The 111,404-nt window shown below is 68.2% G+C and carries 113 protein-coding genes and 1 riboswitch; of the genes, 62 read left to right on the plus strand and 51 right to left on the minus strand.

Annotation, left to right across the window (positions count from 1 at the left end):
• Positions 1 to 110 precede the first annotated feature (110 nt).
• The gene (locus AAC067_RS11085) at positions 111 to 518 is read left to right on the plus strand and encodes a hypothetical protein (RefSeq protein WP_339932482.1); all 408 of its coding nucleotides are present in this window, start codon (positions 111 to 113) and stop codon (positions 516 to 518) included.
• Positions 519 to 542: 24 nt separating this feature from the next.
• Here the strand turns inward: AAC067_RS11085 and AAC067_RS11090 are convergent, their stop codons facing one another.
• On the minus strand, positions 543 to 1,772 hold the full coding sequence (locus tag AAC067_RS11090) for a TIGR03862 family flavoprotein (RefSeq protein ID WP_339932484.1): 1,230 nt from the start codon (positions 1,770 to 1,772) through the stop codon (positions 543 to 545).
• 260 nt (positions 1,773 to 2,032) lie between these two features.
• Here AAC067_RS11090 and greA point away from each other — a divergent pair, with 260 nt between their 5' ends.
• The 3 genes from greA (at position 2,033) to AAC067_RS11105 (ending at position 4,086) form a co-directional block, all read left to right on the plus strand.
• Positions 2,033 to 2,512 carry a transcription elongation factor GreA gene (greA, locus tag AAC067_RS11095; protein WP_339932486.1) on the plus strand — a complete coding sequence of 160 codons (480 nt, stop codon included), beginning with the start codon at positions 2,033 to 2,035 and terminating at the stop codon, positions 2,510 to 2,512.
• 162 nt (positions 2,513 to 2,674) lie between these two features.
• Positions 2,675 to 2,836 carry a hypothetical protein gene (locus AAC067_RS11100; protein WP_339932488.1) on the plus strand — a complete coding sequence of 54 codons (162 nt, stop codon included), beginning with the start codon at positions 2,675 to 2,677 and terminating at the stop codon, positions 2,834 to 2,836.
• 110 nt (positions 2,837 to 2,946) lie between these two features.
• On the plus strand, positions 2,947 to 4,086 hold the full coding sequence (locus AAC067_RS11105; protein ID WP_339932490.1) for a DUF2855 family protein: 1,140 nt from the start codon (positions 2,947 to 2,949) through the stop codon (positions 4,084 to 4,086).
• Between the two features lie 294 nt (positions 4,087 to 4,380).
• On the opposite strand, the gene AAC067_RS11110 is transcribed toward AAC067_RS11105, so the two are convergent.
• From AAC067_RS11110 to groES, 6 genes are all read right to left on the minus strand, one after another.
• Positions 4,381 to 5,334, minus strand: coding sequence for a hypothetical protein (locus AAC067_RS11110; protein WP_339932492.1), 954 nt, complete (start codon positions 5,332 to 5,334; stop codon positions 4,381 to 4,383).
• Positions 5,335 to 5,534: 200 nt separating this feature from the next.
• Positions 5,535 to 5,864, minus strand: a complete 330-nt coding sequence (locus AAC067_RS11115) for a HigA family addiction module antitoxin (RefSeq protein WP_339932494.1) — start codon at positions 5,862 to 5,864, stop codon at positions 5,535 to 5,537.
• 49 nt (positions 5,865 to 5,913) lie between these two features.
• Positions 5,914 to 6,213, minus strand: coding sequence for a HigA family addiction module antitoxin (locus AAC067_RS11120; RefSeq protein ID WP_339932496.1), 300 nt, complete (start codon positions 6,211 to 6,213; stop codon positions 5,914 to 5,916).
• A gap of 173 nt (positions 6,214 to 6,386) precedes the next feature.
• Positions 6,387 to 6,689 carry a type II toxin-antitoxin system RelE/ParE family toxin gene (locus AAC067_RS11125; RefSeq protein ID WP_339932498.1) on the minus strand — a complete coding sequence of 101 codons (303 nt, stop codon included), beginning with the start codon at positions 6,687 to 6,689 and terminating at the stop codon, positions 6,387 to 6,389.
• Positions 6,690 to 6,888: 199 nt separating this feature from the next.
• Positions 6,889 to 8,538 (minus strand): chaperonin GroEL, encoded by a 1,650-nt coding sequence (gene groL / locus AAC067_RS11130; protein ID WP_339932500.1) that lies wholly within the window; start codon positions 8,536 to 8,538, stop codon positions 6,889 to 6,891.
• Between the two features lie 56 nt (positions 8,539 to 8,594).
• Positions 8,595 to 8,882, minus strand: a complete 288-nt coding sequence (groES, locus tag AAC067_RS11135; protein ID WP_300445965.1) for a co-chaperone GroES — start codon at positions 8,880 to 8,882, stop codon at positions 8,595 to 8,597.
• Between the two features lie 292 nt (positions 8,883 to 9,174).
• Here groES and AAC067_RS11140 point away from each other — a divergent pair, with 292 nt between their 5' ends.
• Complete coding sequence (locus tag AAC067_RS11140; RefSeq protein ID WP_339932502.1) at positions 9,175 to 9,750, plus strand: hypothetical protein; 576 nt, start codon at positions 9,175 to 9,177, stop codon at positions 9,748 to 9,750.
• A gap of 208 nt (positions 9,751 to 9,958) precedes the next feature.
• Here AAC067_RS11140 and AAC067_RS11145 read toward each other — a convergent pair whose 3' ends face one another.
• Entirely contained in the window at positions 9,959 to 10,630 is a 672-nt protein-coding gene (locus AAC067_RS11145; protein ID WP_339932504.1) for a hypothetical protein, read from the minus strand.
• A gap of 741 nt (positions 10,631 to 11,371) precedes the next feature.
• The gene (gene pgi / locus AAC067_RS11150) at positions 11,372 to 13,003 is read right to left on the minus strand and encodes a glucose-6-phosphate isomerase (RefSeq protein WP_339932506.1); all 1,632 of its coding nucleotides are present in this window, start codon (positions 13,001 to 13,003) and stop codon (positions 11,372 to 11,374) included.
• Between the two features lie 124 nt (positions 13,004 to 13,127).
• On the opposite strand from pgi, the gene AAC067_RS11155 reads away from it, so the two are divergent.
• Positions 13,128 to 13,577: a hypothetical protein gene (locus AAC067_RS11155; protein ID WP_339932508.1), complete on the plus strand. Its 450-nt coding sequence runs from the start codon at positions 13,128 to 13,130 to the stop codon at positions 13,575 to 13,577.
• A gap of 134 nt (positions 13,578 to 13,711) precedes the next feature.
• Here the strand turns inward: AAC067_RS11155 and AAC067_RS11160 are convergent, their stop codons facing one another.
• The 4 genes from AAC067_RS11160 to AAC067_RS11175 form a co-directional block, all read right to left on the minus strand.
• The gene (locus tag AAC067_RS11160; RefSeq protein WP_339933175.1) at positions 13,712 to 14,140 is read right to left on the minus strand and encodes an endonuclease domain-containing protein; all 429 of its coding nucleotides are present in this window, start codon (positions 14,138 to 14,140) and stop codon (positions 13,712 to 13,714) included.
• A 68-nt stretch (positions 14,141 to 14,208) separates the two neighbouring features.
• On the minus strand, positions 14,209 to 16,374 hold the full coding sequence (locus tag AAC067_RS11165; RefSeq protein WP_339932510.1) for a protein-disulfide reductase DsbD domain-containing protein: 2,166 nt from the start codon (positions 16,372 to 16,374) through the stop codon (positions 14,209 to 14,211).
• 68 nt (positions 16,375 to 16,442) lie between these two features.
• Positions 16,443 to 16,898, minus strand: coding sequence for an OmpA family protein (locus tag AAC067_RS11170; RefSeq protein ID WP_339932512.1), 456 nt, complete (start codon positions 16,896 to 16,898; stop codon positions 16,443 to 16,445).
• A gap of 118 nt (positions 16,899 to 17,016) precedes the next feature.
• A complete protein-coding gene (locus AAC067_RS11175) occupies positions 17,017 to 17,355 on the minus strand; it encodes a YMGG-like glycine zipper-containing protein (RefSeq protein WP_339932514.1) in 339 nt (112 codons plus the stop codon).
• A 253-nt stretch (positions 17,356 to 17,608) separates the two neighbouring features.
• Here AAC067_RS11175 and AAC067_RS11180 point away from each other — a divergent pair, with 253 nt between their 5' ends.
• Genes AAC067_RS11180 through AAC067_RS11190 form a run of 3 tightly spaced genes read left to right on the plus strand, consistent with a single transcriptional unit; the run spans position 17,609 to position 19,771 of the window.
• Positions 17,609 to 17,875 (plus strand): hypothetical protein, encoded by a 267-nt coding sequence (locus AAC067_RS11180; RefSeq protein ID WP_339932516.1) that lies wholly within the window; start codon positions 17,609 to 17,611, stop codon positions 17,873 to 17,875.
• A 58-nt stretch (positions 17,876 to 17,933) separates the two neighbouring features.
• The gene (locus AAC067_RS11185; RefSeq protein WP_339932518.1) at positions 17,934 to 18,920 is read left to right on the plus strand and encodes a diacylglycerol kinase family protein; all 987 of its coding nucleotides are present in this window, start codon (positions 17,934 to 17,936) and stop codon (positions 18,918 to 18,920) included.
• Positions 18,920 to 19,771 carry a metallophosphoesterase gene (locus tag AAC067_RS11190; RefSeq protein WP_339932520.1) on the plus strand — a complete coding sequence of 284 codons (852 nt, stop codon included), beginning with the start codon at positions 18,920 to 18,922 and terminating at the stop codon, positions 19,769 to 19,771. The genes AAC067_RS11185 and AAC067_RS11190 overlap by 1 nt, the downstream gene beginning before the upstream one ends.
• A gap of 88 nt (positions 19,772 to 19,859) precedes the next feature.
• Here the strand turns inward: AAC067_RS11190 and AAC067_RS11195 are convergent, their stop codons facing one another.
• The 3 genes from AAC067_RS11195 to AAC067_RS11205 all read right to left on the minus strand — a co-directional run bounded on the left by AAC067_RS11195 (position 19,860) and on the right by AAC067_RS11205 (position 20,874).
• Positions 19,860 to 20,024, minus strand: coding sequence for a DUF1328 domain-containing protein (locus AAC067_RS11195; RefSeq protein ID WP_339932522.1), 165 nt, complete (start codon positions 20,022 to 20,024; stop codon positions 19,860 to 19,862).
• A gap of 89 nt (positions 20,025 to 20,113) precedes the next feature.
• The gene (locus tag AAC067_RS11200; RefSeq protein WP_339932524.1) at positions 20,114 to 20,497 is read right to left on the minus strand and encodes a hypothetical protein; all 384 of its coding nucleotides are present in this window, start codon (positions 20,495 to 20,497) and stop codon (positions 20,114 to 20,116) included.
• Entirely contained in the window at positions 20,497 to 20,874 is a 378-nt protein-coding gene (locus AAC067_RS11205) for a DUF883 domain-containing protein (protein WP_339932526.1), read from the minus strand. Before AAC067_RS11205 ends, AAC067_RS11200 begins: the two co-directional genes overlap by 1 nt.
• A 166-nt stretch (positions 20,875 to 21,040) precedes the next feature.
• Between AAC067_RS11205 and AAC067_RS11210 the strand changes: the two genes are divergently transcribed.
• From AAC067_RS11210 to AAC067_RS11220, 3 genes are all read left to right on the plus strand, one after another.
• Complete coding sequence (locus AAC067_RS11210) at positions 21,041 to 21,700, plus strand: fumarylacetoacetate hydrolase family protein (protein ID WP_339932528.1); 660 nt, start codon at positions 21,041 to 21,043, stop codon at positions 21,698 to 21,700.
• The gene (gene maiA, locus AAC067_RS11215) at positions 21,697 to 22,329 is read left to right on the plus strand and encodes a maleylacetoacetate isomerase (RefSeq protein ID WP_339932530.1); all 633 of its coding nucleotides are present in this window, start codon (positions 21,697 to 21,699) and stop codon (positions 22,327 to 22,329) included. The genes AAC067_RS11210 and maiA overlap by 4 nt, the downstream gene beginning before the upstream one ends.
• 81 nt (positions 22,330 to 22,410) lie before the next feature.
• A complete protein-coding gene (locus AAC067_RS11220; protein ID WP_339932532.1) occupies positions 22,411 to 23,319 on the plus strand; it encodes an aldo/keto reductase in 909 nt (302 codons plus the stop codon).
• On the opposite strand, the gene AAC067_RS11225 is transcribed toward AAC067_RS11220, so the two are convergent.
• Positions 23,303 to 25,153, minus strand: coding sequence for a TonB-dependent receptor (locus tag AAC067_RS11225; RefSeq protein ID WP_339932534.1), 1,851 nt, complete (start codon positions 25,151 to 25,153; stop codon positions 23,303 to 23,305). The two genes, AAC067_RS11220 and AAC067_RS11225, sit on opposite strands and share 17 nt — an antisense overlap.
• A 168-nt stretch (positions 25,154 to 25,321) precedes the next feature.
• Positions 25,322 to 25,528, minus strand: a riboswitch (cobalamin riboswitch).
• A 60-nt stretch (positions 25,529 to 25,588) separates the two neighbouring features.
• Between AAC067_RS11225 and mutS the strand changes: the two genes are divergently transcribed.
• The 6 genes from mutS to AAC067_RS11255 all read left to right on the plus strand — a co-directional run bounded on the left by mutS (position 25,589) and on the right by AAC067_RS11255 (position 35,041).
• Entirely contained in the window at positions 25,589 to 28,294 is a 2,706-nt protein-coding gene (gene mutS, locus AAC067_RS11230; RefSeq protein WP_339932536.1) for a DNA mismatch repair protein MutS, read from the plus strand.
• Positions 28,291 to 30,966, plus strand: coding sequence for a [protein-PII] uridylyltransferase (glnD, locus tag AAC067_RS11235; protein ID WP_339932538.1), 2,676 nt, complete (start codon positions 28,291 to 28,293; stop codon positions 30,964 to 30,966). The genes mutS and glnD overlap by 4 nt, the downstream gene beginning before the upstream one ends.
• Before the next feature lie 93 nt (positions 30,967 to 31,059).
• Positions 31,060 to 32,703, plus strand: coding sequence for a murein biosynthesis integral membrane protein MurJ (gene murJ / locus AAC067_RS11240; RefSeq protein WP_339933177.1), 1,644 nt, complete (start codon positions 31,060 to 31,062; stop codon positions 32,701 to 32,703).
• Positions 32,704 to 32,743: 40 nt separating this feature from the next.
• Positions 32,744 to 33,796: a tryptophan--tRNA ligase gene (gene trpS, locus AAC067_RS11245; protein WP_339932540.1), complete on the plus strand. Its 1,053-nt coding sequence runs from the start codon at positions 32,744 to 32,746 to the stop codon at positions 33,794 to 33,796.
• A 76-nt stretch (positions 33,797 to 33,872) separates the two neighbouring features.
• Positions 33,873 to 34,565: a GNAT family N-acetyltransferase gene (locus tag AAC067_RS11250; RefSeq protein WP_339932542.1), complete on the plus strand. Its 693-nt coding sequence runs from the start codon at positions 33,873 to 33,875 to the stop codon at positions 34,563 to 34,565.
• A 14-nt stretch (positions 34,566 to 34,579) separates the two neighbouring features.
• Complete coding sequence (locus AAC067_RS11255; protein WP_339932544.1) at positions 34,580 to 35,041, plus strand: OsmC family protein; 462 nt, start codon at positions 34,580 to 34,582, stop codon at positions 35,039 to 35,041.
• Here AAC067_RS11255 and AAC067_RS11260 read toward each other — a convergent pair.
• The 6 genes from AAC067_RS11260 to AAC067_RS11285 form a co-directional block, all read right to left on the minus strand.
• Positions 35,038 to 35,793: a dienelactone hydrolase family protein gene (locus AAC067_RS11260; protein WP_339932546.1), complete on the minus strand. Its 756-nt coding sequence runs from the start codon at positions 35,791 to 35,793 to the stop codon at positions 35,038 to 35,040. The genes AAC067_RS11255 and AAC067_RS11260 overlap by 4 nt on opposite strands.
• A 105-nt stretch (positions 35,794 to 35,898) precedes the next feature.
• Entirely contained in the window at positions 35,899 to 37,503 is a 1,605-nt protein-coding gene (gene purH, locus AAC067_RS11265) for a bifunctional phosphoribosylaminoimidazolecarboxamide formyltransferase/IMP cyclohydrolase (RefSeq protein WP_339932548.1), read from the minus strand.
• Positions 37,504 to 37,574: 71 nt separating this feature from the next.
• Positions 37,575 to 39,383, minus strand: coding sequence for a heparinase II/III family protein (locus tag AAC067_RS11270; protein WP_339932550.1), 1,809 nt, complete (start codon positions 39,381 to 39,383; stop codon positions 37,575 to 37,577).
• Positions 39,380 to 40,042, minus strand: coding sequence for a ribulose-phosphate 3-epimerase (gene rpe / locus AAC067_RS11275; RefSeq protein ID WP_339932552.1), 663 nt, complete (start codon positions 40,040 to 40,042; stop codon positions 39,380 to 39,382). Before rpe ends, AAC067_RS11270 begins: the two co-directional genes overlap by 4 nt.
• Before the next feature lie 79 nt (positions 40,043 to 40,121).
• On the minus strand, positions 40,122 to 41,528 hold the full coding sequence (locus AAC067_RS11280) for an RsmB/NOP family class I SAM-dependent RNA methyltransferase (protein WP_339932554.1): 1,407 nt from the start codon (positions 41,526 to 41,528) through the stop codon (positions 40,122 to 40,124).
• Positions 41,525 to 43,513 (minus strand): potassium transporter Kup, encoded by a 1,989-nt coding sequence (locus AAC067_RS11285; RefSeq protein WP_339932556.1) that lies wholly within the window; start codon positions 43,511 to 43,513, stop codon positions 41,525 to 41,527. The genes AAC067_RS11280 and AAC067_RS11285 overlap by 4 nt, the downstream gene beginning before the upstream one ends.
• A 147-nt stretch (positions 43,514 to 43,660) precedes the next feature.
• On the opposite strand from AAC067_RS11285, the gene AAC067_RS11290 reads away from it, so the two are divergent.
• Entirely contained in the window at positions 43,661 to 44,131 is a 471-nt protein-coding gene (locus tag AAC067_RS11290; protein WP_339932558.1) for an Rrf2 family transcriptional regulator, read from the plus strand.
• Positions 44,128 to 44,934, plus strand: coding sequence for an SDR family NAD(P)-dependent oxidoreductase (locus tag AAC067_RS11295; RefSeq protein ID WP_339932560.1), 807 nt, complete (start codon positions 44,128 to 44,130; stop codon positions 44,932 to 44,934). The genes AAC067_RS11290 and AAC067_RS11295 overlap by 4 nt, the downstream gene beginning before the upstream one ends.
• Positions 44,935 to 44,954: 20 nt before the next feature.
• Here AAC067_RS11295 and AAC067_RS11300 read toward each other — a convergent pair whose 3' ends face one another.
• Positions 44,955 to 45,653 carry a MarC family protein gene (locus AAC067_RS11300; RefSeq protein ID WP_339932562.1) on the minus strand — a complete coding sequence of 233 codons (699 nt, stop codon included), beginning with the start codon at positions 45,651 to 45,653 and terminating at the stop codon, positions 44,955 to 44,957.
• 98 nt (positions 45,654 to 45,751) lie between these two features.
• Here AAC067_RS11300 and pyrF point away from each other — a divergent pair, with 98 nt between their 5' ends.
• Entirely contained in the window at positions 45,752 to 46,465 is a 714-nt protein-coding gene (pyrF, locus tag AAC067_RS11305; RefSeq protein WP_339933179.1) for an orotidine-5'-phosphate decarboxylase, read from the plus strand.
• Between the two features lie 3 nt (positions 46,466 to 46,468).
• Here pyrF and AAC067_RS11310 read toward each other — a convergent pair whose 3' ends face one another.
• On the minus strand, positions 46,469 to 47,257 hold the full coding sequence (locus AAC067_RS11310) for a hypothetical protein (RefSeq protein WP_339932564.1): 789 nt from the start codon (positions 47,255 to 47,257) through the stop codon (positions 46,469 to 46,471).
• Positions 47,258 to 47,395: 138 nt separating this feature from the next.
• Positions 47,396 to 47,635, minus strand: coding sequence for a DUF1674 domain-containing protein (locus tag AAC067_RS11315; RefSeq protein ID WP_339932566.1), 240 nt, complete (start codon positions 47,633 to 47,635; stop codon positions 47,396 to 47,398).
• A gap of 165 nt (positions 47,636 to 47,800) precedes the next feature.
• Here AAC067_RS11315 and AAC067_RS11320 point away from each other — a divergent pair, with 165 nt between their 5' ends.
• The 5 genes from AAC067_RS11320 to AAC067_RS11340 all read left to right on the plus strand — a co-directional run bounded on the left by AAC067_RS11320 (position 47,801) and on the right by AAC067_RS11340 (position 51,510).
• Positions 47,801 to 49,042: an argininosuccinate synthase gene (locus AAC067_RS11320; protein ID WP_339932568.1), complete on the plus strand. Its 1,242-nt coding sequence runs from the start codon at positions 47,801 to 47,803 to the stop codon at positions 49,040 to 49,042.
• A 93-nt stretch (positions 49,043 to 49,135) separates the two neighbouring features.
• Positions 49,136 to 49,576, plus strand: a complete 441-nt coding sequence (locus tag AAC067_RS11325; RefSeq protein WP_339932570.1) for a hypothetical protein — start codon at positions 49,136 to 49,138, stop codon at positions 49,574 to 49,576.
• A 92-nt stretch (positions 49,577 to 49,668) separates the two neighbouring features.
• On the plus strand, positions 49,669 to 50,211 hold the full coding sequence (locus AAC067_RS11330; protein WP_339932572.1) for a hypothetical protein: 543 nt from the start codon (positions 49,669 to 49,671) through the stop codon (positions 50,209 to 50,211).
• Positions 50,212 to 50,251: 40 nt separating this feature from the next.
• Positions 50,252 to 50,881, plus strand: a complete 630-nt coding sequence (locus AAC067_RS11335; RefSeq protein WP_339932574.1) for a LysE family translocator — start codon at positions 50,252 to 50,254, stop codon at positions 50,879 to 50,881.
• Positions 50,882 to 50,961: 80 nt separating this feature from the next.
• On the plus strand, positions 50,962 to 51,510 hold the full coding sequence (locus AAC067_RS11340) for a hypothetical protein (protein ID WP_339932576.1): 549 nt from the start codon (positions 50,962 to 50,964) through the stop codon (positions 51,508 to 51,510).
• Between the two features lie 36 nt (positions 51,511 to 51,546).
• On the opposite strand, the gene AAC067_RS11345 is transcribed toward AAC067_RS11340, so the two are convergent.
• Entirely contained in the window at positions 51,547 to 52,287 is a 741-nt protein-coding gene (locus AAC067_RS11345) for a DUF6065 family protein (RefSeq protein WP_339932578.1), read from the minus strand.
• A 51-nt stretch (positions 52,288 to 52,338) separates the two neighbouring features.
• On the opposite strand from AAC067_RS11345, the gene AAC067_RS11350 reads away from it, so the two are divergent.
• The 5 genes from AAC067_RS11350 (at position 52,339) to AAC067_RS11370 (ending at position 55,092) form a co-directional block, all read left to right on the plus strand.
• Positions 52,339 to 52,857 carry a prolyl-tRNA synthetase associated domain-containing protein gene (locus AAC067_RS11350; RefSeq protein ID WP_339932580.1) on the plus strand — a complete coding sequence of 173 codons (519 nt, stop codon included), beginning with the start codon at positions 52,339 to 52,341 and terminating at the stop codon, positions 52,855 to 52,857.
• A 65-nt stretch (positions 52,858 to 52,922) separates the two neighbouring features.
• Positions 52,923 to 53,819, plus strand: a complete 897-nt coding sequence (locus tag AAC067_RS11355) for a co-chaperone YbbN (protein WP_339932582.1) — start codon at positions 52,923 to 52,925, stop codon at positions 53,817 to 53,819.
• Positions 53,820 to 53,829: 10 nt separating this feature from the next.
• A complete protein-coding gene (locus AAC067_RS11360; protein WP_339932584.1) occupies positions 53,830 to 54,489 on the plus strand; it encodes an LON peptidase substrate-binding domain-containing protein in 660 nt (219 codons plus the stop codon).
• A 131-nt stretch (positions 54,490 to 54,620) separates the two neighbouring features.
• Positions 54,621 to 54,815 (plus strand): Trm112 family protein, encoded by a 195-nt coding sequence (locus AAC067_RS11365; protein WP_339932586.1) that lies wholly within the window; start codon positions 54,621 to 54,623, stop codon positions 54,813 to 54,815.
• A gap of 4 nt (positions 54,816 to 54,819) precedes the next feature.
• Complete coding sequence (locus tag AAC067_RS11370; RefSeq protein WP_339932588.1) at positions 54,820 to 55,092, plus strand: hypothetical protein; 273 nt, start codon at positions 54,820 to 54,822, stop codon at positions 55,090 to 55,092.
• Here AAC067_RS11370 and AAC067_RS11375 read toward each other — a convergent pair whose 3' ends face one another.
• Positions 55,093 to 56,346 (minus strand): UbiH/UbiF/VisC/COQ6 family ubiquinone biosynthesis hydroxylase, encoded by a 1,254-nt coding sequence (locus AAC067_RS11375; RefSeq protein WP_339932590.1) that lies wholly within the window; start codon positions 56,344 to 56,346, stop codon positions 55,093 to 55,095.
• Positions 56,347 to 56,519: 173 nt separating this feature from the next.
• On the opposite strand from AAC067_RS11375, the gene AAC067_RS11380 reads away from it, so the two are divergent.
• On the plus strand, positions 56,520 to 58,865 hold the full coding sequence (locus AAC067_RS11380; RefSeq protein WP_339932592.1) for a DNA translocase FtsK 4TM domain-containing protein: 2,346 nt from the start codon (positions 56,520 to 56,522) through the stop codon (positions 58,863 to 58,865).
• 15 nt (positions 58,866 to 58,880) lie between these two features.
• Here AAC067_RS11380 and AAC067_RS11385 read toward each other — a convergent pair whose 3' ends face one another.
• Positions 58,881 to 60,476: a M14 family zinc carboxypeptidase gene (locus tag AAC067_RS11385; RefSeq protein WP_339932594.1), complete on the minus strand. Its 1,596-nt coding sequence runs from the start codon at positions 60,474 to 60,476 to the stop codon at positions 58,881 to 58,883.
• Between the two features lie 197 nt (positions 60,477 to 60,673).
• On the opposite strand from AAC067_RS11385, the gene AAC067_RS11390 reads away from it, so the two are divergent.
• Together AAC067_RS11390 and AAC067_RS11395 are read left to right on the plus strand one after the other, a co-directional pair.
• Positions 60,674 to 61,309 carry an outer membrane lipoprotein carrier protein LolA gene (locus tag AAC067_RS11390; RefSeq protein ID WP_339932596.1) on the plus strand — a complete coding sequence of 212 codons (636 nt, stop codon included), beginning with the start codon at positions 60,674 to 60,676 and terminating at the stop codon, positions 61,307 to 61,309.
• Positions 61,310 to 61,554: 245 nt separating this feature from the next.
• Positions 61,555 to 62,349 (plus strand): exodeoxyribonuclease III, encoded by a 795-nt coding sequence (locus AAC067_RS11395; RefSeq protein WP_339932598.1) that lies wholly within the window; start codon positions 61,555 to 61,557, stop codon positions 62,347 to 62,349.
• Here AAC067_RS11395 and AAC067_RS11400 read toward each other — a convergent pair.
• The 3 genes from AAC067_RS11400 to AAC067_RS11410 form a co-directional block, all read right to left on the minus strand.
• Positions 62,346 to 62,843, minus strand: coding sequence for an SseB family protein (locus AAC067_RS11400; RefSeq protein WP_339932600.1), 498 nt, complete (start codon positions 62,841 to 62,843; stop codon positions 62,346 to 62,348). The two genes, AAC067_RS11395 and AAC067_RS11400, sit on opposite strands and share 4 nt — an antisense overlap.
• 11 nt (positions 62,844 to 62,854) lie before the next feature.
• Positions 62,855 to 63,541, minus strand: a complete 687-nt coding sequence (locus tag AAC067_RS11405; RefSeq protein ID WP_339932602.1) for a response regulator transcription factor — start codon at positions 63,539 to 63,541, stop codon at positions 62,855 to 62,857.
• 80 nt (positions 63,542 to 63,621) lie between these two features.
• Positions 63,622 to 64,281 carry a YggS family pyridoxal phosphate-dependent enzyme gene (locus AAC067_RS11410; protein ID WP_339932604.1) on the minus strand — a complete coding sequence of 220 codons (660 nt, stop codon included), beginning with the start codon at positions 64,279 to 64,281 and terminating at the stop codon, positions 63,622 to 63,624.
• 49 nt (positions 64,282 to 64,330) lie between these two features.
• On the opposite strand from AAC067_RS11410, the gene AAC067_RS11415 reads away from it, so the two are divergent.
• Positions 64,331 to 64,981, plus strand: coding sequence for a thiamine phosphate synthase (locus AAC067_RS11415; RefSeq protein ID WP_339932606.1), 651 nt, complete (start codon positions 64,331 to 64,333; stop codon positions 64,979 to 64,981).
• Here the strand turns inward: AAC067_RS11415 and AAC067_RS11420 are convergent.
• Entirely contained in the window at positions 64,971 to 65,351 is a 381-nt protein-coding gene (locus tag AAC067_RS11420) for an NtrZ family periplasmic regulatory protein (RefSeq protein ID WP_339932608.1), read from the minus strand. The genes AAC067_RS11415 and AAC067_RS11420 overlap by 11 nt on opposite strands.
• 425 nt (positions 65,352 to 65,776) lie before the next feature.
• Between AAC067_RS11420 and AAC067_RS11425 the strand changes: the two genes are divergently transcribed.
• From AAC067_RS11425 to holA, 4 genes are all read left to right on the plus strand, one after another.
• The gene (locus tag AAC067_RS11425) at positions 65,777 to 66,220 is read left to right on the plus strand and encodes a DUF3576 domain-containing protein (RefSeq protein WP_339932610.1); all 444 of its coding nucleotides are present in this window, start codon (positions 65,777 to 65,779) and stop codon (positions 66,218 to 66,220) included.
• Positions 66,221 to 66,283: 63 nt separating this feature from the next.
• Positions 66,284 to 68,845 carry a leucine--tRNA ligase gene (gene leuS, locus AAC067_RS11430; RefSeq protein ID WP_339932612.1) on the plus strand — a complete coding sequence of 854 codons (2,562 nt, stop codon included), beginning with the start codon at positions 66,284 to 66,286 and terminating at the stop codon, positions 68,843 to 68,845.
• A complete protein-coding gene (lptE, locus tag AAC067_RS11435; protein ID WP_339932614.1) occupies positions 68,845 to 69,333 on the plus strand; it encodes an LPS assembly lipoprotein LptE in 489 nt (162 codons plus the stop codon). The genes leuS and lptE overlap by 1 nt, the downstream gene beginning before the upstream one ends.
• Positions 69,330 to 70,382: a DNA polymerase III subunit delta gene (gene holA, locus AAC067_RS11440; RefSeq protein WP_339932616.1), complete on the plus strand. Its 1,053-nt coding sequence runs from the start codon at positions 69,330 to 69,332 to the stop codon at positions 70,380 to 70,382. Before lptE ends, holA begins: the two co-directional genes overlap by 4 nt.
• 17 nt (positions 70,383 to 70,399) lie before the next feature.
• Here holA and AAC067_RS11445 read toward each other — a convergent pair whose 3' ends face one another.
• The 11 genes from AAC067_RS11445 to hemE form a co-directional block, all read right to left on the minus strand.
• Positions 70,400 to 70,585, minus strand: coding sequence for a hypothetical protein (locus AAC067_RS11445; protein ID WP_339932618.1), 186 nt, complete (start codon positions 70,583 to 70,585; stop codon positions 70,400 to 70,402).
• A gap of 23 nt (positions 70,586 to 70,608) precedes the next feature.
• Complete coding sequence (locus tag AAC067_RS11450; RefSeq protein ID WP_339932620.1) at positions 70,609 to 71,493, minus strand: ParB/RepB/Spo0J family partition protein; 885 nt, start codon at positions 71,491 to 71,493, stop codon at positions 70,609 to 70,611.
• Between the two features lie 44 nt (positions 71,494 to 71,537).
• Positions 71,538 to 72,341 carry a ParA family protein gene (locus AAC067_RS11455; RefSeq protein WP_339933180.1) on the minus strand — a complete coding sequence of 268 codons (804 nt, stop codon included), beginning with the start codon at positions 72,339 to 72,341 and terminating at the stop codon, positions 71,538 to 71,540.
• 10 nt (positions 72,342 to 72,351) lie between these two features.
• Entirely contained in the window at positions 72,352 to 72,984 is a 633-nt protein-coding gene (gene rsmG / locus AAC067_RS11460; protein ID WP_339932622.1) for a 16S rRNA (guanine(527)-N(7))-methyltransferase RsmG, read from the minus strand.
• Entirely contained in the window at positions 72,984 to 74,843 is a 1,860-nt protein-coding gene (gene mnmG / locus AAC067_RS11465) for a tRNA uridine-5-carboxymethylaminomethyl(34) synthesis enzyme MnmG (protein WP_339932624.1), read from the minus strand. The genes rsmG and mnmG overlap by 1 nt, the downstream gene beginning before the upstream one ends.
• Before the next feature lie 60 nt (positions 74,844 to 74,903).
• Positions 74,904 to 76,208: a tRNA uridine-5-carboxymethylaminomethyl(34) synthesis GTPase MnmE gene (mnmE, locus tag AAC067_RS11470; RefSeq protein ID WP_339933181.1), complete on the minus strand. Its 1,305-nt coding sequence runs from the start codon at positions 76,206 to 76,208 to the stop codon at positions 74,904 to 74,906.
• 148 nt (positions 76,209 to 76,356) lie between these two features.
• Positions 76,357 to 76,593 carry a DUF6489 family protein gene (locus tag AAC067_RS11475; RefSeq protein WP_339932626.1) on the minus strand — a complete coding sequence of 79 codons (237 nt, stop codon included), beginning with the start codon at positions 76,591 to 76,593 and terminating at the stop codon, positions 76,357 to 76,359.
• A gap of 48 nt (positions 76,594 to 76,641) precedes the next feature.
• On the minus strand, positions 76,642 to 78,090 hold the full coding sequence (gene rho / locus AAC067_RS11480) for a transcription termination factor Rho (RefSeq protein WP_339932628.1): 1,449 nt from the start codon (positions 78,088 to 78,090) through the stop codon (positions 76,642 to 76,644).
• A gap of 216 nt (positions 78,091 to 78,306) precedes the next feature.
• Positions 78,307 to 78,774, minus strand: coding sequence for a CopD family protein (locus AAC067_RS11485; protein WP_339932630.1), 468 nt, complete (start codon positions 78,772 to 78,774; stop codon positions 78,307 to 78,309).
• Positions 78,771 to 79,829, minus strand: coding sequence for a ferrochelatase (gene hemH, locus AAC067_RS11490; RefSeq protein WP_339932632.1), 1,059 nt, complete (start codon positions 79,827 to 79,829; stop codon positions 78,771 to 78,773). The genes AAC067_RS11485 and hemH overlap by 4 nt, the downstream gene beginning before the upstream one ends.
• Positions 79,826 to 80,860, minus strand: a complete 1,035-nt coding sequence (gene hemE, locus AAC067_RS11495; protein WP_339932634.1) for a uroporphyrinogen decarboxylase — start codon at positions 80,858 to 80,860, stop codon at positions 79,826 to 79,828. The genes hemH and hemE overlap by 4 nt, the downstream gene beginning before the upstream one ends.
• A gap of 503 nt (positions 80,861 to 81,363) precedes the next feature.
• Between hemE and AAC067_RS11500 the strand changes: the two genes are divergently transcribed.
• From AAC067_RS11500 to dnaQ, 5 genes are read left to right on the plus strand one after another with little or no spacing between them, the layout of a single operon-like run.
• Entirely contained in the window at positions 81,364 to 82,233 is an 870-nt protein-coding gene (locus AAC067_RS11500) for a pyruvate, water dikinase regulatory protein (protein WP_339932636.1), read from the plus strand.
• Positions 82,230 to 82,835, plus strand: a complete 606-nt coding sequence (locus tag AAC067_RS11505) for a nucleoside triphosphate pyrophosphatase (RefSeq protein ID WP_339932638.1) — start codon at positions 82,230 to 82,232, stop codon at positions 82,833 to 82,835. Before AAC067_RS11500 ends, AAC067_RS11505 begins: the two co-directional genes overlap by 4 nt.
• Positions 82,832 to 83,632 (plus strand): shikimate dehydrogenase, encoded by an 801-nt coding sequence (locus AAC067_RS11510; protein WP_339932640.1) that lies wholly within the window; start codon positions 82,832 to 82,834, stop codon positions 83,630 to 83,632. Before AAC067_RS11505 ends, AAC067_RS11510 begins: the two co-directional genes overlap by 4 nt.
• The gene (gene coaE / locus AAC067_RS11515; RefSeq protein ID WP_339932642.1) at positions 83,629 to 84,270 is read left to right on the plus strand and encodes a dephospho-CoA kinase; all 642 of its coding nucleotides are present in this window, start codon (positions 83,629 to 83,631) and stop codon (positions 84,268 to 84,270) included. The genes AAC067_RS11510 and coaE overlap by 4 nt, the downstream gene beginning before the upstream one ends.
• 5 nt (positions 84,271 to 84,275) lie before the next feature.
• The gene (gene dnaQ, locus AAC067_RS11520) at positions 84,276 to 85,004 is read left to right on the plus strand and encodes a DNA polymerase III subunit epsilon (RefSeq protein ID WP_339932644.1); all 729 of its coding nucleotides are present in this window, start codon (positions 84,276 to 84,278) and stop codon (positions 85,002 to 85,004) included.
• A 34-nt stretch (positions 85,005 to 85,038) separates the two neighbouring features.
• On the opposite strand, the gene secB is transcribed toward dnaQ, so the two are convergent.
• Entirely contained in the window at positions 85,039 to 85,572 is a 534-nt protein-coding gene (gene secB, locus AAC067_RS11525) for a protein-export chaperone SecB (RefSeq protein WP_339932646.1), read from the minus strand.
• 248 nt (positions 85,573 to 85,820) lie between these two features.
• Between secB and timA the strand changes: the two genes are divergently transcribed.
• From timA to AAC067_RS11580, 11 genes are all read left to right on the plus strand, one after another.
• Complete coding sequence (gene timA, locus AAC067_RS11530; RefSeq protein ID WP_339932648.1) at positions 85,821 to 86,456, plus strand: TIM44-related membrane protein TimA; 636 nt, start codon at positions 85,821 to 85,823, stop codon at positions 86,454 to 86,456.
• A 32-nt stretch (positions 86,457 to 86,488) separates the two neighbouring features.
• Entirely contained in the window at positions 86,489 to 87,658 is a 1,170-nt protein-coding gene (locus tag AAC067_RS11535; RefSeq protein WP_339932650.1) for an MltA domain-containing protein, read from the plus strand.
• Positions 87,659 to 88,122: 464 nt separating this feature from the next.
• On the plus strand, positions 88,123 to 89,256 hold the full coding sequence (locus AAC067_RS11540; protein WP_339932652.1) for an AI-2E family transporter: 1,134 nt from the start codon (positions 88,123 to 88,125) through the stop codon (positions 89,254 to 89,256).
• Positions 89,257 to 89,624: 368 nt separating this feature from the next.
• On the plus strand, positions 89,625 to 94,493 hold the full coding sequence (locus tag AAC067_RS11545) for an NAD-glutamate dehydrogenase (RefSeq protein WP_339932654.1): 4,869 nt from the start codon (positions 89,625 to 89,627) through the stop codon (positions 94,491 to 94,493).
• Positions 94,494 to 94,582: 89 nt separating this feature from the next.
• Complete coding sequence (locus AAC067_RS11550) at positions 94,583 to 95,056, plus strand: universal stress protein (RefSeq protein WP_339932656.1); 474 nt, start codon at positions 94,583 to 94,585, stop codon at positions 95,054 to 95,056.
• A gap of 82 nt (positions 95,057 to 95,138) precedes the next feature.
• Positions 95,139 to 95,696 carry a NifU family protein gene (locus AAC067_RS11555; RefSeq protein ID WP_339932658.1) on the plus strand — a complete coding sequence of 186 codons (558 nt, stop codon included), beginning with the start codon at positions 95,139 to 95,141 and terminating at the stop codon, positions 95,694 to 95,696.
• A 71-nt stretch (positions 95,697 to 95,767) separates the two neighbouring features.
• Positions 95,768 to 96,358 (plus strand): helix-turn-helix transcriptional regulator, encoded by a 591-nt coding sequence (locus AAC067_RS11560; RefSeq protein ID WP_339932660.1) that lies wholly within the window; start codon positions 95,768 to 95,770, stop codon positions 96,356 to 96,358.
• Between the two features lie 73 nt (positions 96,359 to 96,431).
• Positions 96,432 to 96,824, plus strand: a complete 393-nt coding sequence (locus AAC067_RS11565) for a helix-turn-helix transcriptional regulator (protein WP_339932662.1) — start codon at positions 96,432 to 96,434, stop codon at positions 96,822 to 96,824.
• Positions 96,825 to 96,846: 22 nt separating this feature from the next.
• Positions 96,847 to 97,530, plus strand: a complete 684-nt coding sequence (gene tsaB, locus AAC067_RS11570; RefSeq protein WP_339932664.1) for a tRNA (adenosine(37)-N6)-threonylcarbamoyltransferase complex dimerization subunit type 1 TsaB — start codon at positions 96,847 to 96,849, stop codon at positions 97,528 to 97,530.
• Positions 97,527 to 97,967, plus strand: a complete 441-nt coding sequence (locus AAC067_RS11575; RefSeq protein WP_339932666.1) for a GNAT family N-acetyltransferase — start codon at positions 97,527 to 97,529, stop codon at positions 97,965 to 97,967. Before tsaB ends, AAC067_RS11575 begins: the two co-directional genes overlap by 4 nt.
• 21 nt (positions 97,968 to 97,988) lie before the next feature.
• Positions 97,989 to 98,468, plus strand: coding sequence for a Fur family transcriptional regulator (locus AAC067_RS11580; protein WP_339932668.1), 480 nt, complete (start codon positions 97,989 to 97,991; stop codon positions 98,466 to 98,468).
• A 12-nt stretch (positions 98,469 to 98,480) separates the two neighbouring features.
• On the opposite strand, the gene AAC067_RS11585 is transcribed toward AAC067_RS11580, so the two are convergent.
• Complete coding sequence (locus AAC067_RS11585; protein WP_339932670.1) at positions 98,481 to 98,780, minus strand: DNA-binding protein; 300 nt, start codon at positions 98,778 to 98,780, stop codon at positions 98,481 to 98,483.
• A 118-nt stretch (positions 98,781 to 98,898) separates the two neighbouring features.
• Between AAC067_RS11585 and miaB the strand changes: the two genes are divergently transcribed.
• The 5 genes from miaB to AAC067_RS11610 all read left to right on the plus strand — a co-directional run bounded on the left by miaB (position 98,899) and on the right by AAC067_RS11610 (position 103,851).
• Positions 98,899 to 100,329, plus strand: coding sequence for a tRNA (N6-isopentenyl adenosine(37)-C2)-methylthiotransferase MiaB (gene miaB / locus AAC067_RS11590; RefSeq protein ID WP_339932672.1), 1,431 nt, complete (start codon positions 98,899 to 98,901; stop codon positions 100,327 to 100,329).
• Positions 100,329 to 101,309: a PhoH family protein gene (locus tag AAC067_RS11595; RefSeq protein WP_339932674.1), complete on the plus strand. Its 981-nt coding sequence runs from the start codon at positions 100,329 to 100,331 to the stop codon at positions 101,307 to 101,309. The genes miaB and AAC067_RS11595 overlap by 1 nt, the downstream gene beginning before the upstream one ends.
• The gene (ybeY, locus tag AAC067_RS11600) at positions 101,306 to 101,758 is read left to right on the plus strand and encodes an rRNA maturation RNase YbeY (protein WP_339932676.1); all 453 of its coding nucleotides are present in this window, start codon (positions 101,306 to 101,308) and stop codon (positions 101,756 to 101,758) included. Before AAC067_RS11595 ends, ybeY begins: the two co-directional genes overlap by 4 nt.
• On the plus strand, positions 101,745 to 103,349 hold the full coding sequence (lnt, locus tag AAC067_RS11605) for an apolipoprotein N-acyltransferase (protein ID WP_339932678.1): 1,605 nt from the start codon (positions 101,745 to 101,747) through the stop codon (positions 103,347 to 103,349). The genes ybeY and lnt overlap by 14 nt, the downstream gene beginning before the upstream one ends.
• A gap of 85 nt (positions 103,350 to 103,434) precedes the next feature.
• Entirely contained in the window at positions 103,435 to 103,851 is a 417-nt protein-coding gene (locus AAC067_RS11610) for a helix-turn-helix domain-containing protein (protein WP_339932679.1), read from the plus strand.
• A gap of 4 nt (positions 103,852 to 103,855) precedes the next feature.
• On the opposite strand, the gene AAC067_RS11615 is transcribed toward AAC067_RS11610, so the two are convergent.
• A complete protein-coding gene (locus AAC067_RS11615; protein WP_339932681.1) occupies positions 103,856 to 104,371 on the minus strand; it encodes an S-type pyocin family protein in 516 nt (171 codons plus the stop codon).
• A 117-nt stretch (positions 104,372 to 104,488) separates the two neighbouring features.
• Between AAC067_RS11615 and coaBC the strand changes: the two genes are divergently transcribed.
• Positions 104,489 to 105,712, plus strand: coding sequence for a bifunctional phosphopantothenoylcysteine decarboxylase/phosphopantothenate--cysteine ligase CoaBC (gene coaBC / locus AAC067_RS11620; RefSeq protein ID WP_339932683.1), 1,224 nt, complete (start codon positions 104,489 to 104,491; stop codon positions 105,710 to 105,712).
• 22 nt (positions 105,713 to 105,734) lie between these two features.
• Positions 105,735 to 106,184 carry a dUTP diphosphatase gene (gene dut / locus AAC067_RS11625; protein WP_339932685.1) on the plus strand — a complete coding sequence of 150 codons (450 nt, stop codon included), beginning with the start codon at positions 105,735 to 105,737 and terminating at the stop codon, positions 106,182 to 106,184.
• A gap of 20 nt (positions 106,185 to 106,204) precedes the next feature.
• Here the strand turns inward: dut and AAC067_RS11630 are convergent, their stop codons facing one another.
• From AAC067_RS11630 to dnaK, 4 genes are all read right to left on the minus strand, one after another.
• A complete protein-coding gene (locus tag AAC067_RS11630; protein WP_339932687.1) occupies positions 106,205 to 107,125 on the minus strand; it encodes a DMT family transporter in 921 nt (306 codons plus the stop codon).
• Positions 107,122 to 107,871 (minus strand): 4-hydroxy-tetrahydrodipicolinate reductase, encoded by a 750-nt coding sequence (gene dapB, locus AAC067_RS11635; protein ID WP_339932689.1) that lies wholly within the window; start codon positions 107,869 to 107,871, stop codon positions 107,122 to 107,124. Before dapB ends, AAC067_RS11630 begins: the two co-directional genes overlap by 4 nt.
• Positions 107,868 to 109,073, minus strand: coding sequence for a molecular chaperone DnaJ (dnaJ, locus tag AAC067_RS11640; RefSeq protein WP_339932691.1), 1,206 nt, complete (start codon positions 109,071 to 109,073; stop codon positions 107,868 to 107,870). Before dnaJ ends, dapB begins: the two co-directional genes overlap by 4 nt.
• Positions 109,074 to 109,241: 168 nt before the next feature.
• Positions 109,242 to 111,158 carry a molecular chaperone DnaK gene (gene dnaK / locus AAC067_RS11645; RefSeq protein WP_339932693.1) on the minus strand — a complete coding sequence of 639 codons (1,917 nt, stop codon included), beginning with the start codon at positions 111,156 to 111,158 and terminating at the stop codon, positions 109,242 to 109,244.
• Between the last annotated feature and the right edge of the window lie 246 nt (positions 111,159 to 111,404).

Genomic DNA, 111,404 nt, shown 5'->3' on the forward strand with positions numbered 1-111,404 from the left:
GCGTCCGGGATGACAACGGCGCAACGGCTGGCTGACGAACAAACGCGATGTTAGCCTTGCCTATGGGCTCCACCAGAACGCTCCACCGCCTTGCCGCCGTCGGAGCCGTCGTGTTCGCGGCGGCCTACGTCGTCTTCGTCGCGCTGATGTCGGGCCGCCCTCCGCTATGGGTCGCGGTTTGGGAAATGATCATCCACGGCGGGGGTAGCGCATGGATCGCATGGGGCCTGATCCTTGCCACCGGCATCGCCGCCTTTTTCTTGCGGGGCCGGGCTGCGGGGAGCGATCGGACCTTAATGGCCATCCTCATTGTGGAGCCTGTCGGCTGGATCACGGGAGACATTCTCTACCGGGCGCAATCCGTCGAGAACGCTGAATACTGGAGCTACTTCGCCGATCCGACGATGTTCCGCTGGCTGCTTGCGCCCTGGTTCTCAGGGTACAGCCTCGCGCTGTCGTTCGCCTGTCTGGGGCTATGGGCGGCCACCCTGCCGACATCGCCCAATCCAGCGCGCTGAAGTTCCGCAACGGGGCAGCCCCCCTCACCCCCTGGCCAGCCACGCCTCCACGCCCTTGGCCGCCACCACCCCGGAGGCCAGCGACGCCTGCAGCAGATAGCCGCCGGTCGGGGCTTCCCAGTCCAGCATCTCGCCGGCCACGAACACGCCCGGCCGGGCCCCCAACATCAGGCCGGGATCGACCGCGTCCAGGGCCACGCCCCCGGCGGTCGAGATGGCGCGGTCCAGCCCCTGAACCCCGGTCAGTTTCAGCCGCAGCGCCTTGATGCGGCGGGCCAGCTTGTCGGCCCCCTGCGGCAGGTCGCCCGGCACCTCGCGCAGCAGGGCGGCGGCCACAGGCGACAGCCCCCCGGCCTTGCGCAGCCAGTTGGCCGTGCTGTCCTTGCCGCGCCCGGCCTCCAGCCGCGCCGCCAAAGCCTCGATCGACAGGTCGGGCCGCAGGTCGACGGTCAGCAGGGCCGAGCCCTCGGCCGCGATCGCCTCGCGCAGGGCCGCCGACAGCGTATAGACCGCCCCGCCCTCCAGCCCGTAGGTCGTGACCACGGCCTCGCCGCGCACGGTGCGCCCGGCGAACTCCAGCGCCACGCCCTTGAGCGGCTGGCCGGCGAAACGGCTGCGCACCACCTCCGACCAGTCGACGTCAAAACCCATGTTCGACGGTCGCAGCGGCACCACCGCCACCCCCGCCGCCTCCAGCGGTTCGACCCAGCCGCCGTCCGAGCCCAGTTTCGGCCAGCTGGCCCCGCCCAGGGCCAGGACCACCGCATCGGGCCGTTCCAGCCGCTCACCGTCCGGCGTCTCGAACCGCAGGGCCTCATCATCGCTCCAGCCGGTCCAGCGCGAGCGGGTGCGCAACTCCACCCCCAACCCGTTGAGCCGCGCCAGCCAGGCCCGCAACAGGGGCGAGGCCTTCATCGCCCGCGGAAACACCCGGCCGCTGGAGCCGGTAAAGGTGGCCTGGCCCAGACCCTCGGCCCAGGCCGTCAGCTCATCCGGCGAAAACGCGTCCAGCCACGGCGACACCGCCCCGGCGGCGCTGCCATAGCGGCCCTCGAACGCCGCCTGATCCTCCGAATGGGTCAGGTTCAGCCCGCCGCGCCCGGCCATCAGCAGTTTGCGCCCCGGCGACGGCATCCGCTCGTGCACGGTCACGGTCGCGCCCGCGCCTGAACCCATCTGGGCCAGCCGTTCGGCCGCCATCAGCCCGGCCGGTCCGGCCCCGACGATGTGGATGGTCTTCGCTGCAATACTCATGGCGCGGGTCCTAGCCTGTTCCGCGCAGCGCGTCATCGCGACCCCTCTGCTTTCGTCATCCCGGCGAAAGCCGGGACCCAGCGGCGCCGAAGGCGATCTGTTCACGCAGGCTGTATCCAGCAGAGGGGGTCCGCGACAGGGTCGCGCTCGCGCGCGCCGCTGGGTCCCGGGGTCGCTGCGCGCCCCGGGATGACGACAGCAGAGGGGGCGGACAAAAAACCGCTCAGGGAACCGGCGCGCACCCGATACGCTGCCTCACCATGAGTGTTGCCTTTACCCGTGAGGAAGATCTGGAGGCCACGGCCGCCGATCTGCCCGACCGCCCCATCTCGCCCCACGCCAATCTGGTCACCCCCGCGGGACTGGCCGCGATCGAGTCCGCCCTGGCCGCGGCGCGGGCCGCCTATGGCGCGGCCCAGGCCCATGGCGAGATCGAGACCGACCGCACGGCCATGGCCCGGGCCACCCGTGACCTGCGCTACTGGTCGGCACGGCGCGCCTCGGCCCAGCCGGTCGAGATCGCGCCCGCCGACGGCCGCGTCCGCTTCGGCGGCTCGGTCACCCTCGAACGCGACGACGGCCGGGCCCAGACCTGGCGCATCGTCGGCGAGGACGAGGCCGATCCCGCCAACGGCAGTGTCAGCCATATCTCGCCCCTGGCCGTGGCCCTGAGCGGCAAACGCGTCGGCGACAGCGCCGTCATCGCCGGGCGTGAGGTCGAAATCACCGCCGTTGACTGAGGCATCTTCGCGCCGAAGGTTGTCCCCGGCGGCGTGATGGCTCAAACAGGGCAGGACGGGCGGACACCCGCCCCGGGACCGTGCGCCGCGCGCCGGTTCCACCCCGACCTCCCGGCGCTCCTGCAGCGCGAAGCGCGACAGCGCCACGAAAGAGAGACCTCCATGGCCCGCAAGCCCAACTACAGTTTCGAACGGATGGAGCGCGACCGCGCCGACGCCAAGAAGGCCGCCGAAAAGGCCGCCAAGAAGGCCGAAAAGAAAGCCCAGGCCGCCTGGGAAGCCGGCGAGGGCCCCAACCCCAACGACGCGCCCGCCGAAGACTAGATACCGGCCATCCCGGGGCCTCGACCGTCCTTACGACGGCGAGGCTCGGGGTCACGCCCGCCTGCGCCTGACTGACCACCTGTCACCCCGCCGCCGGAGCCCGCCCCGCGATGACCCAGACGATGTCACAGACCCTGACCGTCACCCGCCTGCTGACCGACAAGGCCGACCCGGGCCGCACCGAACGACGCACCACGTCCGAGTCCGCCGCCGCCGCCCCCGGCGAGGCCATCCTGCGCCCCGACGTCTTCTCCCTGACCACCAACAACATCACCTATGCCGCCTTCGGCGACGCGATGAACTACTGGGACTTCTTCCCGACCGGCGAGGCGGACTTCGGCCAGATGCCGGTCTGGGGTTTTGCCGATGTCGTCGCCTCAGCCGTCGAGGGCATCGCCGTGGGCGAGCGCTTCTACGGCTACTGGCCGATCGCCAGCCATCTGCGTATGCGCCCCGACCGGGTCGGCGAACGCGGCTTCTACGATGCCGCCGAGCACCGCCTGCCCCTGACCTCGGCCTATAACCAGTACAGCCGTTGCAGCGCCGACCCGTCGTACCGCGCCGCCGACGAGGCCTGGCTGGCCCTGTACCGCCCCCTGTTCGTGACCGCCTTCATGCTGGCCGACTATCTGCAGGACAACCTGGCCTTCGGCGCGCGCCGGCTGCTGATCTCCAGCGCCTCGTCCAAGACCGCCTATGCCACCGCCTTCTGCCTCGGTGATACCGTCGCCGGGGCCGGGACCGAGGGTCCGGAGCGCATCGCCCTGACCTCGCCGCGCAATCGCGACTTCGTCGCCGGCCTGGGGGCCTACGACCGCACCCTGACCTATGCCGATATCGAGACCCTCGATGCCGACACCCCGACCCTCTATGTCGACTTTTCCGGCGACACCGAACTGCGCGCCCGCATCCACCACCATTTCGGCACTGCCCTGACCCACGACTGTTTCGCCGGCAGCGCCGCCAACACCGATTTCCTCAGCCCCGCCGACCTGCCCGGCCCGGCCCCGCAATTCTATTTCGCCCCGCACCAGATCAAGAAGCGCAACGCCGACTGGGGCCCGGCCGAGGTCAACCGCCGCCTGCACACCGCCCAGTCCCGCTTCATCGCCCACGTCGCCGCCGCCAAACCCCCGTGGATGCGCCTGGTCGAAACCACCGGCTTCGATGCCGCCGCCGCGGTGATCCGTACGCTTGCTGACAGCGGCGGCGAACCGGCCGAGGGGCATGTAATCAGGTTGAAGTCCTAGCGCGCGGCGAAGCCGCCAGGCCGCGTCGGGTCGACAAGGCGGAGCCTTGTGACCGCGGCCCAACAAGAATGCGCCAGCCGCAAACGCCGGTCCCTCTTGAAAGCCCTCCCGTTGGCGGATGGGGGAGGGTTGGGTGGGGGTGACACTCTGCCCCGCTGAGTCTCCGGCACTGCCGTGCCTCCACCCCCATCCCCGGCCCTTCCCCCATCGAGGGGGAAGGGAGAGATTGTGCCGCCCCGTCTCCTCCCTGTCGCGCAGCGATGGGGAGGGGGACCGCGAAGCGGTGGAGGGGCGCTAGCCGGGCGTTGGAAACGTATTCTGGATGCAAGCTACCAACTGAGATTTCGTCTCGTCCGGCAGGGCCGCATCCCAAACGATTGTCTGGGAGTGGTTGGTATCGAAGTGCGTTTTCTGTTGATCGAAAATGGACCTCTCACAAGTGTAAATTACTGGCTTCCCGAGCCCCTCCGCAAAGCCCGCTTCCCAGTACGCTCCGTTGTTTGCGTGAGTGAGATCTGCGATGACAAATCTCGCCAACCTGAGCCGGGATCGGAGGTAGTTGTCGATCAATCCCGCCGTTGGGCGGTCACGCAGTATCTCGAGACGGTTTCCTGTTTCCTCGACCGCCGGTCGAAAGATATTTGCGACGCACGTCTCTAGACTCTCGTCGCCATACTTCATTGCCATAAAGGCAAATGGCTCGCTCGTTCGCCCTTTTGCGAGTTCACCCGCTCGGACCCAACCGCTCAACGTTGGAGATATGTGAATGACGTTAGGCCCGCCGAGCGTCGACGCGTCCGCGCCGGACAGATAGCCACCTCGTACCATCTCTCTGGCCAGTGATTTGGCGGCAACCATATCGATTGCCCCGGCGGCTGAAGTGAATGCCGGGTCGATATTCTTATAGGTTCGTCCCGCGTGCCTTAGTTTGACGGCAAGGTAAGCAAGGACGTTGTCCACCTGCTCGGGAATTGATGGCAATGAAGCTGACTTCAGAGCGATCTCGATCGTGTCGGCCATAAGAACCGGCGGCTCGCTGCCCAGCTCGGTCTTCCACCTGAGGTCGTGACTTAGTGCGCGTGCCTGCTCATCACTGCTCCTGTGACCGTCAACCATTGCCGTTCTGGAAATGATGAACTCGCCACACGCCTTGCAGACCACCCGAGCGCGGTCAAAGCCAGGAACGGGGCTTATGGTCGGCTCCTGGCCATCCATGTTTCGGCAGATCGGGCAGACGTCGCCAGTCATTGCGATCAACCTAATACGATTCCAAAATAAAAACCCCCGGCTGTTTCCAACCGGGGGTTCTCGTTTTTCAACGTAGGCCTGGAAGCGTGGACTAGAAGTCCATGCTGCCCATGTCGGGGGCGCCGCCGCCACCCTTCTTGGAGGCGTCGGCCACGGCCGCTGCGGTGGCGATCATGATGCCGGCCGCCGAAGCCCCCCCCTCACCCCACCTTCAACCGCACAATCGCCGCCAGCTCCTCCCGCCCCGCGATCGCCGCCTTCGACAGATCGTGCTGGGTCTGCAAATTCATCCAGAACTCCGCCGTGGTGCCGAACACCCGCGCCAGCCGCAGGGCCGTGTCCGGGGTGACCGGCTGGAGTTCGCGGACCAGACGCTCGATCCGGGTCCGGTCCTTCAGCCCCATGGCCCGGGCCAGGGCCCCGGGGGTCAGGCCGTAGTCGGGCAGGAAGTCCTCGCGCAGATGCGCCCCCGGATGGGCCAGGGGTTCGGCGAAGGTGGTGTCGTCGTGGGCGGTGCCGGCGGCGGTCATGGGGGCATCCTCAACGGTCATCCACAAACCGGTGCCGGCGGCGGTCGCCCTATGCGGCCAGCGTCAGTCGCTCGATGCCGGCAACGATATTCGGTGCCCGGCTGCGGGCCCGGGCCAGGTCAAAATTGTTCTGGGCGGTGGTCAGCATTTCCGCCGACACGCCGAACGCGGCCTCGATCTTCAGCGCCATTTCGTGGCTGAGCGCGCGCTTGCCGTTCAGAACATTGTTCAGGCCGGGCCGGGCGACCTTCAACACGTCGGCAGCCTGAACAATGTTCAGGCCAAAGGCCGGGAGAATTTCATCCCGGATAATTTCACCGGGATGCGCCGGAAACGGCAGCTTGGGCATCAGGACAATTTCCCTTGGTCAGGTTGGCTGTATCCTAATCCGATACACCGAAATTTTCAACGAAATTTACGCGCGGCAATCGGTGCCTGCTTTTTCGACGCCACGGCCCGCGGCACAGGTTCCACGCGGGTCCGGAAACGAAAGCCGTATCCAAAGACGGTTTCCAGGAATTTTCAGTGGTAATCTTCGAAATCGAGATCGGTAATTTCACCGGACTTCTGATCGAGTCGAAACGTCAGGCGATAATTTCCACTGACCCACATCGACCATTTGCCGGGAAATTTTGGCGTCAGCTCGTGGAGTCTCCATCCGGGGAAGGAATCCGCCACCACACGAACGGTCGCGGCAGCCTCCAGAACGGTGATCTGCTGATGAATCTTCCGCACCAGGGCCGCATCCAGCCCCTTCACATTCCTCGGCTGGGGTGAGGCGGCAATCGCCCGAATCGCCTTGTGTCTTATGGATTTGATTTCCAAGCGCGCGATTCCCCGGGCGGGCGGCGGGACATATGTCGGCAAACAAAACACGCCTCGGTGGTATCGACAAGTGCCTAGACAACCAAAAAGGGCGGCCCCATCGCTGGGACCGCCCTCTTCTGTTCGTTCAGCTTGCGTGGCTCCCCGGCCCGGTCTCGCGGGCCGCTGACGCGACCCGCTCCTCCACCGGGGATGTGGACTAGAAGTCCATGCCACCCATGCCGCCGCCCATGCCGCCCATGTCGGGGGCACCGCCGCCGCCGCCCTTCTTGGGGGCGTCGGCCACGGCGGCTTCGGTGGTGATCATGATGCCGGCGACCGAGGCCGCGTCCTGCAGGGCGGTGCGAACCACCTTGGCCGGATCGATCACGCCCATCTGCACCAGGTCACCATACTCTTCGGTCTGGGCATTGAAGCCGTAGGTGGCGGACTTGTTGTCCAGCACCTTGCCGACCACGATCGAGCCTTCGACGCCGGCGTTTTCGACGATCTGGCGGATCGGGGCCTGGATGGCGCGACGGATGATGGCGATACCGGCCGTCTGGTCGGCATTGTCACCCTTGAGGCCGTCCAGCGCACGGGTCGCCTTGAGCAGGGCGATACCGCCGCCGGGGACGATGCCTTCTTCAACCGCTGCACGCGTGGCGTTCAGGGCGTCGTCGACGCGGTCCTTCTTCTCTTTCACTTCGACTTCGGTCGAGCCGCCGACGCGGATCACGGCAACACCGCCGGCCAGTTTGGCCAGACGTTCCTGCAGCTTCTCCTTGTCGTAGTCCGAGGTGGTGTCCTCGATCTGGCGCTTGATCTGGCCGATGCGGGCCTCGATCTCGTCCTTGCCACCGATGCCGTCGACGATGGTGGTGTCGTCCTTGGTGATGGTGACCTTCTTGGCCTTGCCCAGCATGTCGAGGGTGACGTTCTCGAGCTTGATGCCGAGGTCTTCCGAGATCACCTGGCCGCCGGTCAGGACAGCGATGTCCTCCAGCATGGCCTTGCGGCGGTCACCGAAGCCCGGGGCCTTGACGGCGGCGACGCGCAGGCCACCGCGCAGCTTGTTGACCACCAGGGTGGCCAGGGCCTCGCCCTCGATGTCCTCGGCGATGATCAGCAGGGGACGACCCGACTGGACCACGGCTTCCAGGATCGGCAGCATCGACTGCAGCGACGAGAGTTTCTTCTCGTGCAGCATGATCAGAGGCTCCTCGAGCTGGACCTCCATCTTGTCGGCGTTGGTGATGAAATAGGGCGACAGGTAGCCGCGGTCGAACTGCATGCCCTCGACGACGTCCAGCTCGGTCTCGGCGGTCTTGGCCTCTTCAACCGTGATGACGCCTTCGTTGCCGACCTTTTCCATGGCCTTGGCGATCATTTCGCCGACTTCGACGTCGCCGTTGGCCGAGATGGTGCCGACCTGGGCGATTTCCGAGTTGGCGCTGACCTTCTTGGCCGAGGCCTTGATGTCGGCGATGACGGCGGTGACGGCCTTGTCGATGCCGCGCTTCAGATCCATCGGGTTCATGCCGGCGGCGACGGATTTGAGGCCTTCCTGCACGATCGACTGGGCCAGGACGGTGGCGGTGGTGGTGCCGTCGCCGGCCTTGTCATTGGTCTTGGAGGCGACTTCGCGAATGAGCTGGGCGCCCATGTTCTCGAAGGGATCCTCGAGCTCGATCTCTTTGGCGACCGAGACGCCGTCCTTGGTCGAGCGCGGCGCGCCGAACGACTTCTGGATGATGACGTTGCGGCCCTTGGGACCGAGCGTCACCTTGACGGCATTGGCGAGGACGTTGACGCCGCGCAGCATCTTCTCGCGGGCTTCGGTGGAGAACTGAACTTGTTTGGCTGCCATGTGAGGCGGCTCCTGTGTCTAGAGTGTGTGAGGAAAAGTCGAGGAAACGCCGGTGCTTACGAAAGCACGCCCAGCACGTCCGACTCTTTCATAATGATCAGGTCGTCACCGTCGATCTTGACCTCGGTGCCCGACCATTTGCCGAACAGGATGCGGTCGCCGGCCTTCAGGTCCATGGCGACGTGCTTGCCGTCCTCGTCACGACCACCGGGGCCGACCGAGACGACTTCGCCTTCCTGGGGCTTTTCCTTGGCCGAGTCCGGGATGATGATCCCGCCCTTGGTCTTGGATTCTTCTTCCACGCGCTTGACCAGCACGCGATCGCCGAGAGGACGAAACGCCATCTGTGTATTCTCCGATTGCAGACTTCCAGAATTGGTCGCCAGCGCCTCGGGACCGGTTTTGGCAGCCGATGCCGTCGAGTGCTAACGTGAGGGGCAAGTAGGCAGACGGCGTCGCATCGTCAAGCGGGGCGGGCAGATATTCGCCGATCCGGTCGATGCGCCGCGGCCCCGCGGTCGCCACCGCGGATGAACGCAGGATGAACAGGGGCCGGTGATCAGGTTCAGGCCGGTGCGGCTACAATGTGGTCAACATTCCGGCAGCCTCGCCGACCACGCACCGAAGGGACGGACCATGACCATCTTCTCCAGAATCACCCTCGCCGCCCCGGCCCTGGTCGGCGCCATGGCGCTCAGCCTCGCCGCCGCCAGTCCGGCCGACGCCCAGAGCCGCTACCGCACCCATGACAACGACCGCGACCAGACCGGAGATGTGCTGATCGGTGCCGCCATCGGGGCCCTGGCCGGGGCGCTGATCGGCAATGGCGACGGCACCTATGTCGCCGGCGGTGCCCTGGCCGGGGCCGCCATCGGGGCCTCCTCGAACAGGGGTGACAACTGCAGCTATTACCGCGGCGGCCAGTGCTACCGGAACCAGGGTCACTGGGAACGTGAGCACGGCATCAACCGCAATCGCGACTACGGCAACGGTTATGGCAACGGCTATGGCACCAACTACGGCACCAGCTACGGCTACGGCGACAACCGCGGCTACAGCCAGTCCACGCGCCAGAGCGCCAACTGCAGCTACTACCGCGACGGCACCTGCTACCGGAACCAGGGCCACTGGGAACGCGAACACGGCATCAACAGCCGCGACCGCAACCAGCGCAATGACCGTCGCGACTACCGCTACGACCGTCGCTACTAGGTCGTTACGGGTCTGACCCCATACGTCCGGTCGCGTAGCCTTTGATCGGACGGGCGAGAAGGCGGCCCCCGGAAACGGGGGCCGCCTTTTTCATGTCTTCCCTCTCCCGTTGGGAGAGGGCTTGAGCGCGCGGCGGCGAAGCCGTCGTCCTTGCGCTCAAGGGTGAGGGTCTATCATTCACATTCGGCGCAAGTCGTTATGGTCGCCCCTAAGACCGTCGCCTTCTGCGCCAAAGCGCGACTCCCGCGAACGCGGCACTCGTCGCCAGGAGCCCCAATACGACCAGCGCTGGCCCCGGGATCGGGGCATCTCTAGTCAACTCCGCCAGTGATTTGCGCGGCGCTTCCAGAGGCTCCGGCCACAGGCCGAACATCTCGCGAATGGCGTTCGCTTCGGTGCTGCCGCGTCGGAAGACCAGCGCCCCGGAGCAGACGCCCTGGATAACGACATAGGCGTCGATGCCGTCCGCCGCCGTCGAAGGCGGCAGTTTGCGAAGCGCGAAAACATAGCCGCCGCTTATGCGTTCAGGCGGCCCGTTATTCGTCATCCGAGACCAGAAGACCGTGACCGTGGACGGCACCGTCCCCGCGATGGTGTGGTTGATCTCGACCGTCAATCGGGCCCGGTCGGTCGCGCTTCTGACGTCACGACGCTTTGCGCGGGGCGCATCCGGGTGGTTTGCAAGCCACTTCTCGACCCACGCCTTGCGCGCAGGCGAGGTCTCGCGAACATCCTTCGTGACATATCCCACGACAACAGCATCGGCCTGCCGCGCATCGGTCAGCTTCGGCTCTATGTAAACCGGGCAGGCGTCGGCCGAAGCTACGGTCAGCAAGGATATCGCCGCTATTGCCGCCGCCGCCGATCGATAGGCTGTCATCCGAATCCACGCCCGCTCATCGAGGCAGTTTCTGCGGCGGAGGGTTAAGGTCCACTTTCGACCCTTCGGCATCGTCCCGACGCCACCGGTGCGCCCTTGTCATCCCGGAAGCGCCGAAGGCGCTATCCGGGACGCTTGACCGCCTCAACCCGACCCTCCCGGAAGCGGCGTCAGCCGCTGTCCGGGAGACAGGTCAGGATCCAGCGCGGCGGAACCCGTGTCCCGGATAATCGCGCCGCGATTTCCGGGAGGCCCCGAAGAGGGGGATCGCGCCGTCCCGGATCGCCGCAACGCGACGTCCGGGATGACAAGGTGCCCCGATCTTTGGGCATGGCGACGGACCGCTCTCGACCCATTGCAGACGTTGGCTCGACCTGCCTACGGTTTGTGCATGAATGAACTCAAGCCTCCGCCCCTTGCGGCCTCCCCGGAAGCTACAGAGGTCCTCAGGGTCTGGGCAGCCCACGGTTCTCAGCAGCAGTTCACGCTGCAACCGACTTGGGATGATCCTGCGACGTGGGGGCTTCTGCTTTCGGATTTAGCTCGTCACGCAGCGAAAGCTTACGCGGCTCAGGGGCTGTCGGAGACCGAGGCGTTCGAGCGAATCATGGCAGGGCTTCGGGCCGAGTTGGGCAACCCAACTGACCTTCCGTAAAACGTGGACCATGACTCAGCTGAGTCTCCGAACGTCCGCTTTCCATCCCTAGCGGACAGTCCATCCGTCCGCCTGCCGCGTCCCCCTCACCCCAGCAGCCGCTTCAACAGCCCCGCCGTCGACGGGTCCAGCCCGGCGGACGGCTTCCCCGCCTTCACATCCTTCAGGATCGCCTGCGCCAGCACCTTGCCCAGTTCGACGCCCCACTGGTCGAAGCTGTTGATGTCCCAGATCACGCCTTCGACGAAGGTCTTGTGCTCATACAGGGCCAGCAGGGCCCCCAGCGCCTCGGGCGTCAGCCGCTCCATCACCAGGGTGGTCGACGGCCGGTTGCCGGGAAAGGCCTTGTGCGGGGCCAGCCGGTCGGCCTCGGCCGTATCGGCTCCGGCGGCCAGCAGTTCGGCCCGGGCCACGGCCTCACTCTTGCCCAGCATCAGCGCCTGGGCCTGGGCCAGGGCGTTCGACCATAGGGGGGCGTCGCCGACGCCGTCGTCAGCCTCGTCCCCGGCGTGGCGCACGATGATGAACTCGGCCGGCACCACCTCGGGTCCCTGATGGATCTGCTGGAAGAAGGCGTGCTGGCCGTTGGTGCCGGGCTCGCCGAACACCACCGGGCCGGTCGGCGTATCGACCGGTGAGCCGTCGCGGCGCACGCCCTTGCCGTTCGACTCCATCTCCAGCTGCTGTAGAAAGGCCGGCAGCCGACGCAGGGCGTGGGCATAGGGGGCCACGGTCCGGGCCGGACGCTGCATCCCGGCGACATTGAACACCTGGGCCAGCCCCAGCATCACCGGGGCGTTGCGCGCCAGCGGGGCCGACAGGAAATGCGCGTCCATCTCGGCCGCCCCGGCCAGCAGCCGTTCGAAGACTTCTGGCCCGGCCGCCACGGCCACCGACAGGCTGACCGCCGACCACAGCGAATACCGCCCGCCGACCCAGTCGCGGAAGCCGAAGGTGTGGCCACAGCCGAAGGCCGCCGCCTTGTCCGGGGCGGCCGTGACCCCGACCAGATGGCGCTCACGCCCGGCCTCGGGCAGCGCCGTGGCCAGCCAGGTCCGGGCCCGCTCGGCATTGGCCAGGGTCTCCTGGGTGGTGAAGGTCTTGGACACCACCACCACCAGCGTGGTTTCCGGATCCAGTCCGGTCAGGGCCTCGGCCATGTCGCGCGGATCGATATTGGCGACGAAACGCAGGTCGATGTCCGGATCCAGCGGCCGCAGCGCGTCCCACAGCAGGCGGGGCCCCAGATCCGACCCGCCGATGCCGATATGGACGATGGCGCGGAACGGCTGGCCCGTCGCCCCGGCCTCGGTGCCCGACCGCACCGCCGTGGCATAGGCGGCGATGGCCTGTCGGACGGTGGCGACCTCTTCCGAGACCGGCTCACCCAGGGCGTGGAAATCCGCACCCGGTCCGGCCCGCAGCGCCGGATGCAGAACCGCCCGGCCTTCGGTGCCGTTGACGGCCTCGCCCGCGAACAGGGCGGCGCGACGCCCCTCCAGATCACAGGCCCGGGCCAGGGCCAGACAGGCTTCAAACCCCTCGCGGCTCCAGCTCTGTTTCGACAGGTCCAGCCACAGGCCGGCCGCCTCGAGGCCCAGCCGCGCCGGGCGCCAGGGATCGGCGTCGAATTGGTCGAGGATCGCCGTTTCCGCGTCCATGCGCGCGATTTTTTCAAGGGTCGCCAGGGCCTTGGTGCGCGGCGATGTCACGGGCATGTCAGCAAACTCCTGGCGGCAATCAAGCTCTCGTTTACGGGTCAGGCGTAAGCCGGTTCAACCGCTGATTCGCGAATTCTGCCCCGAGAGGTCTGCCATGTCCTGTGGTCTCGCTATTGCTTCCATGCTGCTGCTCACCAATCCCGATGTCGCCCTGGCCGCGGCCCAGCCGCCCGCTGCGGTCGACGCACCGGTTTCGGTGGCGGGTGAGCCCCTGTTCGCCGACATCGTCGCCCGGTCCGGAACGCTGAAGGCCGTGGTCGACGGCTGGGCCGCTGGCGGCGTCGCCGACCAGCCCGGTTTCATGACCGGCGACGTATTTTCCGGCTTCAAGGCCCGCGCCGCCGAACTGGCCGATCTGGACATGCAGGGCCATATAATTCTGCGCGAGCGCGGCACCGACGGCGATCTGAAATGCATCCTGCGCGGCATCGCCGAGGACATGCCGAAAAAGGTCGCTGCCGTCGAAGCCGCCACCACCGCCCCGGCCCGGGCCGACGCCCTGTCCGAGCTCGCCTATCTGCTGAACGACAACGTCGAGGTCATCACCGCCCCGCCGCAGCCGGAATCCTGACTCTGTACTGAGGGTCTGAGATACCCTCTCCCATTGGGAGAGGGCTTGAGCGCCCGGGAGCGAAGCGATCGGTCGCGCGAAAGGGTGTGGGTCGGGTGGCGGCCCTCGGCGGAGCCGCGGCACGACCTCCGGACCTAGAGATCCAACCGCCTCGCATGATCCCGGATCGCCGCGATGATGCGATCGGGCCGGGTGAGAGCCTCCTCGTTGGTGAAACGGAGCACAATCCAACCGAGGGTTTCCAGCTCCGTCTGTCGCAAGTCGTCTTTCCGGGCAACGTCGTCACGCTGGTGAACGCCGCCGTCGATCTCAAGGATCAGCCTGAGACGGTCGCAGGCGAAGTCGGCGAAATATTTTCCGATGGGGTGCTGGCGACGGAAGCGGTGGCCGTCGACCTTGCCGGCGCGCAGGCGGTCCCACAGCCGACGCTCGGCCAAACCGGCAGCCTGCCGTTGATTGCGCGCAAAAGCTGTGCGTTGCCCGGACACAACACAATCTATGGTGCAGGGCCTGACGGGCGCAAGAGCCGCGGCTTGCGCTGAAGGTCGACAGTCGACCCACACCCTTTCGCGCAAGGACGGCGGCAATGCCGCCGTGCGCTCAAGCCCTCTCCCAACGGGAGAGGGTTTAGTTACTCCACCCCGCTCAACGCCTCCACCACCACACCCTCGGTCAGCAGTTGCGGCAGCACCCGGGGTTCGGCCGACCCGGGTAGATAGAGCAGGTACAACGGCACACCCGATCGCCCGTGGCGCTGCAATTCAGCGCTGATCGCGTCGTCGCGCAGGGTCCAGTCGCCGACCAGATAGACGGCGTTGGTCCGCTCCAGCGCCGACTTCACGCGCGCCGAGGTCAGTGAGGTCCGCTCATTGATCTTGCAGGTCACGCACCAGTCGGCGGTGAAATTGACCAGCACCGGTCGCCCTTCGGCCAGCGCCGCCGCCACAGCCGGAGCCGACCAGGGGGCCGCGACCGGTCCGGACGCCGGGTCGCCGGGTTCCGTCACCGCCACCTCCGCCGGAATCACCGCCGCCAGCAGGGCCGTGGCTCCCGACAGCGCCAGCACGACCACGCCGACCGCCAGATGCAGTCGGCCGAGCCGCCCCGCCGCCCGTTGGCTCTGGCCGGTACCGACCAGCCAGAGACCCAGCGCCAGCAGCACACCCGCCGCAAACAACAGCCCCAGCGCATCGGCCCCCGCCTGACGGCTGAACACCCAGGCCAGCCACAGGGCCGTCGCATACATGGGGAAGGCCAGTAGCCCCTTGAGCCGTTCCATCCACGGCCCCGGTCGCGGCAGTTTCGCCAGCAGGGCGGGCGACAGGCTGACCACCACGAACGGCAGGGCCAGACCGAGGCCGAGACCGAGGAAGACCATCAGCGCCATCGGCCACGGCATCACCAGCGCCGCCCCCAGGGCGAAGGCCATGAAGGGGGCGGTGCAGGGCGCGGCCACGACCACCGCCAGCGCGCCGGTGAAGAAGGCCCCCAGCCCGCCGGGCAGGCGCGCGAGCGGCCCTGACCCGGCTCCCTGCAGCCCCGCGCCGATGTGGAAGACGCCCGACAGGTTCAGCGCCACGACCAGCATCAGCAGGGCGAGACCCGCGATCACCGGCGGCGACTGCAGCTGGAAGCCCCAGCCGATCGCTTCGCCCGCGGCCCGCAGCGCCAGCAGCGCCACGGCCAACAACAGGAAGGTGGTCAGCACCCCGGCGAGAAAGGCCAGGCCGTCGCGGCGGGCGCGGCCAACATCATGAGCGGCCGTGGCCAGCGCCGCCGCCTTCATCGCCAGAATGGGAAAGACGCACGGCATCAGGTTCAGGATCAACCCGCCGAGGATGGCGAACAGCACCGCCTGGACGAACAGGATCAGACTCGTGCCGCCCGCCGCCGCGCCGCCGGGTGCTGTGTCCGCAACCGCTTCCAGAGCGCCGGACCCGGTCGCCCCCGTCGGCATCGCGCCCGGCTCCGCCTCGATCTCATAGGCTCCGTGGGCGGTGACCAGCACACCCCCGACCGGCCCCGGCAGACCCGTCGCCAGGGTCTCGCCGCCGGGTTGCAGCCGCAACGTCAGGCCCTGCGGACCCCAGGTCCCGGTCTGGGCTTGCGGATGATCGATGACCCCGCCCGCGAACGGGAAGAAATAGCTCGGGCCCGGATTGAGCCCCGCCAGCGGTCCGCCCACCGCGCCCAGCGTCAGCCGGCCGTCCTCAAGCGCGATCCGCGCCGCGATGCCCGCCGGCCGCGGCGCGCTTTCCAGGATCGCCGTGATCGCCGCGCCGTGGCGGGTATCCAGCGGGGCGGCCCCCTCGCGGACCGGCAGGTCCAGACCCAGGGTCAGTTCGTCCGGTACGCACATCTCGTCGCTGCACACCAGAAACAGCGCCTTGACCGTCAGCGGCAGCGTCGTTCCCGGCCGGGCCGAGGTCGGAATTTCTACGGGGACCGGCAGATAGACCGTACCGGAATAGCCGTAGTTCATCAGGCCCAGCAGGCGCTGCCGTTCCGGAATCGGCCAGACGATGCCGCCGGCCCGCACGCCCTGCGGCAGGCTCCAGCCCAGGGTCGTGGCCCCGCCGGAATCGCCCGGATTACGCCAATAGGTATGCCAGCCGGGCTGGATGTCCTGACGCACCGCGACCACCGCCGTCGACCCGGGCGCGGCCCACTGCGACATCGCCACCAGTTCGGCCTCGATCCGCGGCGTCGACTGCGGTCCGCTCACGGCCTGGGCCGCAACCGGCATGGCGATCAGGGCCAGCAGCAGGCCGGTCAGGAAAAAGGTCAGTCTGCGCAAGGCGAATTCAATCCGGCGGCCGAAACAGCGGCAACTCTAACCAAACCCTTAGCGCGGAGCCACCGGCCTCAGCGTCGCGGGGCGGCCTCGACCAGCACCTCGGTGCGGCGACGCATCGGTTCGCGCGCCCCGGCCTCGGTCACGGCCCCCGCGTCACCCACACCCGCGACGGCAAACACCGGCACCGGCCAGCCGGCCGCCTTCAGCGCATCGGCGACCGCCAGGGCCCGGCGTTCCGACAGGCTCTGGTTGGCGGCTTCGCCACCCCGGGCGTCGGACAGGCCGATCACCTGGACCCGCTGGATATCGCAGTCGCGCAACTGGGCCGCCGTGGCCCCGATCGCTTGACGCGCGGCCTCGGTCAGCCGGGCCTCGCTGTCAGCGAAATAGATTTCAAACCGTTGTGGCACGCAGGTCTCCGGCGCGGCCACCAAGGCGTCCCGGCTCCCGAACATGCCGCTGCCCAGCCCGCACCCGGCCAGCGTCAGCCCTGCCGTCGCCACGATCAATACTGTCCGTTTCATCTCAACCCTCCAAAGGCCCCCGCCTCCCCGGCGGGTCCCGCACGCAAAAAGGGCGGCCCGCCGAATGACGAACCGCCCCGCTTCCGGACCGGGTCAACCCGGTCCGGACTGGCCTCGCCTAGTAGCGGCGCTGACCGTTTTCCCAGTAGCATTCGGTTTGACGGTTATCGTAGCAATAGTAGTACCGGCCTTGGGCGTCCTGATAACGCTGCTGGTTGGTCCGGTCCTGCTGCGAGCCACGAATGGCCCCGGCCGCGCCACCGACAACGGCACCAATCGCCGCGCCGCGTCCCGCATTGCCGTCGCCGACGTTGTTGCCGATGATGGCCCCGGCGACGGCACCGATGCCGGCACCGATGGCACCCTGGCGCACGGTCTGATTGCTTGCGTAAGGATCGCTGGCACAGGCTGTGGCCATAAGACCTGCGGCTGCAATCGCGATAACTGCCTTGTACATATTGATGTCCTTCATCCCTCGAGGGTTCGCCCCGTGGGGGAGAACGCTGGATTGTTGTGACGGTTCCCGCGCTATATTCCACTGCAAAGCTGTATTAGGCTTTGGATCCCGTGAATTTGTGCGGTCGCGCAGGGGGTGCGGTCCGGACTCACGGGGCAATTTGGGGGCTTCTATGCGATTTTCTCTACCTTTCAGAATGGCGGACGGCGGCGAATCCAGTCCGGTATGGGCCCGTTCGCGCAAGCGTTCCGGCGTGCCGCTTGTCGGACTTCTGGTCACACTTCTGGCCCTGTTCGGGGCGTTGACCGCCGTTCTGGGTATCAAGGAACAGTCGCTCGCGGCCGGCGGCGCGATTGTCGACGGCTGGATCAGCACGGGATGGGACGCGGCAAAGGGTCTGATCGGCAAGGCGCCAGCGGCCGCTGACGACGCTGCGGCCGAGGCCGGTGCGGCCGCGGCCAAGGCCGGCGAAGCCCTGCAGGAAGGAGCCGAGACCACTGCCAACGAGATGAAGAAGTAACCACCATCACCGAACCTGCCCGGCCGGAACATCGTCCCGGCCGGGACGTTCGGACCTGATGAGCGAAATCCTGATTGACCCGACGGCCACCACGGCCGCCGACTTCCCTGCCGAGTCCGGGTCTGCTGCCGCTCTGCCGGTGCTGACGGCCCATGTCGCATTGAAGCGGTTGATCATGCTGGTGAATCCCCTGTCTGGCGGGGTCGATGCCGAAGCCGTCGCGGAGGCTACGGCCATCCTCGCCGACTATGATTGCGAGTCCTCGGTCATCGAACTGAACCACGAGGATTTCGAAGCGCGCATCGACGAGGCCCTGGCGGCGGCACCTGATGTCCTGATCGTGCTGGCCGGCGACGGCACCGCCGGCACCATCGCCTCGCGCGCCGGACCGGACGGCCCGCTGATCGCCCCGCTACCGGGCGGAACCATGAACATGCTGCCGCGCGCCCTGTATGATACCGCCGACTGGAAGGTCGCCCTGCGGCTGGCCCTTGAACAGGGCGCGGCCCAAAGCATCGCCGGCGGCGAGATCAGCGACGCCGACGGTCAGCACACCTTCTATTGCGCCGCCATTCTCGGCTCAGCGGCCCTGTGGGCCCCGGCCCGCGAAGCCATCCGCACCGGACAGATGAAACTAGCCTGGGTCTATGCCCGCCGGGCCCTGCGGCGCGCTTTTGGCGGTCGGCTGCGCTATGCGCTCGATGGCGTGGCCGGGCGTCAAACCGAGGCGCTCGTCCTGATCAGTCCGACCATTTCCCGCGCCATCGGCGAGGATGCCGGGCTGGAAGCAGCGGCGATGAATCCGGCAGATGCGGTCCAGGCCATGCGTCTGGCGGCCCACGCCCTGTTCACGGGCTGGAGGCAGGACCCGTCCGTGCGCACCACCGCGACCCGCAACGCCAGAGTCCGGGCCCGCTCACGCATTCCGGCCGTGATTGACGGTGAACCGACCCTGCTGCGGCATGAGGCCACGATACGCTACATCCCCGAGGCGTTCAGGGCGCTGGCCCCCAACCGACCGGCCGTCGCAGAGGACGCCGCCTAGTGGGGCGTATTCTCCAGTTCTCCGACATTCATTTCGGGTGTGAACACCGGCAGGCCACGGCCGCAGCCCTCGACTACGCCCACACCACGCCCGCCGACCTGACGCTGATCACCGGCGACGTGACCCAGCGCGGCCATCCGGATGAGTTCCAGGCGGCGGGAGCCTGGATCCGGGCCATGCCGGAGCCGACCTTTGTCGTCGTCGGCAATCATGACGTGCCCTACTGGAATGCGATGGCGAGGCTGTTCTGGCCGTGGCGGGCCTTCGAAACGACAATCGGCCATCCGGCCCATGACCACCAGTTCCTCGGCGCGGCCCTGATGGTTCGGGGCGTGACCACGGCCCGGGGCTGGCAGGCCCGTCTCAACTGGTCCAAGGGCGTCATTGATCTGGACCAGACCCGGCGTGCCGCCGAGGCCCTGCGCCAGGCACCGATCGGAGCGCTGCGGGTACTGGCCTGCCATCACCCCCTGATCGAGATGCTGGGCGCACCGATGACCGGCGAGGTCCGGCGTGGCGAAGCCGCCGCCCATATCTTTGCTGAGGCCGGGGTCGACCTGATCATGACCGGCCACGTCCACGTGCCCTTCGCACTGCCGATCGAGCTGTCGGACCGCTATTCCTATGCCGTCGGCTGCGGGACCCTGTCATTGCGGGAGCGCGGCACGCCCCCCGGATTCAACCAGATCGACTGGGACAGCCAGGCCATCACCGTCACCGCCATGGGCTGGACCGGTGACCGGTTCGAACCGCAACAGGTCTGGCGGCTGCCGCGCCGACAGGACACCCGGGCCGCCGCCACCGCCCCTGACCCGACCGTCGCGGGGGCCATGGAACAGGCCGTAACCTGATCCCGAGGGCTCCCGAATGGGTCCGAACAGCAAAAAGGCCGCGATCCTGACGATCGCGGCCTCTTCGATTCCGTACTTGGCGCCAAGCCTAAAGCTTGCGTCCCTTGCCGGTGACGAAATGCACCACCAGCAGGATCAGGAACACGACGAACAACACATAGGCGATATTGATCGAGACGGCGGCGACGCCGCCCATATTCAGGGCCCCGGCGACGAGCGCCAGAATAAGGAAGATGATGGCATAGCGAAGCATCAGGTTTCTCCGGAGGCGATTGATGGAGACGCGTCCATCACGGCCACGCCTGCATCATCAACGCCTCCGACGAACCGGCGTTCCCCCACCTAGCGCCGTCGGCCGGCACCTTTTTCGGTGAAGGCCGCAGCCACCATCGTGGCCAGGGCCGGGTTACGCAGAAAGATGAAGCCCCCGGCAAGGGCCGCCGCAGCGCCCATCAGCGGCCGGTCCCGGAACAGGGCGAACGCCCGTGCCGCCAGACCTTCCGGCTCTTCTTCCTCTTCGAACTCGGCCCGGGCGAGGAACACCACCGCCACCACGATCGCCACCAGGGCAAACAGCAGGGCGGTGATGGCCGCTGCCGCGACCGGCAACATCAGCAGGGTCAGCGCATGATAAAGGGTCGCCCCCAAAGCGATCACGGCCACAAAGGCCGCGCCTGCCGCGACCGCCGTGGCGACGGCCTTGCGAACCAGACTGCGCCCGACCATCAGCGGCGGCGACCGGCCAGCAGCAGGCCCAGAACCACACCGACGCCAAGGGCGATCGCGGTCGACTGGACCGGCCGTTCCTGAACGCGCTCGGTGATGTAGCGCTGTGCCTCATCGATCCGTTCGGAGGCGTCGTCATAATATTCGCGGCCACGATTGCGGGCCTGGTCGTAATAGACCCGGGCACGGTCGCGCGCTTCCTCGCCCTTCTCGCGCAGCATGGCCTCGGCCTTGGTGGCCTTTTCGCGAAGACGGGCCTCGGCGGCCTCGGCCTTCTCGCGCAGACGCTGCGCTTCCTCACGGGCACCGACCGTCAGGTCTGCCTTCAGGGTCTTGATGTCAGCCTTGATGTCTTCTCGTGCCTTGGTCGTGGCCATGATGCGCTCCGGAGATAGGAATTGAATGTGATACCCGAACAAATAGGGTCGCCAAGCGTGAAACGCCAGCCGCCATCGACAGTTCCTGTTGCCACGCGAGCCCGCTGTGCGGGCCCGGAGACCTCACCCTATGGCGAAGCGCGGCGGTCCGACCTAGACAATGCAGATGACCTCCTGGCTGTTCCCGCCCGCCCCGACCCCGTCCCTGCCGATTTTCGGTGCCGAAGACCGCTTTCCGGTGCGTCGCATCCTCTGCGTCGGCCAGAACTACGCGGCCCACGCCCGGGAAATGGGCGGCGACCCGTCGCGTCCCGCCCCGTTCTTCTTCTCCAAGCCGGCCGACGCCCTCGTCACCGACGGGGCCGACCCGACCTATCCGCTGGCCACCGCCGACCTGCATCATGAAATCGAGCTGGTCTGCGCCGTCGGCGACGGCGGTGCCATCGTCGGCTGGGCCGTGGGCTGCGACCTGACCCGGCGTGACCTGCAGGCCGCGGCCAAGGCGGCCGGCCGGCCGTGGGACGCGGCCAAGGGTTTCGACCAGTCCGCACCCTGCGGGGATCTGACTCTCGGCAGCCTGCCTGATCCGGCCGCAGCGATCCGGCTTGAGGTCAATGGTGTGGCCCGCCAGACGGGCCGCCTCGACGACATGATCTGGAACCCGTCGGAGATTCTGGCCAAGGCCGGCGAGCTGTGGGCCCTGCAGGCCGGCGACCTGATCTTCACCGGCACCCCCGACGGCGTCGGCCCGCTGCTGGCCGGCGACCGGGTCGAGGCCACGATCGATGGACTCAGTCCGCTGGCATTCACGGTGAGGCCGCGATGATCCTGCACGGATACTGGCGCTCGGGTACCGCCTACCGCACCCGGATCGCCCTCAATCTCAAGGGCCTGACCTATGGCCAGGTCGGCGTCGACCTGCGCCAGGGCGACCAGAAGTCCGCGGCCTATCTGAAGCTCAACCCCCAAGGACTGGTGCCCGCCCTTGAGGTCGACGGCCTGGTCCTGACCCAGAGTCCGGCCATCCTCGAGTGGCTGGAAGAAACCCGGCCCGAACCGCCGCTGCTGCCCGCCGACACCACCGGTCGCGCCCGGGTCCGGGCCATGGCCGCCCTGGTCGGTTGCGACATCCATCCGCTGAACAATCTGCGGGTGCTGAAGGTCCTACGCGAATCGTTCGACGCGGCCCCGGCCCAGACCGACGCCTGGGCGGCCCGCTGGATCACGGCCGGATTCGCGGCCCTGGAAGCGCTGGTCGCCGAGCACGGTGACGGCTGGAGCTATGGTTCAACCCCCGGCCTGGCCGATTGCTACCTGATTCCGCAGATTTATTCGGCGCGACGGTTCCATGTGGCGCTGGACGCCTGGCCCCGCCTTCTGGCCATCGAATCCGCCGCTGAGGCCCACCCCGCCTTCATTGCAGCCCATCCGGACCGTCAGCCGGACGCCGACTGATCACCGACCGGCGCTCTGCGGGTAAGATTCTGTAAAAGTCTCGGTGAGGCGACCTTAAACTTTGCCGTTCAGGGTCTCCGGGTGAAGCCGTCCTCCCCCCAGTCTCCCGTCGCCAAACTCGCCCTGTCGGTGGTGCATCAGCCCGAGCGCGCCCTGCCGGCTCCGACCGGTGCGCGCGAGGAGGCGTTGCGCTTCCTGCTGCAGACCGCGGCCGACGCCGGTGTCGGGCTGATCGCCACCCGCCCGGAGGGCGACGGCGAACGCCAACTGGGTCAGGCCTGGCCCTTTCCCTCCCCCTTCCAGGTCACGGTCCGCACCGTACCGCTGAGTGAGGGTCTCGACCGGGTCGAGGCCCGGGCCCGTCGTTCGCTGGAACGGCTCGGCCTGCCGCGCGGCGACACCCTGCTGGTCTCCGAAGCCACCGACCTTGCCGGGGCCGACGGTCGCGCCCTGTGGGATCGCCTCAACACGCTCAAGGATCGCGGCCTGTTCCGGCGCGTCGGCTTCTGCGCCACGGTCGAGGACGGTCCGGCTCTTCTGGCGCGACGCTACAAGCCGGATGTGGTGCAGATGCCCGGCAATCTGCTGGACCAGCGCGCCCATCGGACCGGTATCCTGTCCGAACTGGCCGAGCTGGACGTGGCCGTCCACCTGTCGTCGGTCTTCGCCCGTGGCCTGCTGTTCATGAGCGGTGAGAACCTGCCGGACCATCTGGCCGAATATGCCCCGATCCTGTCGCGCACCCGTCGCCGGCTGGCCGAGGCCCGGATCGACCCAATGCAGGCGACCCTGGCCTATACCCTGGGTCTGCCCGAGGTGGCCGCAGTCGTCGCCAGCGTGGCCTCGGCCGCCGAGATGCGCGCCATCCTCGCCGCGGCCCACGCCCCCCGGCCCGATCTGGACTGGGAGGCGCTAGCGTTCGAGCAACCGGCGGCCCTGGCGCAAAGCCCCGGGACCGCCGCCCGTCGCGCGATCAGTAACGCAGCCTGATCCCGACATAGCCGGACCGGCCCGGCTCGCCGTAGCCGAACACCTGCTGGAAATGCGTGTCCGTCAGATTATCGATCCGCGCCGTCAGGCTAACCGCCGGGGTCACGGCCCATGCGCCTGACAGACCCGCAGTGACGAAGGCCTCGCGCATACCACCGGCGTCCGGCTGATCGCCTTCCGCCCGCACCGTCAGCGCACCCGACAGACGTGCGCCGCTCCAGCCCAAGGTCGCCGACCCGGCGTGTTCGGGCACCCTCAACAACCGTGCGCCGGTCGCACGATCCGTCGCATCGGTCCAGGCATAGGCCAGACTCAGGTCCAGCCCCCGACCCAGCACGGCCCGCCCCTCCAGTTCGACCCCGTCACTCCGGGTCCGGGCGATATTGACGTAGACGCTGTCGAAGGTGACCGGATCAAACACATAGGTGATCTGGTCCTCGACATTCAGCCGGTAGGCGGTGACCCGCCCCTGGATCCGGCCATCGGCCGAGGCCCAGCCGAGCGCCAGTTCGACGCTGTCGGCCGTCTCCGGCCTGAGCACCGGGAAGGGTGCGCCGGAAAAGCAGTAGTCACACACCGCCTGGCTGATCGACGGGGCCTTGAAACCGGTGCCCCAAGCCCCCGACAGGATGAAACCCCCCGCCATCTCCCAGGCCGACGACAGCCGGCCGGTGGTCGCCCCGCCGAAATCGTCGGTCTCGTCGCGTCGCAGGGCACCGGTGACGCTCAGTTCGGGCGAGACCTGCAGCCGCGACACGCCGAACACCGAGGTGACGCCGGTGCGGGCGCTCGCCCCGGTCGACAGGGCTCCGCGGTCGTCCTCGTGTTCAGCCCCCAGCGTATAGTCGACCCGGCCGGCGACGGCCGCCCCGGTCGCCTGCCAGCGATAGACTTGGCGGTCGGCGGTGAAGGTCGAGGCGAAACTGCCTTCGTTGGCGCGGGTCAGGTCAATCGCCGAAACACTGATCTGATGGTCCAGGCCCGCAGCCGCGAACAGCAGGCGTCCGCTGGCGGACCATTGCTCGCTAAGGGTGGTGTCGGCCGTGTCGGCCAAGGCGTAAGTCGGCGGCGGATTGCCGTCCAGACCGCCCGCACTGCGAGTCCAGCGCACCGTGCCTTCGACCCGCGCTGCCGGCGTGAATGCGTAACGACCCCGCAGGCCGGCGGTGGTGCTGTCAAAGCCGTCGCGCTCCGGATTGCCGTCAGCCGCGTCGGCGGCCGAAATCCCGTCCGTGTCGAAGCGCGACACCCAGGCCCCAAGCGCCCAGGTCTCATCGGCCCGACCCACGGCCAGCCGGCCGCGCACCGTATTGAACGACCCGGCCTCGGCCTCGGCCCGCAGCCCGTCGACCTCACGGGTGGTGAAGGCGATCACGCCACCGATGGCGGCTGAGCCCCACAGCGACGACTGCGGTCCGCTCAGCACCTCGATCCGCTCGACGTCGCCGAGGTCGAAGCCCGAAAAGTCAAAGGCTCCGTTGATCTCGGACGGGTCATTGACCGGCACTCCGTCGACCAGAACCAGGGTCTTGCCCGGCGTGGCCCCGCGCATCCGTACCTGGGCGATACCGGCATAGGCACCGGACCGGGTCACCGACAGCCCCGGAATATCGTTCAGAATGTCGGCGGCGAAGATCGCCCCGCGCTGTTCGATGGTGGCGGCGTCGATGACCCGCGCCCCCGGCGTGTCGGCGACAATGGCCGGCAGCCGGGTGGCGGTGATGATCACCTCGGGCAGGGGGACGGCCCGGTCATCGTCGGCACTCCGGGCGGTGGCGGGCAGGGCGAAAAGGGTCGCGAAGGCGACCGTGGACAGCAGGATGGACCGCTTCATCAGCGTATCTCCGTCAAACCGCCGCGAATGCGCGCGCCGCGGTGTTGAAAGCGACCGATCCGCCAGACCGGACGGTCTGGTGACGCATGGATCGGGTCGCTTCGACGGACGGATGCCTTCATCTTGAAGGCAGGACGGACCCCGCGCCTCTGCCTGGTCCCGGACAGCGGACGAACGACGTCGGCGGCCAGGTTTCCTGGCTTGCGGGTCAAAAACGCTGGATCACGCCTTCCCGGTTTCCCAGTGACGCCAGAGCCGAAGCCCCGGAACGATCAAACGTCTCGCCGCCTACAGTTGCGGGCACAGCCACGGTATCGCACCGTGTTCCCTAAACCGCCTGATCCGCTTGTGGCAGGCTGGGGCCACCCCGACAAGTCGATTGCGCGCCATTCCGCTTGAGGGCGGGGACGCAATCCTTCACCCTGTGCCGACGCCATGAACGCCCCCCTGAAACCACCACCGAAAGCCGAAACCGTCGACACCGGGACCACACCGGTGATGGCGCAATTTCTCGCGGCCAAGGCCGGGGCTCCCGACGCCATTCTGTTCTTCCGCATGGGCGACTTCTACGAGCTGTTCTTCAAGGATGCCGAGATCGCCTCGGCCGCGCTCGGCATCACCCTGACCAAGCGCGGCAAGCATCAGGGCGAGGACATCCCGATGGCCGGGGTCCCAGTCCATGCGCTGGAGGGCTATCTGGCCCGGCTGATCCGCCAGGGCTTCAAGGCCGCCATCTGCGAACAGGTCGAGGCGCCGGCCGAGGCGCGCAAGCGCGGTTCCAAGGCCGTGGTCAAACGCGAGGTGGTGCGGGTCGTCACCCCCGGCACCCTGACCGAGGACACCCTGCTGGACGCGCGCGGAGCCAACCGGCTGGCGGCGGTGTCGGTGCGCAAGGGCCGGGCGGCGGTAGCCGTGGTCGAACTGTCGGCCGGCACCGTCGACGCCGTGGCCTGTGACCTGGCCGATCTGGGCGCGACCCTGGCCGCATTCCGCCCCAGCGAGGTGTTGGTGCCGGACCGGCTGTTCTCCGATCCCGAAGCCCAGTCGGCGCTGGATGGTTGCGGTGGCGTGGTCCAGGCCTTGGCCCAGGCCTTGGCCGAACCGGTCGGGGCCCGGGTTCGGGTCGAGCGGCTGTACGGGGTCGCCTCTCTGGACGGGTTCGGCGCTTTCGAAGAGGCCGAGGTCTCAGCTCTGGGGCTGGTGGCCGCCTATCTGGAGACCACCCAGGCCGGCAAGATCCCGGCCCTGGCCCCGCCGCGGCGTTCGGGCGAAGCCGGTTTTCTGGCCATCGACCCAGCGACCCGGCTCAGTCTCGAGATCGACCGCACCCAGCGCGGCGAGCGCGACGGCTCGCTGCTGGCCTGTATCGACCGCACCGTGACCTCGGGCGGGGCGCGGGCGCTGGCCGAGCGCATCGCCCGGCCGCTGCGCGACGTGGCCACCATCAACCACGGCCTCGACGCTGTCGAATGGCTGCTGGAGCGCCGCGACCTGCGCCGCGACCTGCGCGACGCCCTCAAGGCCTCGGCCGATGTGGCCCGGGCCACCTCGCGTCTGGCACTGGGCCGGGGCGGGCCGCGCGATCTGGCGGCGATCCGCTCGGGCCTGACCACGGCCCAGGGTCTGGCCGGCCTGTTCGCCAGCGCTCGCGACCCTCTGACCGGGCCGTCCGCCCGTATCACCGCCTGTCTCGACAGCCTGACCCTGACGCCTCAGGTCGACCATCTGCTGGCCGGCCTGGTCGACGGTCTGGTCGACGAGCCGTCGCATCTGGCCCGTGACGGCGGTTTCGTCCGCCCCGACCACAGACCCGAACTGGACGAGGCCCGCCGCCTGCGCGACGACAGTCGCCGGGTCGTCGCCGATCTCGAGGCTCGGGCCCAGCGTGAGGCCGGGGTACCGTTCAAGGTGCGCCACAATGCCGTGCTCGGCTATTTCCTCGAGACCACGGCCAAACATGCCGAGCCACTGATGCGGGGCGGTCCCGACAGTCCTTTCATCCATCGCCAAACCCTGGCCAACCAGGTGCGGTTCACCACCGTCGAACTGTCGGAGCTGGACGCCAAAATCAGCCAGGCCGGACATCGCGCCCTGGCTATCGAGGGCGAGACGTTCGAGACTTGGCGGCGGACGGTGCAGGAACTGGCCCAGCCGCTGCAGGCCGTGGCCGAGGCCCTGGCCGAGCTGGACGCCCACGCCGCCCTGGCCGAATGGGCCGCCGAGGTCGGGGCTGTGCGCCCGATCCTCGACGACAGCACCGGTTTCCAGGTTGAAGGCGGCCGTCATCCGGTGGTCGAGGCCGCGGTCAAGGCCGCCGGTGACCCCTATACGCCCAATGACTGTGCGCTGGACGGGTCGGACGCCACCACCGGCGACCGCGCCGGGGCCCGGCTGTCGATCGTCACCGGCCCCAACATGGCGGGCAAGTCGACCTTCCTGCGCCAGAACGCCCTGCTGGTGGTGCTGGCCCAGGCCGGTGCCTTTGTGCCGGCCCGGTCCATGCGGCTGGGCGTGGTCGACCGGCTGTTCAGTCGCGTCGGAGCCGGCGACGATCTGGCCCGGGGCCGCTCGACCTTCATGATGGAGATGGTCGAGACCGCCGCCATCCTGACCCAGGCCACCGACCGGTCCTTTGTGGTGCTGGACGAGATCGGCCGCGGCACCGCCACCTATGACGGTCTGGCCATCGCCTGGGCCACGGCCGAGGCCCTGCACGACCACAACCGCGCCCGCACCCTGTTCGCCACCCACTATCACGAGCTGGCGCGGCTGGAGGACCGGCTCGACCACGTCTGCAACCTGTCGATGCGGGCGCGCGAGTGGAATGGCGAACTGGTCTTTCTGCACGAGGCCGCGCCCGGGGCTGCGGACCGCTCCTATGGCGTGCAGGTCGCCAAGCTGGCCGGGGTTCCCGCCGCTGTTGTCTCCCGGGCCCGTGAGGTTCTGGACCGGCTCGAGACCGACAAGGCTGCCCACGTCCGGCTCGACGACCTGCCCCTGTTCGCCATTGCCGACCCTGCGGCCGCACCGATTCGCGCCTCAGCGGTGGATGAGGCCCTGATCGGCATCGACCCCGACTCCCTGAGCCCGCGCGAGGCTCTGGAGGCCCTGTACCGGCTCAAGGGTCTGGCCGGCCGGTGACCCATCCCCTCGCCGGTCCGCTCGCCGCCGCCGTCGATACGCCCGACGTCCGCGCCACCGTCGCCGGATTGCTGGGGCAACACTATCAGGCCGCGCGGACCAAGGTCGCCGCACGACTGACCGCCGGCCTGCCCGGTGTCGAGGTCGCCCGGCTCTACTGCGCCGCCGCCGACGACTTGCTGCTGGCGCTTTGGCAGTTCACCACCGAGGTCCTGTATCCGGCCCCCAATCCAACCGAGGCCGAGCGTCTTTCCCTGATCGCGGTCGGGGGCTACGGGCGCGGTGTCCTCGCCCCCTTCTCCGACCTCGACCTGCTGTTCCTGCGCCCGTGGAAAACCACACCCCGGACCGAGTCGGTGGCCGAGTTCGTTCTCTATGTGCTGTGGGACATGGGGCTGAAGGTCGGCCAGTCAACGCGATCGGTCGACGACTGTCTGGCCCTGGCGCGCAGCGACATGACCGTGCGCACCGCCCTGCTGGAGGCCCGCCCCCTGGCCGGGGACCGCGCGTTGACGGACACCTTTATCGACACCTTCCGCACCGAGGTCGCCAAGGCTGACCCCCGCCCCTTCATCGCCGCCAAGCTGGATGAGCGCGATACCCGCCACCAGAAGTCCGGTGCCGTGCGCTATCGGGTCGAGCCGAACGTCAAGGACGGCAAGGGCGGTATGCGCGACCTCAACACCCTGTTCTGGATCGCCCGCTCACTGGCTCCGGACAGTCCGCTGGGCGCGCGGGTGCTGGACGACCTGCTGACCAGCCGCGAGCGCCGCACCTTCGAGGAGGCGTTCGACTTTCTGTGGCGGGTGCGGACCCACCTGCACCTGATCGTCGGTCGGGCCGAGGAAAAGCTGACCTTCGACCACCAGGCTGAAATGGCCCGGCGCATGGGCTGGCGCGGACGCGGCGACGAGCCGGCGGTTGAACGATTCATGCGCCGCTATTTCCTCGTCGCCCGCGACGTCGGGGCCCTGACCCGGGCCATGTCGGCCAAGCTGGAGGCGCGCCAGCAGAAGTCGACGCTCAGCCTGTCGCGCCTGATTCCCGGGCGTCGACGCAAGCTGGGCGTCGAGGGTTTCGTCGAGGATCGCGGCCGCCTGTCGGTGACCGGCACCAAGGTCTTCGCCGCCGACCCGCTCAAGCTGTTGACCCTGTTTCGCGTCGCCGACACCCATGATCTGGACCTGCATCCGGACGCCTTTTCGGCGGTGACCCGGTCGCTGTCGCTGGTGACGCCGTCGCTGCGCCGCGACCCGGAGGCGACGCGCACCTTCCTCGACATCCTGGCTCACGGCCAGCGGCCGTACCGGGTCCTGACCCTGATGAACGAGACCGGCCTGCTGGGCCGGTTCCTGCCTGAATGGGGGCGGATCGTCGGCCAGACCCAGTTCAACATGTACCACGCCTATACGGTCGACGAGCACACACTCCAGGCCATCGGCATCATCAATGACATCGCCCGGGGCAAGCTGAAGGTCGACCATCCGCTGTCGACCGGCATCGTCCATCTGATCGGGGATTTCGAAGCCCTGATGCTGGCCATGATGCTTCACGACGTCGGCAAGGGCGGCGACCGCGGCCAGCTCGAGGACGGTGCCTTTGCCGCGCGCCGCGCCTGCGAGCGGCTGGGCGTGGACAGTCGCCGCATCGAACTGGTGGTCTGGCTGGTGCGCAACCACCTTGCCCTGTCGGACTACGCCCAGAAGCGCGACGTGTCCGACCCCGACACCATCCGTGCCTTTGCCGATCTGGTCGGCGACCCCGAACATCTGCGCACCCTGCTGGTTTTGACCGTGGCCGATATCCGCGCCGTCGGCCCGGGCGTGTGGAACAGTTGGAAGGGCCAGCTGATGCGCGACCTGTACGACCGTACCGAAGCCCTGTTCCGCGGTGAGGATGTCCGTCGCGACGACCCGCTCGCCGAATTCCCCGATCTGGTCGAGCGGGCCCGGTCCGCCGGGGCCGCGGTCGAGGCCCTGCCGCCCGGCCCCGACGACGACGCCGCCACCACACGCATCGCCGTCGCGGCCCACGACCGGTCCGGCCTGTTTGCCGCCCTCGCCGCCGCCCTGTCCGGCGCGGGGGCCGATGTGGTGGGGGCCCGGGTTGCCACGGCCGGAGACGGCACGGCCCTGGATGTGTTTGAGGTCCAGGACGGGGCCGGACTTCCCTATGGCCGGACCGAACCGCGACGGCTCAAGCGGCTGTTGGCCCGGCTGGAAGCCGCCGCCCGCCGCGACACGGCACCGGAACCCGCCGCCTCGGTCGAGATCAGCCGTCGCCGCGCCGCCTTCGACGTTCGCCCGGTGGTACTGATCGACGCCAGGACCAGTGATACCGCCGTGGTCATCGAGGTGTCAGGGTCCGACCGTCCCGGTCTGCTGGCCGATCTGGCCCGGGTTCTGTCGGCTCACAAGCTGTCGATCCGCTCGGCCCATGTCGCCAGCTTCGGCGAACGGGCGGTGGACAGCTTCTATGTCGTCGATACCCGGGGCCGGAAACCCGTTGTCGGCAGTCGCACCGACGCCCTGCGCGCAGACCTCGAGGCCGTGCTGGACCAACGCCTGGTCGCTCCGGCCGGACGCGCCGTCACCCCCGCCCGCGCCAGCGTTCGCGATGTATCCGACCTGAGCCGCAGCCGGACCGTATCGCCCGCCCCGGAACCACGCTAAGCGGTTCGTTCGCCCCTTCACCCGGATCGTTCGCCCGTGAGCCAGCCCCCCCGACCGACCGACGACACGCCGATCGATCCAGCCCTGCCGTCGATGGCCTCCTCGATCGACAACGATCGTCCGGCCACCGGTCCGAAGCCCGGCAAGGGCGGCGGCATGATGCGCAACTCGGCCATCTTCAGCAGTCTGACCCTGGTCAGCCGCCTGGCCGGGTTTGCCCGCGACGTGGTGATCTCGGCGGCCCTGGGGGCCTCGGCCGGACCGGCGGCCGACGCCTATAATACCGCCCTCAACTTCCCCAACCTGTTCCGCCGCATCTTCGCCGAAGGGGCCTTCGCCGCGGCCTTCGTCCCGGCCTATTCCAAGACGCTGGAGACCGAGGGCGCGGAAGTGGCCGACAAGATCGCCACCGACGCCCTGGCCACCGTGGCTGCGGCCACCGTCATCCTGACCCTCATCGCCCAGCTGACGATGCCGTGGCTGATGACGGTCATCAATATCGGCTTCCTCGACGATCCGGCCCGCTTCAAGCTGGCGGTGATCCTGACCCAGATCACCATGCCCTACCTGCCCTGTATGGCGGTGGCGGCCCTGCTCAGCGGTGTGCTCAACGCCCGCGGCCGCTTCATCGTCTCCGGGGCCTATCCGATCCTGCTCAACCTGATCATGCTGGCCGCCGTTATCCCCGCCCAAGGCGACCAGCTCGGGGCCGCCTACGCCGCCTCCTGGGCCGTGCTGGTCGCCGGTGTGGCCCAGGCCGGCCTGTGCTGGTGGGCCGCGCGCAAGGCCGGGGCCAATATCCGTCTGGCCTGGCCGCGCCTGTCCGCCCCGGTCAAGGCCATCATCATCACCGCCGTCCCCGCCGCGATCGGTAATTCGGCGACCCAGATCAACGTCTTCATCTCCGGCAACCTGTCCAGCTTCGTTGCCGGCGGCCGCACCTGGCTGGCCACGGCCGACCGGCTGTATCAGCTGCCGCTCGGCCTCGTCGGCGTGGCCATCGGCATTGCCCTGCTGCCGCGCCTGTCGCGCGCGGTGGCCTCCGAGGACCACGGCCAGCAGCAGGCCTCGATGGACGAGGCCGTGACCCTGTCGATGGCCCTGACCCTGCCCGCCGCCGCGGCCCTGATGGCCATGCCCTATTTCCTGATCGACGCCCTGTTCACTCGCGGAGCCTTCCTGCAGATCGACGCCGTCAACACCGCCCGGGCCCTGTTCCAGTTCGGCTGGGGCGTGCCCGCCTTCGTGCTGATCCGCATCCTCGCCCCCGCCTATTTCGCCCGCCGCGACACCCGTACGCCGATGCTGTTCGCGCTCGTCTCTGTGGCTGTGAACGCGACCCTGGCCATTGCCCTGTTCAATCTGGGCATGGGCGTCTCGGGCATCGCCGCCGCGGTCAGCGCCGCGGCCTGGACCAATGCCGGCCTGCTGGGTCTCACCCTGTGGCGGCGCGACCATTACCGTCCCGGCACCGCCGCCCTGTCCCGTCTGGTCCGCATCGGCCTGTCCAGCGCCGGCCTCGCCGTGGTCGTCGGCCTGGCGGCCTCGGCCCGGCCGCTGTTCGAGGCACCGGTCGCCGGGACCCTGGCCCGGATCGGTCTGGATCACGGGGCCAAGGAGATGGGTCTGGTGCTGGTAACGCTCGTCGGGGGCCTGACCTATGTCGCCCTGGCCTTCGCCACCCGGGCGTTGACGGTGGCCGAGGTCAAGACCTTGCTGGGGCGCAGCCGCCGCTAGACCCTTGCTCTCACGTCGGGGGTAAGGCATCTGCGCGGGCATGTACGACCCGACCGCGCCTGCCGCCCCGCCGCCCGCCTATACCGGCCCCCGCCGCATCCTCAGCGGTATCCAGGCGTCGGGTGCCCTGCATCTGGGGAATTATCTGGGCGCGTTGAAGCGGTTCACCGAACTGCAGGAGCAGGGCGCGCCCTGTTTCCTGTTCGTCGCCGACCTGCACGCGATCACCGTCTGGCAGGACCCGGCCCTGCTGGCCGCGCAGACGCGCGAGATCGCCGCCGCCTATCTGGCCTCGGGCCTCGACCCCGCCCGCTCGGTGATCTTTCCGCAATCGGCCGTGCGTGCTCATTCCGAGCTGGCCTGGATCCTCAACTGTGTCGCCCGCCTCGGCTGGCTCGACCGGATGACCCAGTTCAAGGAGAAGTCCGGCAAGCACAAGGAGCGGTCCAGCGTCGGCCTCTACACCTATCCGGTGCTGCAGGCGGCCGACATCCTGCTCTACAAGGCCACCGAGGTGCCGACCGGCGAGGACCAGAAGCAGCATCTGGAACTGACCCGCGACATCGCCCAGAAATTCAACACCGACTTCAACGCCCCCGGCTTCTTCCCCCTGCCCGAGCCCCTGACCCAGGGCCCGGCCCCGCGGGTCATGAGTCTGCGCGACGGGGCGGCCAAGATGAGCAAGTCCGATCCCTCGGACCAGTCACGCATCAATCTGACCGACGATTCCGACACCATCGCCGCCAAGGTCCGCAAGGCCCGCACCGACGCCGAGCCCCTGCCCGAGACCCTCGAGGGCCTGGCCGATCGGGCCGAGGCGAAGAATCTGGTGACCATCTACGCCGCCCTCGCCGGAATGAGCCGCGAGGCGGTGCTGGCCGAGTTCGGTGGTCAGGGCTTCGGCGTGTTCAAGCCGAAACTGGCCGAACTGGCCGTGGCCTCCATGGCCCCGGTCAGCAGCGAGATGCGCCGGCTGATGGCCGATACGACCGAGATCGACCGGGTGCTGAAGGATGGGGCGGAACGCGCCGCCGCCATCGCCGACCCGGTCGTGGCCGAGGTCAAGAAGATCGTGGGCTTCTGGCGCGCCTGACGGTCGCGGCGGTTTCCGGACCTCGTACTACGACCCGCGGTTTCGTTCGCGACGGTTCGACCCTAGATCGATCGTCATGAGCCACCCCCTCGACCGCGCCGTCTTCAATGCCCTGACCACACGACTGTCGTCATTCACGACCGCGGACTCTGACGCCAGCGCCGTGCGTATCGATCCCGAAGTCGGCGTCTTCCTCGCCGCCGCCGATACGTCGCCCGCCAGCGTCGCCCGGCTGAGCGAATTGGCGCACCGTCATCCCGAGGCCGGTCTGGTCGAGGTCGAGGGGAGCCCGATCGCCGCCGCCCTGCCCCAGGGCATCACCGTCGCGCGCCGCATCGCCTTGGTGCAGATGATGGCGACGGCCCTGACGCCCGGCGGTCGGGACCTGCCGTTCGAGACCCTGACCGAGGCCGACGCCCCGGCGATGCTGGCGCTTGCGACCCTGACGAAACCCGGTCCGTTCCGGTCGAAGACGCGCAATCTCGGGCCCTTCATCGGCGTGAAGCGGGACGGCGAACTGATCGCGATGGCCGGGCGACGGCTACGTGTCGACGGCTTTACCGAGCTGAGCGGCGTCTGCACCCATCCCGACCATCGCGGCCAAGGTCTGGCCGCGGCGCTGTCGCGGGCGGTGACATCGGAGATCCTCGCCACGGGTGAGGGGGTCTTCCTGCATGCCTTCGACGGCCATGACGCGACCATCGCCTTCTATCGGTCGCTAGGCTTCGAAATTCGTGCGCGGATGACCTATACGATCCTGGCCGACTGACCGGGGAGACGGGCATGAGCACGCACGGGGCGATCGTCGAATGGACCCGGGACGACCAGGCCTTCGCCGACAACCTCTATTCGCGCGGCCACGACTGGCGCTTTGACGGCGGGGCGGTGGTGCGCGGCTCCTCGGCCCCGACCAGCGTCCCGGCCCCGATGTCCGACATCACCGCCGTCGATCCCGAGGAGGCGCTGGTGGCGGCCCTGTCCAGCTGCCACATGCTGTTCTTCCTGGCCTTCGCCCGCAAGGACGGTCTCGTGGTCGACTCCTATCGCGACGCCGCCACCGGCCTGCTGGACCGTGACGCCCGTGGCAAGATCGCGATGACCGTGATCACCCTGCGGCCCGCCGTGGTGTTTTCTGGTGAGACCCGACCCGACGATGCCGCGATCGAAGCCCTGCATCACCGGACCCATGAGGCCTGCTACATCGCCAATTCGATCCACGCCGAAGTCCGTATCGAGCCGGCCTAAGGCGGCGGCGCAACCGCCACATCCTCGAGCAGGGCGCGGAAACGTCGCACGGCCTCGGCCGTCAGGTCCGGATCGTGACGCATCGGCGGGGCGGTGGTCGGTTCGTCGAACGAATGGCTGCCTTCGGCGACCCAGGTCTCAATATCCGTTCCACAGTTGCGCACCATGTCGTGCACCCGCTGGGCATTGCGCACACTGGTCAGATGGTCGGTGCGCGCGATCACCGCCAGGGTCCGGGGACAGTGCCGCCAGGGTCGCATCCGGTTGCGGGCCAGAAAGCCGACATAGGGATAGGCCAGATAGGCGGCGATGACCGGATCCAGGCTGACCGAGCCGGGATCGGCCAAGGTCAGGCCGGGTCCCGAACGGTCGGCGCTCATCGCCTCCATGATGCCCCAGCCGCCGTGGCTCCAGCCGGCCATGGCGATACGCTCACCGTCGACCTCGGGCTTCTGCGTCACGCCGTACAGGGTGGCCAGCACGTCCCCGGCCCGTTCGGCTCCGCGCAGCACCAGGCCGGTACAGACGGCACTCAGGGCAAAGGTCCGGCTGAAGCCGCGTCCGGCGTAGGAATCGACGGTATAGGCGCGCCAGCCCGCGGCCTTGGCCGCCTCGGCATAAAGGGGCAGATGATCTCTCAGCCCGCCACAGCCGTGAAACAGCAACACCGCCGGGCGCGGCCGGTCATCGTCCGGCCCGGTGACCGTGGTGTGCGGCGCGAGTTTCGCCCAGCGGGAAGCCAGTGTGTCCATGGCCGGAGCCTAGCCGTCCCCGCCGCGCCCAAATAGCCGAAATCGCAGACCCGGCGCTCAAGCAGCGACCGACCGCGTCGGGAGCGATAGCGCCCAAACAAAGACCTAGTGCCGGAACACGCGCACCCCGGTGAAGGCCATGGCCAGACCGGCCTCGTCGGCGGCGGCGATGACCTCGGCGTCGCGCATCGAGCCGCCCGGCTGGATCACGGCGGTGGCCCCGGCGGCGGCGGCCTCGATCAGGCCGTCGGCGAACGGGAAGAAGGCTTCCGAAGCACAGGCCGAGCCCTGGGCCAGCGACCGGGCCAGACCGTTGGCTTCCCCGGCCTCGGCGGCACGGATGGCGGCGATGCGGGCGCTGTCGCGGCGGTTCATCTGGCCGGCCCCGATGCCCGCCGTCTGGCCGTCGCGGGCATAGACGATGGCGTTGGATTTGACGTGTTTAGCCACAGTGAAGGCGAACAGCATGTCGCGCACCTCGCTCGGGGTCGGCTGACGCCGGGTGACGATCTTCAGGTCCTGGGCCGTGATTCGGGTGCGGTCGCGCGACTGGACGAGCAGGCCGCCAGCCACCGAGCGGAACACTTCGCCCTCAGCCAGGGCGTCGGGCAGGCCATCGGTCAGCAGCAGGCGCAGGTTCTTTTTGGCGGCGAAGACGGCGCGGGCCTCTTCGTCGGCCCCGGGGGCGATGACCACCTCGGTGAAGATCTCGGTGATGGCCCGGGCGTCGGCTCCGGTCAGCGACCGGTTGACCGCGATCACCCCGCCGAAGGCCGAGACGGAATCGCACTCCAGCGCCCGCACATAGGCCTGGTGCAGGTCATGGCCGATGGCCACGCCGCACGGATTGGCGTGTTTGACGATGACGCAGGCCGGGGCGTCGAACTCAGCCACCAGCTCATAGGCGGCGTCAGCGTCGGCGATATTGTTGTAACCCAGCTCCTTGCCCTGGATCTGTTCGGCGTGCGCGACGCCCGGCCGCACCAGACCGGTGCGGTAGAAGGCCCCGGTCTGATGCGGGTTCTCGCCATAGCGCAGGGTCTGGGCCAGACTGCCGGCGATGGTCTTGCGCGCCGGAGCCGTGTCGCCGACCTGGCCCGCGAACCAGCCCGAGACAGCGGCATCGTAGGCGGCGGTGCGGGCGAACGCCCGGGCAGCCAACCGTTTGCGCAGGACCAGGGTGGTGTCCCCATCCGCCTGAAGGGCCGCCGTTACCTCGGCCACGCCCTCGGCGTCGACACAGACGGCGACATAGCCGTGGTTCTTGGCCCCCGAGCGGATCATGGCCGGACCGCCGATATCGATATTCTCGACCGCTGCCTCAAAGCCGCCGCCGGCGGACACCGTGGCCTCGAATGGATACAGGTCGATCCAGACGATATCGATCGGGCCAATGCCGTGGGTCGTCATGGCCTCGGCGTGGGCGGCGGCGTCGCGCACGCCCAGCAGGCCGCCGTGCACCACCGGGTGCAGGGTCTTGACCCGGCCGTCCATCATCTCCGGGAAGCCGGTCAGGTCGGCCACATCCTTGACCGGCAGGCCGAAGCCGGCGATCGCCGCCCTCGTGCCGCCGGTCGAGACCAGCTCGACCCCCAGATCGTGCAGGGTCTGCGCCGCCTCTTTCAATCCCGCCTTGTCCGACAGGGAGATCAGGGCGCGCGCGGGTTTGACCCGGTCGGGCGCGGGCGGAAAGTCGGGAGCGGCGGGCATGACGGCGTCCGTTCATTGGGGGCTGGGGAGGGCGCGGGCCATCTAGCATCCCGGGCCGCCAGCGTCACCCTCTAGACCGGATCACCCGCCGCCCCGGCCGGGCTCAACTTCCAGCGGATCTTGGTCTCGGAGTCGGTCCGGGCCGATCCACGCACCACGATCTGCAGCGACCGTCGCGTCAGGCCGTCCTCAACATGGACCGACGGTTCGATGGCCACGTCCGGGCCGTCGGTGCGGAACCACCAGCCCCGGCCGGAATGACCGCGCAGCAGGATCGAGCGACGGTCACGCGCCAGCGACGCCTGCACCCCCGGTTCCAGCTGGAAGCGGGCCGCGTAGGGGGCGGCGATGATGCGCACCACCTCGGCCTGGCCCGAAGCCGGATACAGCCGTTCTTCGGCCCGCAATTCGTCGAGCCTCTGGTCCAGATACAGTCGCCGCTGGTGCAGCAGGCCATAGCGCGGCACCCAGCCGTCGTGTTGCACCTCCAGCCAGACCGCGCCCTCGCCGTCGCGCTGTTCTGACTCGACGTGGAGCGGCCGGCCGACCAGACGCGAGCCCAGAAGTTCGGCCTTCCAGCCACCCAGGGGTTCGGCGATCGAGGTCTCGCCCAGGGTCAGGGTCGAATGACCGGGCGTCAGCCGCAGACCCTGCCGGTCGGCAGCGCGGGGGGTCCAGCCGCAACCCGAAATCAGCCGGTCACGACCGCAGACAATCTCGAGCGCCAGCGGCTGGGCACAGGCGGCCGCCGACCAGGCTCCGCGCGCGGGCGCGGCGGCGTCGGCGACAATGGTCAGCAGCGGGCTCTGAATCCGAACGATCCCGGCCACCGAGACACCGGAAGTAGGCGCGGCGGTCTCGTCATCGGCCCGGGCTGCGGCGACACGGGCCACGGTGGACGGCCCTCCGCCCTGCATGGCCACCAGCCGGCCGTCCGGCAGGGTCAGGACATTCAGCCCCGCCGTCAGCCGGGCGATACTGTCGCGCACAACCTCGGGAGCCGGTTCCGACAGCTGGGCCAGGGCATCATCAAGGGTCAGCAGGTCCAGCAGCAGCTCAAGCCCGGCCTCGGGGCTGCGCGAACTGTGACCGCCGTCGACCCCGACTGTCTCTCTCAGGGCCCGGGGCAGGCGATTCAGGGCGGATTTCCGGATCGACACGCCCGCCGGACCGGCCAGCACGCAACCGGCGACGGCCGCGGCAGTCAGGCGTTCGGCCTTGCCGGCCAGGCCCCCGGGCGGGCGCAGCAGCTGGCGCGCCTGACGGCCCAGCCCCTCGGCCAGCCGCAGCCGTTCCGCCTCGGTCGCCACCCCGCCCATGCGGCGCGCAGCGCAGGCCAGGGCATAGACGCGTCGGGCCAGGATGTCCGGCTGCCAGGCGAAAGGCGACCAGCGGCTGAACAGATCATCCCAGGCCAGGGTCAGGCGCAGCGCCTCGCGCGCGCCGCGCTCGCCGCCCAGCATCAGGGCGGACAGCCAGTTGAAGGCATGCAGCTCGGCGGCAAAGGCCCGGGTCGGACTGGGCCGGTTCCACGGATCGGCCGGGGCCGGCGCGTCGAGGTTGAACCCGGCCAGGGCGAAACGACCCCCCAGGATGCTCTTGCCCAGGGCCGGATCGGCGGGGCGGAAGTCACGCGGCGTGGCGGCGAAGGCCGTCACCTTGCCGCCCCCGAGGGTCAGGCCGTAGCCGGGCAGGCCATACAGTTCGATCCACAGCTGGCGGGTCAGCAGCCGTCCGGCGATGGCGGGCCACAGACCAGGCCCGGTCACCGCCCCCGTCGCCCGCACCGGCGTGCGCATCGGCGCACCGCGCAGACCGGGTATCTCTCCGGCCGGCGGCGCGGCGGCCTCGCTGCGGGCAAACGGACCGAGGGGGCTCACGCGGCTCCCTTCAGGGCCCGGATATTGTCGGCATAGGCCGAGGGCCCGCCGCGGAACACGGCGGTTCCGGCGACCAGGGCGTCGGCACCGGCGGCGACACAGGCCCCGGCATTGGCGGCGGTGACCCCGCCGTCGACCTGCAGGTGGGCGGCCGATCCGGCTGCGTCCAGCAGGGCCCGGGCCCGTTCGATCTTGCGCAGGGAAGCATCGATGAACGACTGACCGCCGAAGCCGGGATTGACCGACATGATCAGCACCAGATCGACCAGCTCGATCACATCTTCCAGCACGGCCAGCGGCGTCCCCGGGTTCAGCACGACGCCGGCCTTCGCGCCCAGCTGGCGAATTCGGCCCAGGGTGCGGTGCAGGTGCGGCCCGCTCTCGGGATGGACGGTCAGGATGTCAGCCCCCGCCTCACGATAGGCCTCCAGCCACGGATCGACCGGCGCGACCATCAGATGCACGTCGAACGGCAGGGTCGTGTGCGGCCGCAGGGCCTTCATCACGTCCGGGCCGAGGGTGATGTTGGGCACGAAATGCCCGTCCATGACATCGACATGGACCCAATCGGCCCCGGCGGCCTCGATCGCGGCCACCTCCTCGCCCAGACGGGCGAAATCGCTGGCGAGGATCGACGGGCAGATCAGGGGCGTGGACATGGACCCGGGATAAGACGGCTGGCCGCGAGGGGCAAGCGTGACCTCGCCGCACGCGCGGTCCGGCCCCCGCGCCGCCGGGTCAGACCCGCTGCAATTTGGCGACGAAGAAGCCGTCGACCCCGCCGCGCTCGGCCCACATCGACGGCAGGATGCGCAGCCAACCCTCGGGCGTCAGGGCTTCGTCCGGTGCCCCGACCGCCGCCGGATCGGCCGGCACGGCGCGGAAGGCCGGGTTGCGGCGCAGGAAGGCGATGATCTGGGTTTCGCCCTCCTCACGTTCCAGCGAGCAGACACAATAGACCAGTCGCCCCCCCGGGCCGACACGTTCGGCGGCGGCATCGAGCAGCCGGTGCTGGACATCGGCCAGCTTGGCCACCTCGGCCGGCTTGGTCGCGCGCAGCACTTCGGGATTGCGCCGAAAAGTGCCGGTGGCGGTGCAGGGCGCGTCCAGCAGCACCGCGTCATAGGTTCGGCTGTCCAGCCAGTCCTCAGCCGGACGGGCCACAACCTCGGCCTCCAGCCCGACCCGGGCCAGGTTACGATGCAGGCGCTTCAGACGCGCCTCGGACCGGTCCAGGGCCGTGACCACCGCCCCGGCCGCGGCCAGCTGCATGGTCTTGCCCCCGGGGGCGGCACACATGTCCAGCGCCGTCTCGCCGGCCTGCGGAGCCAGCAGCCGGACCGGCACGGCGGCGGCGGCGTCCTGGACCCACCAGATGCCGTCCTCGAAACCGGGCCAGCCGGCCACGTCACCGTGGCGGCCGGTGCGCACCGAACCGCCCGGCAGGACGTCACCCTCGACCAGCTCGGCCAAGGCCGCGGCATCGACGCCGGGCTTGAGTGACAGGTCAGTCGGCGGCTCCTCGCGGGCGGCCAGCGCCAGGCCGGCCAGGGTCGCGTCGCCATAGGTCTGACGCCAGCGGGCGACGAGCCAGTCCGGCAGGTTGGATTCGGCGGTGGTCAGGCCGGGGCCCTCGCGGCCGATGCCGCGCAGCACGGCATTGACCAGATTCTTGTAGGGCCGGGTCTTGGGGTCACGTTCGGCCAGTTTGACCGCCGTCGACACCGCGGCAAAGGCCGGGGTTCCCAGCACCAGGGTCTGGGCCAGGGCGATGCGCAGGATAGTGCGCACAGCCTCGGGCGGTGATTTCTGCAGGCGGTGATTGAGGATCTGATCGATCTCGCCGAGCCGGCGCAGGGCAGCCATGGCCACGGCACGGGCGAAGGCGCGGTCCGGTCCGGGCAGGCCGCTGACGGCCGGCAGGGTCAGGGCCTCGTCCAGACCGCCGCGGCGGATCAGGGCCCCGTTCAGCAACAGGCCGGCGGCGATACGCGCCTCGACCCCGATATCGGCGGAATCGTCCGGCTCCAGCCGCTCGGGCTGCGGCCGCTCGGGTCGCGGACCGCGCGCCTTATCGGCCATCCGCCGTCCACGGGCGGCGGAGTCTCCGCCCTTGCTGCGCCCTTTCGGGGTTCCACCACTCATACGGATACCTGGGTTCCGAGCTCGACCACGCGACCCGGAGGGATGTGGAAGAAGTCGGTCGGATTGGCGGCGTTTCTCATCAGGAAGATATACAGGCGATCCTGCCAGATCGGCATGCCCTTGTGCGCTGAAGGGATCACGGAGCGACGACCGAGGAAGAAGCTGGTCGACATGATGTCGAATTTCAGCCCCTGTTTGCGACAGAGTCCGAGCGCCTTGGGCACATTCGGCTGCTCCATGAAGCCGTAGCTGATGGTCAGCTTCTTGAAGTCGTCGCTGATCGGCTCCAGCGCGATGCGGTCGGCTTCACGCACGCGTGGCCGGTCGGTCGTGCGGACCGTCAGGATGACGTTTTTCTCGTGCAGGACCTTGTTATGCTTGAGGTTGTGCATCAAGGCGACCGGGGCGATGTCGGGGTCCGAGGTCAGGAAGATGGCTGTGCCGGGCGCGCGATGCGGCGGCCGGGCGCGCAGCATCTCGATCAGGTCGGCCAGCGGCAGGCTGTCCTTGCGGGTCTTGGCCGTCAGGATCTGGGTGCCGCGCACCCAGGTCCACATCAACAGGACGATGCCGCCCCCGATGGCCAGCGGAGCCCAGGCCCCCTGCGGAATCTTCAGCAGGTTGGAGCCGAAGAAGGCCAGGTCGATGATCAGGAACGGCGTGATCGCCAGAATGCTCACCGGCAGGCTCCACTTCCACAGACGCCGCACGATGAACCACGCCAGCAGGCTGTCGACCAGCATGGCCCCCGTCACGGCCACGCCATAGGCGCCGGCCAGCTGGGAGGAGGTCGGGAACAGCATCAGCAGCAGCAATACCCCCAGCAACATGGCCAGATTGACCGACGGCACGAAGATCTGGCCGGCCTGGCTTTCGCTCGTCTGCATGATCTTGATGCGCGGCAGCAAGCCCAGCTGCACGGCCTGTTGCGTCAGGGAGAAGGCCCCGGTGATCACCGCCTGGCTGGCGATGATGGTGGCCATGGTCGCGAGGATCAGCACCGGCCAGTAGATGGCCTGTGGGATCATCTCCCAGAAGGGATTTGACCGCGCTGACGGATCGCTCAGCACCAGCGCGCCCTGCCCCAGATAGTTCAGCATCAGGCACGGCAGGACGAACCAGAGCCAGCCGGCCCGGATCGGGGCCTTCCCGAAATGGCCCATGTCCGTATAGAGGGCCTCGGCCCCGGTGACGGCGAGGAAGACGCTGCCCAGAAGTATGAAGCCGAGGATCCCGTTGTCGATCAGGAACAGCGCGCCGTAGTGCGGCGATATGGCCCTGAGGATGCTGGGGTCGTCGAAAATGTGAAAGAGCCCGAGCGACGCCAGCACCAGAAACCAGACGGTGGTGATCGGGCCGAAGGCGCGGGCCATGCTGGCGGTGCCGCGCGCCTGGACCATGAACAGGGTGATCAGGATACCGACGGTGATCGGCAGGATGAAGGGGGTCATCCGGCCGGCGACACCGGGGGCGTCGCCCAGTCCCTCGACCGCCGACAGAACCGACACCGCCGGCGTCAGCACACCATCGGCGTAGAACATGGCCGCGCCGCAGACGCCGAGAAAGAAGACCAGCGTCGAGCGCTTGCCGATGGCCCTCTGGGCCAGGGCCATCAGGGCCAGGGTACCGCCCTCGCCCTTGTTGTCGGCGCGCATCAAAAAGAAGACGTACTTGACCGTGACCACCAGGATCAGGGCCCAGAACACCAGTGAGACCGTACCCAGAACGGCCAGTTCGGCCGCGCCGCCGCTGCGGGAATGGGCCAGCGCCTCGCGCATGGCATAGAGCGGGCTGGTGCCGATGTCGCCGAACACCACGCCGACGGCGCCAATGACCAGGCCCAGCTTGCCCGCCTTGCCGTGGCCGCCCTCACCGGCCGCCGCGGGGTGCGGATGGGCCGGTGCGACGGACTTGTCGCCGGGTGTTTGGGAGTTTGAGGTGGCGGCGGCGGTGCCGTCTTCACCTTGGGGAGGGGCCCCGACCATGAACAGCCTCCGGGTGCCGCAGAAGGCGGTCCCATCAAGAGCGGCGAGCCTTTAGTCCCTTTCCAGTGCGGGTTCAATCGTGGCCGAAAGGCTGCAGGGACGCTGATTGTGTAACCCGCGCCGACGTCCTACCTTCACCATCACACCATGTCAGACAGTCAACGCTTTCCCGTCGCCGCCCATGTGCTGGCCTATCTGGCCCACCAGGACGCCTTTGCGCCCACTCAGGCCATCGCCAGCGCCGTTCTGGCCTGTTCGGTACCGACCAATCCCGTCGTCGTCCGACGTGTCACCGCCCTGTTGGCCCGCGCCGGGCTGATCGCCACCCGTCCGGGTGCCAGCGGCGGAGCCTGGCTGCTGCACCGGCCGGAGAACATTCACCTCGATACGGTCCTGAGCGCGGTCCACGGCTGCGCCCATCTCGGCTCGCCACCGGCGGGGGCCAAGGGTTGTCCGGTCGGCGAACACATCCCCCGGCAGGTCGGCAAGGCCCTGATCGTCGCCAACACCGCTGCGGCCGACGCCCTGTCGCGCATCACCATCGCCGACCTGCTGGCGACCGATCCGGCGGCCCTTGCCGGTATCGTCCTGCCGGACCGGACTGCGGTCCCGGCGTGAGCGACACGCGGCGGACGGTCCTCATCACCGGGGCTTCGGCGGGCATCGGGGCCGCCCTGGCCCGGGTCTATGCCGCCGAGGGCTGGGATCTGGTCCTGACCGCTCGCCGCCGCGCGCCGCTCGAAGCCCTGGCCGCCGCCCTGACGGCAGCTCACGACTGCACCGTCACCGTCCTGACCGCCGATCTCGCCGACCCCGACGCCCCCGACCGCCTCGTCGCCGACCTTTCGGCGCGCGGTCTGACCGTCGACGGCCTGATCAACAATGCCGGATTCAGCTGCACCGACGGCTTTCTCAATACCGATCCGGCCCGGCATGCGGCGATGATCCGGGTCATGCTGACGGCCCCGGTCGCCCTGTGCCGGCGACTGGCCCCCGGCATGGTCGCGCGCGGCTTCGGTCGCATCCTCAACGTTTCCTCGCTGGCCGGCCAGATGCCGGCCACCGGCGGCGACACCCTGTACGGCCCGATCAAGAGCTTCCTGACCAAGGCGACGGCCGGCCTGCATCTGGAACTGCGCGGCAGCGGGGTGCACGTCACCGCCCTATGCCCCGGCTACACCCTGACCGAGTTCCACGACGTCAACGGCACACGCGATCAGGTCTCGGCCGCCTATCCAGCCTGGATGTGGCAGAGCGCCGACCATGTTGCCCGGGTCGGCTACAGGGCCTGCGAAGCCAACCGCCCGAAGGTCGCGCCGGGAGTGATGAACAACCTTCTGGCACTGTTGCCCAAGCTGCTGCCGGACGCCGTGGCCCTGCGGATGGTCGGCGGACATGCGAAACGACTGAAACGGCTCTAGACGCCCGTCGGGTCGGACCCTCAGTGACCGCCGGCCGGATAGGGGGCGGTCACATCGCCGCTGAACATGCCCGGCAGGGCCTCGCCGAGGCCGGCCAGCATGAACTGTATGGCCAGGGCGCACAGGATCAGGCCCAGCACGCGCACGACGATGGTCATACCGACATCGCCCAACAGCCGGCTGATCGGACCGGTCAGGGCGAAGACGATGAAGGTGGCCAGACCCGCGGCCCCGATGGCGACCAGTGCGGCCACGGTCCCGGCTGTGCCGATCTTCTCGGCCTCACCAGCCTGAATGATGATGGTTGAAATCGCGCCCGGTCCGATCAGCAGGGGCATGGCGAACGGCACCACCAGCCGCTGGAAGCGACGCTTGGCATAGCCGCGCACATCGGCGGCGTCGGCCACAGCATCGGCGTCGGCGAACATCTTGAGAAAGTCGCCGCGGGTCATGTCGAGACCCAGCAGCAGCAGCAGGATACCGCCGGCAATGCGGAAGGCGGCCAGCGAGATGCCGAAGAACTGCAACAGCGTCAGGCCGCTGAAGAAGAAGATCGTCAGGAAGCCGACGATGAACAGGCACAGCAGGCCGGTGACCTGCATCCGCTGGCGGGCGCTGGCTCCGGCGGTAGCGGCGGCGAAAATGGGAATATTGCCGATCGGATCGACAAGGGCGAACAGCGCCACGAACAGGTTGACCCCCAGATCGACCGCGTCCATTGCCTGCTTCTCCCACCCTTGGTGTCACCCCGGTCGGGCGCGACGTGTTTCACGTCAACCCTTAGCCGGTCATCCGGAGCCCGTCGATGACCTCTCCGCTGCTCAGCGACCCGCGCCTGATCGTCGGTCTCGACCTGCCCTCGATCGAGGCGGCCAGGGCCATGGTCGCCGACATCGGCGACGTCGTCACCTGCTACAAGGTCGGCCTCAGCCTGCTGGCCCGCCCCGGCGGAGTCGCCTTCGCCCATGAGCTGCGCGCCATGGGCAAGTCGGTGTTCCAGGACTGGAAACTGCACGACATCGGAGCCCAGGTCGAAGGCGCGGCCCGTGCGGTCGCCGAGGGCGGCTGTGACCTGCTGACCGTCCATGCCGAGCCCCAGGTGATGCAGGGGGCCGTGCGCGGCCGCGGCGATCTGGAGACGAAGATTCTCGCCGTCACCGTCCTGACCAGCCTGTCCCAGGCCGACCTGACCGATATCGGCTATGGCTACAGCCCCGCTGAGCTGGTCGAACGCCGGGTACGCCAGGCGCTGGACTGCGGCGTCGACGGCGTCGTCTCCAGTCCGCTGGAGGCCGCCCGGGCCCGGGCCCTGGCCCGCGCCGCCGGACGGCCCGATTTTCTCGTTGTCACCCCGGGCGTTCGGCCCACCGGGGCTGACCGCGGCGACCAGCAACGCGTCGCTACCCCGGCCGAGGCGCTGCGCGCCGGAGCCAGCCATCTGGTCGTGGCCCGTCCCGTCATCGCCGCGCCCAATCCGCAGATGGCCGCAGCCCGGATCGCTGGAGAGATGGACGGCGTCGAGGCGGTCTAGGGTCTAGCCCCGCTCGCCGGGCTCCTGGCGATAGTTGTGGTGCGGCGGCGGGGCCACCGGGGCCACATAGCCGGGCGGCGGCAGATCGCCGTAATAGCCGGGGCCGGGCGTCGGCTCGTAGGCGTACGGCGGCGGCCCCGCGGGATCGCAGTCACAGTCGTACGCCCGCCCGTCGCGGCGATCGTCGCCGCCGCCATGGGACCGTTCCGATTCATAGCGGCCCTCATAGGACGACTCTTCGTAATAGGACTCCGCGTAGGACGACTGCTCGTAGGAAGAACCCCGGTACGCCTCCTCTGCGTAGCGCGCCCCGTAGCGGCTTTCCTCGACCGGACGGCCTCCGTACACCGACCCTGATGACACGGTGCGATAGTCGCGACCGAAGCCCCGCACCACATAGCCGAACGGGCGGCTGGGTTCGGCCTGACCGCTGACGTCGACGCCGATCACGCCATAGAAGGCTCCACCGCCGTAGCCATGGGGCTCACCGCCCCAGTAGCCGCCGCCGCCGGAATAGATGACGCCGCCGCCCGCGCCGCCGCGCACCGCGCCGCCGCTCCAGGTTCGGGCCGATCCATAGGCCGAGGACGAGGCCGAGGATGCGGCCGAGGCCCGGGCACTGACGTTGACGTTGACGTTGGCATTGCCGCCGCCGGGATGGGCGCAGCAGGGTGCGGGCGGCGGGTTGTGACCGCCACCGCGACCGCCGCCATGGCCGCCCGGCCGTTCACCGGCCTGGGCCGGTCCCACGATCAGAAGGGCGGCAGCCGCCGCCGTCAGAAGGCTGTGCATCAGGCCGATCCTCAATAACGATCGTCCCTTGTAGGCCCCGAACGCACCGACCGGGCCCGGATGCACCGGGCGGGGGAAAGCCGGGCCGCCGATTTCCCCCCACAGGGTAACAACCCGCGGCGGCGACGCGGCCTGACCTCAGAAATCGACGGCCAGGCCCTTCTTCTCCCAGTCGCCGTAGCGGGTCGGTTCAAGGCCCGTCGGCCCGCCGTGTTCGACCGCAGCCTCGACGTCAACGGCCCGGTCTCGGCGTTCGGCCGCCTCCAGCAGGGCCCGGCGCGCCGCCGGGGTCAGCGGGCGTTCGGGCGTGGCACCCGGCACATCGGTATTGAAGGCGGGCGCGGGCAGGTCGGTCGGATCAGTCACGGGTTCGGTCACGAGGCAGCACTCCCGGCAGGGGTCGAGGCTCGACACATAGGGCACCGGGGTCACGACGCCAGCATGCGCGGTCGAAACCGGTCACAATCCCGCCCTTGCATCCCCGGCCGTCTCGCCGTTTAAGCCGCTCAATACGCCTCCCCGCGTTCGCCAAGGATCCGCGCCATGACCGCAACCGCCAAGACCGCCCCCAAAAAGGTCGTCCTCGCCTATTCCGGCGGTCTGGACACCTCGATCATCCTGAAATGGCTGCAGACCGAGTACAACGCCGAGGTCATCACCTTCACCGCCGATCTCGGCCAGGGCGAGGAACTGGCCCCGGCGCGCGAGAAGGCGCTGAAGATGGGCATCAAGCCCGAGAACATCTTCGTCGATGACCTGCGCGAGGAATTCGTGCGCGACTTCGTCTTCCCGATGTTCCGCGCCAACGCCGTTTATGAGGGCCAGTATCTGCTCGGCACCTCGATCGCCCGGCCGCTGATCGCCAAGCGCCAGATCGAGATCGCCCGCATGCTCGGGGCCGACGCCGTCTGTCACGGGGCCACCGGCAAGGGCAATGACCAGGTCCGGTTCGAGCTGGGCTACTATGCGCTGGAGCCCGACATCCACGTCATCGCGCCGTGGCGTGAGTGGGAGTTCAAGTCGCGCGAGGCCCTGCTGGCCTTCGCCGAGGCCCATCAGATCCCGATCTCCAAGGACAAGCGCGGCGAGGCCCCGTTCAGCGTCGACGCCAATCTTCTGCACTCCTCATCCGAGGGCAAGGTGCTGGAAGACCCGGCGGTCGAGGCCCCGGAGTTCGTGCATCAGCGCACCATCAGCCCCGAGGATGCCCCGGACAAGGCGACCGTCATCACCATCGCCTTCGAAAAGGGTGACCCTGTCGCCATCGACGGCGTGGCCCTGTCGCCCGCCGCCCTGCTGACCAAGCTCAATGAATACGGTCATGACAACGGCGTCGGCCGCCTCGACCTGGTCGAGAACCGCTTCGTCGGAATGAAGTCGCGCGGCGTCTACGAGACCCCGGGCGGTACCATCCTGCTGGCCGCCCACCGCGGCATTGAGTCGATCACGCTCGACGGCGGGGCCATGCATCTGAAGGACGAACTGGCCGTCAAATATGCCCACCTGGTCTACAACGGCTTCTGGTTTGCGCCCGAGCGCGAGATGCTGCAGGCGGCGATCGACCACAGCCAGACGCGGGTCAACGGCACGGTCCGGGTCAAGCTGTACAAGGGCAATGTCACCATCATCGGCCGCGAGAGCCCCGACAGCCTGTACGATCAGGACCTGGTCACCTTCGAGGAAGGCGTCCAGGCCTATGACCACCGCGACGCGGCCGGCTTCATCAAGCTGAACGCGCTGCGCCTGCGGGTTCTCGGTCGCCGGGACGCCCGCACACGGAGCTGATCCCCGGGCGGGCGGGCGGCGACTTACCGCGATTTCACTTGAGTCGAGCCGGCTGCGGATTGATCCTCCGGCCCGAACTCAAGGAATCGTAAGATGATCAAGGCCCTCTCGCTCGCCGCTGCCCTCGCCTTCGCCACCCCGGCCCTGGCCGGCATGGTCCCGCAGGCGGCCCCGGCCGCCGCCGCCAAATCCGCCGAAGAAGTCGCCTTCGAGGCCCGCGCCGAGGTCTTCAAGGCGCGGATGGCGCAGATGAACACCGAGTTCGAGGCGGCCGTTGACGGGGCCGGTGGTGACCAGACCCGCGGCATGGCGGCCGTCAACGCCGTCCTGGCCCGCTACCAGCCGGATATCGCCGCCTTCCTCACCGATTTCGACCAGTTCATCGACAGCCAGGCCGCCGGTGCGCCGGACGATGCGGCCCGGCAGGGTATGGGGGCCGCCAAAACTGCGGTGCGCCAGTCCCTCGAAGCCATGCCCGACCAGATGCGCGCCGGGGCCCGGACGGCGATCGCGCGCCAGGTTGCCGGCAACTAGACGTCGCGTCCCACCGCCGCCTTACCGCGATTTCACTTGAGCCGGACCAGTGTTCGGCAGAGTTTCCGGATCAAACCTGAAGGAACTGCGCCATGATCAAGGCCCTGTCACTCGCCGCCACCCTCGCCCTGCTGCCGCTGTCCAGCGCCGTGGCCCAGGACGCCGTGAGTCCGTCCGAGGCCGCGATTGAAACCGCCGCCCAGACCCTCGAGGTCCGGATGGAGGACTTCGGCGAACGGGCCGCGGCCCTGTCCCTGGACCAGGCCCTGCCTGAAACCGAGCGCGAGATCCGGATGGCCGCCCTGTGGGCCGAGTATCAGCCGGACATCGCCGCCTTTGCCGCCACGGCGGCCATGCACGCCACCGCCATTGCCGCCGAAGCCCTCGCGGACATCGATCTCGAGGCGGTCGCGGCCGAGGCACTGGCCGGGATCGACATGCAGGGGGCCATGGCGATGGCCGGCGGCGTTGCCCGCAACGGCGCCTGGGCCTCCAACGACCCCGAGCATATGGTCACCTACGGCCTGATGGCCGACTATGTGCTGGGACAAGCGATCGATGCCGTCGACGAGGTGGAGGCGACCGTCGACAACATGGACGACATCGGCCCGACCCCGGCCCCCACCGACCACTGAGTCCTCTTGACCTGAGCGTCGTCACCCGCGACAGGGCGACATGGTTCTGCCCGTCGATCCGCACCTGTACGCCGCCTTTCTGGGTGTGATGGCCGTAATGGCCGCCACGCCCGGTCCGGCCAATCTGTTCTCGGTCGCCAACGGGGTGAAGCGCGGCCCGGCCGGTGCCCTGGCCGGGGTGCTGGGCATGAATGCCGCCACCCTGGTCTGGTTCGGTGCCGCAGCCCTCGGTCTGGGGGCGCTGGTCATCGCCTTTCCCGCCGCCTTCCGCATCGTTTCGATCGGCGGTGCCCTGTATGTCGCCTGGCTGGGCGTCCGCGCCCTGCGCGGCGTGTTCGCCACCGCCGCCGATCCGGAATCCGCCACCATCCGGCTCGGCCGCAGCGCCATCCTCGACGGCTTCATGGTTCAGATCGCCAACCCCAAGGCCGTGCTGTTCTTCACCGCCGTGCTGCCGCCCTTCCTTGATGTGAACCGCCCGGCGGCACCGCAACTGGCGCTGTTCGCCCTGGCGACCATCGGCATGGACGTAGTCACGATGTCCGCCTACGGTCTGGGTGGAGCGGCGCTGGCCCGACGGATGGCCGAGCCTCGCTTCCGGCGCGGTTTCGGGCTCCTTACCGGGATCCTCCTCCTCCTCGCCGCCCTGTTGATTGTGTCGCGCCTCTAGCGGGCGCTGGCGGCGGAACCGGACGGCCCAGCCCCCGTTTTCCTCCCAGCGATCCCTACGGGCCCTCGAGGAGACCTTGCATGAGACATCTGCTCACCAAACCGGCGGTTCTGGCGGCGGCCGCAGCCCTGGCCCTGTCTGCCTGCGCCACCGCCACCCCGTACCAGCCCGCCGGCTTCCAGGGGCAGCGCGGCGGCTATGCCGAACAACGGCTTGAGTCCAATCGCTACCGGGTGTCCTTCGCCGGCAATTCAGTGACCACGCGCGAACAGGTCGAGATGAGCCTGCTGCTGCGTTCGGCCGAACTGACGGTGCAGGACGGCTACGACTGGTTCTCGACCGTCAACCGCGCCACGGATCGCGATGTGCGTTACGGGGTCACCCGCGACCCCTTCTATTATGAGCGCTACCGCTACTGGAGCCCGTACTGGCAGGTCTATCACCGCGGTCTTTGGAGTCCGTGGAGCGATCCGTACGGTCGCGATATCGACGTGCGCGAGATCGACCGCTACGAGGCCTCGGCCGAGATCGTCATGGGCCGTGGCACCAAGCCGGCTGACGATCCCAATGCCTTCGACGCCCGTGAAGTGATCCAGAACGTCGGACCGCGCCTGTCGCGCCCGAACTAGGCCTGTCGCCCCCGGTTTCGCGCCGGGGGCGATCCCCTATCCGACGCGCGGTGTCTTCAGCCGGCGCTTGTTGACGTGGCTGTCCGGCGCATCGCCGAGCGCCTCGGGAATCTCGCCCTTGAAATAGTACCGCTGCCAGGCCTCCTTGGCGGCGTCCGGATCCCCTGACGCCAACCGTTTGTTGAAGTCGGTCCGCGCCCGGTTCCAGGCCTCGAACTGACCGGACATGACCGGGTTGGATTCCAGCGAGCGGATCACCGGCTGAAACTGCTCGACCTTGCGGTGTTCGATCAGGTTGATGAAGCAGAACGGCTCGCCACGCTCGAACTTGATCCGCCCCGGTCGGGTGAAGATCCAGTTCATCGTGAACGGGAAGGGCAGCCAGTCGGTTTCAATCAACCCGGTCAGCGGTTGAATCCCGTCCTTCACATGATTGGGTGAGCCCGAGCAGATCATGCCCCAGCCCGGCGGGGTCCGGAACAGATACTGGGGATGCATGGTCAGGACGCCGCGCGAAAAATGCGAGGTGACGAAATGCTCCAGCTCGCGCGTCGGTCGGTCGGGCGTGATGGTGATGTCGGCCTGGCTGGGGCCGCCGGTCCATTCAGCGGTGAAACCGAACGGGCACAGAATTTCCCAGCCGGTGGTGTTGGCCATGGTCAGCGGCAGACAACGATACGGATGGCGGCTGGCGAAGGCGTCCATCCAGTTGCGCGACTGGCGTCCGGGCACCAGATCGGGCGGCCGCGTCGTCATCGGATAGCATTCCAGTTCCACAGTCAGGCTCCGGCGGGTATCGAGGATGATGCCTGTACCTAGACAACGCCGATGACCGAAGACAAGCCACCCCTGTTTGATCGCGAGGGTCTGCTGGACTGGATGGCCGCCGCCGGCCTGAGCCAGACCACGCTCGACCATCCGCCGGTGTTCCGGGTTGAGGAGGGGCTGGAGATCAAGGCCGCCCTGCCCGGTGCCCATACCAAGAACCTGTTTCTGAAGGACAGGAAGGATCGGCTGTGGCTGATCTCGGCCCACCAGGACACGGTCATCGACCTGAAACGCACCCCCGCCGCCATCGGCTCGGACCGGCTGTCGTTCGGCCCCGAGGCCCTGATGTTGGCCACCCTCGGTGTGCGCCCCGGCGCGGTCACCGCCCTTGGGCTGGTCAATGACGTCGACCGCCGGGTCACCTTCGTGCTGGATCGGCGACTGTGGGAGGCCGAAATTGTCAATTTCCACCCCCTGACCAATACGGCGACCACCGCCCTCGACCAGGCCGCCTTCCGCGGCTTTCTCGACCGGCTGGAACGGACACCTCTGGTGATTGATTTCAGTACTCTCGCTTGATGCCCGGCCCTTTCGCGACCATCTGAACCCTGAAGCCCCGTTCCCTGCGCGCCTGTGGAGTGCCCATGACCCTCATCGACCCGACCCGGAAAGACGACGACCTGATCAAGGACGGCACCGACGCCGGCTTCATGACCGACGTCATCGAGGCGTCGAAGACGCGGCCGGTCATCGTCGACTTCTGGGCACCGTGGTGCGGCCCGTGCCGCCAGCTGACCCCGGCGCTGGAAAAAGCCGTGCGGGCCGCCGGTGGGGCGGTGGCCCTGGTCAAGATCGACGTCGACAAGAACCCGGCCTACGCGGGTCAGCTCAAGGTCCAGTCGATCCCGACCGTCTATGCCTTCGTCAACGGCCAGCCGGTCGACGGCTTCCAGGGTGGGGTCCCCGAGAGCCAGATCCGCGCCTTCATCGACAAGCTGACCGGTGGCGAGAGCGCCAATGCCGATATCGAACACCTGCTGTCGCTGGGTGCGGAATCTCTCGCCGTCGACGACATGGGTGGAGCGGCCCAGGCCTTCGCCGACGTCCTCAACCTCGAGCCGGACAACCAGAAGGCCATCGCCGGCATGGCCCGCGTCTATCTGGCCGGCGGTGATGAAGATCAGGCACGCCAGACCATCGCCATGGCCCCGCAGGACTCGACCGAACCCGCCGTGCAGAGCGTGCGCGCCCAACTCGCGCTGGCCTCGGCCGCACCTGACCATGAGGCCACCGATCTGGAAGCCCGCGTCGCCGCCGATCCGGCCGACCATCAGGCTCGTTTCGAGCTGGCCGCGGCCTGCGCCGCCAGCGGCGATTTCGGTGGGGCCGTCGACCATCTGCTGACCATCGTCGGCGCCGACCGCGACTGGAACGAGCAGGCCGCGCGCAAACAGCTTCTGACCGTGTTCGAGGCCGCCGGACCCTCGTCCGAGGTCGCCCGTGACGGACGCAAACGCCTGTCCTCCATCCTGTTCGCCTAGGGGAACGATGATGGCCCAGGGCTATATAAAGGCCGCCGACCTGCCCCAGGTGGTTCCGGTCTTTCCGCTGCCCGGGACCATCCTGCTGCCGCGCGGCCAGCTGCCGCTCAACATCTTCGAGCCGCGCTATCTGAACATGATCGACGACGCCATGGCCGGCGACCGCATCCTCGGCATGGTCCAGCCCGCGGGCGGCCCGGCCGACCTGCCGATCCTGTCTCCGGTCGGCTGCGTCGGTCGCATCACCAGCTTCGCCGAGACCTCCGACGGTCGCTATCTGGTGACCCTGACCGGCTGCGCCCGCTTCCGCGTCACCGCCGAGCTGCCGGCCCAGGGGCCCTATCGTCAGGTCAGGGCCGACTATGCCGCCTATGCCGCCGACCTGATCTCGCCCCCGGCCGATCAGGAGATGGACCGCGAACCCTTCCTCGACGCCCTGCGCGCCTATCTGGAGAACCGCGGGCTGGAGATCGACTGGGATACCGCCGAATCCGCCCCGCCCGAGGCCCTGATCAACAGCCTGTCGATGGCCCTGCCGTTCGAGCCGGCCGAAAAACAGGCGCTGATCGAGGCCATGAGCCTGCTGGACCGGGCCGAGGTCCTGACCGCCCTGATGCGGATCGACGCCGCCGATACCGGCGATGGCGAGACCCCACCCTCCATCCAGTAGTTTGCGCTACCGGCCTTTGGCCTGCTTGAGCGCGGCGCATTCCTGATTCGCGCTACCGGCCCTTGGCCTGCTTGAGCGCGGAGCCTTGATCCACGCTACCGCGCCGGACGATCAGAGCGTATGAAAGTTCCATGAGCGATAATTTCCACACCCCCGTCTCGGTCGATCCGCGCCTGCTCGAGACCTTGATCTGTCCGGTTACCCGTGGCCGGCTGACCTATGACCGCACCCGTCAGGAACTGGTCTCGAAAGGGGCCAAGCTGGCCTATCCGATCCGTGACGGCGTGCCGATCATGCTGCCCGAGGAAGCGCGGACGCTGGACTGACCCGATGCAGACCTGGGTGTTCCGGGCCAACGCTACTCGTCTCGGCGACGACCCTCGCGAATTCAACGTCTTGGCCAAGGGCACCGACGAGAGCGCCGCATTGGCCTTCGCCACAGCCGAAATGAATGCTCGGGGCTGGCTCGAAATCGAAGTCTTGCGCTCGCTTGAGATGGATCTGAAGGCCAGCGCTTCCGCCACCGGCTACCTTCGCAACGCGATCGAGAACGTCGAAGAGTTCGGGTTCTCCTTCATTCGGTACGGCGTGCAGGATAGCTGATCAGACCGGCTCGCCTCTCAACAACCGCGGCAGGTCGCCGGTCGCGCCGCCGGCCTCCTGCATAAAGGCCCGGCGCAGCGGACCGACCCGGTTGACCAGGGCGATGCCCAGACCGCGCGCCAGCCGCACCGGCGGCAGGTCGTTGGAGAACAGCCGCACAAAGGCGTCGAACCCGGCCGCCAGCGCCACATTGTCGAAGCGCCGCCAGCGGGCATAGCGGTCCAGCACGGTCTCGGCCCCGATGTCCTCGCCCAGCCGCAGCGCCTCGGCCAGCACCTCGGCCAGGGCCGCGGCGTCCTTCAACCCCATGTTCAGCCCCTGGCCCGCCACCGGATGGACCCCGTGGGCCGCGTCGCCGATCAGGGCGATGCGCGGCGCGGTCAGGGCCTCGGCCAGCGACAGCGACAGCGGATAGACGAAGCGCGGCCCCTCGACCGTAGCCCCGTCCAGGAACTCGCCGAAACGCCGCATCAGATGGGCCGAAAAGGCCGCGTCCGACGCGCCGCGCAGCGCCTCGGCCCGGCGCGTGGTCTCGGTCCACACCAGACTGGCACGCTGATCGGTCAGCGGCAGGATGGCGAACGGCCCGCCCGGCAGGAAATACTCATGGGCGACATTGCCGTGGTCGCGGCCCAGCCGCACCGTGGCCACCACCCCGCTCTGACCGTAGCCCCAGCCGACCGTGTCGATCCCGGCCGCCGTGCGCACCGGTGAGAAACGCCCCTCGGCCCCGACCACCAGCGGGGCCTCCAGCACCGTTCCGTCGGCCAGGGTTACCCGCGCCCGGGCCGGGCCGACCGCGACCGCGGCCACCGACGCCGGGGCCCGGACCTCGATCCCGGCGGCGGTGACGGCTTCGGCCAAGGCCGTGCGGATGTGGCGGTTCTCGACCATATAGCCGAGCGGCTCGCCACCATTGCGGTCGCCGATCTCGTCGGCGTCAAAGCGCAGATAGGCGGGGGAGGCGGCCTTCGACGCTGCGCCCGGCCGACGACCGTCGGTGACGAGGATCCGGTCCATGCGGCAGGCGTGCGGTCGCAGCGTCGGTCCCAGACCGAGGGCGTCCAGCATGCGGAAGGTCGAAAAGGCGATCGCCGTCGAACGCCCGTCGAAGGTCGGGGCCAGCTGGGCCGGGAACGGCTGCGGATCGACCAGCACCACCTTGAGCCCGGCCTGGGCCGCGGCCAGGGCGAAACTGGCCCCGGCCATGCCGGCCCCGGCGATGATGACGTCATAGGAATCCGGCGTGCTCATGGGGAGGGTTGTCGCCCCGCCGCGCCGCGCCGTCCAGTGGTGCGGAGGTCGCACAGCTTCCGGGGCCCGTTCCGCGCGCGAAATCCCGCGCTGATCCGGGGCTGGTAAACAGCCTCTTAACCCTGCCCGGGTGACAAGGACGGTCAGTTTTGTTTCCCGGGGATCGCCTCGCCATGTCCGCCGCCCTCGTCCTCAGCCAGCGCGCCGTCTACAGCGCCCGCATTCTGTGGGACGCGCCCTTCGTGGTGCGGTTTCGCGGCGTGCTGCAGGCCCTGCTGGCGACCCTGCTGGTCGTGGCCCTGCTGTCGTGGAACCCGGCCGACCCCAGTCTGAACGCCGCTTCCAGCCAGGTGCCGACCAACTGGCTCGGGGCCAACGGAGCCCTGTTCGCCGACCTCGCCATGCAGTCGCTGGGTCTGGCCGCCTGGCCCGCGGCCCTGCTGCTGGTCGCCTTCGGCCTGGCCGGAGCCATCGGCGACGCCATCCAGCAGAGACTCAAGCCGACCCCGATCAAGGCGCTGGCCGCCAGCGCCGGGATCCTGGCCCTGTCAGCCGGTCTGTCGGCCCTGGCCGCGCCCGCTGCCTGGCCGCTGGCCACGGGTCTGGGGGGTCTGTGGGGCGACGGCCTCAGCGGTCTGCTGATCTCGGCCCTGACCGCCCTGCGCATCCCCGGCGGGGCCATCTATGCCGCCCTGCTGTTCCTGCCGCTGGGCCTGTGGAGTGTCGGCTATGCCGTCGGCCTGCGCCTGGCGGATCTGGGCGAGGGTGCGGCCTGGGCCCGTGGCCTGCGCCGTCCCGCCCCGGCCGCCGCCCCGGCCGCCCGCGCCGCGCGCCGACCGCGTCCGCGGCCCGAGCCCGAACTCGCCGTCGGGGACGATCCGACCCCGCCCTGGACCCAGCCGGCCCCGGTCCCCGCCCGTTCGGCCCCCGAGCCGAAGGTCGCCACGACCAAGGCGGCCAAACCGTCCAAGCGCGCAGTCGAGGACGGTCAGGCCGCCTTCGACTTCGTCCGGCCCAAGGGTGATTTCGACCTGCCGCCGCTGTCGATGCTGACCAAGCCGCCCAAACGCGTCGCCTCGGTCGACGAGGAGTCGCTGAAACAGAACGCCAAGATGCTGGAAGGCGTGCTGGCCGAGTTCGGCGTGCGCGGCTCGATCGACCAGATCCGGCCAGGTCCGGTCGTCACCCTGTACGAACTGGTGCCCGCCCCCGGCGTGAAGCATGGCCGCGTCGTGGCCCTCAGCGACGACATCGCCCGCAGCATGTCGGCCCGCGCCTGCCGCATCTCGGTCGTGCCAAACCGCAACGCCATCGGCATCGAACTGCCCAATGCCAAGCGCGAGACCGTCTATCTGCGCGACCTGCTGGCCAGCGCCGAATACGACAAGCCGTCGCATCTGCTGCCGCTCGCCCTGGGCGAGACCATCGGCGGCGAGCCCTATGTCGCCGATCTGGCGCGCATGCCGCACCTGCTGATCGCCGGCACCACCGGCTCGGGCAAGTCAGTCGGGGTCAATGCGATGATCCTGTCGATCCTGTACCGGCTCAGCCCGGCCGAATGCCGCTTCATCATGATCGACCCCAAGATGCTGGAACTGTCGGTCTATGACGGCATCCCGCACCTGCTGGCCCCGGTGGTGACCGATCCCAAGAAGGCCGTGGTCGCCCTGAAATGGACGGTGCGCGAGATGGAGGACCGCTACCGGCGCATGTCCAAGCTCGGCGTGCGCAACATCGCCTCCTACAACGACCGGGCCCGTGCGGCCCAAGCCAGCGGCGAGCATTTCGAACGCACGGTCCAGACCGGTTTCGACGACCAGGGCCGCCCGGTCTACGAGTCCGAAAAAATCCGCCCCGAACCCCTGCCCTATCTGGTGGTGGTGATGGACGAGATGGCCGACCTGATGCTGGTCGCCGGCAAGGACGTCGAGGGGGCGGTGCAGCGTCTGGCCCAAATGGCCCGCGCCGCCGGTATCCACCTGATCATGGCCACCCAGCGCCCGTCGGTCGACGTCATCACCGGCACCATCAAGGCCAATTTCCCGACCCGGATCAGCTTCCAGGTCACCTCCAAGATCGACAGCCGTACCATTCTCGGCGAACAGGGCGGCGAGCAGCTGCTGGGTCAGGGCGACATGCTCTACATGGCCGGCGGCGGACGCATCACCCGCCTGCACGGCCCGTTCGTCGACGACAAGGAGGTCGAGGAGGTCTGCGCCCATCTGCGCGCCCAGGCCGAGCCCGACTATCTGGACCTGATCACCGACGACCCCGACGGCGACGGCGACAATGCCGTCGGCGACGAGGGGGTCTCGACCGGCGACGACCTGTACGACCGGGCGGTGGCCGTGGTCACCCGCGACCGCAAGGCTTCGACCAGCTACGTCCAGCGCCGGCTGCAGATCGGCTATAACCGCGCCGCCACCCTGATCGAGCGGATGGAACAGGAAGGCGTGGTCAGCCCCGCCAACCACGCCGGCAAACGCGACGTGCTGGCCGGCCCGCCGCCGATGGCGTGACGGACGCCTGACGCCTCAGCAGGGACCGGTGGTCCGCGGCGTCCGTTGCATCACCCGATAGACGGGGGCGATGCCGTCGTCGGCCACGGGCACCAGACCGACGTGGACGTGGCTGCCGACCGAATCCGGCTCCAGCGAGGCGGCGATCACCGACGATCCCGACTGGTTCATCGGTACCCAGATCCAGTCCGCCCCGACCTGGACGTTGCGGGCCTCCAGCCGCACCTGCAGGGCTTCGGTCAGGGTGCTGGCCTCGCGCGTCTGGCGGGTGATCGGCTCGGTGCGGGTGACGTGGAAGGCCTCGACGGCCGCCGTCTGCGGTGCGGCGGCACACAGCTGGATGCCCTTGATCTCCAGCGCCTCGATCGCCGTGTCGGCCTCCGGGGCCAGCAGATAGCCGCGTGGACGGCGACGCGTCTCGGTCACCCGCAGCTGGCGGGAATCGCGCAGGTCGATGGCCTCGGCACTCGCCTCGCCGGTCTCGGCATCCATCAGTGGCAGGATCGCGGGCAGGACGGGCGGCTCATAGGCCACCGCCAGCGGTGCGCGCGACCGGGCCATGGCCTGCCGGGCTGTCGCCACGGTGCGGCGCAGGCGCGGTCCGTCTTCGGCCGCCGCCTCCAGCAGACCCGCCGCCGCCAGATAGTGGCTGGCGACCCGGCGCTGATAGGCTTCGCGTCCGCCACCGTTGCGCGACTCCAGCAGGAAGGAGACCGCTCCGGTCAGACCGTAATAGTTGCGCGAGATGCCCGGCGACGTGCCGCCCGTCACCAGCGGACCGGTGGCCGGCATGCCGCTGAGATAGACCGACGAACTCAGCCCGGCCGCACTCAGTCGCGCCGCCATGGCCGGCAGATAGGTGGCGCGCGCCAGCCGGGTCACCCCCACGGGCACCCCGGGATGGGTCGCATCCAGAATGGTCTGGTCGGCGGCATTCAGCCGTCCGAACCGCTGCAGCGGGCCCGACGCCCCGTATTCGTGGGCATCGACCACCACATCGGGCGGCAGCAGGGCCATGGCCGCCTGCACGCCACGGCTTTCCGGCAGGGTCGCCAGCAGGTGGTCGCGGTTCAGATCGAAATCCAGGCCGGTGCGACGGGTGAAGGCCTCGGCCCCGTCCGGATTCATGCGTGGCACGATCACCACGGTGATCCGGTCCAGCAGGGGGGCCAGCTCCCCGTCCGCCAGGGCCGAGGCCAGGGCCAGCATGGCCTCACCGCCCGACGGTTCATTGCCGTGCTGCTGGCCCATCAGCCAGACGATCGGCCGGTTCAGCCGCCGCACCGCCGACAGGTCCTGCAGACCCTCGGCGGTGAACACCAGCCACGGCAGGTCGCGGCCCTGCGACGTCTGGCCCAGCGAACCCAGGTACAGGCCGGGCACCCGGGCCTTCAGGCCGCGCAGATGGGCCTCCATCTCCGTCTGACTGGTGAATTCGGTGCGGTCGGCACCCAGACCCGGCGCGTCCAGGCGGATCGGCACATCGGTCAGGTGCGCCAGCACGGCGGGAGTCTGACGATAGGGGGTTCGCGCCTCGGACTGGGCCAGCACCGCCGTCGGCAAGGCCGCCGTCATCAGGGCGATCACGGCCCAGGTACGAAGCGTCGACATATGCATTTTCCGGAACTCCCTGCTCCCTCCGGTCTTAGGGCACAGGTCCGGACGGCACCAGCGACGCCGCCGGACCATTCGACGATGAACGCCGCTTCATCCCACCGCCGGAATATGGTCAGGCTCAGGTCATGGCTTCGACAAGCTGACCTCCGATATAGACCATTCCAACCAACCGTCCCGAACGGGAGACATTGATGACCGTTTCACGCCGCGCCTTCACCCTTGGATCCGCCGCCCTGGCGTCCCTCGCTGCCCTGCCGGCCATGGCCCAGGCCGGCCTGTCGGCCGAGGACCGCGCCACCCTGGCCCAGGCCCAGACCTATCTGCAGAACCTGACCTCGGCCCGCGGCGATTTCGTCGAGACCGGGCCCGGTGGCCAGCGCCGCACCGGTCGCTTCTGGCTGCAGCGCCCCGGCAAGATGCGGTTTGAATACACCGACCCGGCCGGCCTGCTGGTCGTGTCCGACGGCAACAACGTCAAACGCTATGACCCGCGGCTGGACGTGTTCCGCCAGGTGCCGCTGGGGGCCACCCCCCTGTCGACCTTCCTGGCCCGCAACGTGCGCCTCGACCAGGGCGTGCGCATCGATCGCGTCACCCGCATGGCCTCGGGGGCCTTCGCCATCACCGCGCGTGACTCGGACAAGCCGAACGAGGGTTCAGTCATCCTCGCCTTCGCCGGCAATCCCGTGCGGCTGCAGGAATGGACGATCACCGATGCCCAGGGCGGCCGCACCCGCACCCAGCTGACCAGTCTGGTCAACGAAGCCAACCTGGCCGGCAGCCTGTTCACCCTGCGCGATCCGACCCGCCGGGCCGGGCGCCGCTAGGAGCCGGAGCGGTCCCGGAGCGTCCTTTGACTTTTTTCTGTGAAAGTGACACTTTGGACACAGGGCGGTGCAAGTCGCCCTGACCGTTCGGGATTTCATCCCCGTCCCGACGTTGCGACAGACACTGACCTCAAGGCGCCCGGCCCCCCGCCGGGCGCTTTTTTGTCAGGATGGTGCCCGGGGATCCACCGGCGTCCGATCGAAAAGGCTGAGCCTTTTGCGCCCGGGCCGACTAGGAACCCTGCATGCTTCGTATCGCCACCTGGAACATCAACTCCGTTCGCCTGCGCATCGACCAGGTCGCGCGCTTCGTGACCGAATCCAAAACCGACGTCCTGTGCCTGCAGGAGATCAAATGCCTCGAGGACCAGTTCCCCCGCGCTGCCTTCGAGGCCATGGGCCTGCCGCATCTGAAGATCGGCGGCCAGAAGGGCTGGCACGGGGTGGCCATCGCCAGCCGCAAGCCGATCACCGAGGCCCCCGTCCTCGACGTCTGCCGTGAGGGCCACGCCCGCTGCGTCGGCGTCATGGTCGATGACGTCGAGGTGCAGAATTTCTACATCCCCGCCGGCGGCGACGTGCCGGACCGGGTCGAAAACCCGAAATTCGATCACAAGATGGATTTCTACGAGCGGCTGACCGGCGAAATGGCCGGGCGCGACAAGCAGCGGCCGCTGGTGCTGGCCGGGGATTTCAACATCGCCCCGGGCGAGAACGACGTCTGGAACCACCGCTATATGTCGAAGATCGTCAGCCACACGCCGCTCGAGGTCGAGACCCTGCGCCGCCTGCAGGCCGCCGGCGGTTTTGCCGACGTGATCCGCGACCAGATTCCTGAACCGGCCAAACTGGCCAGCTGGTGGAGCTATCGCGCCGCCGATTTCCGCAAGTCCAACCGCGGGCTGCGCCTCGACCACCTGTGGACCTCGCCCGGCCTGACCCCGGCCGTCGTCGCCGGCAGCGCCCGGATCCACGACACGGTCCGCGAATGGACCCAGCCCAGCGACCACTGCCCGATCACGATAGACCTGGCCGTCTAGGGAGCGGCTTTCGGATTGCGGCTCAGCAAAGTCGCAATTTCCGCGGCGGTCCACGTTACGCGATGGCGGCCGCCGTCACTGAGACGATAGTTCAGTCCTCCCGACGTTAGGGACAGAGCTACGCGACCGTTAACCGAAACAAAGGGCGCGTCCGGATAGATCTCAGCCAGAACCTCGGCACTGGTAAAAAGCGGCACGGTAGGGGTACCCGTGTCGGCATCTTTCACGGCCCAGAGCTTGATCGGAACCTCGGCACCGAGCCGGCCGTCAGGCTGTTGCGCACCTGCCAGCGCGGCACGGGACTCCTCCGTGATCCGCATGAAGACCTTCGACTCCAAGAATATCGCTTCAAATGCCCGCTGGGCGGTCGGGTCATGAATTGCGGCCTGCAAGGCGGCTTCAAGTGAATTGGCTGACTGATGCTCACCGGACCTATGCTGGGCCGTCGAGACGGTTGCTGACCCAAGCAGCATGCTAAAAGCGGCAAGCGCCACCAGCCCAAACCTCACGGCTGCAGCCGGTAGCCGCCCGTGTCGGTCAGCAGCAACCGGGCCTGGCCGGGCTCGGGCTCGATCTTCTGGCGCAGCCGGTAGATGTGGGTCTCCAGCGTATGGGTGGTGACCCCGGCGTTGTAGCCCCAGACCTCGGCCAGCAGTTCCTCGCGCATCACCGCCTTGGCTCCGGCGCGATACAGGTATTTGAGGATGCTGGTTTCCTTCTCGGTCAGGCGGATCTTGCGACCCTTCTCGTCGATCATCACCTTGCCGGCCGGGCGGAATTCATAGGGGCCGATGCGGAAGACGGCGTCCTCGGACTGTTCGTGGCTGCGCAGATGGGCACGGATGCGGGCCAGCAGCACGGCGAAGCGGAACGGCTTGGTCACATAGTCATTGGCCCCGGCCTCCAGCCCCTGCACCGTATCCGCCTCCGACGTCTGGCCGGTCAGCAGGATGATCGGGGTGGTGACCCCGGCCTTGCGCAGTTCACGACAGGCGTCGCGGCCGTCCATGTCGGGCAGATCGACATCCAGCAGGATCAGATCGGCCCGCACCTCACGGCCGAGGCGAATCCCGTCCGTGGCATTGGCGGCCTGGACGGTGCGAAACTCCTCGTGCAGCGCCAGCTGTTCAGCCAGGGCTTCGCGGAGGTCGTCGTCATCGTCGATGATCAGCAGGGTTCTGGGCGTGGGCATGACACAAGAATGGCGAGGCTTGCCCCCCGCGCCAAGGCTTGGCGACACGATTTCGGGCATTGATTGTCAATACAGCCGTTTCAAAGGACAATTCGTTCCCCGAACAGCGCCGATCCGACCCGCACATGGGTCGCGCCCCGGGCGATGGCCGCCGGATAGTCAGCGCTCATTCCCATCGACAGCACCGCCAGCCCGTGACGATGCGCCAATTCGGCCAGCAGGGAGAAATGCGGCGCGGGATCGGCATCGGCCGGCGGGATGCACATCAGCCCCTCGACCACCAGGCCCAGATCCCGGGCCCGAACGACCAGGGTATCGACCCCGTCGGCCGCCACCCCGGCCTTCTGCGGCTCGGCCCCGGTATTGACCTGGACCAGCACCCGCGGCGTCTTGCCGCTGGCCTCGGCCGCCCTGGCCAGGGCCCGGGCCAGCTTTTCCCGGTCCAGGGTCTCGATCACATCGAACAATGCCAGGGCCTCGGCCGCCTTGTTGGTCTGCAGCGGCCCGATCAACCGCAGTTCCAGGTCCGGCAGACCCGTCCGCCGCTCATTCCAGCGCCCCTGGGCCTCCTGCACCCGGTTTTCGCCGAACACCCGCTGTCCGGCGGCCAGAATGGCATCGATCGCGTCGGGCGGCTGGGTCTTGGACACCGCCGTCAGGGTCACCGACCCCGGATCGCGCCCGGCGGCACTGCAGGCCTCGGCCATCCGGACCCGCACCCGCGCCAGACGCGCAGCCATGTCGTCGATGGACGTGGACGCGGGGGGGGAAGCAGGCAAAGAAGGAGTCATGATCCTGTCCGCGGACGCTGAAACCCTGTGGAGGGCCGCCACCGGTCTAGCCCGCACCGTCGCCGAAGTCAGCCGTGACCCTGACCGGCCGGCCCTGCTGTTCTTCACCGACCCGGTCCGCACCCCGCAGCCGTGGCTGACCGCCGCGGCCCTCCCGTCCGGGGCAGCGGTCGTCTATCGCAGCTTCGGAGCCGCCGACGCCCGGTCCGTGGCCGAGCGGTTACGGCGGCTGACCACGGAGCGGGGCGTTCGCCTGCTGATCGGCCTCGACGCCGATCTGGCGGAGGCCGTCGGGGCGGACGGGGTACACCTGCCGGAACGGGCGCTGGATCAGGCCCTGACGCTGAGACGCCGCCATCCCCGCTGGCAGGTAACCGGGGCGGTTCATTCGGCCGCCGCCCTGGCCGGGGCGGGGGCCCTGTCGGCAGCGGTGCTTTCGCCGGTGTTCGCGGCGGGTGGGGCTTCAGGACACCGTTCGGCTCTGGGAGTCGCGGCCTTTGCCGCCATCGTGCGCGCCGCCCCGGTGCCGGTCTATGCGCTGGGCGGGGTCAACGCGACCAATGCAGACACACTGAGGGGCTCCGGGGCCTGTGGCCTGGCCGGAGTGGCATCGATCCAGGTGGCCTTCGGCCACGCGGTCAGAATTTGAAGATGGATTCCAGCCGGAAGCGCGGCGCGGCGCGGCGATCGGTCTCGGATACACGACCGGGGTCGGCTTCCGGCGCGGCCAGGCCTGCGGCGGCACCGACACGCAAGCGCGGATTGATGCGGTAATAGGCCCCGGCCTCGACATCACCCCAGTCGGCTTCACGACCGACAGGCTGGCTGAGGTTGAAATTCAGACCCCAGCGGCCGCTTTCGTTGAACTGCAGGCCCCGGCGCGGCGGCGTCGTGGCGGTGCGCGCGGTGCCGGCCTCGGACAGGGTCACGACAGGGGTGCGGGCGCGGGTGGTCTGGGCCGAGGCGTCGTCAGCCACGGCGAGAACCGCCAGGCCTCCGATGACTGCAGCTATGACCACGTACCGTTGCATATCCAACCCTGATGCCGCGCCGTTCAGTCGACGCGGTCGCTTTTCGGCCCCGGCCAGAGACCGGAACACCCCATGATAAGACACCAGCGGTCTTTTGGGTCAACGGAATGTGGGGATTCAATCGCTTCGGTACCAGACTCTGTCGACTCCTGTGGCTCAAGCGTCACGGGAATTGGCCCAAAATGACTCGCGTGACGGGCGATGCGGCCGCTCCGGGTGCCTCCCGACGGGTGCGTCGAGGGTCCCGGGGGGTCATCTGCGGGACTTCGCCCGTGACTTCGCCTTGTCATCGCCCCTTTTCACCGTGTTATACAACGTCGCTGCGGTGCCTGACCTCAGGCGCGGGGCCGTCGGCGCGCATCCCGAACCTTTCGGCGATGCGTTCGGCGTCCACTTCTGAACGGAGATTCCCTATGGTTCTGGTTCGCGGCGCTGCGATCGCCCTGATCGCTTCCGGCCTGATGCTCTCGGGCTGTGGCGGCGTGCGCCTGCCCGGCCTGGGCCCCAAAGCCCCCAAGGCCGACGCCCAGAGCGGAATCGGCGTCAACGCCTATCTGTGGCGCGCCACCCTCGACACCCTCAGCTTCATGCCCCTGATGACGGCCGATCCCTGGGGCGGTGTGGTCAATTATGACTGGTACACCGATCCCCAGTCGCCGAACGAGCGCTTCAAGGCCACGGTCTTCATCCTCGACACGCGTCTGCGTGCCGACGCCCTGAACGTCACCGTGTCCAAGGAGGTCCGCAACGCGGCCGGCGAGTGGACGGCTGCCCCGGTGGCCGCCCAGACCGAGACGGATCTGGAGAACGCCATCCTGACCAAGGCCCGTCAGCTGAACCTGTCCAACGCGGGCTGAGGCCCACTTTCTCCAAAGCCTCTCTCAGGCCACCTCCCTGGAGAGCCCTCTTCAGGATAATCCGTGGCCCGCTACGAGCCCAAGATCACCGAACCCCGCCAGCAGGCGCGCTGGCAGGCCGCTGAAGCCTTTGCCATGCCGACGGCCGGCACCGGCCGGCCCAAATACTATGTGCTGGAAATGTTTCCCTATCCGTCGGGCAACATCCACATGGGCCATGCCCGCAACTATGTGATGGGCGATGTCGTGGCCCGGTCCCGGCGGGCCCAGGGCTTTGACGTGCTGCATCCGATGGGCTGGGACGCCTTCGGCATGCCGGCCGAGAACGCCGCCATGGAGCGTGGCGTCCATCCGGGGGACTGGACCCGGGCCAATATCGCGACGATGCGCGAACAGCTGAAACTGCTGGGCCTGTCGCTGGACTGGTCGCGTGAATTCGCCACCTGCGACCCGGCCTACTACGGCCAGCAGCAGGCCTGGTTCCTCGAGCTGTTCAAACAGGGCCTCGTCTATCGCAAGGACGGAGTGGTCAACTGGGATCCGGTCGACAACACCGTGCTGGCCAATGAACAGGTCATCGACGGCAAGGGCTGGCGTTCCGGCGCAGTGGTCGAAAAACGTAAATTAAATCAATGGTTTCTCCGTATTACACAGTATGCGGACGATCTGATCGACGGTCTCGGCGAGCTGGATCGCTGGCCCGACAAGGTCCGGTTGATGCAGGAGAACTGGATCGGCCGGTCCAAGGGTCTGCAGATGACCTTTGCCTGGGCCGGTGCGGCCCCGGCCGCCGCCCCCGACGGGCTGGAAATCTACACGACGCGGCCCGACACCCTGTTCGGGGCGTCGTTCATGGGCATCGCTCCTGACCATCCGATCGCCCGGGCCCTGGCCGAAACTGATCCCCGCGTCGCTGCCTTTGTCGCCGAATGCCGCAAGGGCGGGGCCTCCCAGGCCGATATCGAACAGGCCGAGAAGATCGGCTGGGACACCGGACTGAAAGTCCTGCACCCGTTCGACGGCCGCGAGATCAGCGTCTGGATCGCCAATTTCATCCTGTCCGAATACGGCACCGGGGCCATCTTCGGCTGCCCGGCCCATGACCAGCGCGACCTGGATTTCGCGCGCAAATACGACCTGCCGGTGCTGCCCGTGGTCCGCCCCGAGAGCGCAGGCGACGATTTCACCGTCGCGAACGAGGCCTATGTCGGTCCCGGAAGCCTGTTCAACTCCGACTTTCTCGACGGTCTGTCGATCGAGACGGGCAAGGTCGAGGCCATCGGCCGCATCGAGATCGCCGGCCAGGGTGAAGGCGCGACCATCTATCGCCTGCGCGACTGGGGCGTCAGCCGTCAGCGCTACTGGGGTTGCCCGATCCCGTTCATCCACTGCCCGTCCTGCGGCGTGGTCCCGGTTCCGGCCGACCAGCTGCCGGTGGTCCTGCCCGAGGATGTGACCTTCGACGTGCCCGGCAATCCGCTGGCCCGCCACCCGACGTGGAAACACGTGGCCTGCCCGACCTGCGGCGAGGCGGCGACGCGCGAGACCGACACCCTCGACACCTTCGTCGACTCCAGCTGGTATTTCGCCCGTTTCACCGACCCGACCGCGGCCGAACCGATCAGCCGCGCCGCCGCCGACCACTGGCTGCCGGTCGACCAGTATATCGGCGGCGTCGAGCACGCAGTTCTGCACCTTCTCTACGCCCGCTTCATCAGCAGGGCCCTCAGCGACGCCGGGCTGATGAATGTGCGCGAACCCTTCGCCGGTCTGTTCACCCAGGGCATGGTGGTCCACGAGACCTACCGCCGCGCCGACGGCCAGTGGGTCGAACCCACCGATGTCGAACTGGCCAATGACGACGGCCGGCGCTCGGCCCGCCAGATCTCCACCGGCGAGGCCCTGACCATCGGCGACATCGAGAAGATGTCGAAATCGAAGAAAAACGTCGTCGCACCCCAGCAGATCGTCGAAACTTGGGGGGTGGATGCCGGACGTCTGTTCGTCCTCTCCGACAGCCCACCCGAACGCGATGTGCAGTGGACCACGGGCGGGGTCGAGGGCGCGTCGCGCTTCGTCCAGCGCGTCTGGGCCGAGTTCGACGGCTTCAATCCCGACCGTCCCGGCGACGCCGCCGCGAATACGGCCCTGCGTCGCGAGACCCACAAGGCCATCCGCGCCGTTACCGAAGGAGTCGATGGCTTCCGTTTCAACTCGGCCATCGCCAAGCTCTATGCCTTCGTCGCCACGGTCCGGACCCACGACAAGGCCAGCGGCGCGGCGCGGCGCGAGGCCCTGTCAGCGCTGGCGCGGCTGGTCGCCCCGTTTACGCCCCATCTGGCCGAGGAATGCTGGACCCGGCTGGGCGAGACCGGTCTCGTGCTCGACGCGCCCTGGCCCGAATGGGACCCGGCCCTGGCTGCCGATGACGAGGTCGTCCTGCCGATCCAGATCAGCGGCAAGCGCCGCAGCGAGATCACCATGGCGCGCGGGTCGGCGGACGCTGACGTCGAGGCCGCGGCCCTCGCCAATCCGGCCATTCAGGCCTATCTGTCCAGCAACGCTGTCTCGGTTCGGAAGGTCATCGTGGTCAAGGATCGCATCGTCAATCTGGTCGTCGGCTGATGCGGGCCCCGCTCGCCCTGCTGGCTCTGGCGCTGGGCCTGTCCGGCTGTGGCTTCACGCCCCTGTACGGGGACGCTGGAGCCGGCTCCAGCCTGTCGCGCATCACGGTCTCGACCCCGGACGACCGGCTCGGCTATCGCCTGCGCGAACAGCTTGACGACGCCCTGGCCCATGACGGCAGCCAGCCGGCGTTGTGGCGGCTGGAGACCATCGTCGAACAGTCGCGCCGCCCGCTGGGCCGCCGCATCGACGATACGGCGACCCGCTATGAGCTGACCGTCCGCGGAGCCTGGACCCTGACGCCGGTCACCGGCGGCACACCGCTGGGCGGGGTCGAGGTGGTCACCACCACCTATGCCGCTGCCGACCAGCCCTATGCCGCCATCGCCGCCCAGCAGGACGGTGAGGACCGCGCCGCGACCGCTCTCGCCCGTCGCATCCGCCTCAATCTGCTGCGCGCGCTGTCGGGGACGCCCCCGCAGCCGTGATCCTGTCCAAACGCCCCGAGATCGACCGTTTTCTGGCCCGGCCCGACCCGGCGATCCGGGCGGTTCTGATCCACGGCAAGGACCGCTCCGGGGTCGGTGAGCGCGCCGGTGTCCTGTGTCGCGCCATCACCCCGGACCTCAACGACCCGTTCAACGTCACCCTGCTGACTGACAGCGACATCGACGGTGACGAGGCCCGGCTGGACGAGGCCCTGACAGCCCTGTCGATGACCGGGGGCCGTCGTCTGGTCCGCGTGCGCCTGTCGGCCGAGAAGTCGGCGATCGACAAGATGCTGGCTGCGGCGCTCAAGGTGCATGCCGACGGGGGCTATAATCCCGACGCCGTCCTGGTGATCGAGGCGGGCGTGCTGGGCCGGGACTCGGCCCTGCGCAAGGCCGCCGAAGCGGCCAAGGGGGCAGCCGCCATCGTCTGCTACGAGGACGAGACGGGCGATGTCGCCCGGATGACGCGTGAGGCGCTGGCCGGCGACAAGGTCGGCCTGACCTCGGACGCTCTGGACCGGTTTGTCAGCCGCCTGCCCCGCGAACGGGGCCTGATGCGCCAGGAAATTGAGCGACTGGCCCTCTATATCGGCCCCGGTTCGGGCCGGACCATCGATGTCGAGGAGCTGGAGGCCCACCTCGGGGTCGAACCGGACGCCTCGCTGCAGGACGCGGCCCTCCAGGCCTTCGGTGGCCGCCCCGCCCCGGCCCAGTCCGGCCTGCGTCGGGCCCTGGCCGAGGGCGAAAGTCCGGTCATGGCCGTGCGTCAGGCCTCGATCCACCTCGGCAAGCTGCGTCGTATCAATGTGCTGCAGGCCGACGGCACCAATGCCAAGACCGCGGCCAAGGCCGCCGGCGTGTTCTGGAAACAGGAGGGCGAGATGCTGCGCCAGGCCCGTAATTGGCGTCTGGAGGACCTCGACAAGGTGCTGGACAGCATCAACACGGCCGACGTCGCCACCAAGACCACGGGCTCTCCCGATGCCCTGTTGGCCGAACGTCTGTTGCTGGAAATCGCGGCCCGGGCCCGGCGACTGGGCCTCTAGACCATTACGGCCTCAGGCTAGCCCCGCTTGGAGGCCTTGCGGAAGGCGGGCTTGGCCAGAGCGGCATTCTTGGCCGCTATGACACGCTCGCCTGACTTGCCTGCATCGAACCCGGCATGGGCCGGCGCGGCCCCGCGCTTGGCGGCCAGCACACGTTTCAGGGCATCAGCGGCGGATTCGGGGGTCGGGATCTTGTCGGTCATGGCCCTATCCTACACGAGCCCGCTCAGGACCGCATCAACCGTCGGCACAGATCGTCCAGCTGCTCCAGACTGGCGTAGCGGATGGTCAGCTCGCCCTTGCCGCGCCGGTCGGCCAGCTGGACCTTCAGGCCCAGGGCATCGGCCAGATCCTGCTCCAGCGCTGCCACGTCTGCATTGCCGCCGGTCTCCCGCTCGCTGCCGACCCGGGCCGGCTTCGGGCCGGCGGCCGCCTGCCGGGCCAGGGCCTCGGCCTGTCGCACGTTCAGGCCCTGGGCCAGCACCTGTTCGGCCAGGGCCGCCGGATCAGGGGCGGTGATCAGGGCCCGGGCGTGACCGGCTGACAGCCGTCCGGACGTCACATGCTCCAACACCCCTTCGGGCAGTTGCAGCAAGCGCAGGGTATTGGCCACATGGCTGCGGCTCTTGCCGACGATCCCGGCCACCGCGTCCTGGGTGCGGCCGAAACGCTCCATCAGCAGGGCATAGGCATTAGCCTCTTCCAGCGGATTCAGGTCCGCGCGCTGAACATTCTCGATGATGGCGACTTCCAGCACCTCGAGATCGTCCATCGGCCGGTCGATGATCGGCACCTCGGTCAACCGCGCCAGCTGGGCCGCGCGCCAGCGCCGCTCGCCGGCGATGATCTGCCACATCCCGTCCTCGCCGGGCTGGGCCCGCACGAGAATGGGCATCAACACGCCCTTGTCGCGGATCGAGGCGGCCAGTTCGTCCAGCTCGGCGGCGTCAAACTGTTTGCGCGGCTGGTCGGGATTGGGCTTCAGGCTCTCCACCGGGGCCATCAGCACCCCGCCCGGGGTCGGGCCGCCGCTGACGGAGACGCTTTCGCTGATCTGTTCACCGAGCAGGGCCGACAATCCGCGACCCAGGCCTCTTTGACGTTCTGACACTCTATCGATTCCGTTTTCTTGCATGGGTTCTGGCAGGCGTGGGGTCAGGCGGGCTGAAGCCGGCGTTGGCGCTCACGCGCCACGACTTCCCGGGCCAGTTTCAGATAGGCTTGGCTGCCGGCGCATTTCAGATCGTAGATCAGGGCCGGCTTGCCGAACGACGGGGCTTCGGCCACACGGACGTTGCGCGGGATCACCGCGTCATAGACCTTGTCGCCGAAATGGGCGCGAACGTCAGCGGCCACCTGACCCGACAGGGTGCTGCGCCGATCATACATGGTCAGGACCAGCCCCTGGATCTCCAGCGACGGGTTCAGGCTCTGGCGCACCATCTCGATCGTTTTCATCAGTTGGGTCAGGCCCTCGAGGGCGAAGAATTCGCACTGCAACGGTACCAGAACGGCATCGGCGGCACTCATTGCGTTCAGCGTCAGCAGGTTCAGCGACGGCGGGCAGTCAATCAGCACATAGTCATACCGGGTATGTCCGTCGCGGCCATGGCCGTCCAGCGCATCACGCAGGCGGTATGAGCGGCGATCGGCCTGGGCCAGTTCGATCTCGACCCCCGACATGTCGGCGTCGCCCGGAATGATATGCAGACCCGGAACCGTGGTTTCGACCGCGACCTCATCGATGGCCCGGCCGTCAACGATCACGTCATAGATGGTGATGCGCCGTGTTTCACGTGGAACACCCAGACCGGTCGAGGCATTGCCCTGCGGGTCCATGTCGACGATCAGCACCTTCTCACCGATCGCGGCCAGGGCCGTGCCCAGGTTGATGGCCGTGGTGGTCTTGCCCACGCCGCCCTTCTGGTTGGATACCGCGAGCACCCGGGTCTTGCGCAAACTGGAACTGTCAGGGGACACGGCGAAGACTCCGGACTTCAACGAGACGGCCACGCGGGTCACTGCGCGACACGGACAGGGCGGCGTCGACCCGCCAGGACTGGCGGGCGGCGGCCAGTTCAACTTCCGCCTTCTCACCCTTGAGGAACAGGCCTTTCGCCCCCCGTTTGATGTAGGGTTGTGCATAACCCAGCAGGGTTTCAAGCGGGGCCAGCGCCCGGGCCGTGACGATCTCGACCGCCAGGCTCTGGCTCTCGGCCCGGCCGTTGATCACCGTCGCCGGCAGGTCGAGATCAGCGACCACGATCTCGAGGAACCGGCAGCGTTTGCCCAGGCTGTCGATCAGCCAGACGTGGGCCCCCGGCCGACCCTTCAGCAGGATGGCCAGCACCAGACCCGGAAACCCGGCCCCGGCCCCGAGGTCGGCCCAGGTCAGGGCGTCGGGCTCATGTTCCAGCAGCTGGGCCGAGTCATAGGCATGACGGTTCCAGAAGTCCGGCAGGCTGTCGGGCCCGACCAGATTCATCACGGCATTGGCCGCCACCAGTTCCTGGCGGAAGGCTTCCAGATCGGCCATCTGTGCGGGCGTGGCCCCGGTACGGGCCTGAAAGGCGTCCGCGGCCCCGGCGAGTTGCGTGTCCATCAGGCGGCGACCCGGGCCTTCTTCACGTGCGACAACAGCGCCGTCAGCGCCCCCGGCGTCATCCCCTCAATTCGGCCGGCCTGGCCGAGCGTCAGTGGCCGCACCAGGGTCAGCTTCTCGCGGATCTCGTGCGACAGGCCGCCGATAGCGGCATAGTCCATGTCAGACGGCACCTGCAGGTTCTCTTCGCGGCGCAGGGCCACGGCGTCGGCGGCCTGCCGGTCCAGATAACTGGCATAGCCGGCGTCGATCTCGACCTGCTCGCGCACGGCGGGGCTCCAGCCGGCGATGGCCGGATACGCGGCCTCGAACGCAGTCAGGTCGACCCCGGGATAGGCCAGCAAGTCGCGCATCGACCGGCGCTGGCCGTCGGCGTTGACGCTCAGGCCCAGGGCCCTGGCCTGCTGCGGGGTGAAGCGAGTCTCGCGCACCAGGCTCGCGGCCTCGGCCAGCTGGGCCGCCTTGACCGCGAATTGCCGCTGCCGCTCCGGGCCAACGATTCCGGCATTGATTCCGACCGGGCTCAACCGTTGATCGGCATTGTCGGCCCGCAGCGTCAATCGATACTCGGCCCGGCTGGTGAACATCCGGTAGGGCTCGGTCACACCGCGCGTCACCAGATCGTCGATCATCACCCCGATATAGGCCTGGTCCCGGCCCAGCACGATTGGATCCGATCCGGCTGCGGCCCGCGCCGCATTGAGTCCGGCGATCAATCCTTGAGCGCCCGCCTCCTCATAGCCGGTGGTGCCATTGATCTGGCCGGCCAGATACAGGCCAGGCCGACGCTTGACCTCCAGCGCCGGGCTCAGCTCGCGCGGGTCGACATAGTCATACTCGATGGCATAGCCGAAGCGGAACACGGCGACGTCTTCCAGACCCGGCATGGTGCGCAGAAAGGCCGACTGGGTCGCCGGCGACACCGAGGTCGAGATGCCGTTCGGATAGACGGTCGGATCGTCCAGGCCCTCGGGCTCGAGAAAGACCTGATGGCTGGTCTTGTCGGCGAAGCGCACCACCTTGTCCTCGATCGACGGACAATAGCGCGGGCCGCGTCCGGTCAGGTGTCCGCCATAGACCGCGCTTTCGCCGAGATTTTCGGCGATGATCCGGTGTGTCTCTTCCGTGGTGTGGGTGATGCCGCAGGCGATCTGCGGCACCGCGATCCGCTCGGTCAAAAAGGAGAACGGCACCGGCGTCTCGTCAGCGGCCTGCATCTCCAGCCGGTCCCAGGCGATGGTCCGCCCGTCCAGCCGCGCTGGAGTCCCGGTCTTCAACCGCCCCATCTGCAGCCCGGCCCCGTACAGGTCCGCGGCCAGACCCGTCGATGGCGCTTCGCCGTCGCGCCCGGCCGGGATCCGCTCGTCGCCCCGATGGATGACGCCGTTGAGGAAGGTGCCCGTGGTCAGGACGACGGCCGCGGCGCGGATCTCGTCGCCGTCGCCGGTGATCACGCCGACCACGCGGCTGCCGTCCAGGATCAGCCGCTCGGCCGTCCCCGCCCGCAGGCTCAGGTTCGGCGTCTGCGCCAGTTCAGCCTGCATGGCCTCACGATACAGGCGGCGATCGATCTGGCTGCGCGGCCCCTGAACCGCCGCGCCGCGCGAGCGATTCAGCAGACGGAACTGGATGCCGGACACATCGCCCAGCCGCCCCATGATCCCGTCCATGGCGTCGATCTCGCGCACCAGGTGGCCCTTGCCCAGACCGCCGATGGCCGGGTTGCACGACATCTCGCCGATGGTTTCCAGCTTCTGCGTCAACAGCAGGGTGTCGCCTCCGGCGCGCGCGGACACCGCCGCGGCTTCGCAGCCGGCGTGACCCCCGCCGATGACAATGACGTCGAACTTCAGCTTCATGGGGCGGGACATAGGGGATATGGCGGGCAAAGGCCACCGGGGCGCTGTTTCACGTGAAACCTATTTGCCGATGCAGAAGGTCGAAAACACCTCGCCGAGGATGTCCTCGACACCGATCGCGCCGGTGACCCGGCCCAGGGCCGCCGCCGCCCGGCGCAGGTCATCCCCGGCCATTTCCGGCCCCTGGTCCAACGCCGCGCGTCCCGCCTCGACCGCGACCAGGGCCTCAACCAGACGCCGCCGGTGCCGCTCACGAGTCACGGCCGGGAAATCGGTCCCGGCCAAATCGGCCATCAGCCGCGCGGCAATCCGGTCGTGCAGCGCAGCCAGACCGGCCCCGGTAACGGTGCTGACCACGACGGTGTCCGGATCGTCCGCCGTCACCGGGCCCAGATCGGCCTTGGTCAGAATAGTCAGGTCCCCCGGCCGGTACAGGGCCTCGGCCTCGCCGGGTTCATCCCCGGGGGCTCGCACCCACAGACGGAGTTCGGCCGCTTCGGCCCGCGCGCGGGCGCGTCGCACCCCCTCAACCTCGACCAAATCCTCGCTCAGCCGCAGCCCGGCCGTGTCCGACAGGGTCACCGCATAGCCATTGATGATCAGCTCGGCGTCCAGCACATCGCGCGTGGTCCCGGCCACAGGGGTGACGATGGCCGCTTCGCGCGCCACCAGGGCGTTGAACAGCGAGCTCTTGCCGGCATTGGTCTCGCCGATCAGCACGATGCGATAGCCGGCCCGCACCCGCTCGCCGCGCGCCGCATCGGCCAGGGCGCGCTTCAGGTCGTCGATCAACCGGTCCAGAATCGGGCCGGCACTGCGGGCCAGATTGTCGGGCACATCCTCGTCGGGAAAATCGATCTCGGCCTCGACCAGGGCCAGGGTGGTCAGCAGATCGGTGCGAAACCCGGCATAGGTTCGCGACAGGGCCCCGTCCAGCTGACCCAGGGCCTGGGCCCTCTGGCTGCGAGTCTCGGCGTCGATCAGGTCGGCCACCGCCTCGGCCTGGGCCAGATCCATCCGTCCGTGCTCGAAGGCCCGGCGGGTGAATTCGCCAGGCTCGGCCGGACGCAGACCCAGCGCCGTCAGGGCCCCGGCCACGGCCTCGACCACGGCCCGGCCGCCATGCAGATGCAGTTCGGCGCAGTCCTCACCCGTATAGCTGGCCGGTCCCGGAAACCGCAGCACCAACGCCTGGTCGAGCGTCTCGCCGTCATGGTTCAGGGTGCGCAGACTGGCCATGCGCGGCGTCAGCCCGCCGGCCCCCAGCGCCGTCAGGGCCGGGTCCACGCCCGGACCGGACAGCCTCAGGATGGCGATCGCCCCGCGTCCCGGCGGCGTGGCCAGGGCGAAGATGGTGTCGGTGATCAAAACGTCTCCTCCCTGTCGCGCAGCGATGGGGAGGTGGCACGACGCGCCAGCGGCGTGACGGAGGGGCGGTCGACGACGGACACAGGCAGGGGCCCCTCCACCGCTTCGCGGTCCCCCTCCCCACGGTGTGGGGAGGAGACGGGCATCATTTCGTCGCGCTGCCCGCGGCGGTTTCCATCAGTTTACGGAACTGGTCCTGGGCCTGCATGCCGAAGCTGGTCCAGTTCTTCATCAGTTCCTCGGGCTTCATGGCCGACATGTTCTCGTCCATGCGCCGCTTCATCTCGCTGACCAGATGATCGTTCAACGGCTCGACATTGGGCAGGCCCAGAAAGGCGCGCGCTTCGGCCGGTTCACATTCGATCTCGATATTGACCTTCATCGCCGCTGTCCCCGTTTCACGTGAAACACGAAGCCGTCCGTAGACGGATCAGGTGTTCATAGACTGGAAGAAGTCCCCGTTGTTCTTCGACTGACGCATCTTGTCGAGCAGGAATTCGATCGCGTCCTGCGGACCCATCGGGTTGAGGATACGGCGCAGCACATAGGTCTTGGCCAACTGATCCTTCGGCGTGATCAGCTCCTCCTTGCGGGTGCCGGACTTCAGCACGTCGATGGCCGGGAAGATGCGCTTGTCGGCGACCTTGCGGTCCAGAACGATTTCCGAGTTACCGGTGCCCTTGAACTCTTCGAAGATGACCTCGTCCATCCGGCTGCCGGTATCGATCAGGGCCGTAGCGATGATGGTCAGACTGCCGCCCTGTTCGACATTCCGCGCTGCACCGAAGAAACGTTTCGGCCGTTGCAGGGCGTTGGCGTCGACACCGCCGGTCAGGACCTTGCCGGACGACGGCACGGTCGCGTTATAGGCACGGCCCAGGCGGGTGATCGAATCCAGCAGGATGACCACGTCACGCTTGTGCTCGACCAGACGCTTGGCCTTTTCGATCACCATCTCGGCCACAGCCACGTGGCGCGTCGCCGGTTCGTCGAAGGTCGAGGCGATGACCTCACCCTTCACCGTGCGCTGCATGTCGGTCACTTCCTCGGGCCGCTCATCGATCAGCAGCACGATCAGGAAGACTTCCGGATGGTTCTTCTCGATCGATTTGGCGATGTTCTGCAGCATGACCGTCTTGCCGACGCGCGGCGGGGCGACGATCAGGCAGCGCTGGCCCTTGCCGAGGGGCGCGACAATGTCGATGACCCGGCCCGAGCGATCCTTCAGCGTCGGGTCCTGGATCTCCATCGTGAAGCGCTCGTCGGGATAGAGCGGCGTCAGGTTGTCGAACAGGACCTTGGTGCGGACCGTTTCCGGGTCCTCGAAATTGATGGTGTCGACCTTGAGCAGGGCGAAATAGCGCTCGCCCTCACGCGGGCCGCGCACGGCCCCGTGGACGGTGTCACCCGAGCGCAGGCCGAAGCGGCGGATCTGCGACGGCGACACGTAAATATCGTCCGGACCCGGAAGATAGTTGGCGTCGGGGCTACGCAGGAAACCGAAACCGTCAGGCAGGATTTCCAGCACGCCCGAGGCGATGATCTCCACCTCCTCGTCAGCCAGGGCCTTGAGGATGGCGAACAACAGATCCTGTTTGCGCAGGTTGGAGGCGTTCTCGATCTCCAGCTGTTCGGCAAAGGCGACCAGCTCGGCCGGCGTCTTGTCATTCAGCTCCTGCAGGGTGATGCGGCCGTTGGGCACGATCGATTCACCGTCGTCGTCATCATCGTCATCGTCGTCCGACTCCTGATCGACCAGCGGCAGCTCCGTGGCCGAAACCTCGCGCTTGCCGTGGTTGTCGACATCAGGGGCTTCAGCCTCCGGCGTCTCGACGAGGGTTTCGGTATCGGTATCGGGCGTGTCGGTCTGGTCGGTCATGGTCTTACAGGTCTGCGCGCGACCGCGAGGGCCCGCGAGCAGCGGGGTCGAGGCGGGCTTGGCGATGTCTGGCCTCGCGGCCGGAAGGAGAGGCGACGGGTCGCCCCGGGCACGGAGCCACGGGCGTCGCAAGAGAGAGGGGCCGCCCCGGGACAGAGGTGGAACGGCTCACCGCCAGCGAAACCACGCCGGCCCGGTCAGGTCAAGCGGGACGGATCAGCCGAAGCGCCATTCGATCGTCACCGACAGCACCATGATGATCGCGATCACGAACGGGATCTCATTGGTCATGCGCCAGAACCGTCCGCTACGGGTCGAGGTGCCGGCGGCGATCCGCTTGCGTTCGCCGGCAAGGAAACCGTGCCAGGCCGACAGGGCGACGACCCCGGCCAGCTTGGTCACCATCCACGGCTCCAGCAGAAACCCCCAGCCCCTGGCGGTCCCGTCGATCCAGATCAGCCAGCCGCCGAACACAAAGGCCAGGATCATGGCGGGATTGACGATGATGCGCAGCAACCGCACCTGCCACCCCCGCAGCAGGGCCTGCATCTCGGATCGCAGCGGCTCGGGCTTGCCGGCCTGCTCGGCGTCATAGGCGAACAGGCGCGGCAGGAACAACATGCCCGCCATCCAGGCGATCACCGCCAGAATGTGCAGACCCCGGGCCAGATCATAGGCGGTCATGCGGCTGTCCTTTCCGTCTGACAGGGACAGGCGGCCCAGTCCCCCTGACAGCCCGGGCCGAACGGGGCCGTGCCGGTCCGCTCCAGCGCCTGCAGGGTCGCCTCCGCCAGGGCGTCGATAAAGGGCGCGGCGGTTCCGGGTGTCGGCACCCGCAGATAGGGTTGGGCCCCGACCTGTTCGGCCAGCTCGGCGTATTCGATGTCCAGTTCGACCAGCGTCTCGATATGTTCGGACACGAAGGCGATCGGCGCGACCACCACCCCGACGCCGTCCACCGCCGCCTGACAGATGGCGTCCGGCGTAGACGGCCCCAGCCAGATCATCGGCCCGACCCGGCTCTGATAGCAGATCGTCCAGTCGCTCAGCCCGGCCCGCGCCGCCACCGCGGCACAGCCGGCCTCAATCTGTTGCTGGTACGGATCACCCTTGCTGGTTACCAGACTCTCGGGGATACCGTGGGCTGAAAACAGCACCCGCACCGGCCGGTCGCCGGCTTCGGCCAGCTTCGCGGTGATGGCTGCCGCCTGGGTTTCGATCCAGCCCGGAGCCTGCGGATAGCAGCAGACCGTGCGCGCCACGCCCAGCCCCTTGTAGGTCTCGTTCCAGGCCTGCAGCGACGAGGCTGTCGTCGTGGTCGAATACTGCGGATACAGCGGCAGCAGCACCAGCTGATCCGGCTTCCAGGCCGTCACCCGGGTCACGGTCTCGGCCGTCATCGGATGCCAGTAGCGCATGGCGGTAAACACCCGCACCGTATCGCCGGGCAGCCGGTCACCCAGCACCGCTTCCAGCGCCGCCGTCTGCTCCAGTGTCTCGGGCAACAGCGGCGAGCCCCCGTTCCACCGGGTCCCCATCAGCGCATAATTGGCCTGGGCCGGCTTCTCCCGCCGCGACGAAATCCACCAGGCCAGCAGGGTCCGCAGTGGGGCAGGCAGGCCGATAATCGCCTTGTCGTTGAACAGGTTGAACAGGAATGGCCGTACCGTCGCGGCGCTGTCGGGCCCGCCGAGGTTGAACACCACCACCGCGATCCGCTGTCCAACCGCCTGGGTCATTGGGCCCCGATCCGCTTCAGCACCTGCTCGACATGGGCGATCGGCACGTCCGGCAGGATGCCGTGACCGAGGTTGAAAATCCACGGCCCCTGACCCCAGGCCTCCAGCAGTTGATCGACGCGCCGATCCAGTCCGGCCCCGCCATTGCGCAGCAAAAGGGGGTCCAGCGCGCCCTGGATCGGCTTGATCGCCTGGACCCGACGTCCAATCTCCAGCGGACAGGCCGTGTCCAGCGCCACCGCCTGGAATTCCGTCTCGCGCGCATAGCGTTCGGCCAGCGCCGCCGAGCCGCGCGGAAAGCCGATCAGCGGCACGGTCACGCCCAGTTCACGCACCCGTCGCACCAGCGCCTTATGGGGTTTGAGCACCAGCCGTTCGAACAAGTCTTCCGGCAGGCCCTCGGCCCAGCTCTCAAAGATCTTCAGTACCTGGGCCCCGGCATCGGCCTGCATCTTCAGATAATGGGCCGTGGCCTCGACCAGCACCGCCAGCAGGGCATCAACCCCCTCGGGATCGGCATAGGCATAGGTCCGGGCCGTGGCCCGCTCACCCTTGCCGATGCTGCGGGCCTCGCCGTCCAGCATATAGGTGGCGACCGTCCACGGGGCCCCGGCGAAGCCGATCAGCGCCTTGTCGGGATCCAGCGCCGCGCGCACCAGCGACAGGGTCTGTCCCACCTCCTTCAGCGCCTCGCCGGCCCCTTCGGTGAGATCGCGCATGGCCTCGACCGACGGCATGGCCCCCAGCCGCGGTCCCTCGCCGGCCTCGAACCAGACTTCCTGACCCAGGGCCCGGGGGATCAGCAATATGTCGGCAAAGACGATGGCCGCGTCATAGCCGAACCGCCGCATCGGCTGCAGGGTCGCCTCGGCTGCCTTCTCCGGTGTCAGGCAGAAAGAGATGAAGTCCGGCGTCGTCGCCCGCAGCGCCCGGTATTCCGGCAGATAGCGCCCGGCCTGGCGCATGAACCAGACCGGCGGTCGGGCCGTGGTCTCGCCCTGAAGGACTCGAAGCAGCAAGGGGTTCGTCATGCATTGGGCTTTACGGGCCGGACCCGGTTCACTCAAGCCTCGCCCTTCCAACCCTTCTTATAAAAGATTTGAAAAAGAATGGAGGCAGGTAGTTGGGCCCCGGGATGACGGGGACATAACGGCATCTGTCCCGCCCGGATCTGGCCTTGTCCACGGCGCTGGCCGGACCGGCCGGACCGACCGGCAAGCCCTGTTGAAACCGGGGATAATGCTTAACAAATCCTTAACTGGCGGGCTCTGCGGACCGGACTCGATCCGGGACGACGTCGGGGGGCGTTAAGGGTTTGTTAAGCCTGTCCCCAGCCGGCCGGCCCTGACCCTGGCAGCGGGGGATGGAGTCCGGCGGGGCGGGGCAGATGGTCCCGGCTCATCCCCGCTCGCTGCTCCGGCCGGGTCCGGCTATAGAGAACCGTGCCCAGCCGGCGGCCGTCGTCCCGGATCGGTGCCCGCCTTCGTCCCCAGGAGTCTTCGGTCTATGAGCCTAATTCGATGAGCACACTCCGATGACGCCCGCCCGCATCCCGGGCAGCACCCGCCTGGCCACCTATTTCCATGTCCATCTGGTCTCGGACTCGACCGGCGAAACGCTGAACGCCATGGCCAAGGCGGTGACGGCCCGCTTCGACGGGGTCATTCCGATCGAGCATATCTACGCCCTGGTCCGGTCATCGCGGCAGATGGAGCGGGTGCTGGAAGAAATGGCCTCGGCTCCGGGCGTGGTGCTGCACACCATCGTCGACCGTGAATTGCGCGAACAGTTGGAAGAGGGCTGCCGTCGTCTCGACATGCCGCAGATCGGGGCGCTCGACCCGCTGGTCGGGGCTCTGTCGCGCTATCTGGGCGCGGCCCTGTCGACCCGGGTCGGGGCCCAGCACACGCTCGACAACGACTATTTCAACCGCATTTCGGCGCTCGATTTCGCCATGGCCCACGACGACGGCCAGGGCACCACCGAACAGCTGGAAGGGGCCGATGTCATTCTGTGCGGGGTCAGTCGCACCTCCAAGACCCCGACCTGCATCTATCTGGCCCACCGCGGTATCCGTGCCGCCAATGTGCCGCTGGTTCCCGGACAGGAGGACGGCGAACGTCTGGTGGGCCTGAAGAATCCGCTGGTCATCGGCCTGACCGTGTCGCCCGACCGGCTGGTACAGATCCGCAAGAACCGGCTCGACGGGCTCAATGCCCACCGTGCCTCGGCCTATGTCGACCATGACGCGGTCCGCGACGAGACGGTCAAGGCCCGGCGCGCCTTCGAACGTCGCGGTTGGCCGGTGATCGACGTCACCCGCCGCTCAATCGAGGAGACCGCGGCCGCCATCATCAACCTGGTCAGTGAGCGACGCACCCGTCGGGTCGGAGCCACCTGGTGACCGGCGCGCCCGGCGAACATCTGGTCCTGGCCTCGGGCAGCGCTGCTCGCCGCGATATGTTGGCGGGGGCCGGCGTGCCCTTCACGGTCCGTCCCGCCGATGTCGATGAAGAAGCACTCAAGGCCAGCCTGACCCATGTCGACGCAGTCGAACTGGCGCTGGAACTGGCCCGGGCCAAGGCGCTGGCCGTGTCGCGTCATGATTCCGAGGCCTGGGTGCTGGGGGCCGACCAGACCCTGGCCTTCGATGGGGGTCTGGTGTCCAAGGCTCCGTCACTGGAGGCGGCCCGGATCCGGCTGGCCACGATGCGCGGCCGCAGCCATCAGCTCCATTCCGGGGCTGCCCTGGCCCGCGACGGTCGGCTGGTCTGGTCCGGAGTCGACACCGTCACCCTGGTCATGCGCGATTTTTCCGACGCCTTTCTCGATGCCTATCTGGCGAGCGAAGGCGAGGGGCTGCTGGCCTGTGTTGGGGCCTACCGGCTCGAGGGCATGGGCTCACAGCTGTTCGAGTCCGTCGACGGCGACTATTTCACTGTGCTCGGCCTGCCCCTGTGGCCGGTGCTGGCCGAACTGCGCCGTGTCGGCGTGTTGGCCTCGTGACCCTGATCGCCGGGGTCGCCGGCCAGCCGATCGCCCACTCGCTCAGTCCCCTGATCCATGGGGCCTGGATCGAGGCCGCCGGGCTGGACGCCGTCTACCATCGCCACGGCCCGGCTGATGAGGCAGAATTCGCGGCCCTGGTCGCGCGCGGTCGGGCCGGGGAGTTGCGCGGCCTCAACGTCACCGCACCGTTCAAGCAACAGGCGCTGGCGCTGGCCGATGCCGTCAGTCCTGTGGCCTGGGCCTGTGGCTCCGCCAATCTGCTGCTGTTCGAGCGCGGCCTCATTCATGCTGACAGCACCGACGGCAGCGGCCTGATGGCGGCCCTGGCGGAACAGGCCCCGGCGCTCGACGTGCGTGACAAGGCCGTGGTGGTGCTGGGGGCCGGCGGGGCCGCCCGGGCGGCCGTTGCGGCCCTGACAGTCGCGGGGGCAAGGGTGGCGGTGCTGAACCGGACCCGGGCCCGGGCCGAGGCCCTGGCCGTCGACCTCAGGGCCACGGTTGCCGATCCGTCGGCGCTGGGAACAGCGGCTCTGGTGGTCAATGCCCTCAGCGTCCCGCCCGACATTGATCTGTCGGTCCTGCGCAGCGACGCTGTGGTGCTGGACATGACCTACCGCCCGCTGGTCACCCCCTTCCTTGCCGCCGCCGGGGCCCGCGGCCTGACGGCCGTCGACGGGCTGGCCATGCTGGTCGGTCAGGCCCGGCCGTCGTTTGCGGCCCTGTTCGGCATCGCGCCGCCGGCCATCGACGTGCGCAGCCTCGCCCTGGCCGCGCTCGGCGAGGTGACGCCATGATCGTGCTGGGCCTGACCGGATCGATCGGCATGGGCAAGTCGACCACGACGCAGATGTTCGCCGACGCCGGGGCCCTGGTGTGGAACGCCGACGACGCCGTGCACGCTCTTTACGCCCCGGGCGGTGCCGCGGTGGCCCCGGTCGGCGATGTCTTTCCCGGCGTGGTCAACGACGGGGCCGTCGACCGGACGCGGCTGGCCGAGGCCCTGGGGCGTGATCCGGTCGCCTTCGCCCGGCTGGAGGCCATCGTCCATCCGCTGGTGCTGGCCGGCCGGCTCGAGGCCCTGGCCGCGGCCGAGGCGCGCGGGGTCAAGCTGGCCGTGCTCGACATCCCCCTGCTGTTCGAGACCGGGGGCGACGCCGCCGTCGATGCCGTGGTCGTGGTCACCGCCGACGCCGACATCCAGCGCCGCCGGGTGCTGGCCCGGCCCGGCATGACCGCGGAACGGCTGGACGCCATCCTCGCCCGTCAGCTGCCGGACGCCGAAAAGCGCCGCCGCGCCGATTTTCTGGTCGATACCGGCCATGGACTGGACCCGGCCCGGGCCCGGGTCGCCGAAATCGTGGGGACAGTCCTCGATCCGCAGTGGTCGCCACCGCGACAGGGTCTTCCGGACGAGGGCGAACCGCCTCATTAAGGGTCATGGCTCGCGAAATCGTCCTCGACACCGAAACCACCGGTCTGGATCCACGCCAGGGTCATCGGCTGATCGAGGTTGGCTGTATCGAGATCGAGGACCTGCTGCCGACCGGCCGCACCTTTCACCGCCTGGTCCATCCCGAGCGATTGATCGACCCTGACGCCATCCGGGTGCACGGCATCACCGACGCCCAGGTGAAGGACGCGCCGAAATTCCGCGAGATCACCGCCGATTTGATGGAATTCATCGGTGAGGCCCCGGTCATCGCCCACAACGCCGCCTTCGACCGGGGTTTCATCAATCACGAGATGACCCTGTGTGGTCAGGCGATCCTGCATGAGGATCGCTGGATCGACACCCTGAAGCTGGCCCAGACCCGCTTTCCCGGCATGGGCAATTCGCTCGACGCCCTGTGCCGGCGCTTCAAGATTTCCCTGGCCGAACGCTCGCTGCACGGGGCCCTGATCGATGCCCGCCTGCTGGCCGAGGTCTATCTGGAGCTGAAGGGCGGCAAGGAACGGGTGCTGGACCTGAGCACGCGCGGCGGGGCGTCGGCGACCACGGCGGCCTTCATGGCCTCCGGGGGCCATGCCCCACGGCCCCGGCCCCTGGCCCCGCGCTCGAATCCGGACGAACGGGCGGCGCACCGGGACTTTCTGGCCGCCATGCTGAAGGATCAGTCCCTGTGGGCCGGCTATGGTCTGGACATGAAAAAGGCGTCCACCGACTGACGGACGCCCTGTTCATGGTCTTGGGAAGCGGCCTCTAGGCCTGGCCGACCGGTGCGGTCGGGGCCCCGCGGGCCACCTCTTCCTTGCGCGCGGCATAGATGGCGGCGAAATCGATCGGCTCCATCATGAAGGGCGGATAGAAGCCGCCATCCGACGTGGCCCGGGCGACGATCTCGCGGGCGAACGGGAACAGATAGCGCGGGCATTCGGTCAGCAGCAGCGGCTCGATCTCTTCCTCCGTGACGCCCTGCAGGGCGAACAGGCCGCCGTACAGCAGCTCGACCTGGAAGACCGGCATGGAGTCGGTGGTGGCCTTGATCGACAGTTTCAGATCGACCTCGAACAGACCGTCAGCCCGACCCTGGGCATTCATCTCGACGCCCAGATCGATGGCCGGCTTGCCCTCGACGCGCAGGCTGTCAGGGGCCTTGGGGTTTTCGAACGACAGGTCGCGAACATACTGGGCCAGGATGCGGAAGCCGGGACCCGGCGCGCCCCCGGTCTGTGCGCCGTTGCCCGGCGCGGCCTTGGAGTCCGGAGTGTCGGAAGGGGGAGTTGCATCGGTCATGGACAGGTCGCCGTGGTCTCGAACGGGAAAGCCGGAACAGGCGGTTCAGCCTGCGGGTGAAGGCGCGCCGGTTAGCACGGCCGGACCCCCGGCGGCAACGCTGCACACCGTGCGGGAATTGCCGTTCCCGGCGGTCGCTGCAGAGGGGTGGGGGTGCAGGTCGCCTTGCAACACCCCATATCAGCCCCTAATCGTCAGTTTCCGCGCCCGCCGGGGGTTTTTCCGGAGGGCCAGACCAAGGATACCCTGTGCCGGTCCCATATCTGCTTATCGCCGCCGCCGTGGTTGCCCTGTTCGTGCTGTTCCAGCTCTACAACGTGCTGGGCAAGAAGATCGGACGTCAGCCCGAGGACAATGCCCGGGCCGCGCCCAAGGTCGGAGCTGTCCCGGCCACGGCTAATGCGCCTGACGCAGGGTCGCGTTCGCCGGCCCTCGAAGCCGCGGCCCTGGTCGCCATTTCGGGTCTCAAGGCCCGTGAGCCCGGTTTTGACCCGTCGCGTTTCCTCGAGGGCGCGCGTCAGGCTCATGAATCGATCGTGCGCGCCTATGCCGCCGGGGATCGGGAAACCCTAAAGCCTCTGCTCACCGAGCCGGTCATGAAGTCGTTTGAAGCCGGAATCACGGCCCGCGAAACCCGCGGTGACGTCGAACAGGCCGAATTCCTCCATCCGCCGCGCGCCGATCTGGAACTGGCGACCGTCGAGGGCGATCGGGCTGTGGCCAAGGTCCGGTTCCTCGCCGAACTGCGCAATCGTCTGACTCCGGCCGGGGGCGAGGAACAGGTTGAGGAGCGGCGTACCGCCGAACACTGGACCTTCGAGCGCGCCCTTGGTGCCGATGATCCGAACTGGGTCCTGGCCCGGGTCGAACCCGCCAGCGCGTGAGCGACCGCAGCGTGATCGCGCGGCGGACGACGGTGACAGCTGCGATCCTGGTCGCGGTTCTGTCCCTGTCGGCCTGCGCCACCACGCCTGCGACCGACACGGGGTCCGCCACCGTTCCCGTCGCTCCGGCCCCGGTTCCGGTCCCGGCCGCGCCGGTTGCGGGGGACGATGCCCCCCGTCCGGCTCCGACCGGCCAGCCCCTGACCGCCTTGCCGGGCTGGGATCATGAAGACCATCTGGCGGCGTTCAGCGCCTGGCGCACGGGCTGCGGCGTTGCCCGCGACCGCGCGGCCCGAAGCCTGTGCGCCCGGGCCCGCGCCCTTGTGCCCGGTTCGGTATCCCCGTCCGACGCGCGCGCCTTTCTGGAAACCGGCTTCACCGCCGTTCCGGCCCGGACCGATGACGGAGCCCCCGGCCTGCTGACCGCCTATTTCGCGCCGGAATATCCCGCGCGCCGCCAGCCGGATGCCGAGTTTGATGCGCCGGCCCTGGCCGTTCCCGCCGATCTGGTGCGCCGCGACGGCCAGGCCCTGCAGCGTCGCGCCGACGGCTCGACCGGGCCCTATCCCGTGCGCGCCGTGATCGAAGCAGCGGTCCCGGCCGCCCCGCTCGCCTGGTTGCGGGCCGAGGACCTGTTCTTTCTGCAGATCCAGGGCTCGGGCTACCTGACCTTCGCCGACGGGGGTCGGGCCCGGCTCGCCTATGCCGGCGACAACGGCGCGCCGTTCGTCGGGATCGCCCGGCCGATGGCCCGCGACGGCCTGCTGCCGCAGAACGGAACCTCGGGTGACGCGATCCGTGGCTGGCTGGCCGCGCACCGTGGGGCCGAGGCCCGTGCCGTCATGGCGTTGAACCCCCGCTATATCTTCTTCCGCATCGATCCCGATGACGGGGGTGACCCGGCCGGGGCCGCCGGCGTCCCCCTGCCCGCCCGGCGGGCCATCGCCGTCGACCCGGCCCACTGGCGCTACGGCGACCTGGTCTGGCTCAGTGCCGACGGCGGCAATCTGCGGGGCGCGCGCGGCAGCTATCAGGGGGCGGCGATGGCGCTGGACACCGGCTCGGCCATCCGGGGTCCGGTCCGCGCCGATCTCTATATGGGCCGTGGCGAGTCCGCCGGAGCCGAGGCCGGAGCCGTCCGCCATCCCCTGCGCATGTGGCGTCTGATCCCCCGTTCGAATGGGGACTCCGGGGACAGATAATCCGGGGCCTTATGGGGACAAGACCGGGACTCCGGGGCGGGTTTCACTGCCCGTTCCGTAAATCGACCCACCCTCCTTCCAGCCTGCCCTATACTGATCGGGACGGACTCCGGCCTCGCCCGGAAGGACCGCCCGGTCTTTGACAATTCAGCACCATCACCCCTCCGCCGTCCCGACCGCGAGGGGACCAAAAGGGTCGAACACCGGACAGGAATCCGCATTTGACCGACCGGCCGAAATTATTTCCGACACGCCGGTGACAGACGGGACATCGAAGTTCTGCGGTCCCGGCCCCGGCCCCGGCCCGTTCGGCTTTCTGCGCGGTGGCCTCGACCTCCCGCGCCGTTGACCCGGCTTCGACCTCCTCTACTGCCGCGTAGCGGACGGCCAGGGTCTCTTCAGCCGACTCACGATCCCGACAATGCTGATTGACGTCGACGGCCCACCCTTCGACAAGGAAGGCCATGAAACCCGCCCTTGCCGTCCCCACCTCCGCGGTCTCGCGAAACGCCCTTGTCCTGCTGGCGGCGGTCGCCGCCGGTGCCGCTCTCTACTGGCTGCGCGGCATACTGACGCCCCTGGCCATGGCCATCTTCCTGTTGATCATGATCGACGGGGTGAAACGGTTCATCGAGCACCAAACCGTACTGACAGAGCGCTGGGCCGGGATCGCGGCGTTGATTTTGGTGATCCTCGGCTTTCTCGGGGCGATCACGATCATTGTTTACGGCGCGCGCGGCTTCTTCGACCAGGCCTCGACCGATGCGGTGGCGCTGGGGCCGCGCCTCGACCAGATCCTGGCTGACGTTTACCGGCTGTTCGGCCAGTATTCGCCCCCGACAGCCAGCGAACTGATCGCCCGGGTCGACCTGTCCCGCTACATCGCCATGGTGGCCCGACAGGCCCAGGGCGTGGTCGTGGGGGCCATTTTCGTGATGGTCTATCTTGGCTTCCTGATCGCATCGCAGGACGGCTTCCGGCGCAAGCTGGTCAACCTGTTCCCGGAGCGGTCCGCGCGGTCCGAGGCGGTCGACGTGTTCCAACGTGTCCGCGGCGGCGTCGAGGGCTATCTCTGGGTCCAGACCGTGACCGGGGCCATGATCTGCGCCGCGGCCTGGCTGCTGATGCGGGCGGTCGGCCTGCAGAATGCCGAGTTCTGGACCTTCGTCATCTTCATCGTCGGCTTCATTCCGGTGCTGGGCGGGGCCATCGCCGGCCTGGCCCCGCCTGTTTTCGCCCTGGTCCAGTTTCCGGCCTACTGGCCGGCCCTGATCCTGCTGGTCGGTCTGCAGATCATCCTGTTCGTGGTCGGCAACATGGTCCAGCCGCGGATGCAGGGCGACAATCAGAATATCGATCCGGTGGTGGTGCTGTTGTCGCTGGCCTTGTGGGGCCAGCTCTGGGGCGTGGTCGGCATGTTCCTGTCGACGCCGCTGGCGGTGATGGCGATGGCGATTCTGGCCGAGTTCAAGGGCTCGCGCTGGATGGCCATTCTGCTGTCGGGAGACGGCGAGCCCTATGTCGACAAACCGGCAGCCGAGGAGAAGCCCCGGGGCCGCGTCAAGACGCCGCGCCCCCCGACCGCTTCGGAGGGCTGATCGGCCCTTGCAGCGCCCCAATGCGATCCCATCTTTGAATGGACGCCGCGGCCCCCTCCCCCCCAAAGCCGCGGTGCCCGGTGGTCGGCGCTGTTCCCCTCCTGGCGTCGATCCCGAGCAGGCCGCCGGACGCAAGTCCGGCGGCCTTGTTCGTGGGACCCGGCAAGGCCGGACGAGAGGCGTGGCGGTCCTGCCACGGTCGCGCCAATGACGCTTTTGGGACTTTCCCGCACGCCGCCATTCGCCTAGTCAGCAGCAGCGCTGGCGTGCCTCGAACGGAGTTGTTTCCTCCGGCCCCGAAACCACTCTAGTGTCTGGCTCGAACAACCCGCGAGCGGCCCCGTGCCGTGCTGAAAGAGACCCTGCCCATGTCCGGCGAAGCCCCTACTGCGTCTTCCCAAGCGATCACGCTGGAGGCGTTGGGCAAAAGCTTCGCGAAGGCCCTTGGCCAGCGGGTACTGGGCACGGTGGAACAGTCCTACCTGCAGCAGGCGTTTGACGACTACGCCGCGGATGAGACTCCCGAAATTGCCGGCGACGACCTCACTGTCCTGCTGGCCACCGTCTGGCAGTCTGCGCAGACCCGCAAGTCCGGCGACCCGGCCCAGATCACCATCGGTCCGCTCGCGGGTGTCGGCGGGCGGTCCACCGGCTGTGATGTGGTGCAGATCATTCAGGACGACCGGCCCTTCCTGGTCGACAGTGTCATGGGTGAGCTCGCCGAGGTCGGCGTCATGGTCCGGGGCCTGTTCCATCCGGTCGTCGAGACGGCCCGTCCCGGTGACAAGGCGGCGCGCGAGTCGATGATCATCGTCGTCATCGATCCGTTGCCGCAGGAGCGCCGCGACGCTCTGGGCGAGGGCCTGGCCCAGTCCCTTGCCGATGTGCGCTCAGCGGTCGTCGATCACGGCGCGATGAACGCGCTGATGGCGCGCTCGATCGCCCATCTGGAAGCCTGCCCCGCCGGGGTGGACCCGGCGGTGGTCGAGGAAAATCTGGCCTTTCTGAGCTGGCTGAATGACGACCATTTCGTCTTCCTCGGCGCGCGCGACTACGACTATCCCCGCACCGCAAGCGGTGGCTATGAGGCCGAGGCCCCGCTGAGCCAGTCCGGTGAAGGCCTGGGCGTTCTCAGTGACCCCGAGCGCACTGTTTTGCGTCGTGCCAACGAGCCGGCCGTGCTGACCAAGTCGATGAAGCGCCAGCTGGACCTGTCCGAACCGGTGACTGTGGCCAAGGCCAATATCCGCTCCCGGGTCCACCGCCGGGCCTATATGGATTACGTCGGGGTCAAGCGGTACGGCGCGGATGGCCGTCCGTCTGGCGAGACCCGCTTCGTCGGTCTGTTCACGGCCGAGGCCTATGACCGCACGGCCTCCCAGGTCCCGCTGGTGCGCCGCAAGGTGACCAACGCCCTTGCCCGCGCCGGCAAGACTCCGGGCAGCCACAACGAAAAGCGTCTTCGCAACATCCTCGAGAACTATCCCCGGGATGAGCTGTTCCAGATCCGCGAGGATGAGCTGCTGGGGATCGCCAACGGCATTCTCCACCTCTACGACCGGCCGCGGATCAAGATCTTCACCCGCAACGACCCGTTCGACCGCTTTGTCTCGGTACTGGCGTTCATTCCGCGCGAGCGTTTCGACGCCAGTGTCCGTGAACGGATCGGCCGGCTTCTGGCCGACGCCTGGGGCGGACGTCTGTCGGCCTGGTATCCGCAGCTGTCGGACCAGCCGCTGGTGCGAATCCACTATATCATCGGCGTCACGGCCGGGGACCATCCGACACCGGACATGGATGCCCTTGAGATCGCCGTCGCCGAGGCGGGTCGCAGCTGGATCGACCGGTTCGAGCGTGCGGTCCGCGTCGCCGGTTTCGGCGAGGTCTCGGTCGGCCCGGTCAGTGCCAAATGGGCCGATGCGTTCGGGGCCGGCTATCGCGACCGTTACGATGCCACCGAGGCGGTACAGGATGTACAGGCCTTCGACTGCCTGAACGGGTCCGGCCTGGTCGACGGGGGAGAGCCGGTTGCGGTTCGCGCCTTCCGCACGGCGACCGACAGCTCGTTGCATTTCCGCTTCAAGCTCTATCGGCGCGGATCGGCAGTGCCCCTGTCCGACGTTCTGCCGATACTGGCTGACATGGGACTGAAGGCCCTTGAGGAATTCGGCAATGCCATCCGGCCGGCCGGTGATGTCCCCATCTATATCCACGAGTTCCTGCTCGAGGATCCGCGCGGCGACAGCCTGACGTTCGAGGACGTCAAGATCCCGTTTGAACAGGCCTTTTCCGCGGTCTGGTCTGGTCGCACCGAGAGTGACGGTTTCAACCGACTGGTGCTGGAACTAGGGGTCGACTGGCGCGAGGCGGCGCTGATCCGCACCCTGGCTCGCTATCGTCAGCAGACCGGGCTGGACCCCAGCCAGGTGGTCCAGGAAGAGGCCCTGCGGGAATATCCAGAGGTGGCCCGTGCCATCCTGTCCCTGTTCAAGGCCAAATTCGATCCGACGCTCGGCGATGTCGCCAGTCGTCAGGCCCCGGTTGAGGCGCTGATCGCCAGGATCAATCGTCTGCTGCAGGACGTCCGTAGTCTTGACCACGACCGGGCCCTGCGGCGGATTGCGCTGCTGGTGGAGGCCATCAAGCGCACCAACTATTTCCAGGTCGGTCCGGACGGCCAGCCGGCGGCGCATATCTCGATCAAGATCGCGTCACGCGAGCTGGAATACCTGCCGCTGCCCAAACCCTATCGGGAGATCTTCGTCTGGGCTCCGCATATCGAGGGGGTGCACCTGCGCTTCGGCCCGGTGGCACGCGGTGGCCTGCGCTGGTCGGATCGCCGCGACGACTTCCGCACCGAGGTGCTGGGCCTGGTCAAGGCGCAACAGGTCAAGAACGCCGTCATCGTGCCGGTCGGCTCCAAGGGCGGCTTCTATCCGAAATGCCTACCCAAGGGCGGCGACCGCGATGCGATTCAGACCGAGGCCATCCGCGCCTACAAGACCTTCCTGTCGGGCATGCTGGACATCACCGACAATATCGTCGCCGACGGCTCGGTAGCGCATCCGGCCGACGTGGTGATGTGGGAAGGCGACGATCCCTATCTGGTCGTCGCCGCCGACAAGGGCACGGCAAGCTTTTCGGACATCGCCAACGGCATCTCGGCTGACTACGGCTACTGGCTGGACGACGCCTTCGCCTCGGGGGGCTCGGTCGGCTACGATCACAAGGAGATGGGCATCACCGCCCGCGGCGCGTGGGAGGCGGTCAAGCGCCACTTCCGCGAAATGGGCAAGGACATCCAGACCGAGCCCTTCACCGTGGTCGGCGTCGGCGACATGTCGGGCGACGTGTTCGGCAACGGCATGCTGCTGTCGAAAGCGATCAAACTGGTCGCCGCCTTTGATCACCGCGACATCTTCATCGACCCGAGCCCTGACCCGGCCACGTCCTGGGTCGAGCGCAACCGGCTGTTCAAACTGCCCCGCACCTCGTGGCAGGACTACGACAAGTCGAAGATATCCAAGGGCGGCGGGGTCTTCTCCCGCTCGGCCAAATCGATTGCCCTGACGCCCGAGATTCGGGCGGCGCTGGACATCGAGGACACGGTTCTGGATCCGGCGTCACTGATGAAGGCGATCCTTCGCGCGCCGGCCGAACTGCTCTATTTCGGCGGCATCGGCACCTATGTGAAGGCTCCGCGCGAGACGGATGCCCAGGTCGGCGACAAGGCTAATGACGCGATCCGGGTGGATGGCGGCGAGGTCCGCGCCAGTGTCATCGGTGAGGGGGCCAATCTCGGCATGACCCAGGCCGGGCGCATCGCCTTCGCCCTGAGCGGCGGACGCATCAACACCGACGCCATCGACAACTCCGCCGGGGTCGACAGCTCTGACCATGAGGTAAACATCAAGATCCTGACCGGGGCCGCCATCGCCTCGGGATCGCTGCAGGTCGGTGATCGCAACGCCTTGCTGGCCTCGATGACCGATGAGGTCGGGCTCAAGGTGCTGGCGCACAACTATGACCAGACCCTCGCGCTGTCTCTACAGGAAGCCGACGGCCCGGCAGCGCTGGATGCGCAGCAGAGCTTCATGCAGTGGCTGGGAGCCAAGGGTAAGCTGGATCGCAAGGTCGAAGGCCTGCCCGATGACCTGCGTCTGGCCGAGATGAAGGGTTCGGATCAGGCCCTGACCCGGCCGGAACTGGCGGTGCTGACCGCCTATTCCAAGATCGAACTGTTCGACGACATCGTCGCTTCGGCCGCGCCTGAAGATCCCTTCTTCGAAGAGACCCTGGTGCGCTATTTCCCGGGGCCGCTGGCGAAATACGAAGCGGATATGCAACGGCATCGCCTGCACCGCGAGATCGTGGCGACGGTGCTGTCGAACGAGATCGTCAACATGTGCGGCCCCAGCTTCCCCGAGCGCCTGCGACAGTCGGCCGAATGCGACACCGGTGCGATGGTCATTGCCTTCGAGGCCGCCCGTCGGGTCTTCCGGCTGGACGAGGCCTGGGATGCGGTCTCGGGACTGGACCTCAAGATTCCGGCCGAGGCCCAGATCGTGCTCTATCGCGAAATCTCGACCGTGCTGCGCCGCCAGACCTTCTGGCTGGCCCGTCGTGCGGCCCGGGCGGGGGCGACGGTCGATGGTCTGATCGCGGCCTACCGGCCCGCTGCCGATGCTCTCAGGGCCCGCGGCGGGGTGGTGCTGTCGCATTTCGAACAGGACCGGCTGGACAAGCGGGTGCAGTCGTTCATCGGCCTCGGAGTCCCGGTCAAGATGGCCAAGGCCGTCGCTCTTCTCCGTCCGCTGGTGGCGACGTCTGATATCGGCGACCTGGCCCGCGAGGCCGGCTGGCCAGAACCGGAAATGGCGCGACTGTACCATCAGGTCGGCGCGGCCTTCGATTTCGACCGGCTGCGTGCGGCGGCCGGTGCCGTGCCGTCGGCTGATCATTTCGACCGCCTGGCCGTCCGCCGCCTGATCGAGGACCTGATGTCCGAGCAGATGGTTCTGACGCGCGCCGTGGCCCGGTCGACCGATATGTCGGTCGGGGAAAGCGAGGCTGCGGCCGAGCAGGCGGTCGACACCTGGATCGGTCCCCGGCTCAGGATCGTCGAGGGGGTTCGTGCCTCGGTCGACGAAATCGAGGCCTCGGGTAAGGGTTGGACGTTCGCCAAGCTAACCATCGCCAACGGAGCCATTCGTGAGGTTGCGGCCACGGCGACCTGAACCCGAAACGGCCCCCGGCACAGGTCGGGGGTCGCTTCTTGTTGAACCCCCGGCCGGATTGGCCAGGCTTTCGACAGCGTCCGAAAGGAATGCCCTTGCCCCGTAAATTTCTGGTCGTCGTCGATGACAGTCCGGAGTTCGACGCTGCGCTGCGCTATGCCGCGCGTCGTGCCCGCTCGACGGGCGGACGGGTCGCCCTGCTGCGCGTTCTGCCGACGGGTTCCGACGCCCACTGGTCCGGTGTGCGTGATGAGATTCAACGCGAACTGCGCTCCGAAGCGGAGACCCTGCTGAACCGTCTGGGCGAGGAGGCCGCCGAACGTTCAGGGGCCCAGCCCCTGTTCCTGATCGAGGAGGGCGAGCCTCAGGACGCCATCCACAAGGTCGTTCGCGACGATCCCGAGATCAAGATTCTTGTTCTGGCGGCCGGGTCCGGTGCCCGGGGGCCGGGCCCACTGGTCACGGCCGTGCTCAAACAGGGCGGGGCGTTCGGTGGGCGCAAACTACCCGTCACCATCGTTCCGGGCGAACTGACCGAGGCTGAGATCGAAGACCTGGGCTGACGCTCGTCGACCAGAGGCAGAGGGGCAACGTGTCGCGTGCTCCGGTCTTGAAACCGGCGCAGGCCGGGCGCATCTGGAGCGTATGTTCATCCAGACCGAGACGACGCCGAATCCGAACGTGCTGAAATTCCTGCCGGGCCGCGACGTGGCGACGGCCGGGGTCCAGGAGTTCCTGTCGATCGACGCGGCGAGTGTGTCGCCACTGGCCGAAGCCCTGTTCCAGCTTGAAGGGGTGAGGGGCGTCTTCTTCGGGGCGGACTATGTGTCGGTCACACGCCATCCGGACTTCGACTGGACCGGAATCAAGGCGCCGGTTCTGGCGGCCATCATGGATCATTTCGTCTCCGGCGCGCCTCTGATGCGCGGAGAGGCCCCGGAGGCCGAGGGCCATGCCGCGGACGACAGTGAAGTCGTGGCGGAGATCAAGGCCCTGCTCGACAGCCGGGTGCGCCCAGCGGTCGCCCAGGACGGCGGTGACATCCTGTTTGACACCTTCGACCCCGAAACCGGGGTACTGTCCCTGCGCATGCGCGGAGCCTGCGCCGGCTGCCCGTCGTCGTCAGCCACGCTTAAGGCAGGGGTGGAGCAGATGATGAAACACTATGTTCCCGAAGTAACCCGGGTCGAACAGGTTCTCTAACAACCGCTTCCCCGCTTGCGTGAAACGTTTTCGTACTCGCCACGCTGCGGAGACGATGGCATGTTTGCCGGATGTCGCGTTTCGAACTCGATCCGGCCGCCCGTCGCCTGGGCGAAGCCCTTGCCGCCCTTCGCCGGGACCGAGGCCTGAGTCAGGCCGACGCCGGGGCCCGGATGGGCATGACCAGTCAGGGGTGGGGGCTCTATGAGGCCGGTCGCCGCCCCGGTCTGTTCCGCCCCGACGTTCAGCGTCGGCTGACGGCGGCGCTCGACGCCACGGTCGAGGATCTCGAACGACAGTGCGTGGCTCAGCCCCAGCCGGAACCGGAGCCGACCGGCCTTGAGGCCCGGGGTCGCGCGTTCAGCCGCAGTGTCGACAACGAGATGGCGGCGCTGCCCCGCCTGCAACTGTCCAATGATGATCTCAGGCCCTGGGCGGCGTCCGGCGTGGTGCTGGTGTACGAGCCCGGACGTTGGCCGCGCCGCGATCAGGGCTGCGTCATTCATATGGACGACGGCGAGGCCCGGATCCGGCTCTATGACCGGGCCGATGCCGAGGCCCTGATCGTGCATGGCGGACCGTCCGGCCTCGGGGTCGAAGAGCGGATTTGCCGGTCGACCATTCGTGAGGTGGCCGCCGTGGTGGCCCGGTTGGAACACTGAATGAAACAAAATCGTTGCATTCCGCCCGGTTTCATGAAACACCCTGGTTCGGATCAATCAGGGAAATCGGCGGATGGGCATCCGGTCCGGAAACAGTGTCGACGTCTATGTCGGGGCCCGCATCAGCCTGAGGCGTTCGGCGTTGGGCCTGTCGCAGTCGGCGCTGGCCGCCGAGCTCGGTGTCAGCTTCCAGCAGGTTCAGAAATACGAGACCGGGGCCAACCGGATTTCGGCATCGCGCCTCCACCGGATCGCCACCGTTCTGGGCACTTCGGTCGGCGCGCTGTTTCCGCCGGTCGATTCGAGTGGCGAGGGCCCGGACGCGCCCGACTGGCTGGGCAAGGTCAAACGGCTTCAAGCCTCGAGCGAGGGGCGGGTACTGGCGACAGCCTTCCCCAGAATCGAGGACGTCAGGGTGCGGCGTTCGATTGCCCGGGTGGTGGCGGCGCTGGCGCGTCGCGGTTGACGATCCGACACGGCGCGCGACTATGAGGGTGCTGCTCATCGATTCAGCCCTGTCGCTGTGTACAGCCGCGGTTTTTGAGGATGGGGCGGCTTTGGCCGTGCGATCGGAGCCCATGTTCAAGGGCCATCAGGAACGTCTGGCCGGATTCGTCCGGGATGCGATGGCCGAGGCCGGGATCGGGTTTGACGCCCTTGACCGGATCGGGGTCACCATCGGTCCCGGGTCCTTCACCGGTCTGCGCGTGGGGTTGGCCTTTGCCCAGGGATTCGGGGCGGCCCTGCAGCGTCCGGTCGTCGGAATCTCGACCCTGGACGCTTTGGCCGCGTCGATCGAGATGGACCGGGTCGCGCCGGACGCGGTCGCGGCCCTGATCGATGCCCGTCGCGGTCAGGTCTATGCCCGGTTCTGGCGCCGCGGCGTTGTGGAGGGCCCGGCCGAGGCCCTGTCACTCGAGGCGGCGGCCGCCCGGCTCGCGGCGCTCGGACCGGGTGTTACCCTGGTCGGCTCGGGGGCCCCGTTGCTGGCTGACGCCGTCCCGGGCGCTATCGTTGTCGACCGGCCGGGCCCGTCTCCCGAGGCTTTGGCCCGCCTGGTCGTTGCCGCCGACCCCTGTCTGGCCCCGCCGGAACCCCAGTACCTGCGCGCGCCGGACGCGACCCCGCCGACCCGATTGCCCGGTCAGCCCCGGACCCAGGTCCGGTCGTGAGTGTCGCCGTCCCTGACCCTGAGGCGCTGGCGGCCCTGCACCTGACGAGTTTTGACCATAGCTGGACGGCCGAAACCTTCGCTGACCTGCTGAAACAGCCCGGTGTGGCGGCGATCGGCGGGTCGGACGGTTTCATCTTGATCCGGGTCGTCGCCGACGAGGCCGAGATCCTGACCCTGGCGGTGCGCCCGGAGGCAAGGGGACGGGGGCAGGGAACCCAATTGACCCGGCAGGCGGCTGCGGCGGTCGCTGCGGCGGGGGCCCGACGGCTGTTCCTGGAGGTGGCCGAGGACAATGCCGCCGCACGCGCCCTGTACCGTCGAGCCGGGTTTGAGGCGGTCGGCCGCCGGCCGCGCTACTATACCCGCCCCGGGGCCTCACCGGTCGATGCCCTGCTTCTGAGCCTGAACTTGCCGGGACCGCTTCCCTTAGGCTGATCGGCTGCCTATCTTCCCCCCATGGACCGGATCGAAAAACTCTGCGCCGACCGCGGCATGCGCATGACCGAACAGCGGCGCGTTATCGCCCGGGTGTTGTCGAGCGCCGACGACCATCCCGATGTGGAAGAACTCTACCGGCGCGCCTCGTCGATCGATCCGCACATCTCGATCGCCACCGTCTATCGCACTGTCCGGCTGTTCGAGGAGGCGGGGGTGGTCGAGAAGCACGATTTCGGTGACGGGCGATCGCGCTACGAGGAAGCCGGGGATGATCACCATGATCATCTGATCGACGCCAAGACGGGCGAGGTCATCGAATTTTTCGACGCCGAGATCGAACGGCTGAAGATCGAGATCGCCGAACGGCTCGGCTTCGAGCTGATCGGGCACAAGCTTGAGCTCTACGGCAAGCCGATCGGCGGTGCCGAGCCGTCGGACCGTGAAGGCCTGATCTTCAACCGGCGGGCCACGCGCACCGAGAGCGACGACGCGGGCTGACCGGTTCCGGCTTCAAACGTCGTCGCTGCCGACGAGGCCACCCTCGTTTTCCAGCCGATTGATCGAGCGGACGTCCTTGCGGGTGAATTTCAGCCGTACGCCCGCGCCGGCATCGCCCTCGTCGATGAAGACAGCCCCGCCCGATTCCAGGGTCCGCCGTAGCCGCGCCACAGCGGCGGGCTCCAACGTCGACTTGCGGCGCTCAAAGCTCGCCAGGGCCTTGACGGGCAGATCCGACAGTGTGGCGACATGGTCCCGGGGCCATTCCACCAGAGCGCGGGCGGCGCGAGCCTGGGGGCCTGTGATCGACATGGTAATGCCTCCTCTGTGCCCTGACAGCCTAGCGGAAAACGACGGTGTCGGAGCGGTCTCGTCGTCGCATGCGCGAGGGGCATGGCGCGAACCGCGCCGGGGCATTAAAAGCCGACCCATGATTGAAACCCAAGGCTCGCCATCGGTCGCAGACGACACAGGCCCCGCGCCCAAGCGTCTGTTCATCAAGACCTACGGCTGCCAGATGAATGTCTATGACTCGGAGCGCATGGCCGATGTGCTGCGCCCGCTCGGCTATGCGTCAACTGACACGGCCGAGGACGCCGATTTCGTCATTCTCAACACCTGCCACATCCGCGAGAAGGCGGCCGAGAAGGTCTATTCGGAGCTCGGCAAGCTGAGAGAATTGAAAGACGCCCGAACGACGAATTCGACGACGGCGAGGGGGAGTTCGACGAATTCGATGATTATCGCCGTGGCCGGCTGCGTCGCCCAGGCTGAGGGCGAAGAGATCATGCGCCGTCAGCCCGCCGTGGACCTGGTGGTCGGGCCGCAAGCCTATCACCAGCTGCCGGAACTGCTGACCCGCACGGCCCGGGCGCGGGGTGAGCGGATCGGGGCTGATTTCGCACCCAATGCCAAATTTGACGCCATGACGTCCGAACGGATCGGTCCGCGCGGCGTCAAGGGACCGACGGCCTTCCTGACGGTGCAGGAAGGCTGCGACAAATTCTGTACCTTCTGTGTCGTGCCCTATACACGCGGCGCGGAATGGTCGCGGCCGGTGGCGGACATCCTGACCGAGGCTGGGGCCCTGGTGGAACGGGGCGTGCGCGAGATCACCCTGCTGGGTCAGAACGTCAACGCCTACAACGGCGCGGGACCGGACGGTGACCCGTCGACCCTGGCCCGTTTGGCCCATGCCCTGGCCGGGATCCCCGGACTGGACCGGCTGCGCTATACGACCAGCCATCCCAACGACATGAGCGCCGACCTGATCGCCGCCCATGGCGAGCTGGACGTGCTGATGCCTTATCTTCACCTTCCGGTGCAGTCCGGCGCGGATCGTATCCTGCGGCTGATGAACCGCAAGCACGGGCCGAAGACCTATCTCGACGTCATCGACCGCATTCGCGCGGTCCGGCCCGATATCGCCATCTCCGGGGATTTCATCGTCGGCTTTCCGGGCGAGACTGATCGCGACTTTCAGGACACCCTGGCCCTGGTGCGACAGGTCAACTACGCCTCGGCCTTCTCCTTCATGTATTCGCCGCGGCCCGGCACGCCCGCCGCCGCCATGGCCACCCAGGTGCCGGACGCCGTCGCCCGCGAGCGGCTGCACAGGCTGCAGGCTCTGCTGTTCGAACAGCAGACGGCATTCAATGCGTCCCAGGTCGGCAAGACCCTGCCCGTCCTGTTCGAGCGCAAGGGGCGCAGTCCGGGTCAGGCCATCGGCCGTTCGCCCTATCTCCAGTCGGTTCATGTCGAGAACGGGGAGCATCTTCTCGGCCAGATCGTTGCCGTGGAGATCGAAAGCGGCACGCAGAACAGTCTGGCGGGTCGCATCATTCAGCAGAAGGCGGCCTGATGGCGCGTGAGTCCGAATTCCTGGCCCTGGATGACCGCGCAATTCGCGCCGTCACCGGCCCCAACAGTCGTCACGTTGCCCTGATCGAGGACGCCTTCAAGGTGCTGGTCGAGGCCCCCGGCGGCGGCGTGTCGATCAACGGTTCGGCGCGAGACCGGGGCAACGCCAAGCGGGTGATTGAAGCCCTCGCCAAACGGGCGGACAAGGGCGCGGAGGTGACCGAGGCCGACGTTCGCACGGTGATGGGCACGATCCGCGGCGGCGGCGTCAGCGCCGATCCCATGGCCCTGCCGGTCGGCAAGCGCGGGGCCATCGTGCCCAAGACCAATGCCCAGGCCCGCTATCTGGAAATCCTGGCCCGTTGCGAGCTGAGCTTCGGCGTCGGCCCGGCGGGCACGGGCAAGACCTTCCTGGCCGCCGCCTATGGGGCCTCCCTGTTGCGACGGGGCCAGGTTGATCGTCTGGTCATCACTCGGCCCGCGGTCGAGGCCGGCGAAAAGCTGGGCTTTCTGCCCGGGGATCTGAACGAGAAGGTCGACCCCTATCTGGCCCCGATCTGGGAGGCGCTGAACGACATCCTCGGCCCCGAGGATGTGCAGCGTCGCCGCGACAAGGGTGAGATCGAGGCGGCACCGATCGCCTTCATGCGCGGTCGCACGCTCAGCCATGCCTTTGTCATCGTCGACGAGGCCCAGAACACCTCGCGCTTGCAGATGAAGATGGTGCTGACCCGTCTGGGGGAGGGGGCGCGTATGGTGGTTACCGGCGACCCCAGCCAGATCGACCTGCTGAACCCGCGCGATTCCGGCCTGGCCCACGCCCTGCGTATCCTGCGCGATGTGAAGGGCGTCGGGGTGCTGGAATTCGAGGCCCAGGACGTGGTCCGCCACGCCATGGTCGAGCGGATCGTGCGCGCCTATGATGCCGACGCCGCCCACGACCGGCCGCGGCCGGACCTCGAGGAGCGGGCGAGCCGATGATCGAGATCGTCGAGGACGATGCCGACGGCTGGTCCGCCGTCGGTCCGGACCTGCCCGGCGTGGTCGAACGCGCCGCGATGGCGGCCCTGGGGCGGGTTGCGGGCGAGGTGGTGGTGCTGCTGACCGATGACTCCGGCGTGCAGGACCTGAACGCGCGGTTCCGGGGCAAGGACGTGCCGACCAACGTCCTGTCCTTTCCGGCCGCCGAGGGGGCCGGGGAGCTGCTGGGCGACATCGCCCTCGCCGCGGGGGTCTGCCGCGCCGAGGCTGAGGCCCAGGGCAAAACCCTGGCCGACCATCTCAGCCACCTCGTGGTGCACGGGGTGCTGCATCTGCTGGGCCGGGATCATGAAGACGATGTCGAGGCCGAGGCGATGGAGGCCGAGGAACGGACGATCCTTGCCAGCCTTGGGGTCGCCGACCCATACAGGTCTGATGCTCAAGCTTGATCCGACCCACCCGCGCCACAACCTGATCGTCCGCTGGCTCCGTATCGGCCTGGCCCTGCTGGCTGGAGCGGGCGCGGCACTGGTCCATCCGCCGTTCGGCTTCCTGCCCGGTCTGCTCGGCTATCCGCTGCTGATGCTGCTGGCGGAACGCTCGAGCACGGCGCGTGGCGCGTTCTGGATGGGCTGGCTGGCCGGGTTCGCCTATTTCTTCATCGGCTGCTGGTGGGTGGCCGAGGCCTTTCTGGTCAATCCGGACCAGGCGTGGATGGCCCCGTTCGCCGCCAGCCTGCTGCCGATGGGTCTGGGCCTGTTCTGGGGCGTGGTCACGGTGCTGTATCGCCGGATCGCCCCCGCCGGCGTCCATCGCGTGCTGGTCTTCGCGGCCTGTTTCGCCCTGCTGGAATGGCTGCGTGGCCATGTGCTGACGGGATTCCCGTGGAATCCGGCGGGTGCCGGCTGGAAGGCCGGGTCGGCGATGTCCCAGTTCGCCGCCGTCGCCGGGGTTTACGGTCTGGGCTTCGTCACGGTCGCCGCGGTTTCGGCCCTCGGCCTCGTGCGCGGACCGGAGCCCCGGCGTGACCGGATCGGCGGCGTCGCCGTCGGCGTGCTGGTGCTGGCCGCCCTGTGGATCGGCGGCGCGGTCCATCTGGCACGGGCTCAACTGCAATTCACCGACACCCTGGTGCGGATCGTCCAGGCCGATGTGCCGCAGGAGTCCAAATGGACGCCGGAAGCCTATCAGGGCATCGTCGATCGCTATGTGAGGCTGACCGCCCGGCCCGGAGACCGGCTGCCGGATGTGGTGATCTGGCCGGAAGGGGCCCTGCCGGCCACGGCCAATCAGGTTTTCGCGGCCGGTTCGCCCGACGGCATCGCCATCGCCCAGGCGCTCCAGCCCGGCCAGACTCTGCTGGTCGGCCTGGGTCGTGGCGAGGCCGATGTCACGGTTGAAGGCGGGGCGCGCTATTTCAACAGCCTGTTCGTGCTCCATGATGAGGGCGAGACCGGACTGCGGATTACCGGAATCTACGACAAGCACCGTCTGGTACCTTTCGGGGAATACCTGCCGATGGGCCGGTTGATGAGCCGGCTGGGAGTCCGCAGCCTGGTTCATGTGCCTGCCGACTTCAGTGCGGGACCAGTTCCGGCCCCGATCGACGTGCCGGGTGCGCCGCCGGCCCAGCCTCTGATCTGCTACGAGAGTCTGTATCCGGGTTTCACGCCCGGTGCGCAGGGTCGGCCGGGCTGGATCGTCAATGTGTCAAATGACGCCTGGTTCGGTCGCACCTCGGGGCCGCTGCAGCACCTCAATCTCGCCAGCTACCGCGCCATCGAAACCGGCCTTCCTGTGGTCCGGGCCACCCCGACCGGCGTGTCTGCGATGATCGATCCCTGGGGTCGAATTGTTGCCGACAAACGGCTTGAGTCCGGTCAGAGCGGCGTCATCGACGCCCTGTTGCCACAACCTGCGGCGATCACTCTCTACGGCCGTTTCGGCGACCTGCTGTTCTGGTTGGCGGTCGTGGCCGGTCTGGTGTTCGGGGCCGTCCGGCACCGCTCCCAGCCCCTGAACCTGCGGGATCAGGCATGAGCGTTTCTGTATTTTAGGATGACATCCTGCGGCTGTGGGCGCATTGCAAGGGTATCGGAACCGGAAGAGGGCGTTGAGTTTGGCTATGGCAAGAGGCGGTGGCGAGGATGGTCCCCATCCAGTAGATCGGCATGTTGGCCGCAGAGTCTGCGAAAAGCGGATCAGTCTGGGCTACAACCAGAGTGACCTGGGGCGGGCTCTGGGGCTCACATTCCAGCAGATCCAGAAATACGAAAAGGGCGCGAACCGTATCTCGGCTTCGAAGCTTTGGGATATCGCGCGCTTCTTCAAGGTCGATATCGGTTACTTTTTCGAAGGTCTGAACCAGGCCGGGGCCGGCGTCGGCGAGGGCGGAGCGCCCGCTTTCGACCACGATTTTCCCGCGACCCGCTACACCATCGAAGTGTCACGCCTGGCCCCCCGGCTGTCCACTCGGCATCAGAAGCTGGCGCTGGAACTGGTCCGGGAACTGAGCGAGCGCAGCGCGGACGACGCCAGCTAGGGCGTCAGCCATCAGGACGGGCCCGGCCAAAGTCCGGCGCCCGGGCCTTCTGTTCGGCCCAATAGGCCGCGCCGTCATCGGGCTTGAACATGGTACGAGGCGTACCGTCCCGGGTCGCGACGGCAAAGGTGTTGGTCGCCACCTCGTAATAGAGAACGTCACCGTTGGGACGGTGGACCGTTTCGACCGCGCGCGGCGGATGGTCGACGAAGGCCTGCATCTTCGCGAGATAATCCGCAGACGATCGGGCTCCAAAGGCCGCACCGTTGCGCTGGAACAGCCGTTCGACCTTGGCGTCCACGGTTTCCCGCCGACTGGTCGTCACCGGCGGACGTTGCAGTGCAGGACTGGCCGCCGCGGTGGAAGCGGCTGCTGGGCCACCGTCGACGGGGGCCCCCGTCTCGGCCGTCCGGTCGCGAGTCTCGACCGCCGAGCCCGCATTGTCACAGCCGCCGGGCCCCACCAGCATCACGAGGCCCGCGACGATCATTCCGCTCATGGCAACAGGGTTGCGCGCCATGTTTCCCTCCATGCGATAATAATGATCTACCCATAGTTGAAATATCGTGTTGCTGCAATGTTCCGCAGCAGGTGCTTCAGCCTCGACGCCGTGCCGCGCCGTCGCTAGAGGAGCAGGATGTCCGAGGTCTCGTTGAACACCCGCAAGGTCCTGCTGATCGTCGGTGGCGGCATCGCCGCCTACAAGGCGCTGGAACTGGTTCGACTGTTGCGCAAGGCGGGGGCCGAGGTCCGGGCCGTGCTGACCGACGGCGGGGCGCAGTTCGTCACCCCCCTGTCCCTGGCGGCGTTGTCCGGCCATCCGGTGCACCACGCCCTGTTCTCGCCCGAGGACGAAACCACGATGGGCCATATCGAACTGTCGCGCTGGGCCGATCTGGTGGTCGTGGCTCCGGCGACGGCGGGCCTGATCGCCAAGGCCGCCAACGGCCTGGCCGATGATCTGGCCTCGACCACCCTGCTGGCCACCGACAAGCGGGTCCTGATGGCTCCGGCGATGAATGTGCGGATGTGGCAGCACCCGGCGGTCCAGGCCAATCTGCAGCGTCTCAAGGGCTTTGACGGCCTGCATGGTGTGGCCGTGGTCGGTCCAGACGAAGGGGAGATGGCCTGTGGCGAGTTCGGCCCGGGTCGCATGGCGGAACCGGCGGCGATCCTGGCCGCGATCCGCACCCTGCTGAGCGATGCCGGGGAACGGCCCTTGGCCGGACGGCGGGCCGTGGTCACGGCGGGGCCGACCTTCGAGCCGATCGATCCGGTTCGCGGCCTGACCAATCGTTCCAGTGGCAAACAGGGCTATGCTATCGCCGCCGCCCTGGCCGCGCGCGGGGCCAGCGTGACCCTGGTCTCGGGGCCGGTGGGTCTGGCCGCACCCGACGGCGTGCAGCGGGTCCAGGTCGAGACGGCGGTGGAGATGAAGGCGGCGGTCGATGCGGCCCTGCCCGCCGATATTGCCGTGATGAGCGCCGCCGTCGCCGACTGGCGGGTCGACGGCGTGGCCAGCGGCAAGATCAAGAAGGCCCCGGGCGGTCCGCCGTCTCTGGCCCTGATCGAAAATCCCGACATCCTGGCGGACCTGTCCGCGCCCGGTTCGAACCGACCGACCCTGGTGATCGGCTTTGCCGCGGAAACCACCGACCTGGAGGTCAATGCCCGGGCCAAACTGTCCCGCAAGGGCTGTGACTGGATCATCGCCAATGACGTTTCGGGCGATGTGTTCGGGGCTGACAGCAATGCCGTGACCCTGTTCCAGCGCGGCGGGACCGGGGAAAGCTGGCCGCGCCAGTCCAAGGCCGATATCGCCCGTTCCCTCGTCGACCGCATCGTTGACCATTTCGCCTGATCCCGACCGGAGCCTGCCGTCCATGACGACCGTGCGTATCGAACGCCTGCCCCACGCCGCGGGCCTGCCGCTGCCGGCCTATGAGACCGCCGGTTCGGCCGGGATGGATCTGCGCGCCGCGCTCGCTGACGACCAGCCCATGACCCTGGCCCCGGGGGGACGGGCCCTGGTGCCGACCGGGCTGAAGATCGCGCTGGAGGCGGGCTATGAGGCCCAGGTGCGCCCGCGCTCGGGTCTGGCCCTCAAACACGGCATCACCTGTCTGAACGCGCCCGGGACCGTCGACAGCGACTATCGCGGCGAGGTCGGGGTCATCCTGGCCAATCTGGGGGCTGACGCCTTCGTCATCCGGCGCGGCGACCGCATCGCCCAGATGGTTATCGCCCGCTATGCCCAGGCGACCATGGTCGAGGTCGAGACCCTGGACGAGACGGCGCGCGGGGCCGGCGGGTTCGGCTCGACGGGGCGCTAGCAACCCGGCGCCCCGGACGTTCAGATCGGCGGCGGGGTGGCCGGGGTGGTCTCGCGACGCCGGACCTGTTCGCGCCAGGCAGTGTAGAGGCCCGAGGCCGCGATCAGGGCGGCCCCGATCAGGGTCGAAACCGTCGGTGAGGCGTGCATCAGCCACCAGCCGAACAATACGGCGCCGACGATCTGCAGATAGTCGAACGGGGCCACCACCCCGACCGGGGCGTGGCGCAGCGAATTGGTCATGAACAGCTGGGCCACCCCGCCGGCCACCCCGCCGGCGGCCAGCACGGCGTAGGTCGGCCAGGCGCGCCATTCGGCGGTGAAGACCATCAGGCCGCCGCCGACGACGGCGCAGGCCACGAAGAACCAGAACACGATCGAGGCCGTGGTCTCGGTCTTGCCGAGCTGGCGCAGGGTCACGGTCACCGCCGCCGCCATGAAGGCCCCGGCGAGGCCGATCAGCAGCCCGGTGAGGGGCGGGCCGCCGCCGGTGCCGGGCTGCACCATCACGGCCACGCCGATGAAGCCGAGGACCACAGCGGTCCAGCGCCGGGCCCCGACCACCTCCTTCAGCACCACGACGGACAGCAGGGTGGCGAAGATCGGGGCGGTGAAGCCGATGGTGGTGGCGTCCGCCAGCGGCAGCATTCTCAGCGTCTGGAAGATCAGCAGGATGCCGGTGACGCCCAGCGCGCAGCGCCACAGGTGCACCATGGGCCGGCGCGTCTTCAGGGCCGACAGTCCCGCCGGGGCGCTCATCACCCAGACCAGAACGACCGGCAGGCCGAACAGGGCCCGATAGAACACCATCTCGGGTGCGGTCACCGGCTCGAGGGTGGTGGCGAATTTCATCATCGCGGCCATCAGCGAGAAACAGCCCGCCGAGGCGATGCGCAGCAGGATGCCGCGAGAAGCGCCGTGGACCGGCGCGAACGTCCTCACGCCTGTCTGAACCCCAGTACGTCCTGCATGTCGTAGAGACCCGGCTTGCGGCGGCGCACCCAGGCGGCGGCGGCCACGGCTCCGCGCGCGAACAGCGAGCGGTCGATGGCCTTGTGGCTGAGGGTCACGACTTCGTCCTCCGAGGCGAACAGCACCGTGTGTTCGCCGACGATGCCGCCGGCCCGCAGGGTGGCAAAGCCGATCCGGCCCGCCTCGCGTTCGCCGGTCAGGCCGTCATAGGGCGGGCTCTTCAGACTGGACAGATCGCCGCCGCGTCCGGCGGCGGCGGCCTCGCCCAGCATCAGGGCCGTGCCCGAGGGGGCGTCGACCTTGCGGCGATGGTGGGCCTCCAGCACCTCGATGTCCCAGTCCTGCGCATCGAGACGCAGGGCCGCCTGTTCGACGAGACCGATCAGGACATTGACCCCCAGCGAGAAATTGCCGCTGCGGACGATGGCGACGCTGGCGGCGGCGGCGGCCAGCTCGACTTCCTGGGTTTCGCTGAAGCCGGTCGAGCCGATCACCAGGGCCGGCCCGCCGCGGGCGGCGCAGGCCCGGGCCAGTTCGATTGAGGCGTCGGGGGTCGAAAAATCGATGATCACGTCGCAGAGTGACAGGTCGGGGGTCTCGCCGCGGTCGAAACGGGCGGCAACCACGACATCGTCGCGGGCGTCCAGGACCTGGGAAACCGCACGACCCATTCGCCCCCGGGCCCCCGAAATTCCGGCGTGGAACAGGGCGGTCACGCGGTGGTTTCTTTCGAACCCGTACCGGCGCCGGGGGGCGGGGAGTCGCTGCCGAGAATGTCGGCCCAGAAGCGTTTGGCCTTGCCGGCGAAATTGGAGTTCCGCGGACTTTGGTCGGCCCCGAAGGTGGTGGCCAGTTCTTCCATCAGCTCGCGCTGGCGCGCGGTCAGGTCGGTCGGGGTCTCGACGAAAAGTTCGACCAGCAGGTCACCGCGCTGACGACCGTTCAGGTGCGGCATGCCCTTGCCCTTGATGCGGACCGTCTTGCCGGTCTGGGCCCCGGCCGGGACCTGGACCCGGGCCTTGCACTGGCCGTCGCAGGCTTCGGACACCAGGCAGGGGGCGTCGATATCGCCGCCCAGGGCCGCGGTGGTCATCGGCACGGGCACCGTTACCAGCAGGTCGAGATTGTCACGCTCGAACAGCTCGTGCGGCGTGACCGACAGGAAGACATAGAGATCGCCGCGCGGGCCGCCGCGCAGGCCGGCGTCGCCCTCGCCCGACAGGCGGATGCGCGAGCCGTCGTCGACCCCGGCCGGAACCTTCAGCGCCAGCTTGCGGGTTTTGCGCACCTGACCATGGCCGTGGCAGGTGGTGCAGGGTTCGGCGATCATTTCGCCGCCGCCGCCACAGCGGGGACAGGTCCGTTCCACCTGGAAGAAACCATTGGCCTGACGTACGCGACCCGCCCCCTGGCAGGTGGTGCAGGTGACCGGGCGGGTGCCCTTTTTCGCGCCCGACCCCTCGCAGCCGTCGCAGGTGGCGGTCGAGGGCACGCCGATCTCGACGTCGGCCCCGCGATAGGCCTGTTCCAGGGTGATTTCGAGATCGTAGCGCAGATCGGAGCCGCGGCGCGGGCCGCTCTGCTGCTGACGGCCGCCGCGGCCGCCGAACACGTCGCCGAAAGCGTCGCCGAAGACCTGGGAGAAGATGTCGTTGACGTCGTGGAAGCCCTGCTGACCGCCACCGCCGCCGCCACCGTTGACCCCGGCATGGCCGAACCGGTCATAGGCGGCGCGCTTCTGCTCGTCCGACAGGACCGTATAGGCCTCGGAAATTTCCTTGAAACGGGCCATGGACTCGTCACAGCCGCCGTTGCGGTCTGGATGGTGCTCCATCGCCAGCTTGCGATAGGCCGACTTGAGGCCGGGTGCGTCGATCGTGCGTTCGACGCCCAGAATTTCATAATAATCACGCGCCATCAGGCGTTTGTCCTCTTACCCCGTGCCGACGGAACGTGCCTCTTGTCGGGCCTTGGTCCGGATCGGTCGACCCCACTGACATGGGGGCCGGGTCAAATGATGCAAGTTCCATGAAAAGGCCCCGCCTGCCGACTGACAAGCGGGGCCCTGTTCATGCTGAGGGCCTGATCAGGCGCTCTTCTTCTCGTCGTCGTTGTCGTCACCTTCGCCCGGAACTTCCTCGAACTCGGCATCGACCACGCCGTCGTCGGCGGGGGCCTCATCGGCGGCACCCTCGCCCTGCTGATTGGCGTACATGGCCTCACCCAGCTTCATCGAGGCCTGGACCAGGGTATTGGTCTTGGTCCGGATGTCCTCGGCGTCGGTACCGTCCTTGGCTGCTTTCAGCTCGGTCAGGGCGGTTTCGATCGCCGCCTTCTCGTCCGCGCCGACCTTGTCGCCGTGTTCAGCCATGGCCTTTTCGGTCGAGTGGACCAGGCTGTCGGCCGCGTTCACGGCCTCGACCAGATCCTTGCGGGTCTTGTCGGCCGCCGCATTGGATTCGGCTTCCTTGACCATCTTCTCGATGTCGTCGTCCGACAGGCCGCCGTTGGCCTGGATCCGGATCGACTGTTCCTTGCTGGTCGCCTTGTCCTTGGCGGTCACGTGAACGATGCCGTTGGCGTCGATGTCGAAAGCGACCTCGATCTGGGGCATGCCGCGCGGTGCGGGCGGAATGCCCATCAGGTCGAACTGGCCCAGCACCTTGTTGTCGGACGCCATCGGCCGCTCGCCCTGAAAGACCCGGATGGTCACGGCCGACTGGTTGTCGTCGGCGGTGGAGAACACCTGGCTCTTCTTGGTCGGGATGGTGGTGTTGCGCTCGATCAGCGGGGTGAACACGCCGCCCAGGGTCTCGATGCCCAGGGTCAGGGGGGTCACGTCCAGCAGCAGCACGTCCTTGACGTCGCCCTGCAGCACGCCGGCCTGAACCGCGGCACCCAGCGCCACGACCTCATCGGGGTTCACACCCTTGTGGGGCTCCTTGCCGAAGAATTTCTTCACGGCTTCCTGGACCATCGGCATACGGGTCATGCCGCCGACCAGCACCACTTCGTCGATGTCCGAGGCCTTGAGGCCCGCGTCCTTCAGGGCCTTGGCGCACGGCTCGATGGTGCGCTGGACCAGATCGTCGACCAGGGCTTCCAGCTTGGCGCGCGACAGCTTGATGTTCAGGTGCAGCGGGCCCGAGGCGTTCATGGTGATGAACGGCAGGTTGACCTCGTACTGGGTCGTGGAGCTGAGCTCCTTCTTGGCCTTTTCGGCCTCTTCCTTGAGGCGCTGCAGGGCCAGTTTGTCGGAGCGCAGGTCGACGCCCTGTTCCTTCTTGAACTCGTCGGCCAGGTAGTCGACCAGACGCAGGTCGAAGTCCTCGCCGCCGAGGAAGGTGTCGCCATTGGTCGACTTGACCTCGAAAACGCCGTCGCCGATCTCAAGGATCGAGACGTCGAAGGTGCCGCCGCCGAGGTCATAGACCGCGATCTTCTGGCCTTCGTTCTTCTCGAGACCATAGGCCAGGGCTGCCGCGGTCGGCTCGTTGATGATGCGCAGCACCTCAAGCCCGGCGATCTTGCCGGCGTCCTTGGTGGCCTGACGCTGGGCGTCGTTGAAATAGGCCGGAACGGTGATAACCGCCTGGGTCACCGTCTCGCCCAGATAGGCCTCGGCGGATTCCTTCATCTTGCCGAGCGTGAAGGCCGAGATCTGCTGCGGTGAATAGTCCTTGCCGTTGGCGCGCACCCAGGCGTCGCCATTCGGTCCCTTGACGATCTCGTAGGGGACCATCTTCTTGTCCTTGGCCACCACCGGGTCGTCGAAACTCCGCCCGATCAGGCGCTTGATCGCGAACAGGGTGTTGGTCGGGTTGGTCACCGCCTGACGGCGGGCCGGCTGGCCGACGAGGGTCTCGCCTCCGTCCTGGATGGCCACGACCGACGGGGTCGTGCGGTTGCCCTCCGCGTTTTCGATGACCTTCGGATTCTTGCCGTCCATGACGGCGACGCACGAGTTGGTCGTGCCGAGGTCGATGCCGATGATCTTGGCCATGGGCTCTTTCTTTCACTCCAGCGGCGGGCGATGCGGCGGCCTTCAAGGAAGCGCGGCACAGGATCGCCCCCATTTGGTTCAGGGGTCAGGATGATCCGGAGGGAAAGTCCCGAGACATTCGGGGCCTTCTCCGGTTGTTGCGGATATGGGAAAGACCTCAGGGGTCGCAAGGGCTTCGTGACAATGCAGCGCGATTCCAGGACCTATTTGATCGCCCTGTTGCGGTTTTCCCTGATGAAGCGCCGT

Source organism: uncultured Brevundimonas sp., from assembly GCF_963977465.1.
Lineage (GTDB): Bacteria > Pseudomonadota > Alphaproteobacteria > Caulobacterales > Caulobacteraceae > Brevundimonas.

Excerpts from the sequence above, each read along its gene's own strand:
- AAC067_RS11320 (WP_339932568.1), top strand. The coding sequence starts at position 47,801 with ATGACCGCAACCGCCAAGACCGCCCCCAAAAAGGTCGTCCTCGCCTAT.
- AAC067_RS11115 (WP_339932494.1), bottom strand. The coding sequence starts at position 5,864 with ATGACCGCCGCCGGCACCGCCCACGACGACACCACCTTCGCCGAACCC.
- AAC067_RS11260 (WP_339932546.1), bottom strand. The coding sequence starts at position 35,793 with ATGGACACACTGGCTTCCCGCTGGGCGAAACTCGCGCCGCACACCACG.
- AAC067_RS11120 (WP_339932496.1), bottom strand. The coding sequence starts at position 6,213 with ATGCCCAAGCTGCCGTTTCCGGCGCATCCCGGTGAAATTATCCGGGAT.
- ybeY (WP_339932676.1), top strand. The coding sequence starts at position 101,306 with ATGATCGAGATCGTCGAGGACGATGCCGACGGCTGGTCCGCCGTCGGT.
- AAC067_RS11140 (WP_339932502.1), top strand. The coding sequence starts at position 9,175 with ATGACCATCTTCTCCAGAATCACCCTCGCCGCCCCGGCCCTGGTCGGC.
- AAC067_RS11255 (WP_339932544.1), top strand. The coding sequence starts at position 34,580 with ATGAGCACGCACGGGGCGATCGTCGAATGGACCCGGGACGACCAGGCC.
- AAC067_RS11445 (WP_339932618.1), bottom strand. The coding sequence starts at position 70,585 with ATGACCGACAAGATCCCGACCCCCGAATCCGCCGCTGATGCCCTGAAA.
- AAC067_RS11155 (WP_339932508.1), top strand. The coding sequence starts at position 13,128 with ATGCTGCTGCTCACCAATCCCGATGTCGCCCTGGCCGCGGCCCAGCCG.
- dnaJ (WP_339932691.1), bottom strand. The coding sequence starts at position 109,073 with ATGGCGCGTGATTATTATGAAATTCTGGGCGTCGAACGCACGATCGAC.
- maiA (WP_339932530.1), top strand. The coding sequence starts at position 21,697 with ATGATCCTGCACGGATACTGGCGCTCGGGTACCGCCTACCGCACCCGG.
- dnaK (WP_339932693.1), bottom strand. The coding sequence starts at position 111,158 with ATGGCCAAGATCATCGGCATCGACCTCGGCACGACCAACTCGTGCGTC.
- lnt (WP_339932678.1), top strand. The coding sequence starts at position 101,745 with ATGCTCAAGCTTGATCCGACCCACCCGCGCCACAACCTGATCGTCCGC.
- tsaB (WP_339932664.1), top strand. The coding sequence starts at position 96,847 with ATGAGGGTGCTGCTCATCGATTCAGCCCTGTCGCTGTGTACAGCCGCG.
- AAC067_RS11580 (WP_339932668.1), top strand. The coding sequence starts at position 97,989 with ATGGACCGGATCGAAAAACTCTGCGCCGACCGCGGCATGCGCATGACC.
- AAC067_RS11340 (WP_339932576.1), top strand. The coding sequence starts at position 50,962 with ATGAGACATCTGCTCACCAAACCGGCGGTTCTGGCGGCGGCCGCAGCC.
- AAC067_RS11410 (WP_339932604.1), bottom strand. The coding sequence starts at position 64,281 with ATGGCTGCGCGTCTGGCGCGGGTGCGGGTCCGGATGGCCGAGGCCTGC.
- AAC067_RS11550 (WP_339932656.1), top strand. The coding sequence starts at position 94,583 with ATGCCCTTGCCCCGTAAATTTCTGGTCGTCGTCGATGACAGTCCGGAG.
- AAC067_RS11325 (WP_339932570.1), top strand. The coding sequence starts at position 49,136 with ATGATCAAGGCCCTCTCGCTCGCCGCTGCCCTCGCCTTCGCCACCCCG.
- rpe (WP_339932552.1), bottom strand. The coding sequence starts at position 40,042 with ATGTCCACGCCCCTGATCTGCCCGTCGATCCTCGCCAGCGATTTCGCC.
- AAC067_RS11285 (WP_339932556.1), bottom strand. The coding sequence starts at position 43,513 with ATGGTCGGGGCCCCTCCCCAAGGTGAAGACGGCACCGCCGCCGCCACC.
- AAC067_RS11310 (WP_339932564.1), bottom strand. The coding sequence starts at position 47,257 with ATGCACAGCCTTCTGACGGCGGCGGCTGCCGCCCTTCTGATCGTGGGA.
- AAC067_RS11395 (WP_339932598.1), top strand. The coding sequence starts at position 61,555 with ATGCTTCGTATCGCCACCTGGAACATCAACTCCGTTCGCCTGCGCATC.
- AAC067_RS11385 (WP_339932594.1), bottom strand. The coding sequence starts at position 60,476 with ATGTCGACGCTTCGTACCTGGGCCGTGATCGCCCTGATGACGGCGGCC.
- AAC067_RS11615 (WP_339932681.1), bottom strand. The coding sequence starts at position 104,371 with ATGGCGCGCAACCCTGTTGCCATGAGCGGAATGATCGTCGCGGGCCTC.
- AAC067_RS11210 (WP_339932528.1), top strand. The coding sequence starts at position 21,041 with ATGACCTCCTGGCTGTTCCCGCCCGCCCCGACCCCGTCCCTGCCGATT.
- trpS (WP_339932540.1), top strand. The coding sequence starts at position 32,744 with ATGTACGACCCGACCGCGCCTGCCGCCCCGCCGCCCGCCTATACCGGC.
- AAC067_RS11555 (WP_339932658.1), top strand. The coding sequence starts at position 95,139 with ATGTTCATCCAGACCGAGACGACGCCGAATCCGAACGTGCTGAAATTC.
- pgi (WP_339932506.1), bottom strand. The coding sequence starts at position 13,003 with ATGCCCGTGACATCGCCGCGCACCAAGGCCCTGGCGACCCTTGAAAAA.
- AAC067_RS11225 (WP_339932534.1), bottom strand. The coding sequence starts at position 25,153 with ATGAAGCGGTCCATCCTGCTGTCCACGGTCGCCTTCGCGACCCTTTTC.
- AAC067_RS11350 (WP_339932580.1), top strand. The coding sequence starts at position 52,339 with ATGACCGAAGACAAGCCACCCCTGTTTGATCGCGAGGGTCTGCTGGAC.
- AAC067_RS11205 (WP_339932526.1), bottom strand. The coding sequence starts at position 20,874 with ATGGCCACGACCAAGGCACGAGAAGACATCAAGGCTGACATCAAGACC.
- AAC067_RS11380 (WP_339932592.1), top strand. The coding sequence starts at position 56,520 with ATGTCCGCCGCCCTCGTCCTCAGCCAGCGCGCCGTCTACAGCGCCCGC.
- AAC067_RS11365 (WP_339932586.1), top strand. The coding sequence starts at position 54,621 with ATGAGCGATAATTTCCACACCCCCGTCTCGGTCGATCCGCGCCTGCTC.
- lptE (WP_339932614.1), top strand. The coding sequence starts at position 68,845 with ATGCGGGCCCCGCTCGCCCTGCTGGCTCTGGCGCTGGGCCTGTCCGGC.
- dut (WP_339932685.1), top strand. The coding sequence starts at position 105,735 with ATGACGACCGTGCGTATCGAACGCCTGCCCCACGCCGCGGGCCTGCCG.
- groES (WP_300445965.1), bottom strand. The coding sequence starts at position 8,882 with ATGGCGTTTCGTCCTCTCGGCGATCGCGTGCTGGTCAAGCGCGTGGAA.
- mnmG (WP_339932624.1), bottom strand. The coding sequence starts at position 74,843 with ATGAAGCTGAAGTTCGACGTCATTGTCATCGGCGGGGGTCACGCCGGC.
- coaE (WP_339932642.1), top strand. The coding sequence starts at position 83,629 with ATGATCGTGCTGGGCCTGACCGGATCGATCGGCATGGGCAAGTCGACC.
- AAC067_RS11585 (WP_339932670.1), bottom strand. The coding sequence starts at position 98,780 with ATGTCGATCACAGGCCCCCAGGCTCGCGCCGCCCGCGCTCTGGTGGAA.
- AAC067_RS11175 (WP_339932514.1), bottom strand. The coding sequence starts at position 17,355 with ATGTACAAGGCAGTTATCGCGATTGCAGCCGCAGGTCTTATGGCCACA.
- AAC067_RS11370 (WP_339932588.1), top strand. The coding sequence starts at position 54,820 with ATGCAGACCTGGGTGTTCCGGGCCAACGCTACTCGTCTCGGCGACGAC.
- hemH (WP_339932632.1), bottom strand. The coding sequence starts at position 79,829 with ATGACCCAGGCGGTTGGACAGCGGATCGCGGTGGTGGTGTTCAACCTC.
- AAC067_RS11280 (WP_339932554.1), bottom strand. The coding sequence starts at position 41,528 with ATGAGTGGTGGAACCCCGAAAGGGCGCAGCAAGGGCGGAGACTCCGCC.
- AAC067_RS11405 (WP_339932602.1), bottom strand. The coding sequence starts at position 63,541 with ATGCCCACGCCCAGAACCCTGCTGATCATCGACGATGACGACGACCTC.
- AAC067_RS11100 (WP_339932488.1), top strand. The coding sequence starts at position 2,675 with ATGGCCCGCAAGCCCAACTACAGTTTCGAACGGATGGAGCGCGACCGC.
- AAC067_RS11425 (WP_339932610.1), top strand. The coding sequence starts at position 65,777 with ATGGTTCTGGTTCGCGGCGCTGCGATCGCCCTGATCGCTTCCGGCCTG.
- greA (WP_339932486.1), top strand. The coding sequence starts at position 2,033 with ATGAGTGTTGCCTTTACCCGTGAGGAAGATCTGGAGGCCACGGCCGCC.
- hemE (WP_339932634.1), bottom strand. The coding sequence starts at position 80,860 with ATGACGAACCCCTTGCTGCTTCGAGTCCTTCAGGGCGAGACCACGGCC.
- AAC067_RS11145 (WP_339932504.1), bottom strand. The coding sequence starts at position 10,630 with ATGACAGCCTATCGATCGGCGGCGGCGGCAATAGCGGCGATATCCTTG.
- AAC067_RS11565 (WP_339932662.1), top strand. The coding sequence starts at position 96,432 with ATGGGCATCCGGTCCGGAAACAGTGTCGACGTCTATGTCGGGGCCCGC.
- AAC067_RS11185 (WP_339932518.1), top strand. The coding sequence starts at position 17,934 with ATGAGCGAAATCCTGATTGACCCGACGGCCACCACGGCCGCCGACTTC.
- dnaQ (WP_339932644.1), top strand. The coding sequence starts at position 84,276 with ATGGCTCGCGAAATCGTCCTCGACACCGAAACCACCGGTCTGGATCCA.
- rho (WP_339932628.1), bottom strand. The coding sequence starts at position 78,090 with ATGACCGACCAGACCGACACGCCCGATACCGATACCGAAACCCTCGTC.
- AAC067_RS11105 (WP_339932490.1), top strand. The coding sequence starts at position 2,947 with ATGACCCAGACGATGTCACAGACCCTGACCGTCACCCGCCTGCTGACC.
- purH (WP_339932548.1), bottom strand. The coding sequence starts at position 37,503 with ATGCCCGCCGCTCCCGACTTTCCGCCCGCGCCCGACCGGGTCAAACCC.
- AAC067_RS11500 (WP_339932636.1), top strand. The coding sequence starts at position 81,364 with ATGACGCCCGCCCGCATCCCGGGCAGCACCCGCCTGGCCACCTATTTC.
- AAC067_RS11475 (WP_339932626.1), bottom strand. The coding sequence starts at position 76,593 with ATGAAGGTCAATATCGAGATCGAATGTGAACCGGCCGAAGCGCGCGCC.
- rsmG (WP_339932622.1), bottom strand. The coding sequence starts at position 72,984 with ATGGACACGCAACTCGCCGGGGCCGCGGACGCCTTTCAGGCCCGTACC.
- AAC067_RS11375 (WP_339932590.1), bottom strand. The coding sequence starts at position 56,346 with ATGAGCACGCCGGATTCCTATGACGTCATCATCGCCGGGGCCGGCATG.
- AAC067_RS11300 (WP_339932562.1), bottom strand. The coding sequence starts at position 45,653 with ATGGACGCGGTCGATCTGGGGGTCAACCTGTTCGTGGCGCTGTTCGCC.
- miaB (WP_339932672.1), top strand. The coding sequence starts at position 98,899 with ATGATTGAAACCCAAGGCTCGCCATCGGTCGCAGACGACACAGGCCCC.
- AAC067_RS11170 (WP_339932512.1), bottom strand. The coding sequence starts at position 16,898 with ATGAAACGGACAGTATTGATCGTGGCGACGGCAGGGCTGACGCTGGCC.
- AAC067_RS11595 (WP_339932674.1), top strand. The coding sequence starts at position 100,329 with ATGGCGCGTGAGTCCGAATTCCTGGCCCTGGATGACCGCGCAATTCGC.
- AAC067_RS11355 (WP_339932582.1), top strand. The coding sequence starts at position 52,923 with ATGACCCTCATCGACCCGACCCGGAAAGACGACGACCTGATCAAGGAC.
- AAC067_RS11610 (WP_339932679.1), top strand. The coding sequence starts at position 103,435 with ATGGCAAGAGGCGGTGGCGAGGATGGTCCCCATCCAGTAGATCGGCAT.
- AAC067_RS11360 (WP_339932584.1), top strand. The coding sequence starts at position 53,830 with ATGGCCCAGGGCTATATAAAGGCCGCCGACCTGCCCCAGGTGGTTCCG.
- AAC067_RS11415 (WP_339932606.1), top strand. The coding sequence starts at position 64,331 with ATGATCCTGTCCGCGGACGCTGAAACCCTGTGGAGGGCCGCCACCGGT.
- coaBC (WP_339932683.1), top strand. The coding sequence starts at position 104,489 with ATGTCCGAGGTCTCGTTGAACACCCGCAAGGTCCTGCTGATCGTCGGT.
- AAC067_RS11195 (WP_339932522.1), bottom strand. The coding sequence starts at position 20,024 with ATGCTTCGCTATGCCATCATCTTCCTTATTCTGGCGCTCGTCGCCGGG.
- AAC067_RS11485 (WP_339932630.1), bottom strand. The coding sequence starts at position 78,774 with ATGACCGCCTATGATCTGGCCCGGGGTCTGCACATTCTGGCGGTGATC.
- AAC067_RS11390 (WP_339932596.1), top strand. The coding sequence starts at position 60,674 with ATGACCGTTTCACGCCGCGCCTTCACCCTTGGATCCGCCGCCCTGGCG.
- AAC067_RS11290 (WP_339932558.1), top strand. The coding sequence starts at position 43,661 with ATGTCAGACAGTCAACGCTTTCCCGTCGCCGCCCATGTGCTGGCCTAT.
- AAC067_RS11250 (WP_339932542.1), top strand. The coding sequence starts at position 33,873 with ATGAGCCACCCCCTCGACCGCGCCGTCTTCAATGCCCTGACCACACGA.
- murJ (WP_339933177.1), top strand. The coding sequence starts at position 31,060 with ATGGCCTCCTCGATCGACAACGATCGTCCGGCCACCGGTCCGAAGCCC.
- AAC067_RS11090 (WP_339932484.1), bottom strand. The coding sequence starts at position 1,772 with ATGAGTATTGCAGCGAAGACCATCCACATCGTCGGGGCCGGACCGGCC.
- AAC067_RS11110 (WP_339932492.1), bottom strand. The coding sequence starts at position 5,334 with ATGACTGGCGACGTCTGCCCGATCTGCCGAAACATGGATGGCCAGGAG.
- AAC067_RS11200 (WP_339932524.1), bottom strand. The coding sequence starts at position 20,497 with ATGGTCGGGCGCAGTCTGGTTCGCAAGGCCGTCGCCACGGCGGTCGCG.
- AAC067_RS11540 (WP_339932652.1), top strand. The coding sequence starts at position 88,123 with ATGAAACCCGCCCTTGCCGTCCCCACCTCCGCGGTCTCGCGAAACGCC.
- secB (WP_339932646.1), bottom strand. The coding sequence starts at position 85,572 with ATGACCGATGCAACTCCCCCTTCCGACACTCCGGACTCCAAGGCCGCG.
- mutS (WP_339932536.1), top strand. The coding sequence starts at position 25,589 with ATGAACGCCCCCCTGAAACCACCACCGAAAGCCGAAACCGTCGACACC.
- AAC067_RS11545 (WP_339932654.1), top strand. The coding sequence starts at position 89,625 with ATGTCCGGCGAAGCCCCTACTGCGTCTTCCCAAGCGATCACGCTGGAG.
- AAC067_RS11560 (WP_339932660.1), top strand. The coding sequence starts at position 95,768 with ATGTCGCGTTTCGAACTCGATCCGGCCGCCCGTCGCCTGGGCGAAGCC.
- AAC067_RS11335 (WP_339932574.1), top strand. The coding sequence starts at position 50,252 with ATGGTTCTGCCCGTCGATCCGCACCTGTACGCCGCCTTTCTGGGTGTG.
- AAC067_RS11330 (WP_339932572.1), top strand. The coding sequence starts at position 49,669 with ATGATCAAGGCCCTGTCACTCGCCGCCACCCTCGCCCTGCTGCCGCTG.
- groL (WP_339932500.1), bottom strand. The coding sequence starts at position 8,538 with ATGGCAGCCAAACAAGTTCAGTTCTCCACCGAAGCCCGCGAGAAGATG.